The organism is Mesorhizobium sp. M1403 (genome assembly GCF_040317695.1).
In the GTDB taxonomy this organism is placed as follows: Bacteria; Pseudomonadota; Alphaproteobacteria; order Rhizobiales; family Rhizobiaceae; genus Mesorhizobium.
On sequence record NZ_JAMYKY010000018.1, the window covers coordinates 1 to 108646 of the forward strand.

Genomic DNA, 108646 nt, shown 5'->3' on the forward strand with positions numbered 1-108646 from the left:
CCCCGCCCGCCCCCCCACAGGCTAGGCGCGCCACCCCTCGCGGGCCCGCGGGGGCTCCCGCCCCGGCCGCCCCCCCCCCCCCGCCGGGCCGCGTGGCGCGCGCGCAGGACCGGTCCGCAAGCGGCGGATGGCGATGCCGGCGACAGCCAGCTCGTGGGCGGCCCGCGATGCCGGCGGCAGCGGCGAGGGATCGAAGCCGTCCAGCCTGCGCTCGGCTTCGTCTAGATGACCAATCAGCAGCAGGCGCCGAACTTCGAGGTTGCGCGCATGCGCGGCGTTGACGCGGTCGCCATGCTTTTCAAGCGTCGCCCGCGCGGTGTCGAGTGCCTTGGCCGGCCAGGCGAGGTCGCGCGAGACGAGCGCGATCTCGGCCTCGGCGACGATACACCTCGCGCGGGCCACGGCCTCCCTCGGGCTGAATGCGTGCGCCGCCCTCTTGAGAAGAACCTTCGCCCTATTCAGGTCGCCAAGCTGCGCCATCGCGATACCGCGCAACGCAAGTGCCGGCGCATCGTCGCGCAGCGCAACCCGTTTCAAGGCGCCGAGCGGATCGCCCGCCGCGAGCGCATGCGCCGCGGCCGTGATCAGCGAGTCCATCGGAATCCCGTCACACTTGTCACTCCCATGGCTTCGACATCCGGCGCTAAGTCCATCTCACCAACCAGTCGTATCGAGAATGGCGACTGTAGCCAACCTGAGTTGCGGCGCGCCTGAGTTGCGGCGCGATTATGCACTGAGCTCGAACACAACGATAAGCACTAGGAGAGACGCAATGAAGATCGAAGGCACAACTATCCTGGTGACTGGAGCCAATCGGGGCATCGGTCGGGCACTGGTCGAGGAAGCCCTGAGCAGAGGCGTAAAGCGCGTCTATGCCGCAACCCGCCAAGCCATGGCTCACCCCGACCGGCGTGTGACGTCCCTGACCATGGATGTAACGAACGCCGCGCAGATCCGGGAGGCCGTCGAGAAAATCGATGCTCTCGATATCCTCATCAACAACGCCGGCGTATCGCCCTTCGACGACCTCAGCGACCGTCGCGTGCTCGAACAACAGCTCGCCGTAAACCTCTTCGGCGCGTATGACGTGACCCAGGCTCTGCTGCCGTTGCTGGCCCGGTCGCGGGGAGCCATCGTCAACATTCTGTCGCTGGCCTCTATTGCTGCCGTGCCGTTCAGTCCGGCTTACTCGATCTCGAAGGCGGCCTCGTTCTCACTGTCACAGTCGTTGCGCACCCTCTTGGCCGGACGGGGTGTCAGCGTCCACAGGGTCCTTCCCGGCCCCGTGGACACGGACATGACACGGGGCCTGGACATCCCGAAGGCCTCTCCGGAGTCTGTTGCGCGAGCGATCCTGGACGGCGTGGAGAACGGCGAGGAGGAAATCTTCCCCGATCCCATGTCGGAATCCGTGGCGGAGGGTTGGCGCAGCAGTGCGGTCAAGGCGCTTGAACGCCAGTTTGCAGCCTATGCGGAAGCAAGCCCGTCAAGTGAAGCAAGCCCGTCAAGCAGTGGGCACGAAAGAAGCAGCGAAACGATTACCCGAGAAGCCCATCCTTGCTGCTCGGCATGAAACTGCAGACGCCTGTGCAGGGGGCGGCAGCACCGCCGCCCTCGACGCCGGCGGTCGGCTGTCGCTGGCGCCGACCTTCACCGTCATGGCGCGGCCTGGCGGAGATGCCTCGTTATGTCCCGGGCAAGTTGACGGGTCAGTTGCGGTCATCGGGGAAGCTGGGAATAGGCAAGAACTCGACGCCGTCCTCGGCAAGGCTCTTGGCCTCCTCCAGCGTCGCCTCACCATAGATGCCGCGCGGATCGCTCTCGCCGAAATGGATTTTGCGCGCTTCCTCGGCAAACTTGTCGCCGACATAATCGGCGTTCTCGCGCACCTTCTCGGCCATGGCCTTCAATTGCGCCAGCGCCTGCTTCTGGGCCTCACCCATGGCGAGCGCAATCTTTTCCTGGTTGCGCCCGGTCGAGACCGCGGGCGCCATCAGCGCCTTGTCGACCTTGCGCGATCCGCAGGCCGGGCAATCGACGAAACCGCGCTTCTTCTGTGTGTCGAAATCGTCGTTGCTGCGGAACCATGCCTCGAATTCGTGCTCGTGCTCGCAGGTCAGGGAAAAGCGGATCAAGAGGCGGCACCCCTGAGCGGCAGCGCGTCCACCGGACCGGCGTTGACGGCAAAATCGCGTGCGTTCTTGAGGTTCGGTATCTTCTTGCGCGCTGCGACCGACTGCGCCGGGTCGATTTCGGCGACGATCACCGCCGGCTCGTCATGCGCTGCTTCGGCGATGATGCGGCCCCAGGGATCGACGATCAGCGAATGGCCATAGGTTTCGCGGCCGTCTTCGTGCACTCCGCCTTGCGCGGCGGCGACGACATAGGCGCCGTTCTCGATGGCGCGCGCCCTGAGCAGCACATGCCAATGCGCTTCGCCGGTCTGGCGGGTGAAGGCGGCGGGCACCGAAAGCAGATCGGCGCCGGCCAGCGCCTCGGCGCGGAACAGCTGCGGGAAGCGCAGATCGTAGCAGACGGCAAAGCCCAGCTTCGCGCCATCGATTTCGGTGACGACAGCCTCGGTGCCCGGCTCATAGGCGGCGGATTCGCGCCAGCTCTCGCCATTGTCGAGATCGACGTCGAACATGTGGATCTTGTCATAGACGGCAAGGATTGCGCCGTCCGGCCCGAACAAAAGCGCGCGGTTGGCGAGCTTGCCGTCGGCGCGCAGAATGGCGGCTGAGCCGATATGCAGGAAGATGCCGAGCTCCTTGGCCAGCTTGCGCGAAGTCGAGACGATGATGTCCTTGTCTTCGGACGTGAACGAAGCGGCCCGGGCTTGGCTGTCGCGGATCAGCGCGCCGGTCATTTCCGGGGTCTGGATGTAGCTCGCGCCCAGGCCTGCCGCCTCGCGCACCAGCCGTTCCAGATCGACCGCATTGCGCTCCGGGCTGGTTCCCGAACGCATCTGGATCGCCGCCGCCTTGAAAGCACCCCCCGACTTGATGGTACTCATCGTCATGTCCTCACCTGGCCGAGCCGTTGGCGAGCAATCTGTCCAGCCGTCCTTCCGCCTCCAATTCGTGGAGATCGTCGGAGCCGCCGACATGCGTGTCGCCGATGAATATCTGCGGAAAGGTGGAACGGCCGTGAGCCCGGGAAATCATCTCCTGGCGCAGCTCCGGCGAGAAGGAGGCGTCGTGCTCGGTGTAGGCGACACCCTTCCTGTCGAGCAGCCGCTTGGCCGCAGTGCAATAGGCGCACATCATCCGCGTGTAGATCGTCACATCGACCATCGGTCAGCAACCCTGCCTCGTTCCGCTGTCATATAGGCTATATAGGCGCCGATTCGTCGGCCCGAAAGTCCCCCGGCAGCACGCGCGCGAAGGTCAGTACGTCGATTGCGCCGGCACCGCCCTTCTTTAACGCCCTGGCGACCGCACGGACCGTGGCGCCGGTGGTGTAGACATCGTCGATCAACAGCACCCGGCGGCCGGCGATTTCGATCTCCGCTTCATCAGGCACTGTGAATGCGGCGCGCACATTTTCCTCGCGTTCCCGCCGCTCCAGCCCGACCTGCTGGCGCGTGAGTTTGACGCGCTTGATGGCTGATGGCGCGAAGGGCCGATCGCCGAGCTGCGCCACCGCCCGCGCCAGTTCCGCCGACTGGTTGAACTGCCGCCTGAAGAAGCGCCGCCAGTGCAGCGGCACCGGCACGACCACGTCGGCCTCGGCGATGAGCTCGGCACCGGCGCGAAGCATCCAGCGCGCCATCCACGGCGCCAGATCGGTGCGGTCCTGATATTTCAGCCCTTGCACCATCTGGCGGGCAACGCCGGAATAGGCAACCGCCGCCCGCGCGCGCTCGAATGGCGGCGGGTCGGCTATCGCCTCCGCCGACAGGAACCCCTCACCCATATTGTGGGTGAACGGCGTGCCCATCACCGGGCACCATGGCCGTTCCAGCAGCCTGAGTTTCGGCCAGCAGGCGCCGCACAACACGCCGGGTTGCGAGACATGGCGGCGGCAGCCGGCGCAGACCGGCGGGAACAACAGGCGCGCCGGCCAGCCCAATGCCTTGCGGGCAATGCTCTTGATCGCAATACGCTTGATCTCTGGCATGGGATCGGCCACGTGGTTGGTCCTCCGCAGCACTATATCAGAGAGCGAAGCACAAGGACCTGCCCATTGCAGCCCGTAATCGACACCTCGCTCTGGCTGGCGCGCAAGCGCCGGGCACTGGCCCGCCCTATCGCCGGGGCGGATTTCCTCATGCGGCGGGCGGCCGAGGATCTTGCCGACCGGCTCGGCGCCGTCGAACGCAAGTTCGGCAAGGCGACCTCATTGTTTTGCCAGACGCCGGCAGCAGCAGAGGTGCTCGCAGAAAGCGGCAAGGTAGCGGAAAACGTACGCGTCGAGGCCGACGCCGCTTTCCTCGACGGCCGGCCAGGAGTGGTGGCGCCGTTGGAAACCGTGCCGTTCGAGCCGGAAAGCCTCGACCTCGCAGTCTCGCTGCTGTCGCTGCAGGCGATGAACGACATTCCCGGTATGCTGGTGCAGATCCGCCGGGCGCTGAAGCCGGACGGGCTTTTCCTCGGCGCCTTCGCCGGAACCGGGACGCTTTCCGAGCTGCGCGAAAGCCTGCTTGCCGCCGAGACCGAGCTCTACGGCGGCGCCAGCCCGCGTGTGATCCCGTTCACCGACGTCCGCGACGCCGGCGCGCTGCTGCAGCGCGCCGGCCTGGCGCTGCCGGTCGTCGACGTCGAGACGACTACGGTGCGCTACGATTCCCTCTTTGGCCTTGTCGCCGACCTGCGCGCAATGGGCGAGACCAGCGCGCTTGTCGACCGCAGCAGACGGCCGGGCACCCGAGCGCTGTTCGCGCGCGCCGCCGAACTCTATGCGGAGCGGTTTTCGGATGCCGATGGCCGCGTCAGGGCGAGTTTCTCGGTGGTCTGGATGTCAGGCTGGGCGCCCGATGCCTCTCAGCAAAAACCGCTGAAGCCGGGCTCCGCAAAAATATCGCTGAAGACGATCCTGGAAAACCCCGACGGCCCCTGAGCGTGTCCCCGCGCAACAGCCGAGCGAATCACTGCGCAAATGCGTTGGCAAGCCTGCTGCTGTTGTCGCTGAACAGCCACTCGATCGCACCGGCAGCCTGGCCGATGCCCGTAACAATGGCAAGCGACAGCACGGCCACGATCAGACCATATTCGATAGCCGTCGCACCCCTTTCGTCTTCTAAAAATCGTTGCAGCAAGATTTTCATGGGCGCCCATCCCTCTTGCCGGAACCTAGCGCCGACCCGTTAAGAAAGGTTAACGCGACAGGCTTAACGCGCGGTGAAACAGCTGCATTCCAATGCATGTCGTGCAAAAGTGTGCAGCGGTTTTGCGATAGCGACATGCATCGAAACAAGAACATAAAGCGCGTCGCATGAGGCCGGTCGAACGCGACGCGCTTTCAGATATCTGTTGAGGACGTCAGCAGTCACCGCTGCTTCTGCCATCGGCCCGAATGACGCAGACCGAACTGGGCAGCGGCTGCAGCACGCTCTTGCGCAGCGTATAGCTGTCGTGCTGCCCGATCGAGCCGGTGCTCATCGTATCAAGGCCGTCGCGGGCAAACTGCGACCGGGTCCGGCTGTCGAGGTAGGGTGTCGCGATCAAGGCCAGAGCCACCGCGGCCGAGCCGAACAAAAGGGTGATGCGCAATATTCCCATGCCGGCATTGACGGCGCCAGGAAGGCGATCGGGCCAAGGCAAGTCCCAGTCCTTGTCGAAGCTCATGCAAATCGCTCCCCAGCGATGGAATCGGCGTAACCGCTTTGCGTCAATTTTTCACGGCCAGATAAATCTTTCATTAACGCTGCTGATATCGCTTCGCGGAAATGTCCAAGGTCGGCCGTTACAGCAGATCGATGAGGAATTGGATGAGCGGGGCATCGGCCGGCGGCATTGGAAAATCGCGCATCTGGCGCGGCCGCACCCATTTCAGCACCTGCCGTTCCTTCGGCTGGGCAATGCCGCGGAAGCGACGGCAGACGAACAGCGGCATCAGCAGGTGAAAATCATCGTAGGAATGGCTGGCGAAGGTGAGTGGCGCCAGGCAAGGGATATCGGTCTCGATGCCGATCTCCTCATACAGTTCGCGGATCAGGCATTGTTCCGGCGTTTCGCCGGGCTCGACCTTGCCGCCCGGAAACTCCCATAGGCCGGCGAGTTGCTTGCCTTCGGGCCGCTGCGCCAAAAGCACGCGCCCGTCGGCATCGACCAGCGCGCAGGCCGCAACCAGGAGCAGGCGCTTGCCGACCGTGTCTGAGCCGCTCATGCGCCTTGTGGCCGGCGATAGTGATAGCGATAGACTTCGTCGAATCCGAGCGAACGGTGAAGCGCCAGCGCCGGCGCGTTGTCCGCCTCGACTTGCAGCCAGGCTTCCCGCGCCCCGCGCAGTCGCGCCCATTTCAGCGCCGATCGGATGAGGTGGCGGCCATGGCCCTGGTTGCGCACCGATCTGTCGGTGGCGATCTCGAACAGCCCGGCAAGGTCGCCGTCATGCACGCAGATCAACGTTGCCAGCGGCTCGCTGCCGTTCTCCAACGCAAACAGCCCGGCTTCCGGCTGGATGGCGCCAATGATCTCCGACAGGCCGGGCCGTAGCGACACGTCCGAACCGCTCACCTTGAGCGCTGCGCCGATGAAACGGCTGATGTCCTTCAACGGAATCTGGTCCATGGCGTCGTCGAGCATGGCGTCCGCCAGCGGCAGCCGCATGACCAGCGACTCCGCGAATGTGCTCCAGCCCTCGCCGTCGAGGTACTTTGAGAGATCCGGCCCAGACAGCGGCGAGACGCGAAAGGTCAGCGGCCTGCCATAGGCGTCGAAGCGACGGCTGGCGCGGCCGATGCGCTCGGCAATGTGCTGGATGTCGCCCGGATCGAGCGGATTGACCGAATTCAGCCGCTTGGCCGGATGGCCGGCCGTCAGCCGCACGACCCAGGTGCCGTCATAATGGACGGCGGCCGCCGGCCAGGCGCGAAAGCCAGCCGCCTCGTAGCGGCGCACGATCGCCAACACGCTTGCCGGATGTCTGGAAGCCAATGTCATCAGCTCCGATAATCGCCATTGATGGCGACATATTCCTTGGTGAGATCGCAGGTCCACACCGTCGCCTTGCCGCGGCCGATGCCGATATCGGCGCGGATGCGGATCTCGTCGCGCTTCATATACGCCGAAGTCGCCGCTTCGGAATAGGCGGCGTCGCGCTCGCCCTGATATGCCAGGCGGTTGTCGCCGAACCAGATCGACAGAAGGTCGCGGTCGGCCGGTTCGCCGGCCTTGCCGACGGCCATGACGACACGGCCCCAATTGGCGTCCTCGCCGGCGACTGCCGTCTTGACCAGCGGCGAATTGGCGATCGACAGCGCGATGCGCTTGGCCGAGCGGGCCGATTTGGCCCCGGTGACGGTGACCTCGACCTGCTTGCGGGCGCCCTCGCCGTCGCGCACCACCTGTAGCGCCAGCGACTTCAACACCTTGCCGAGGGCACGGCGGAACGCGCCGAGGCGCGCATCCTTGGGGTCGGAAATCGCCGGCGCGCCACGCCTGGCGGCAGCACCTGTGGCGAACATCAGCAGCGTGTCGCTGGTCGAGGTGTCGCTGTCGACGGTGACCGCGTTGAAGGTCTTGGCCGTGCCGCGCGACAACAGATCCTGCAGCACCGGTGCTGCGATCGGCGCATCGGTGGCGATGAAGGAAAGCATCGTCGCCATGTCGGGCGCGATCATCCCCGCGCCCTTGGCGATGCCGTTGATGGTGACGTCGGCATTGCCGAGCTTGACCGTCGCGGTCGCCAGTTTGGGATAGGTGTCGGTGGTCATGATTGCCTTGGCGGCTTCGGTCCATAATTCCGGCTTGCCGTCCTTGATCAGCCCGGCCAGCAGGTGGCTGAACTTACCAGTATCGAGCGGTTCGCCGATGACGCCGGTCGAGGCCAGGAACACCTCGCCCGCTGTGCAGCCGGCCGCCTTAGCCGCCGTCTCGCCCGTAAGTGCCGTCGAGGCGCGGCCCTTCTGGCCGGTAAAGGCATTGGCATTGCCGGAATTGACGACCAGAACGCGCGCCTTGCCCGCCGTGAGGTTCTGCCGGCAGAAGTCGACCGGCGCCGACGGGCATTTCGACCTGGTAAACACGCCCGCGACGGTGGTGCCGGCGTCGAACACCATGGCCAGCAGGTCGGTGCGGTTCTTGTATTTTATGCCGGCCTCGGCGGTGGCGATGCGCACGCCCTCGATGGCCGGCATCGTGGCATATTTCTTCGGCGCGAGCGGCGAAACCTGTGCGGACATAGAAGACCCCGGGGCGGGAAAATCGCGAAAGGAACGCCGGTTTGCCCGATAGCGCGCGTCGGCGCAAGCCGTTTTCACAGCCGTTACGGGTGCCGGACGCCTGACACTGCCTCATGCCGCAAGCAGGGCTGTTGCAAATTTGTTGGCATCGCTGCGGCCGATAGCGCTATGATCCTGCCCTATGGGCAGGCTTGTGGTCTTGGCACTGGCGTTTCTGGGCTTTCTGCTGCTGCGCGCGGATGCGCAGACGGCGCGGCGCGTGGCGCTTGTGGTCGGCAACGGCAGCTACGCCGAAGCCGGCACGCTGGCCAATCCCGTCAACGATGCGCTCGACATTGCCGACAAGCTGCGCGCTATCGGTTTCGAGGTGATCGAAGGCAACGATCTCGGCAAGCGCGAGCTCGAACGCAAGATCGGCGAATTCTCCGATGCGCTGCAAGGCGCCGGTGCCGGGCTGTTCTACTATGCCGGCCACGGCCTGCAGGTCGACGGGCGCAACTTCATCGTGCCGGTCGACGCCAGGCTGGACATGCCGGTCAAGCTCCAGCTCGAGGCCGTGCCGATCGACGAGGTCCTCGACATCATGGAGCAGCAGACCAAGGTCAGCCTGGTCTTCCTCGATGCCTGCCGCAACAACCCGTTTGCGCGAAGTCTCAGCCGCAGCGCCACGACGCGCTCGGCGACGGCTCTCGCCGGCCTCGCCCAGTTCGAGTCGACACGCGGTTCATTCATTGCCTTCTCGACGGCGCCCGGCGCTGTGGCAATGGACGGGACGGGGCGCAACTCGCCCTTTGCGGCGGCACTTTTGCGGCATATGGCGGAGCCCGGACAGAGCATCAACGACATGATGATCGCGGTGCGCCGCGATGTCGTTTCCGCAACGCGCGAGGCGCAGCGTCCCTGGGAGCAGGGATCGCTGCTCGAGCGTTTCGAATTCGTGCCGGGCGGAGACAGTGCCCAGCAACCGAAACCGGCCGTCACCCCGGCGCCCGCGTCTGAGGTCGCAGCGCTCGAACGCTCCGTCGGCGACAAGGGCGCCATCGAGCAGTTTCTGCGCCACGACTATCTGGCGCCTGATGCCAAGGCGATGCGCGAGACCGTCAAGCGGCTTTACGGTGCGTCGGCCACCATCTACGGCACGCGCTACGACAGCGAGGCCATCGTCAAGGTCAAGACTGACTGGTTCGCGCAATGGGCGTCGTGGTCGTTCGGTCTTGAGCCCGGCAGCCTTGAGGTGACGCCGCACGGCAAGGACCGCGCCGATGCGGTTTTCGCCATGACCTACGATTATGTGCCGAAGGACCACTCGGCGCAGCGGCTGACCGGCAAGGCACGGGTCATGCTGGAACTCGTGCTGGCCGACGGCGAGTGGCGCGTTGCGTCGGAAACGTCGCAGGCGCTGGAATGAACATCACCGGACCGCTGGGTTGATGAACCCGCGAAACGCCCGCTGCACGCCCGGAATCAGTCCCCAGATCATGATCGAGACCATCAGCGGCGCGATGACCAGTGTACGCTGCCAGATTTGCCACTCCTTGGTCAGCGGAAAAACCATGTACAAAATGGCAGTGATCAGCGGGTAGACGCCGAGCAGCACCAGCAGGGCGAAGCGCAAGCGCGAAAAACGCGTGGCGACAGTCGAGGTCATTGCTGTTCTCCTTATCGTTACGGAACGTTCCGTTACATATGAAACGGATCGTTTCGTTTCGTCAAGGGGCTGTGTAAGATGGCTGCTGAGATCATCGGCAAGGAAGACGAGATGGGCGAAACCACCGATCCCGGGCGCAAGTCAGCCGGCGCACGGCGCAGCCCCGAAAGCGCCGATGCCATTCTCGACGCCGCCGAAGCGGTACTGGTCGAAGCCGGTTATTCCGGCTTCTCCATCGAGGCGGTGGCGCGGCGGGCGCGCGCCGGAAAACCGACGATCTATCGCTGGTGGCCAAGCAAGGCCGCTCTGCTGCTCGACGTCTACCAGCGGCAAAAGCGTGTCGACAATCCCGACACCGGGAACCTTGAGCAGGACCTCGTCGGCTTCCTGAAGAGCTTGTTTGCGCACTGGCGCGACACATCGTCGGGCAGCGTGTTCAGATCGCTGATTGCCGAGGCGCAGTCGGACGAAAAAGCGGCCGCCGCCCTTGCCGAATACGCAAGAGGGCGGCGCGTCCACACCGGCCAGATGGTCGAACGCGCCAAGGCAAGGGGAGAGGTGGCAGCCGACGTCGATGCCACTGTCGTCGCCGACCTGATCGGCTCGTACGCCTGGACGCATCTTCTGACGAACCGCCTCGACGAGGACGAAGCGACGCTGCACAGGGCGGTCGGCTATGTCTTGAAACGCATCGTCGCTGACGATGCCGGCGATGCCACGGCGGTCCGGCGGCGGCGTCGACGCATCATCGTTCGCCCTACCAAATAGAAGCGACAGGGCGGCAGCGCGCCCTGTCGTAGCTCAATCTGGCCTATTTCGCGCTTTCCAGTGCGTCGACCGTCTTCTTCAGGTTGGCATCGGGGATGTCGACCTTGGCGTTGGCGCGCAGCGACTTGACCAGCGCGAAATACTTGTCGCGGATGACCGCCTGGCGGGCCTGGTCCTTGACCTCGTCGAAGGCCGGCGGCTGCTTGGTGCGCTTGTCCTCGACCTTGATGACGTGCCAGCCGAACTGCGACTGTACCGGCTGCTCGGTGTATTTGCCGACCGCCAGCGCAAACGCCGCCTTGTCGAATTCCGGCACCATCTGGCCAGGCCCGAACCAGCCGAGATCGCCGCCGCTGGTCTTGCCGCTCGGATCGCTGGTGTGCTCGTTGGCAAGCTTCTGGAAATCGGCACCGCCGTCGAGCTGCTTGATGATGGCGTCTGCCTCTTCCTTCGTCTTCACGAGGATGTGACGGGCGTGCACCTCGTTGGTGGGCGGCGTGTTGGCGATTTCCTGGTCGTAGCGGGCGCGGACCTCGGCATCGGTAACTTTGTTGACGACGCCCTTCTCGACCATTTCGCCATGTAGCGCGCGCTGCTGCAGGAATGCCATGCGGCGCTGGAAGTCGGGATCCTTGTCGAGGCCGGTGGTCACCGCCTGAGCCGCCATCACGCGGATTTCGATCGCCGCCGACAGCGCCGCGGCGCGGCGCTGCTCGGGCGGAAGCTGCGCGAACTGCTGCGACAGCTCGCCCTCGGCAAGCCCAAGGTCTGCCTCGGTCAGCGTCTGGCCGTTGATGGTGGCGACCACGGCGTTCGGATCGACCGGCTTGGCCGCCGGGGCGGGTGCCGCCGGCTGGGCGGGGGCGGCTTCCTGCGCCATCAACGGCGACAGCGAGAGGGCCGACAGCCCGAATGCCAGACCAAGGCTGGCGAGCGACGCGCGGCGGAACAATACAGACATTACGATTATCTCCAAAGCGGGGTAGCTAGAGCGGAATGGCTTCCAGACCAGCAGGATTGTGGCGGAATTTGGCGCGGTCGACAGGGCGAGCGCGGCGTTGACATCGAATGAGCCCCCTCTTATCTGTCCAACGACTTTGCGTCCAGAACCGTTTTCCGGGCGCTTTTTGCGTTTGTCCGCGTTCACGCGGATTTGATGGGGGCCGGCCGGCGCCCGTCGCAATGACTTGGAATGCTATCGAAAGGGCCATTGGATGGTCAGTCTCGGCGGTCTCGCCCGTAAGGTTTTCGGCTCCTCCAACGATCGTCGGGTCAAATCGACCCGGCCGCGCGTCGAGGCGATCAATGCCATGGAAAACGAGATGCGAGCGCTTTCCGACGCCGAGCTTCAGGCCCGCACCGACAAATTCCGCCAAGACATCGCCAATGGCGCCAGCCTCGACGACCTCCTCGTGCCGGCCTTCGCTACCGTACGTGAGGCCGCCCGCCGCGTGCTCGGCATGCGGCCGTTCGACGTGCAGCTGATCGGCGGCATGGTGCTGCACAATGGCGGCATTGCCGAGATGCGCACTGGCGAAGGCAAGACGCTGGTGGCGACGCTGCCGGTCTACCTCAACGCGCTCGCCGGCAATGGCGTCCATGTCGTCACCGTCAACGATTACCTGGCCACGCGCGACTCCGAATGGATGGGCCGCGTCTACAAATTCCTCGGCCTCAAGGTCGGCGTCATCGTCCACGGCCTGTCCGACGAGGAGCGCCGCGTCGCCTACGCCGCCGACGTCACCTACGCCACAAACAACGAGCTCGGCTTCGACTATCTGCGCGACAACATGAAATACGAGCGCGCCCAGATGGTGCAGCGTGGTCACAGCTACGCCATCGTCGACGAAGTCGATTCCATCCTGGTCGACGAAGCCCGCACGCCGCTGATCATTTCCGGTCCGCTCGAGGACCGTTCGGAAATGTACAACACCATCGACACCTTCATCATCCAGCTGCAGCCGCAGGACTACGAGATCGACGAGAAGCAGAAGACCTCGATCTTCACCGAGGAAGGCACCGAGAAGCTGGAGAACATGCTGCGCGATGCCGGCCTGCTCAAGGGCGAGTCGCTCTACGACGTCGAGAACGTCGCCATCGTCCACCACGTCAACAACGCGCTGAAGGCGCACCGGCTGTTCCAGAGGGACAAGGACTATATCGTGCGCAACGGCGAGATCGTCATCATCGACGAGTTCACCGGCCGCATGATGCCCGGCCGCCGCTATTCGGAGGGCCTGCACCAGGCGCTCGAAGCCAAGGAGCATGTGGCGATCCAGCCGGAGAACCAGACGCTCGCCTCGGTCACCTTCCAGAACTATTTCCGCCTCTACAAGAAGCTCGCCGGCATGACCGGCACGGCGCTGACCGAGGCCGAGGAATTCGCCAACATCTACAATCTCGACGTCACCGAGATCCCGACCAACCTGCCGGTCATCCGCATTGACGAAGACGATGAGGTCTACCGGACGGTCGAGGAGAAATACAAGGCGATCGTCAGGGAGATCAAGGAAGCCCGTGCCAAGGGCCAGCCGACGCTGGTCGGCACGACTTCCATCGAGAAGTCCGAGCAGCTGGCCGAACGCCTGCGCAAGGAAGGTTTCAAGGATTTCGAGGTGCTGAACGCCCGCCACCACGAGCGCGAAGCGGCAATCGTCGCCCAGGCGGGCAAGCCCGGCGCCATCACCATCGCCACCAACATGGCCGGCCGCGGCACCGACATCCAGCTCGGCGGCAATGCCGACATGCGCATTGCCGACGAGCTTGGCGACATGCCGGCCGGCCCCGAGCGCGAGGCCAGGGAAAAGGAAATCCGCGACGACATCGCCCGGCTGAAGGAAAAGGCGCTCGCCGCCGGCGGTCTTTACGTGCTCGCCACCGAACGCCATGAATCGCGCCGCATCGACAACCAGTTGCGCGGCCGCTCGGGCCGCCAGGGCGATCCCGGCCGGTCGAAATTCTTCCTGTCGCTGCAGGATGACCTTATGCGCATCTTCGGCTCCGAGCGCATGGACGGCATGCTGCAGAAGCTCGGCCTCAAGGAAGACGAGGCGATCATCCATCCGTGGATCAACAAGGCCTTGGAAAAGGCGCAGAAGAAGGTCGAGGCGCGCAACTTCGACATCCGCAAGAACCTGTTGAAATATGACGACGTCTCCAACGACCAGCGCAAGGTGGTCTTCGAGCAGCGCATCGAGCTGATGGACGGCGAAGGTCTGTCGGAGACCATCACCGAGATGCGCGAAGGCGTCATCGAGGAGGTCGTCGCCAAGAACATTCCGGAAAACGCCTATGCCGAGCAGTGGAACGTCGCCGGGCTCAAGGCCGAAATCGCCGAATTCCTCAATCTCGATTTGCCGGTCGAGGACTGGGTCAAGGAAGAAGGCATTGCCGAGGACGACATCCGCGAGCGCATCAGCCAGGCCGCCGAGGCCGCCGCCAAGGAGCGCGCCGAGCGCTTCGGCCCCGACGTGATGACCTATGTCGAGCGCTCCGTGGTGCTGCAGACGCTCGACCATCTGTGGCGCGAGCACATCGTCAATCTCGACCATCTGCGCTCGGTCGTCGGCTTCCGTGGCTATGCCCAGCGCGATCCGCTGCAGGAGTACAAGGGCGAAGCGTTCGAGCTGTTCCAGGCGATGCTGGGCAATCTGCGCCAGGCCGTCACCGCGCAGCTGATGCGCGTCGAGCTGGTCCGCCAGGCGGCCGACGCGCCGCCGCCCGAAGCCCCCGACATGTTCGGCAGCCACATAGACGGCAGCACCGGCGAAGACGATTTCGAAGGCGGCGAGACGGCCGTGCTGGTCCGCCAGGAAAGCAACGCCATCGTCGCCCCCGAAGACCGCGACCCGAAGAACCCGGCAACCTGGGGCAAAGTCGGCCGCAACGAAGCCTGCCCGTGCGGGTCGGGCAAGAAGTACAAGCATTGTCACGGGGCGTTTGCGTAAGGCTGCGCTTTCCTTCTCCCCGTCATACGGGGAGAAGGTGCCCTAAGGCGGGGCGGCACGGACGTCTGCGACTAGCCAATCTCCCCACCTGAGGGGGAGATGGCCGGCAGGCCAGAGGGGGGGGCGGTGTCCCGCCGACACCAAAATACGCATTTCGAATTTTCTGTATCTCGACCGGCGGTGGTGTTTGAGTTTGAAATCTAATAGCCGGGTGACGCACGCGCTGATGTCCGCGCTTCATGAAGATCGGAACCTGCTAAAGTGGGTAAAGACACTACTTTGATTCAATAACCCCGTTCGAGGTCGATCTTGTTGGACAGAGGCTCTCCTCTGGCGACTTGACCGCAGAGATCGGCGGCCTGGTCGATTCCAGAATCCACCCAGAAGCTCGCGACATGAGGTGTGACGGTCACCTTGGGATGAGTCCACAACGGCGATGAAGCCTCCAGCGGTTCACGCTCAAACACGTCAAGACAAGCACCAGAAAGCTGACCTTCGTCGAGAGCGCGGATCAGGTCGGCTTCGTTGACATGCGCGCCCCTGCCGACATTCACAAGGTAGGCACCTCGCTTCATTTTTCCAAAGGCACTCAAGTTCAGTATCCCACGAGTCTCACCAGTCAGGGGAAGTGAACAGATAACGTAGTCCCGACTTGTGAGTGCGCCCGCAAGCTGGGCACGGCCAAAGTAACTGTGTATGCCAGGAAGCGTCTTTTGATGACGAGACCAGACTGCTGTGTCGTAGCCAAAGTCCGCAAACAGCTTTGCGGCCCAGCCACCGATCCGGCCCGCACCAAGCACAACTATTCTTGTCTCGGAGATCTTCCGCGGCGCGATCGGATTCCACAACTTGCGGGCTTGTAGACTCATGTAATCCGCAACATGCCGTTGCTGGCAGAGAACGCGAAGGACGATGTACTGCACCACTTCCGAAGCCTGCTCACGCGTTGCGAGCCTGATGAGCGGAACACTCTTGGGAAAGCTCTGAAGATCAATACCCTCGACACCGGCTCCCAAATAGACGACGGCGCTTAGCCCCGTCATGGCATCAAAAAAGCCAGGACTGGCGCCCTTGTCGATCAGCACAATATCTATGTCACTTTTGTTCCCGGCGTCTGGCCAAAGCCTGAACTCCAGCTGCGGCACACGGGTTTTCAGCTCAGCAGCCCACACTTGTGCATCAATGTAGTCAGGATACTCATTGACCATCAGAACGGTAATGGGCTCGCCTAACACTTCGCCCCTCCCAGATTCAGGTAATCAGGCATCCACCGGATTACCGTTCTGTTGAGACTGAGGTTTGCGCAAACTGGCACCGGTTGCAAGATCAGACCCCGGCAAAAATGGCGTTGGTGATCCGCCAAAGCCGTGATGTCTGCCCGCTGCTGGCCGAGGATGTCGATTTCGCTTTCTTCAAGGCATAGTTCTCCCCTTGTTTTGCTGAAACGCATGACAACCGGGCCGGTCACGCCGGTGATGGATGGGGCGATGGCCGGAGTTCCGCGATCAGCCGCAGGATGTCGGTGAAGAGTTGCCTCGGGATAGCGACCTCCGCATCTGGAAGGCGACATAACGCCCATGGCTGATAACCTCGGCAACGATCTTGATGAGCTTCTTTGTGAGCTGGTAAGTGGTGCCAGAACATCCTTTCTGGCCTTTAGGTCCGGTTGGCATTCCTAGTTCTCCGCATGGCTAAAGACGACAGCGCCGTTGTCCTTACGAACTTCAACGGACACGATTCCATCGTCACCCTTTCGGGTTTGGAACATGGAGGTTGCATGATCTTTCGCGGTCTTCTCGTCGTCGAAGATCAACTTGTCGACGATGCCCTGCCTTCCATACCAGATGACAGTATAGGCCATTGTTGCTGCCATGCTTTCCGCTAAGCATATAGGCGTTTTCGCATTTGGGGCAAACGAGATACGCGTTTCCGCGTATTTCAAACTGAGACACTACCGGCAGGGTGAAGGGCTGCGCGAGTGATGAATATGAAGCAGCGCGCCGCCCCTCATCCGCCTGCCGGCACCTTCTCCCCGTATAGAGACGGGGCGAAGGGAGCACCCCACCCAACCGTTTCTTAATGTGTTCTCGCTACACCCAGCCCCAGAAAAGAAGCGGAAAACGGAGTGTGATCGGGGTGCGCTTTTCCGCGGCGACGACAGCCGGGCGGTTCTTGCCGCAGCGCCTTGCGCTGCGCATCAGGCCGCTGCTTGGCCTGATCGATGCCGTGCTGTTCACCGCAGGCGAGCGCGGCGAGGCCGGCCGCATGTCGCTGATCGCCTTTTCGGTCCGCATCGTCAGCGCCGTCATCGCCTTCGTCAGCCAGGTCCTGATGGCGCGCTGGATGGGCTCGTTCGAATACGGTATTTTCGTCCTCGTCTGGGTGACGATGGTCATCGTCGGCAATCTCGCCTGCCTCGGTTTCCACACCTCAGTCATCCGCTTCATTCCCGAATATCGCGAGCGCGGCATGATGGCCGAATTGCGCGGCATCGTGCGGGCCAGCCGGCTGTTCGTGTTGATTGCCTCCACCGTGATCGCCGGCCTCGGCGCGCTCGGCGTCTGGCTGCTGTCGCCCTTTATCGAAGGCTATTATGTCGTGCCGTTCATCCTCGGCATCATCTGCCTGCCGATGATCGCCATGTCCGATCTTCTGCAAGGGCTGGCGCGGGCCAATTCCTGGGCGCTGTTTGCGCTGTCGCCGACCTTCCTGGTGCGGCCGCTGCTGATCCTGGCGTTCATGGCGCTGATGCTGCTGGCGGGCTACGCGCCCGACGCCAGGACGGCAATCTTCGCCGCGATCGCCGCCACCTATGCCACCACGCTCGGCCAGCTCATCGGCGTCACCTCGCGTATGGACAGACGTATCCCGGCCGGGCCGATGAAGCTGCATTTCGGCCAATGGTTCATCGTCTCGCTGCCGATCTTCCTGGTCGAGAGCTTCTTCTTCCTGCTCACCAATGCCGACGTGCTGATGGTCGGCGCCTATCTCGAACCCAACGACGTCGCCGTCTATTTCGCCACCGTCAAGACACTGGCGCTGGTGCATTTCGTCTATTTCGCTGTCAAGGCCGGCGTTGCCCAGCGCTATGCGCAGTTCACCCATGGCGAGCCGCACAAGCTCGCCGCCTTCGCCCGCGAAACCGTGTCGTGGACGTTCTGGCCGTCGCTGGCGATGGCGCTGCTGGTGCTGGCCCTGGGCGAGCCGATGCTGACCTTGTTCGGCCCGGAATTTGCCGCCGGCTATCCGCTGCTGTTCCTTTTGGTGTTCGGCGTCGTCGCCCGGGCCGCCGTCGGCCCTTGCGAAAGCCTGCTCACCATGAGCGGCAACCAGAACATCTGCGCCGCCGTCTACGCCATGACGCTGGCCTTCAACATCGCGCTCAGCGTCGTGCTGATCCCGCTCTTCGGTCTGTGGGGCGCAGCGATGGCCACCGTCTTCGCCATGATCTTCGAGGCCGGCGCGCTGTCCTTCACGGTCTGGCGCAAGCTCGGCATCGCCATGGTCATTTTCGTGCCCGCCAAAGGAGCCGCCTGATGGCTGCCGTCCCCTTGCTCGAGGAAACCAGCGGCGGCCCGGCCGGCGCCATGGTGTCCGGCCTTGCCGGGCTTGCGCGCGAAGCCGATCCCGCCCATGTCGAGATCCTCGCCAACAACCGGCCCGAGCGCAAGCTTGCCATCTATCCGGCCTCCGCCGGCTTCGACCTGGTCGAGGAGCTCGACTATCTCTGCACCCGCACGATCGAGCCGAACGTCTTCTTCAATCCGCGCTTCCTGGCTCCGGCCATGCCCAGGCTCGAGGACCGCGAGGTGCGGCTGGCGGTCATCCGCGACGGCGACCAGTATCGCAACCGGCTGCGCCTGCTGGTGCCGTTCTCGGTCGAGCGGCCGATGGTGCCGCTCGGGATTCCCGTCATGCGCACCTGGTCGAGCCCGTTCGGCCCGATCGGCACGCCGCTGGTCGATCGCGACGATCCGATCGGCGTCATCGAGGATTTCTTCTCGATGCTGTCCAGGCCGCATCTCAAGCTGCCGAAGGTCTTCGTGCTGCCCGACATAAGGCTGGATGGTCCGGTGGCGAGCCTGCTCGCCAGCGTCGCCGAGACGCGCGGCCTGACGCTGGTCACCACCGGCAAGGCCGACCGCCCGGTGCTCGAAAGCGAGCTCGACGGCGAGGCGTATCTGAAGGCTTCGCTGCGCGCGCACCATTATCGCGAGTTTCGCCGCCTGAAGCGCCGCCTCGCCGACCTCGGCCGGCTGGAGCATGTCGTGGCGCGCGGGCCCGACGAGATCCGCCACGCCATCGAAAATTTCCTGACATTGGAGGCCGCCGGCTGGAAAGGCCGCGAGCGCACCGCCATGGCCATCGACCGCTACCGCGCCGCCTTCGCCCGCGAGGCGGTGCACCGGCTGGCCGAGCAGGATCTTTGCCGCATCCATTCGCTGACGCTCGACGGCCGCACCATCGCCTGCCTGGTCGTCTTCGTCGAGGCCGGCGTCGCCTATACCTGGAAGACCGCCTATGACGAGACGCTCGCCGCCTATTCGCCGGGCACGCTGCTGATGATCGAGGTGACCAGGCAGCATCTCGACGACCCCAACATCATGATGACCGATTCCTGCGCGGTGCCCGACCACCCCGTGATGAGCCGGCTGTGGAGCGAACGCAAGCCGATGGGCACGCTGGTGATCGGGCTGACGCCGGACGCCGACCGCCCCGCCCGCCAGGCGGCCTCGCAGCTTCACCTCTACCGCGAGACCCGCAACATGGCGCGCCTGCTGCGCAACCGGATGAGAAGCCTGCTGCGGCGACGGTAGCGCATCGGGTCCAAAGGGGGACCCGGCCCAGCCGACCGTCTCCGCACCATCGACCTGCTCGGGCCTAGGTCGTCAGGGTTAATTCTCCCGATCAGCGGAAAGGATTAGCATCGACGCAGTCCCAACAGGGATGAGGCGATCAATTACGGCCGCGCGTCCAGCATCACTGCCGCCTCGGTCCCGCACGGCCAGAAGAAAAATCTGGGAGGAATGCATGACGAAAACAACTCACCTCAGGCGTCTCGGTATCCTCACATTGGCAGGTCTCGTCGGCGCGTGTCTGAACGCCGCCGCTCCTCGGGCCGCCGAACCCGACAAGGCCGAGATCGATGCCCTGCGTAAATCGCTGTCCAGGTATGAAGACTACAAGGTTGCCATTCGCGAGCTTTATCTGTCGACGGTTGGATGCGTCTTCTACAGCGGCGAAAAGGTAGAGGGAGCGATGGACTACCCGAAGGGCGCGATGGGCATCCATTTCGTCAACGTCACGACTGTCGGCCCGACCGCGGATCCGACGCGCCCCAATGTGCTGATCTATGAGCCGGTCGGCGGCGAATTGCGCCTGGTCGGTGTGGAATGGCTCGTGCCCTTGACGCCGGACACCAAGGAGCCGCCGAAGCTCTTCGGCCAGACATTCATGGGGCCTATGGAGGGGCATTATCCGCTCATCCCGAAGGAGTTCCACCACTACGACCTTCACGCCTGGCTGTTCAAGGAGAACCCGCTCGGAATGTTCAGCCCGACGAACCCGGACGTGAAATGCGACAATTATGCGTTTCCGATGCCGGAGCAGCCGACCAAGATGGTGCCGGGGCCGATGTGATAGCGGCTCGGGCTGCGATCCGCAGCTTGCCAGGAAGGGCTGCCGGATCTCAGACGTTATCCCAGAGGACGCTCCTGGGATAACGCCCAAGTAACCTCTCGAGGTTTCCCGGAAGAAAATGGTGCCCTCAGCCCGGATCGAACCGGCGACGCATCGGCAGCCTAGGGCAATTTCGCCATAGCGCATTCGCTGCGGGGCCGTTGGGCTCGCAGCGCGGTCGCCTATGACTTGGCGGGCATGGCTTGGACGAAAGCCGCCATCTGGCGTTCGAGCGCCTTGAACGCGCTGCCGCGCCAGCTCTCGGCCATGGACGCCGATTTTGGATCGGGGAAAATTTCCTCCTCCCCTCGCGCCATGCCGTCCAGGATACCTTTCGCGACGCTCTCCGCAGAGCTCTTCGGGATGTCGGCGTCTCTGCTCATGTCGGTGTCTATGGGACCGGACAGGACCGCATGAACGCTCACGCCACGAGCGCCGGCGAGAGCACGGAGCGATTGCGTCATGGAGAACGCGGCGGCCTTCGACAGCGAGTAGGACGGAATAATCGGGAAGGGAACGAGGGCCGCTTCCGACAGGATGTTGACCACGGCGCCGCGCGAACTCGTGAGCAGCGGCAGGAATGCGTCGGTTACGCCGTGTACGCCGAGCAGGTTGACGGCGAGGTGTCGCTCGAGCGCAGCACGATCGCCAAGGTCGTCGTAGAGCCCGATGCCAGCATTGTTGATGAGGATATCGAGAGACCCGACCCTTTCGACAGCCGCCTCAATCTGCGCCGTATCGGTCACGTCCAGGATCAGCGGCGTGACACGCCGATCCGCGTGGGCGAGCGGTTTGCGCGCGCCGGCATAGACGCGCTTGGCACCCCGCCTCAATATTTCCTCGACCAGCGCCTTGCCGAGGCCGCGGTTGGCCCCGGTTACCAGAACGGCCTTGTCTGTGACTTCCATCGATTTTGGCACGGCGATCTCTCCTCCTACTTGCATGAATGCAAGCCATTCGTTCTTGCATCATGCAAGTAGGTTATAATTTTCTGTTCCATGCTTGGATGCCGTCCCCCATTGCATTGCTCCAGGGCAGCCGGCACCGGCACCGTCGCCGGGCGAACCCTTGCAATCAGGACCCGACTTCCAATGTCGTGTAGGAGATCGGCGAAGGCCGCTCCAGGAAGGCGCCGGTTATGGCCGAAACGAAATTCTTCGCGTCCGCCGAGCCCAGAAAAGCGTCGCGCTCCTGCTTCGATGCCCAGCGCTCGACGCAGATGGTAACGTTCGGCTCTGCCTCCGAGCGAAAGACGCTGTAGTCGATGCATCCGCTTTGCTTGCGGGCCGCGCCGGCTACGTCCCGCAGGGCATCCCGCACCTTGCTCTCGATGCCGGGCTTCGCCGCTGCCGTCGTCATGACGATCATCTCGGCGCCATCGCTCGCTGTCTTGCGCTCGAGGCCGATGTTCTCGTTTTGCGGCACGACCGTTGGATTGGCGTTCTCTTCGCCCTTGTTGGGCTGCCCCTTGCCCGTCGAAATCAGGTCGCGAAGACTCGCGACATAGAAGCGCCAGGAGTCATGGCAGACGTCGTAGCATTCTTCACTCGGCTTCAGCCCGACATGGGTGAAGCGCAGCTCGGTACCCTTGTCGGTCGGCGCGATCTCGAAGACCACGTCCGTGCCGGTCCACTCGGTCGCATCCTTGACGAAGTTGAAGTAGTTCTGGACGACGTGCCAGACGACCTTCTTGCCGGGCACAAGCTCCGTAACCTTGAAGGTACCGCGGTGGATATCCTTGAAGTGATAGTAGAATATCGCACCGAGCTTGTTGGTATCGCCGTCGATGTCTTCGGACCACCAGGCGCGCGGATTGACAACCGCCGCAAAAACCTCTTCCGGGCTTTGCTCAACGACAAATGACGTCGTGTAATCTTCATCCTTTTTCATGACATATCTCCTGTCTGGATCCGACGGTTGATGGGCACCCAAGTCTCGGGCGATGAAGTGAGCGACGCTCTCTCGAGCTCCATCGCTTGCATCATGCAAGCACAATGCATACTTGCATGATGCAAGTCAACAGGGTATGTTCACGCCATGCTTGGTCGTCTTTATGAAAAACAGAACTGCTCGGCCTCACGCGCCCTGGAGCTGGTCGGCGAGCGCTGGAGCCTGTTGATCCTGCGCGACGCGATGTTCGGCGGCTACACGCGCTTTTCGCAATTCCAGAAGAGCCTGGGGATTGCCACCAACATCCTGGCCAAGCGCCTCGAGGATTTCGTCGAGGCCGGCCTGATGGACCGTCGTCCGGGTGCCGCCGGCGAGCAGGCCGAATACGTCCTGACCCGAAAGGGGCTGGAATTCAAAACGGTCATCATCGCGCTGACCGAGTGGGGCGACAAATGGGTGCGGCCCGGACCCATCTTCTACTGCGACCAATCCGACGGCAGGCCCGTCGAGGTGCAATTGCGCCGCGCCGACAATGGCAAGCGGGCCGATTTCGCCGACGTCGTGGCGGCCCTCCGCTAGGCACGGCGGCGGGTCCGGCCCGCAGCACGATCCAAGACGAAGCTGTTTCGAATTGTGCCATAAATGTTACCGCATAGCTCACCTCTCCAGGTTGCATCTGTGGCTCGGGTCTGGTGGATAGTCCGCGGGAGGAAACATGTCCGTCGGACAGCGATCGACTTTGCGGCAGCGTCTTTTTGCGTTTCTCGTCGCCGGCCTTGGTGGCCTCGCGGCGGCCGCCGCGTCATTCGCAATGACGGTGTATGAAGCATCCAACTCGCGGCCAACTCCAACGGTCGCAGCCGGCGAGCCCATCGACACCGGGCGCTGGGTTATTACGTTTCGCGGTGCCCGAACCGGCTCGGTTCCGCCGACGGGAACCGAGCCGTCCCAGCCGAAGACCTTTTTGATGGTCGAATTCGACCTCGACAACCGCTCGGCGGCGACCAGCAACGCCTTCGCGTCCATGTTTGACATCGACCCGCCGATCACGGACGTGCAGGCGCCGGCCTTCTATCTTGCACGCGACAAATGGATCGCAAGCGGCGTCCATCCCGGCATACCGGAACACATGATCGCCGCCTGGGAGTGGCCGAAGGCGCAGCCGCTGCCGCAGGATCTGCGTCTCGTGGTGGGCAGCCAGATCTACAAGCGGCGTGACAATCTCTACGGCGGCTCGGGCTGGTTCGATCGCGATCCGGTCCCGATCGTGGCATTGCCGGTAAAGACCGAAATGGTCGTCGGGCCGGGGCAATGAGAACAGGTCTCAAGGAAACCGGCGCGATCATCTTCGCGGCGGCGATCCTCTACGCAATGCAGCGGACTACCCCGCTCTACAGCAACATCACCTCGCCCGTCTCGATTGCTGGCGAGCAGGGTAAGCGCACCGACGCACGCGCCTTCGCGCTGGCCGTCGGCGACGTGCATCTCGCGCGTACCGTAAGGATCGAGCGCTTTGGCCAGACCCGGACCTACACCACTTCCGGGGTCTGGGTCCTGGTCGAGGCCGCCGCCGAAGCAAAACGCGAGAGCCTGACCCTGACCTCCGCCGAATGGCTCGGCCCGAGCGGGTTGCGCTATTCTCTCAGCCAGCGCATTTCCACCATGCCGGCAATGCTGCCGGCAGAGCGGCTGGAGCCGGGACTGCCAAAGCCCGTGCTCATGGCTTTCGAAGTCCCGGAAAACGAACTTGCGGGCGGAACCGTGCTGGTCGCGCCATCGGCATTCACACCGCTGGGTGAAGAGGTCCGGGTGGCAATCACCGAACTTGCGGTGGGCGACATCCCTGGCGCCGTGACGATCCGCCGGAGCGATGGCCCGATGCCTTGGACGCTGGAGACCGAGTGATGGCGGAGGCCATTTCCCGTGCCGAGAGACGCCGCTACTGGCTGAGCCTTGCTGGGCTGGGCTTCGCCCTGCCGGTTGCAGTGCTGGTGCATTCCTGGGAAAGCCTGGAGGCATGGCGATCCGGTAGCGACCGCGACCCGATCGCGGTCGACAGGGGTGAGTCGCAGCGCTACGCCGGGGCCGAATGGCGGCTGACAACGCTGTCGCGCCTGCCCGGCGGCTCGGCAGATGAAGCCGTCGTGCTGGCCGAATTCGAGGCGAGGATCGAGGATCCTGGTCTCCTTGCAGAAAGCCCCTGCGCCGTTGTGCTCACAGACGCCGAAGGCCGCCGCTGGCTGCCTGCCTTCCTGACCCGGCCCGTCGTGCGCAAGATGCAGCCCGAGGCAGCCGACAAGCCCCGCTGCGGCGGGCTGGCCTTCCAGGGCGCCGGCACGCGCGGCACGGCGCGCATGGCCGAGACTTTCGTCATTCCGGCGACGGCAAGCGGCCTTGCGCTGTCGGTCACGCTGGCGAACGCCAGGCCGCGCCATCTGCTCTTCAGGTAGCGACCCTCAGCGGCTGCCGTTGCGCCGCCACCGCATATTCAAGCACCGCCGCCAGCAGCGCGATCCTCAAGGCGTCGAGCACTATGCCGCCGTCAAGATCGCTCGGACTGCCGATGAACACGCTGGCGAAGCTGAAGACGACCTGCCATGTATCGAGGTCTGGCGCGCCGAGCGTCCGCGTCGCGCCAAACCACAGCCAGGCGCAAAGCCAGCCGATCAGCCGGTAGGCGACGACGAAGGTGAGCAGCGTCGCGAGTCCTGCGCCGAGCGTGAGCTTGAGACAGGCCCAAATCGGCGCATAGCGCGAGCGGTAGCCGCCGAGGAAATGCGTGATGAAGTCGCTCAACCATTTGCGCCAGGTGGACCCGCGCGACGGCGGCGGCGCGGCCGCTGCCGAAGCGGCCGTCAGCTCGTAGCCGTTGATCATCGCCGCCATGACCAGCCAGACCATTGGCAGAAGCGCATAGAAGAACAGGCTTTGCGCCTGTTCCAGGATGCCGGGCTGCCTGAACTCGACCGGCGTGAAGCCTTCGGCAGCGTGAGCGGCGATCGACAGGACAAGCGATCCTGCGCCCATGCTGAGTTCGCTGCGCAACGCACTAGCCCCGATCCAGGTGATGAACTCGTCCTTCCAGATATCGAGCGCATAGAGCCCGATAAAAATCCAGCTTGCATCCGCCGCCACGACGAGCAGCCGCCAGTAAGGCCTGCGCGCGCCTTTGTTCATGCGCTTCGCGAACCAGCGGACCAACCAGCAGCCGACAATCGACGCAATGAGGCCGCTGGAGCGCAGCAGGCCGAATATGTCGGCGCTTTCTCCCAGCGGAATGCGTTCGAGCGCCAGCCGCGAATATTCTCGCACACTGTCGCCGAGGAATCCCCATGCGGCGTAATAGGCGAAGAAGGGCAAGATGGCGGCCGCGGTCACCGCCAGCAAGTGGTCGGCGGGCTGAGACGTTTTCTCCTGTTTCGCACCGCTTGCCGACATTTGGCGAAGCGAGGCGAGTGCCGGCAGTCCCGGACGCACGGCGACGAACATCGCCACGATGACCAGAAGCTTCGTCAGCACCACCAGCGAAAGCACAACCATCCCGCCGAGGGGATTGACGAGGCCCACCGTGACTGCCGCGTTGAGCAGGAGGTCGCGCGCTACATAGCCGATGGCGCCGAGAAGCAGCAGTTGCGGCCAGAAGCGGGCAATAAGACCCACGGTAAGGGAAAGAGGCCTGACAATATCGTCGGTCGTTGTCATGCCATGTGCATAGCCGAGCAAGACCGGCGCCTCAATCCACGGAATGTCCGGTTCGGCTATACCAGCTGACCGCGGAGTTGGCGGCGCATCCCTCGTGATGGCGGAGACCGCAGCACGCCCGATTGCGGTGGTGAGGAACGCCCAATTGCGCTTGGGTCTAGTCCGCGCACCGTTCAGCGGAAGCTTGGGCAGCTTGCGGCAACAGGCAAGACGCAACCATTCGATGCCGTCGAGGGCGTCGTGGACGATCCCACCGACGCCCTTGGGTTTAATAAGAAGTGGCGTGGGAATTTAAGAAATGGTGCCCCTAGCCGGGATCGAACCAGCACTCCTTGCGGAACTCGATTTTGAGTCGAGCGCGTCTACCAATTCCGCCATAGGGGCTCAGGCCGGGCGGCCTGGATGGGCGCGGACTATACGGTTGGAGGCCTGTTCGTCAACTGGCCAATTCCCGAGACCCTATCTAGCCCAAGCCCAGGCTTTCGATTTCGTCGATCGGAGGCTTCGGTCCATAGTGGGCATCTCAGCCCGTTTGAACCCTTCTACCTCAACAGCGGCCACAGAATGCCGATGAATGCTGACACCCCATCCATGAGCCAATGCGCCGTCGCCAGCGGCAGGATGCGGCGCACGCGCAGGTACACGAGGGTGATGAATGTCGAATGGGCGATAGGCGCCAAGAGCCGGTAGAGCATAAAGTGTGGGTCGAACGTCAGCGGCATCACGGCGTGCTGAAACGACCAGGAAAACGCTACGACGGCAACGGCAAATCCCGTGCTTCCCGACAAGACTTGGAAACGCGGCAGAAGATAGCCGTTATAGGTGGTCTGCTCCGTAATGCCCCAGACCAACGGAAAGATCAGCACCCCGTAAAGCGCAGGCAAGAGCGGCAAAGGTCCGTATATTTGCAGTGCATCAGGGTTGCCGTAGACCAACAGGCTGCTGGCGATGATCCCACCGTAGATGAAAACGAGGCTCGGGAGGATGAGCGCGACCCCCAACAACAGATCGCGCCCCAAGCGTTTGCGATCGAAGCTGATAAAATCGAGCAGCGTGATGCCCTCGCGCCCGTGCAAGCCACCACAGGAGACCAAGGCAGCCCGCGTCGATCAAACTGCCGTATGCCGGCAGCCAAGCCCCTGCGTCGCGCCAGGGCGTTGCCGAACCGTGCGCTGCATAAATGGCCGCAACCAGGCCCTGCGCGGCAACAGCGAACGCCGAGCGCGCGAACAACATCAAGGCGGGGCCGGACCATGTCAGCACGCCGGCAGATCGCCGCTCGAGAATGGCGGCACGGGAGTTCGGGACTGTGGCTTCGCTCATGATCGGCTTCCGAACGCTACGGTGGAAACGAGTTCAGCCAATTCCGGTTTCTGGAGTGAAAGCAGAATGTGTCGAGCCGGCCGTGAGCAAAACATCATCACCGAGGGCGGCTCACATCTCCTCGATGGCGTCGGCAATGTAGCCGCCGGTCTGACGCTTCCACAGTCGGGCATAGAGCCCGTCGCGTTCCAACAGCGCCGATGGTTTTCCCTCCTCGACGATGCGGCCTTTGTCGAGGACGACGATCCGGTCCATCCTGGCAATGGTCGACAGGCGATGGGCGATGGCGATCACGGTCTTGCCCTCCATCAGAACCGCGAGCTTGGACTGGACCGCCGCCTCGGCTTCGCTGTCCAGTGCGGACGTCGCCTCATCGAGAACCAGGATTGGCGCATCCTTGAGCAACACCCGGGCGATCGCGACGCGTTGGCGCTGGCCGCCGGAAAGCTTCACGCCGCGATCGCCGACGAAAGCGTCGTAGCGGGTGCGGCCTTCAGCATCTCTGAGATCGGCGATGAAGCCGTCGGCCTCGGCCAGCATCGCGGCGTGCTCCAACGCCTCCGGCGGGGCATCGGGCCGGCCGTAGCGGATGTTGTCGCCGACGGAGCGATGCAGCAGCGAGACGTCCGGGTGACGACGCCGATGCTCTCCCGAAGGCTGGCCTGGGTCACGCTGCGGAGATCCTGTCCATCGATCAGGATCGCGCCGCCCTTCAGCTCGAAGAACCTTAGGAGCAGGCTGACAAGGGTCGACTTGCCGGCCCCGGAGAGGCCGACGAGCCCGACCTTCTCGCCTGCGCGCACGGTGAGCGACAGGTCTTCGATCACCCTTTGGCCCTCGCGGTATTCGAACTGGATGTTCTTGAACTCGACTTCGCCGGCCGTGACGTCGAGCGGGTTGGCGTTCGGCGCGTCTTTTATAGTCGGCGGCGTCGTCACGACCGGCATTGCGTCGCGGATGGTGCCCACCGCCTGGAAAATCTGCTGGCCCATCTGCAGGAAGGCACGGGAGTTGGCATTGAGCCGCTGAACGATGGCGATCGATGCGGCGAACTGGCCAATCGTGACAAAGCCGGCGACAAATCCCCAGAGCCCTATGGCAACGTTGGTGAGAAAGAGCGCAACATTGAGCAGGACGACGCCCATGTCGGTCGTCAGATAGATGCGCCTTTCGCGCTGCTGGGTCTCGATGGCGTTTTCCATGACGGTGCGCATTGCGCCAGCCTCGCTGTCTTCCGCCGCAAACAGCTTGACCATCTGGATGTTGCTGTAGAGGTCGGTCATGGCGCCGACAACAAGGCTGCGCCCCCGCGCCGAGCGGCGCGAGCGTTCGGAATATTGGGGCACCGCCACCACCGCAATGGCGATGTTGGCGGCGATCCAGACGAACACCGGAAGCGCCAGCGGCCAGGATAACGCGCCAAGCAGAACGAGCGAACCGACGAGCTGCACCAGAAACAGCGGTATTCTGTAAAAGGCCACGACGATCTGCTGCTGCACGGCGGATGCGACTTGCGAAATGCGCGACGCAACCTGACCTGCGAAGAGATTGTGGAAGAAGGCAAGGTCCTGGCGTTCCACCGCCTTGTGGCCCTGCCATTGCATCGCCGCCGGCATGCATACGGCCACCGTCTGCGAGTTCAGCGCATTGCCCAGGAAGATGAGCAACGGCAGCACGGGGAAAACCAGCACGCCGAGCACGACCAGCGTCGGCCAGTCCTCGTGCAGGAAAACCGCCGCGCCCTTCGCGCTCACCCCGTCGACGACGAACGAGGCCCCCCAGATCGTCGCAAGGTTGATCCCCTCGATCGCCATCATCAAGACGGTAATGGCCGCAAGAGTGCCGCGGAACATCCTCGCGAAATGCAGGAGCAGCGCAAACGGCCCGCTCGCTGGCAGCGGCCCGGGTGGAATATCCAGCGGACGGATGAGCGTCTCAAAGGGGCGGTAAATGAAATCGGAGAACGTCATGGCGGCGCAAAGGGCGGATGGAAAGACAGGATGTGACAAAAATCGCCGTATTTAAACACGGATCGTGTTCGACGGGAAAACCCACGATTTATTAGATATTGCCTTGACGCATTTCAGGCGGGCAGGTGCTCGATGCCATGGCCTGGTCGTCAACTGGCCAAATCCCGACATCTGGGCTCGCTCAAGCCTCAGCCTTTCGATTTCGTGAAGCAGCTGCCATTGTGCAGCGCGGAAAATCTTTCTAGACAGGCGGCGCATGTCATTGAAGCGCACCTTGTCCGACGAGATTGATACGGCGCGCTTCCAAGTCTTGTTTGTACATGTCGTGACCCAAGACCACTACCGGTTTGGGCGTGCATTAGGAGTGCCGATGCTTCGCGGACTTTACGACTGGACCTTGTCGCTGGCGGCCAGCAAATCGGCCGAATGGTGGCTGGCCTTCATCGCCTTCGTCGAGAGCTCGGTGTTCCTGGTGCCGGCCGACGTGCTCTATCTGCCGATGGCGCTTTCGCGGCCGGATCGCGCCTATCGTTACGCGCTGGTCGCCACCGTCGCCTCGGTGCTGGGCGGCATCGCCGGCTGGTTCATCGGGCACTACGCCTATGACGCGGTGGCGCGGCCGATCCTCGAATTTTACGGCAAATATGACGAGTTCGAGGCGATGCGCGTCTCGTCGGGTGTTGGCTTCATCATCCTGATGCTGGTCACCTCCGGCCTCGCCCATCTGCCGCCGATCAAGGTGGTGACAATCCTGTCCGGCGTCATCGGCGTTCCTTTGCTGCTGTTCATCGTGCTGGCAATCGTTGCGCGCGGAGCTCGCTTCCTGTTTCTCGCCTGGCTCTTGCGCCGCTATGGCGAGCCGATCCGCCACTTCATCGAAAAGCGCCTTGGCCACATTGCGGGCGCCGGCGCCGCTGCCCTGATTTTGCTCTATATCGTCGTCAAATACGCCGTCTGAACGGCATCGAACCGAATGGACTGAGTCCGATGACAGCGACCGTGAATGCCGATACCGGACGCCAGCGGCTGCGCACCGCCCTGTTCCTCGCCGTCGCCATGGCCGCCACAGTCGGCTCGGCGCTGGCCTTCCAGTATGTTGGCGGCTACATCCCTTGCAAGCTCTGCCTCGAGCAGCGCACCCCTTACTATGTCGGCGTGCCCTTGATGCTGCTGGCGGTGCTTGCGTCGGCCCTTAAGGCGCCCGCCTGGATAAGCCGTGGCCTGCTGGCCATTGGCGGCCTGCTGATGCTCTACGGCCTCTATCTCAGCGTTTATCACTCCGGCGTCGAATGGGCGTGGTGGCCGGGCCCGACCGATTGCACCGCAGCCGCCGGACCGGTGGACACCGGCGGCAAGGGCGTGCTCGACGCGCTCGACAAATTCGTCCCGCCCTCCTGCGACAAGGCGGCGCTCCGCATCCTCGGCCTGTCCTTGGCCGGCTGGAACGCCATCGCCAGCTTTGTCCTGGCAGTCGTAGCCTTCCGCAGCGCCTTTGCCCGCGATTGAGCGGTTCACCCTTGCGCCGACGCGAGATTATTCAAGAATTCGGCAGGCTGAGTCGTATCAAGTGATTATCGAGAACCGGAGCGGAGCGTACTAAAGTACGTGAGCACCGGCCTACGCCAGCCGTAGCCTTAACTACCACACCACGACCGCTCATAAATGCTTCGGCCGGCGAAGGCCGGAAGCGCAGAAAATCGCTTCAGACGGCCAGCCTCCCGAATTATCGGATGATCTCAAGGCTCCAGTTCGACATCCCAGTACAGATAATCCATCCAGCTTTCGTGCAGATGGTTGGGCGGGAACAGCCGGCCGTTATTATGCAAATCATGCACCGTCGGCTGGTAGGGCTTCTGCAGCGGCCACATCTTGGCGTGGGCCGGCATCATGCCGCCCTTCCTCAGATTGCAGGGCGAGCAGGCAGCGACGACATTCTCCCAGGTCGTGGCGCCGCCGCGATGGCGCGGAATGACATGGTCGAACGTCAGATCGTCCGGCGTGCCGCAATATTGGCACTGGAAACGGTCGCGCAGGAAGACGTTGAACCGGGTAAACGCCGGATGCCTCGACGGCTTCACGTAGGCCTTCAGGCTGACGACACTCGGCAGCTTCATCGAAAAGGTCGGCGAAGAGACGGCGTGTTCGTATTCGGCGACGATGTTCACCCTCTCGAGGAACACCGCCTTGATGGCATCCTGCCAGGACCAGAGCGACAGGGGGTAATAGCTGAGCGGACGGTAATCCGCATTCAGCACCAGCGCTGGAAGCCCATCCGGAGATACGGCAACCGTCACGTCGTTGACCTCCTTCACCCTAGAACCGGTCGACGCGGATACTGTAAGCCCGACATGACAGGGATGTGAAGCGGATTGTCGATCATGCCGGGTCTCAAAAACGCATGATTTCAATGCTTTTTTGCGGATTCAGGCCGGAGGCGCGGCATCCCTGCCCTTCAATTCGCGACAATAAGCCCAGAAAAGCCGCGATGCGACACCGCGCCACGGGCTCCATGATTCGGCAAGCCGGATCAGCATTTTCTCCGGCGGACGCGGCTCGATGCCGAGTGCATGGCCGACCGCGCTCTGCAACGCAACATCGCGCGCCGGAAAGATATCTGGGTGTCCGGCGGCAAACAAAAGGTAGACTTCAGCCGTCCACGGGCCGATGCCCGGCACCTTGGTCATGGCAGCGATCGCTACCGTCGCATCGAGTTGGCAGAGGTGATCGAGGTCGAGCCCGTCGGCCACCGCCTGGGCCACGGCAATCAGGCCGCGCTGCTTGGGCCGCGACAGCCCGGCCTCGCGGAAGACCGCCTCATCGGCGGCTAGTATCGCCTGTGGCGTCAGCGGATCGAGCAGTTTCGTCAGCCGGCCGAAGATCGCATCGGCGCTCGCGCGGGACACTTGTTGCGAAACGACGATCGAGGCAAGGCTTCTGAAGCCCGGCTCCGACAGCCTGAGCGGCACCTCGCCGGCCATGCCGCGCACCTTGTCCAGGCGCGGATCGAGCAGGCACAGCGCGTCCAGCCCTTGCGCAATGTCGTCGAGACTGGCGATGCGTTGCATGTCTGCTTGTTCCAAAATCAAAAGTGCCGCACGCTCCGTTGCGCGCCCCTCTGGACGCGCGACGCTGCCGGCGCAAAGTAGCAATTGGCGAAACTGCCGCACAACCCGATTGCCGCCGGACAATGACACTGCTGACATTCCGCTTCGCGCCGAGCCCGAATGGCGAATTGCATCTCGGCCACGCCTATTCGGCGCTGCTCAACCAGAAAATGGCCAAGGCGGCGGGCGGACGCCTGCTGCTGCGCATCGAGGACATCGACACGACACGCTGCACGCCGGAATTCGAGGCGGGCATTTTTCGCGACCTGAAATGGTTGGGGCTTGGCTGGGAGGAACCGGTGCGCCGCCAGTCCGAGCACTTTGCCGAATATCGGGCTATGCTCGAGCGGCTGATCGAGGAAGAGCTTGTCTATCCAGCCTTCATGAGCAGAAGTGAGATCCGCGCCTTCATCACCGACAGCGAAAAGCGCGGCCGCGACTGGCCTCGCGACCCGGACGGCGTGCCGCTCTATCCCGCCGCCGACAAGGCGCTGCCGGCGAGCGAGCGTAAGCGGCGCATCGTCGAAGGTGCACCATTTGCCTGGCGGCTAGACGTCGATGCGGCAATGGCGCGGGTCGGCAGGGACCTGACATGGGCCGAATACACGGACGAGACGCTCTCCGAGGCGCGTCGTGTCGAAGCCCATCCGCAGGATTGGGGCGACGTGGTCGTGGCGCGCCGCGAAATCCCGACCAGCTATCACCTCGCGGTCACCATGGACGACGCGCTGCAGGGCGTCAGCCATGTCGTGCGCGGCCAGGACCTTTATTCCGCGACCAGCGTGCAGCGGCTGCTTCAGCAACTGCTTGGCCTGCCGCAGCCGGCCTATTTTCACCATCGCCTGATCCTCGGCCCGGATGGACGAAAACTGTCGAAGAGTCTTGGCGATACCGGCCTTGCCGCCCAGCGTAAGGCGGGCGCCTCGCCCGACGATGTCAGGCGGCTGGTCGGTCTTTAGACCGGTGAGCCGACGGCCATCAACGGCGCTCCTTCAATTCAAATGACTCTATGGATCAACCGTTTGGTTTTGCTTGCCGGCCCGAACGGCATTAAGCAATCGCCGCAGTCGATCCCTCACCCGAATTCACCGCGGCCTCCAGAAAATGCACAGCCTCAAGCGGTTCATCCCCGCCTCTTTCGTCGTCCTGTGGGCGACCGGCTTCATCGGCGCGCGCTATGCCATGCCGTGGGCGGAGCCTTTTACTTTCCTGGCTGCGCGCTTTGTCCTGGCCGCAATCTTGCTTGTCGCGTTGATGGCCGCGCTTGGTTCGAGCCGCGCCACCCGCGACGAGGCGCTGCACGCGGCCGGCGCCGGCATCCTGATGCATGGGGTCTATCTCGGCGGCGTGTTCTGGGCCATCCACCGGGGCATGCCCGCAGGGCTTTCAGCCCTGATCGTCGGCCTGCAGCCGCTGATCACGGCAGTGCTCGCCGGCCGGCTTCTGGGCGAGGCCATCCTGCCGCGTCACTGGGCCGGTCTCGGCCTCGGGTTGATCGGCGTGGTAATCGTGCTCTGGCCGAAGCTCGGCGCGCTCGGCGGCGGCGTGACCGCCGAAACATTGGGCGCCTCGCTGGTCTCCGTACTCGGCATGAGCGCCGGCACGATCTGGCAGAAGCGTTTCGCCTCCGGCGGCGATCTGGTGGCTGCCACGTTCTGGCAATATGTCGGCGGCGCATCGGTGATGGCTCTGGCCTCGCTCGCCTTCGAGACCCGAACGGTGATCGTCAACGGCGAACTGATCTTCGCCACGGCCTGGCTCGTGCTGGTGCTGTCGATCGGTGCCATCTTCCTGTTGATGGTAATGATCCGCGACGGCGAGATGTCGAAGGTCGCCTCGCTGTTTTACCTCGTGCCGGCCGTCACCGCGGTCATCGCCTGGGCATTGTTCGGCGAGCAATTGAGCCCGCTCCAGATCGCCGGCATGGCGATCGCGACGCTCGGCGTCGGGCTGGCGACGGCTCAGCCACCGACGCGGGCGCGCGCCTCCAAATAGCGGCTGATCGCGGCGTTGAGCTCGCCGCCGAGGATGAAGATCGCCGAGACGATGTAGAGGAAGACAACGGCGATCATGATCGAGGCGAGGCCGGCATAGGTCGTCACATAGGACGAGAAATGGTCGAGATAGGCGGCGAAGATGGTCGACCCGATGAGCCAGCCGACCAGCGTGAAGATAATGCCAGGCACGATCGAAACGAACCGGCGCTTGCCGGCCGGCAACCAGAAATGCACGGCGAACAGGCCGCCGATGATGACGACCGAGGCGATGACGTAACGCCAGAGGGTGATCGTGCCCATATAGGGTTTTATCCATTCAAGATGAGATTCGGCCAGCCGCGCCAGCAACGGCGCAAAGACCAGCAGCACGCTGATCGCCAAAAACCCGGCCGTCGCGATCAGCACGAAGATGATGCTCTGCACCCGCCGGTAGATGATGCCGCGCGTTTCTGAGACACGATAGGCGCGGTTGAGCGAGGTGCGCAGCGCCTCGATGCCGTTCGAGGCGAAGTATCCGGCAAGCACGATACCGTAGGTCAACAGGTCGCTGCGCCGGACGGTAAGCACGTTGAGCACTTCGCGCGCGATCGGTTTGGCGATCTGCTCGGGCCATGTGTCGAACACAAGGTGCACGGCGGTGTCGGCGAAAGCCTGCGCGCCGAAAAAACTCGCCAGCGTCGTGGCGAAGATCAGGAAAGGAAAAAGCGCCATCAGCGCGGTGATCGCCAGATGGCTGGCCATTGCCCAGCCGTCGTCGGTGTTGAAATGGCCGAGCGCGTCGTAGAGCACGCGTTTGAGGGCTACGATCTTCCGCAACAAGAACCGCGTTCCCTTCGATTGTCCCGACGCCGCGAATATGGGAAGGGTTTGCGGCAAATGACAACCCTCGGTCAAACCACCATTCCTCCCGAAGAAGAGTTGCGCACCATCATTGTCACCGGTGCCTCTTCCGGAATAGGCGCCTATTGCGCCCATGCTCTTAAGAAGGAAGGCTGGCGGGTGTTCGCAACGGCCCGAAAGCCGGAAGATATCGCTACGCTCGAGGCCGACGGCATCGAGGCCTTTTATCTGGACTACACCGAGCCCGGATCGATCGAGGCGCTGGTGGCGTCGGTGCTGGAGCGGACCGGCGGCCGGCTCGATGCCCTTTTCAACAACGGCGCCTACGGGCAGCCCGGTGCCGTCGAGGACCTGCCGATCGAAGCTTTGCGGCAGCAGTTCGAGGCCAATGTCTTTGGCTGGCACGATCTCACTCGCCGTGTCGTACCGGTGATGCGCCGCCAGGGCCATGGTCGTCTCGTTCATTGCTCATCGATCCTCGGCCTCGCGCCGCTGCCTTTCCGTGGCGCTTACTCGGCATCGAAGCACGCCGTCGAGGGGCTGATGCTGTCCCTCTATCAAGAACTGCTCGGCAGCGGCATCCATGTTTCGCTGATCGAGCCGGGGGCGGTGAAATCGAAGATCGCCAGCAACAGCCTCCCCTGGTTCCTTGCGAACATCGATCACGAGAACTCAGTCCATCGCCTCGCCTATGCTGTGCAACTCAAACGGCTGCGGGCCGGCGGCAGCACATCGCGGCTGAAGCCCGGGCCGGAGGTGGTTTATGCCGCCTTGCGCCATGCGCTTCTGTCGCGGCGCCCGCGCCCGCATTATGTGGTAACTGTGCCGGCCAGGATCGGCGCGATCCTTAAACGCATCCTGCCGTCTTCGGTACTCTATCGTCTGCTCGCCAAACGCGCCTGAACGCAATCCAACCTGGAACACACCATGGCAACCGTCTTCAACATCCTCGCCGTTCTCGTTATGGTCGCCGTGGTGATCGTGCTGATCCGCGGCCTCATCAACATGATGCGCGGCGGCTCCAGCATGACCTCCAACAAGCTGATGCAGACGCGCGTGCTGTTGCAGTTCGTGGCCTTGGTGCTGATCATGCTGGCGGTGTATTTCACCCGTAAGTGACGCACCGGCCACCAGCCGGGAGGTAACCCGTGGTCAAGCTCAACAAGATCTACACGCGCACCGGCGACGATGGCACCACCGGCCTCGGCTCTGGTGAGCGGCGGCTGAAATCCGACCTTCGCATTGACGCCTACGGCACGGTTGACGAGGCAAATGCCTGCATCGGCATGGCTCGCATCCATACAGCGGCGGTAAATCCGGCGATCGATGCGATGCTCGGCCGCATCCAGAACGATCTTTTCGATCTCGGCGCCGATCTGGCAGTCCCCGATAATGGCAAGCCGCTCGACTACGAGCCGCTGCGCATCATCGCCTCGCAGACCGAGCGCATCGAACAGGACATCGACCTCCTCAACAAGGACCTTGAGCCGCTAAAATCCTTCGTACTCAACGGCGGTACGCCGGCCGCCGCCGCCCTTCACCTCGCCCGCACGGTGGCCCGCCGCGCCGAGCGCATCATGGTGGCGCTGTCGCAAGATCCAGACGAGCACGTCAATCGCGAGGCGATAAGATACATCAACCGGGTCTCGGACTTTCTGTTCGTCGCCGCACGCGCGGTCAATGACAATGGAAATGCCGACGTGCTATGGATTCCCGGCAAGAACCGCTGAATCCGCCGGAAGCGGGAGAGGCCCGATGTTCATTCCGCTCTACGACACCAACCGGCTGCGGCACATCAAGCTGCAATATGTGACGATCAGCCTGATCGCGCTCAATGTGTTGATCTATTTTGTAACAACACTTGGCGGCGAGGACTTCGCCAACGCCGCGGTATTGGGCCTCGGCTTCATCCCGTCGGTTGTGCATGACAGCGTCGAGCTCGCTCCGCAATTTGTCGTCATTCCGGAGAGCCTGAGCTATCTGACCTATTCCTTCCTGCACGCGGATATCTTCCACCTCGGCGGCAACATGCTGTTCCTGTGGGTGTTCGGCGACAATGTCGAGGATGCGCTCGGCCATGTCCGCTATCTCGTCTTCTACCTGCTTTGCGCCATTGCCGGCGCTTTCTTCCAGGGCTTGGTGGCCTGGGATTCGGAAGTGCCGCTGATCGGCGCGTCGGGCGCCATCGCCGGCGTCGTCGCCGCCTATCTGATCCTTTATCCGCGTGTGAAGGTATGGGTGCTGGTCTTCGCCCGCATCCCGTTGCGCATCCCGGCCTTCATCCCGCTCATCCTGTGGATCCTGTTCCAGATCTTCATGTTTGCCCAGGGTGGCGAGGACCAGGTCTCCTGGGCCTGCCACATCGGCGGCATCATCGCCGGAGCCGTGCTGGTGCTTGTCTTGCGCAGCCGCGGCGTGCCGCTACTCGCCGGCGCAGACGAGGAGCCGGCCGTGGTCGCCGGTCCGGTGCCCGTAGCCGTGGAGCCGGAGCCAAGCGACCCACAACCTGCGCAGCCGGCGCCGCGCTGGGGCCGGGGAAGCGTTTCCGGTCCGGACTGAACCGATTTGAGTGCTTTCGCCGAGGATCCGAGTGCACCCGGGATATTGACGGGCGGGGTCGCCGCAACTACGGAAGCGCCACCCTACTGGCGTGGCGAAGACCAGAATTCCGTCCGGAATGTCGGCTTTCGACAACTCTGAAGAGGTGCACGCTGCTATAGCGCGCCCGGCGAGCGTGAAGAGACTATCGTGAAAGAGGTGACAGGCAAATGAAGATCCTTGTGCCCGTGAAGCGGGTTGTGGATGCGAACGTCAAGGTCCGGGTGAAGGCGGACGGTTCGGCGGTGGAACTCGCCAACGTCAAAATGGCGATGAACCCGTTCGACGAGATCGCGGTGGAAGAGGCGATCCGGCTGAAGGAAGCTGGCAAGGCCGAAGAGATCATCGTCGTGTCGATCGGGCCGCAGCAGGCACAGGAGACCTTGCGCACGGCGCTCGCCATGGGCGCCGACCGCGCCATCCTGGTCAAGACCGACGAGCAGACTGAGCCGCTGGGCGTCGCCAAGGTGCTGAAGGGGGTCGTAGAGGCAGAACAGCCCGGCCTGGTCATTCTCGGCAAGCAGGCGATCGACGACGATTCCAACCAGACCGGCCAGATGCTGGCCGCACTTCTCGGCTGGGCGCAGGGCACCTTCGCCTCCAAGATCGTGCTCGACGGTGACAAGGCCACGGTGACGCGCGAGGTCGATGGCGGCCTGCAGACGCTGGAACTGAAGATGCCGGCAATCGTCACGGCCGATTTGCGGCTGAACCAGCCACGCTATGCGTCGCTGCCGAACATCATGAAGGCCAAGAAGAAGCCGCTCGACGAGAAGAGCCCTGCCGACTACGGCGCCGACGTCAAGCCGCGGCTGAAAGTGATCAAGACCGAGGAGCCGGGCGGCCGCAAGGCGGGCGTCAAGGTCAAGAGCGTCGCCGAACTGGTGGACAAGCTGAAAAACGAAGCCGGCGTGCTGTAAGGCCAGGAAGGGACAACAAAAATGACAATTCTTCTGATTGCCGAACACGACAACGCGGCGCTTTCCGACCAGACTGCCAAGGCGCTTTCGGCGGCGCTGCAGATCGGTTCGGACGTGCATGTGCTGGTTGCCGGCAAGGGCGCCAAGCCGGCAGCGGACGCCGCCGCCAAGCTCAAGGGCGTCACCAAGGTGCTGCTCGCCGACGCCGACGAACTGACCGAGCGTCTCGCCGAACCGCTGGCGGCGCTCGTCATTTCGCTTGCTGAGCCATACGACACGATCATTGCGCCGGCGACCTCGTCGGGCAAGAACGTCTCGCCGCGCGTCGCGGCCCTGCTCGATGTCGCCCAGATATCGGAAATCATCGAAGTCGTGTCGCCCGACACCTTCAAGCGACCGATCTATGCCGGCAACGCCATCCAGACCGTGCAGTCGAGCGACGCCAAGAAGGTCATCACCGTGCGCACTGCTTCCTTTCAGGCAGCACCCGAGGGCGGTTCCGCGCCGGTCGAGACGGTTCAGGCGGCAGCCAATCCCGGCCTGTCGATTTTTGTCGAAAACAAGCTGTCCGAGACCGACCGTCCGGAGCTGACCTCGGCCAGGATCATCATTTCGGGCGGCCGTGCGCTGGGCTCCTCCGAGAAGTTCCAGGAGGTCATCCTGCCGGTCGCAGACAAGCTCGGTGCGGCTGTCGGCGCATCTCGCGCCGCGGTCGATGCCGGCTATGCGCCGAACGACTGGCAGGTCGGCCAGACCGGCAAGGTGGTGGCGCCCGATCTCTATATTGCCGTCGGCATCTCCGGCGCCATCCAGCACCTTGCCGGCATGAAGGATTCAAAGGTCATCGTCGCCATCAACAAGGACGAGGAAGCGCCGATCTTCCAAGTCGCCGACTACGGCCTCGTCGGCGACCTCTTCGTCATTCTGCCGGAACTGCAAAAGGCGCTTTGACGCCCTCTGCCAAAGCGTATTAAATTCTGCGGGGTGGGGTAGACGAAGTCGCCCCGCCCTTTTAGTTTGCACTGCACAAAAAGCAGGCCGCAAAGGCCTTGACGGGATCGGGTAATGAGCAAGATCGAGACGATCGGCATCATCGGCGCGGGCCAGATGGGTGGCGGCATCGCCCATGTATCGGCGCTGGCGGGCTACAAGGTGCTGGTTTACGACATTTCGCCCGACCGCATCGAAAAGGGCATTGCTACGGTCAGCGGCAACATGGCCCGTCAGGTCGGCTCCGGCAAACTTGAGGAAAAGCTGCGCAACGAGGCGATGGCGCGCATTTCCGCCGCGCCGGCCATGGCCGACCTTGCGGGCGCCGATCTGGTGATCGAAGCGGCGACCGAAGACGAGACAGTCAAACGCAAGATCTATGCTCAGCTCTGCCCGCAACTCAACCCCGAGGCCATCCTGGCGACGAACACCTCGTCGATCTCGATCACCCGGCTGGCTTCGCAGACCGACCGCCCGGAACGCTTCATCGGCATACATTTCATGAACCCGGTTCCGGTGATGAAGCTGGTCGAGCTGGTGCGCGGCATCGCCACCGAGGACCAGACCTTCGAGGCAGCAAAAACCTATGTGAAGCAGCTCGACAAGACGATCACCGTCTCGGAGGATTTCCCGGCCTTCATCGTCAACCGCATCCTGCTGCCGATGATCAACGAGGCGATCTACACGCTCTATGAAGGTGTCGGCTCGGTCGACGCCATCGATACCGCCATGAAGCTCGGCGCCAACCATCCGATGGGGCCGCTGCAGCTTGCCGACTTCATCGGGCTGGATACCTGCTTGTCGATCATGCAGGTGCTGCATGACGGCCTGTCGGATTCGAAATACCGCCCCTGCCCGCTGCTGGTCAAATATGTCGAGGCCGGTTGGCTCGGCCGCAAGACCGGGCGCGGCTTCTACGACTATCGCGGCGAGCATCCCGTTCCGACGCGCTGATCGCCACCGCTACCAGCGCACGAAAAGCCGTCCGCCGACCGCCCCGAGCGCGGCAAGGCCGGCGATCGCGATCGCATACCAGGTGCCGACGAAAAGCGGCGAATCGTCGAAGCAATGCGCTGCATAGAAGGTCGCCGCCAGCCCGCCGGCAAGCAGGCCCGCGGTCGCACCGGCAAGCACCGGCCTTGTTGGCGCGCCATGGCGCAGCACCGCGAGAAAGACGGCAAGCGGGCCGATGCCGATCAACGGAATGAAGGTCAGGCAGATGACCATGTTCGTGCCGACCAGGCGCGTGCCCCAGTCGGACACAGGCACGACGAGGAGTTCGAGAATCACGGCCATAATCACCAGCAGCGGCGCGGCGATCATCCAGCTCGCCGCCCGCCCTGTCGATGCACCGGGCGTCGACAGCGCGCGGACGAGGGCAAAGGCGCTGACGGCTAGAGCAATCGTGAAGACGAATTTGGACAGGAACCGCATCGTGTGCATGGCAAATGCGATGTCGGGACGTGGGCCGATCGTCAGCCAGAAAACCGCGGCCGCGATCACGATGGCCGCGCCGGTTGCAAGCAACCAGGCGGCGCCCAGCGGCAGCGCCTTGCTGCGGACATCGGCATCGAGCGCCTTGATAAGATCTTCGGTCCTCATGCTATTCCCGCCCCGCCCCGAACCGTTTGGCAATGGCGGCAAGCCCGCGGTGTAGTGACACCCGCACAGCCGTCTCGCTGATGCCGAATTTCGCCGCCGTCTCGCCGATCGAACGGCCTTCGACCGACACGGCCGAGACGACCGAACGCTGCGCCGGCGACAGGCAGTCGAGTGCCCGGTTGACGTCGCGCTCGCTGATCGTCTCCGATTCCGGCTCGGCAAAGGTCTCGGCGATTTCGTCGATCTCGATCTCGATCCGCCGGCCGCGCCGCCGGAACGCATCGATCAGCTTGAAGCGGGCTATTGCATAAACCCAAGGCAGCACCGGCGCATCATGGCGCCAGGTATGTCGTTTCACATGAATGGCCAGCAAGGTTTCCTGCACGACGTCCTCGGGATCGACCCCGCCCTGCACGATCTTGCGCCGGGCAAAGCCACGAACGAGGGCGGCGATCCGGTGCAGAAAGTCGGCATAGGCCCTTTCGTCTCCGGCGATTGCGGCCCGCAGCAGCCGGGAAAGCTCGGCTTCGTCCTTGCCGCTCACAAGAGTTCACTCCCCGATATTCGCGTCTCGGCGCTGGTTTGTTACGTGGCCGGCGAAATAATGTCCAAGGCAAATTAGCTGGGCATCACGAAAGTTTGCTCCTTTTGAGCGATTGAGCGGGCCAGCAATGTTGACTGCGCTAGTCATGTATTGATAGGTGCAGCATACCAAGCCAAAGACCATCGAAATCGAGGACGATGCCATGAAATATGCTCTTTCCGCCCTTGCCGGTGCGACAGCACTTGCAATCAGCCTGATCGCCGGCCCGGCGTTAGCCGAGGACGAGGGCATCGTCGTCTACAACGCCCAGCACGAAAACCTGACCAAGGCCTGGGCGGAAGGATTCACCAAGGAAACCGGCATCAAGGTCACCGTCCGGAACGGCGGCGACAGCGATTTCTCCAATCAGATCGTTGCTGAGGGGTCCTCTTCGCCAGCTGATGTGTTCCTGACGGAAAACTCACCGGCCATGGTGCTGGTCGAGACAGCCGGCCTGTTCGCGCCGGTCAACGCCGAGACGCTGGCCCAGGTTCCGCAGGAGTACCAGCCGGCGAGCGGCAAATGGGTCGGCGTTGCCGCGCGCAGCACCGTCTTTGCCTACAACAAGACCAAGCTGACCGCCGACCAGCTGCCCAAATCGCTGCTCGATCTCGCCGATCCGAGCTGGAAGGGCCGTTGGGCCGCTTCGCCCTCCGGTGCCGATTTCCAGGCGATCGTCAGCGCCTTGCTGCAGCTCAAGGGTGAGACTGCCACGGCCGACTGGCTGAAGGCGATGAAAGAGAATTTTACCGCCTACAAGGGCAACAGCACGGTGATGAAGGCGGTCAATGCCGGCGAGGTCGAAGGCGGCGTGATCTATCACTACTACTACTACGGCGATCAGGCCAAGACCGGCGAGAACAGCAAGAATGTCGAGTTGCACTATTTCAAGCACGAGGACCCCGGCGCTTTCGTCTCGGTTTCCGGCGGCGGTGTGCTGGCCTCGAGCAAGCACCCGAAGGAAGCCCAGGCTTTCCTGAAATGGGTCACCGGCAAGGGCGGCCAGGACGTGCTGAAAACCGGCGATTCGTTCGAATACGCAGTCGGCAAGGGCGCCGAGTCCAATCCGAAGCTGGTGCCGCTGGCCGATCTGCAGGCGCCGAAAGTCGACCCGACGGCGCTGAACTCGAAAAAGGTGACCGACCTGATGACGGCGGCCGGCTTGCTTTAGCCGGCGTTCGTCCTAAAAGGGCAACCGACTGCGCTCCTGTGGGAATTCGCTTTCCGCGGGAGCGCTCTGTTTTCAAAATGGCATTTGCCCATGACCACAAGCTGCTCGCCACATTGTCGGCCGCCGATCGTTTCCGCCTCCGGGCGGACCCGGCGCAACGTCTGATCTGATGCAGTCTGCGATCGATCTCGCACCTTCAGGCTTGCCGGCCGACACCACGGCCGTGCGGGCACGTCGTTGGTCGGTCTCATGGATTGCGTTGGCTGCCGTCTTTATCTCGCTTTTCGCGCTGCTGCCGCTTGCCTTCATCGTCTGGGTGGCGGTGCAGACCGGCTGGGAAACGGTGGCGGCGCTGGTGTTCAGGCCGCGCGTCGGCGAGCTTCTGGTCAACACCAGCCTGCTGGTGGTGCTGGCGGTGCCGATCTCGATCGTGCTGTCGGTGGCGCTGGCTTGGCTGACGGAGCGCAGCGATCTGCCGGGTGCCCGCTTATGGGCCTGGCTCTCGGTGGCGCCGCTCGCCATTCCCGCCTTCGTCCACAGTTACGCCTGGATCACCATGGTGCCCAGACTGCACGGCCTGTGGGCTGGCGTGCTTGTGTCCGTCATCGCCTATTTCCCGTTCCTCTATCTGCCGGTGGCGGCAGCTTTGCGCCGGCTCGATCCGGCTCTCGAAGATGCAGCGGCAGCCCTCGGGCTCGGCCCGTGGCGGGTGTTTCGGCGTGTCGTACTGCCGCAGCTCAGGCTCGCCATCTGCGGCGGCTCCCTGCTGGTCGGCCTGCACCTCCTGGCCGAATACGGGCTCTACGTGTTCATCCGCTTTGACACCTTCACCACGGCGATCGTCGATCAGTTCCAGTCGACCTTCAACGGCCCGGCCGCCAACATGCTGGCCGGCGTCCTGGTGACCTGCTGTTTCGTGCTGCTCGGGCTGGAGGTGCTGGTGCGCGGCGAGGAACGCTATGCCCGCGTCGGCTCGGGCGCCGCGCGCCACCAGCAGCGCACGAGCCTTGGGCGCGCCACCATTCCTTGCCTGCTGCTGCCCGCTGTTACCACGCTGCTGGCGCTCGGGGTGCCGTTCGTCACTATCGGTCGCTGGCTCATGGCCGGCGGCGCCGATGTCTGGCGGCTCGACGAGATCGGCCTGGCGCTTGGTCAGACACTGTTCCTGGCGATTGCAGGCGCGCTGCTCGCCACCGTCGCGGCAATGCCGATGGCGTGGATTTCGATCCGCGCGCCGGGAAGGCTGCAACGCGTCCTGGAGGGCTGCAACTATATCGTCGGCGCGTTGCCCGGGGTTGTCATCGCCCTGGCGCTGGTCACCATCGCCGTGCGTATCGCCATGCCGCTCTACCAGACCCTGTTCACCATCCTGGTCGCCTATGCGCTGATGTTCCTGCCGCGCGCTCTGATTAGCCTCAGGGCGTCGATCGCACAGGCGCCGGTCGAGCTCGAACGCGCCGCCTCCAGCCTCGGCCGGTCGCCGCTCAAGGCGCTGTGGTCGACGACCATCCGCCTGTCGGCGCCGGGTGCCGCGGCCGGCATGGCATTGGTCGCGCTCGGCATCATGAACGAGTTGACCGCAACCCAGATGCTGGCGCCCAACGGCACCCGCACGCTGGCCATGGCGTTCTGGTCCTATAGCGGCGAGATCGACTATGCGTCGGCGGCGCCTTATGCCTTGATCATGGTGGCGATGTCGCTGCCTTTGACCTGGCTGCTCTACGTCCAGTCGAAGCGGATGGCCGGGCGATGAGCTTTCTCGAGCTTAGCGGCATCCACAAGCACTACGGCCCCGTGGCAGCACTTGCCGGCGTGGACCTCAGCGTGGCCAGCGGCAGCCGTACGGCGATCGTCGGGCCATCCGGTTGTGGCAAGACCACCTTGCTGCGGCTGATCGCCGGCTTCGAGGCGCCCGACCAGGGCCGCATCGTGCTCGATGGCGAGGTGCTGGCCGATGGCGACACGGCCGTGCCGGCGCATCGCCGCGGCATCGGGCTGGTGGCGCAGGACGGCGCTCTGTTCCCGCATCTGAGCATCGCCGCCAATATCGGGTTCGGCATGGGCCGTCACGAGGAAAAGCGGAGCGAGCGCATCGCCGAGCTCGCCTATGTCGTCGGGCTGGACAAAGGGATCCTGAAGCGCCGCCCGCACGAACTCTCCGGCGGCCAGCAGCAGCGCGTCGCGCTCGCCCGCGCCATGGCCATGAAGCCGCGGCTGATGCTGCTCGACGAGCCGTTCTCGGCGCTCGACACCGGCTTGCGCGCCTCAATGCGCAAGGCCGTGGCCGAGCTCCTCGAAACGGCCGGCATCACCACCATCCTGGTCACCCATGATCAGGCCGAGGCGCTGTCATTCGCCAGCCAGGTCGCGGTGATGCGCGACGGCAAATTCTCGCAGGTCGGCACGCCGCGCGAGCTCTATTTCAAGCCGAAGGACAGGATGATCGCCGAGTTCCTCGGTGACGCCATCGTCCTGCCGGCCAGGATCGCCGATGGCTTTGCCATCTCGCCGCTCGGCCGCATCGCCGTCGACAGCACGGAGCGGCGCGACGTCGCCCGCATCATGCTACGGCCGGAGCAGGTGCTGCTGAAACGGACATCGCGTGAAGGCATGTCCGGCACGCCGGACATGCTGTTCGGCGAGGTGACGGAATCGGAATTCGCCGGCTCGATGTGCACGATCGCGGTGCGTCTCTTGAACAGCCCCGATCCGCCCGATGCTGCCGCCATCGGCAACACGCCGTTGATCCTGCGCAAGCCGGGAATGGACGCGCCGGCGATCGGCGAGATCGTCCGGCTGACCGTGTCGGGCAAGGCGCATGTGTTTGCCTGAACGGTTTGCACGAAGCCAACCTCAATCGACCCGTTTACCGGCCTGATCGAACCAGTGCAGCTTTTCAGACCTCGCCACGACGCGCAATTGGTCGCCTGGCTTGGCGCTGGCGCGGCCTGAGACGCGCACGACGATACGGCTGCCGGCTGCCGCGCAGTGGAGAAAGCTTTCGGCACCGACCGGCTCGACTGCTTCCACTGTCGCCGGCAACGCAAGCGCGCCGGCCGGCGCCTCTGCCGCGAAGGTGATATCGGCATCCTCCGGACGAAAGCCGAGTGTCACCGCCTTGCTTTGTCCAGGCGCCGAGCCAATCACCGTCCCGTCCGTCAGTACCGAGCCTGGAGAGGCCCCTGTGAGGGCCAGCAGATTCATCGGCGGAGCGCCGATGAAGGAAGCAACGAAGGTTGAGGCCGGCTTCTCGTACACGTCGAGCGGCGCGCCGATCTGCTCGACCAGGCCGGCGTTCATGACGACAAGGATGTCGGCCAGCGTCATCGCCTCAAGTTGGTCGTGGGTGACATAGACCGAGGTGACGCCAAGCGAGCGCTGCAAATTCTTGATCTCGACGCGCATCTGCCCGCGCAATTTCGCATCGAGGTTGGACAGCGGTTCGTCGAACAGGAAGACTTTCGGGTTGCGCACGATGGCACGGCCCATGGCGACCCGCTGGCGCTGTCCGCCGGAAAGCTCGCGCGGGCGCCGGTCGAGCAGCGCCGAAAGCTCCAGCACCTTGGCTGTCGAGCGCACCCTGCTGTCGATCTCGTCCTTCGGCGTACCGCGGTTGCGCAGGCCATAAGCCATGTTGTCGTAGACCTTCATATGCGGATAGAGCGCGTAGTTCTGGAACACCATGGCGATGTCACGCTCAGTCGGACCAATGGTGTTGACCACCTTGCCGTCGATGGCGACTGTACCGGCAGAAATGGTCTCCAGCCCGGCGATCATCCTCAGCAGCGTGGACTTGCCGCAACCGGAGGGGCCGACCAGCACGCAAAGCTCCTTGTCGGGAATGGCGATGGAAACGCCCTTCACGGCTTCGACGCCGCTGGGATAGACCTTCTTGACATCCTTCAGATCGACGGTCGCCATCGGCTTCTCACTTTTCGGATTCGACCAAGCCGCGCACGAACCAGCGTTGCATCAGCACCACGACGAGGATCGGCGGCACGATGGCCAGCATCGCGGTGACCATGACCAGGTGCCATTGGGTATCGGCATCGGCGAAGGAAACCATCTTTCTCAGCGCGATGACGATGGTGTTCATGTCGTTGCTGTTGGTAACGAGCAGCGGCCAAAGATACTGCGTCCAGCCGTAGATGAAGAGGATCACGAACAGCGCGGCGATGTTTGTCCGCGACAGCGGTAACAGAATATCGAAAAAGAAGCGCCATGGACCGGCACCGTCGACACGCGCCGCCTCGACCAGTTCGCCCGGGATGGTCATGAAGAACTGACGAAACAGCAGCGTTGCGGTGGCCGAGGCGATCAGCGGGATAATCAGGCCGGCATAGGTGTCGATCATGCCGAGATCGACCATCACCTTGTAGGTCGGCAGAATGCGCACCTCGACCGGAAGCATCAAGGTGATGAAGATCAGCCAGAAGAAGGTCATGCGCAGCGGAAAGCGGAAGAACACGATCGCGTAGGCCGACAGGATCGAGATGAAGATCTTTCCCACCGCGACGCCGAGCGCCATGATCGTGGTGTTGAGGAGCAGTCTGCCGACGCTGACACCGCCGATACGACCAATGCCGCCGAACAGCGCCTCGCTGTAATTGTTCCATAGCTGGTCGCCGGGCAACAGCGGCAGCGGCGGCCTGAGGATCGTTTGCAGCGTGTGCGTCGAGGCAACGAAGGTGTAGTAGATCGGAAAAGCCACGATCAATATGCCAAGGATAAGCACGGCATGGGCGATGACGGTGCGGAGCGGAGATTGGCCGATCATCGCTGCCCTCAGCCGTAATGGACTTTGCGTTCCACATAGCGGAACTGGATGGCTGTCAGGGCGATGACGATGGCCATCAGGATGACCGACTGCGCCGCCGAGTCACCCAGGATCAGATTGACGAAGCCGTCATTGTAGACCTTGTAGACCAGCGTCTCGGTCGTCTTGCCCGGGCCGCCGCCGGTGACGGCATGAACGATGCCGAACGTGTCGAACAGGGCATAGACGGTGTTGACAACCAGCAGGAAAAAGGTTGTCGGCGCAAGCAGCGGGAAGACGATGGTCCAGAAGCGCTTGGTCTCGCCGGCGCCATCCATGGCCGCCGCCTCGATCAGCGTTTTCGGCACCGCCTGCAGGCCGGCGACGAAGAACAGGAAATTGTAGCTGATCTGCTTCCAGGCAGCCGCCGACACCAGCAGGATCATGGCGTGGGTGCCGTTGAGCAGCGGGTCCCAGGCGATGCCGAGGCTTCTCAGCAAATAGGCCAACGAGCCGATCGAAGGATTGAACAAGAAAAGCCACAGCATGCCGGCAATCGCCGGCGCCACGGCATAAGGCCATATCAACAGTGTGCGGTAGAGGCCTTTGCCGCGCACGGCCTTCTCGGCCATGACCGCGAGCAGCAGGGCCACAACCATGGCAACGATCGCGGTCGCAAGCGAGAACACCACCGTGACCTTGATCGAGTTGAGGTAGGCCGGATCGGCCAGCACCTTCCGGAAATTGGCAAACCAGACGAACCTGCTCTTCAGCCCGAACGGGTCTTGCCTGAGCATCGACTGGTAAAGCGCCTGACCGGCCGGCCAGTAGAAGAAAACCAGTGTGATGGCGAGTTGTGGCGCCACCAGCAGGTACGGCAGGATCTTGTTGGGAAATACGACGCGTGGAGACAGGCTGATTTCCCTCGCTATCCAGGGGTTGCCAACGCGAGCTCGCGTGGGCGATATTTCAACCGACTAATGCATGTCGCCCAAAAGTGCGCAGCGATTTTGGGGTAACGACATGCATAAGAACAAGAGCTTAAAGCGCGTCGCATGTGGCCATTCAAACGCGACGCGCTTTAACCGAGATAATCTCGTCAGTTCTCCAGCGCTTCCTTGATCGCGGCGTTGCCGCGTGTGACCGCATTGTCGAGCGCCTGCTGAGCGGTTTGCTGGCCGGCCAGCATCTTCTCCAACTCCTCATTCTGGATATCACGCACCTGCGGCAGATTCGGCAGGCGCACGCCCTTCGAGTTGTCGGTCGGCGCCTTGCCCGTCATCTGCAGGATGGGTGTCTCGCGGCCGGGGTTTTTGTCATAGAAGCCTGATTTCTTGGTCGCCTCGTACGCGGCGAGCGTCACAGGCAGGTATCCCGACTTCTGGTGCAGATATTCCTGCACATCGGTCTTGGACAGATAGGCAAAGAAGGCGGCAACACCCTTATATTCCTCGTCCGACTTGTTGCCGAACACCCACAGGCTGGCACCGCCCGGCGTGGTGTTCTGTGGTGCGCCCTTGGCGTCGCTATCGTAAGGAAGCTGGCCGATGCCATAGTTCATGCCGGACTTGACGATATCGCCGAGGCCGCCCGACGATTCGGTGAAGATGCCGCATTCGCCAGCGAGGAATATCTGCTTGGCTTCGGAGGTGCGCCCGCCATACTTGAACGTGCCGTCCTTGGCCAGGTCCGCGAGCGCCTGGAAGTGGTTGACGAAAATCGGCGCATTGATCTTGAGTTCGACATCGCCGCCGGCCAGGCCGTTCTGCTGAGTGGCCCAAGACACGTCATTCCACGCCGCGAAATTCTCCAGATGGATCCAGGTCAGCCAGGTCGAGGTATAGCCGCAAGGGGCGGCGCCGCTCGTCTTGATCTTCTTGGCAGCTTCCCACACCTCGTTCCAGGTCTTGGGCGGGCTGTTCACGTCGAGGCCCGCCTTCTGGAAAATGTCCTTGTTGTAGTAGAGGATCGGCGACGAGGAGTTGTAAGGGAACGACAGCATGGTGCCGTCCGGCTTCGAATAATAGCCGACGATGCCGGGCAGATACTGGCTCTTGTCAAAGGTCATCCCGGCACTGGTCAGCACATCGGCCGCCGGCTTGATCGCACCCTCGGCCGCCATCATCACGCCGGTGCCGACGTCGAACACCTGGAGGATATCGGGCGCCTGGCCGGCGCGGAAAGCGGCGATGCCGGCATTCAGCGTCTCCGGATAGGTGCCCTTGAACACCGGAACGAGCTCATAGTCGCTCTGGCTGGCGTTGAAATCCTTGGAGATCTTGGCGACGACCTCGGCGTTGGCGCCGGTCATGGCGTGCCACCAGCTGATCTGCGTGACGGCGAAGGCGGAGGTGGTGGAAAGCAGGGTCAAGGTGGCGGCAACACCGGCCGCGAAGCCGAAGAACTTCATGTTTCATCTCCCGTTTGTCATTGGCGAAAGGGGCACTCTCGCAAAGCCAATATGTGGCGCTGATGACAATCGGACAACGGTTTTGTTGCGGGTCAATGAACATCGCTTCCGGCTAAAGTGCGCTCGCTACCGAAAGCGTCGCCAGGAACTACATCACCGCCTTCTCGGCGGAGCGCATCGGTTTTCCCCCGAAAAGGCCCGCCTCATGGCCCGCGGGTTAACCATTCGTTAAAATCTCCAAGAGCTAATCAGTCACACCTCCCCTGTTATTTGGCAGACCGAGTGAACCCAGGATGCTGACGGTCTATAATTGTATTGTAAGTCAGCACGACCTGAGACTGGTCGCACTTGCCGCCCTCGTCTGCGGCATTTCTTGCTTCTCTGCAGTAAATCTCCTTAAGCACGTCGGCCGATCGACCAACCGAAACCGGCTTGTCTGGCTAATGATCGCCGCAACTTCGACCGGGTTCGGCATATGGGCGACGCATTTCATCGCCATGACTGCGTTTACGCCGGGAATACCAAACGCATATAATCCGGGATTATCCGCCTTTTCGCTTGCCGCCGCCGTCATCCTGACCGCGCTTGGGATGTGGGTTGCCACCTTGCGCCGCGGCATCGACCATTTCCTCGTCGGCGGTGCCATTCTCGGTGGTGCCATCGCGACGACGCACTACATCGGCATGGCGGCGTTCGAGGTCGAGGGCCGGATCGTATGGAACCTGCTCCTTGTCGCGATATCGCTTCTGGCCGGCGGGACGCTCGCGGCAATGGCGCTCCTTGTCGTCTTGCGCCGCCCGTCCGCGCTCGCAACACTTGGTGGCGCCGCGCTTTTGACGCTGGCGATTTGCAGCTTGCATTTCATCGCGATGGGCGCGGTGTCGATCATTCCGGATTCCTCGATTGAAATATCCGAACATTCCATCGAGCCCATTTCCCAGGCCTTTGCCGCAGCGGTCGCCAGCCTGGTAATCCTTGTGCTGTCAGGCGCCGCGCTGTGGATCGACCTGCGCTTTCGCCGGCAGAGGCTCGAGGCCGATCGCATGCACGATCTCGCCAATGCCGCGGTCGAAGGGCTGATCGTTTGCGATGGCACACGCATAGTCAGCGCCAATGACAGCATGGCGAAACTGACGGGCACGGCGACAGCCACCCTGAACACGATGCAACTCGGCGAGCTGTTCGATGGACAGAGCGCAGCCGATGTATCCGGCTTCGGCGAACAGGCACAAGAAACGAAATTGAGGGGCAGCGACGGCACGAGAATTCCTGTCGAGCTGATCGCCAGGAAGATCGCCTACTGCGGCAGGCCTCATACGGTGCTTGCCGTTCGCGACATCCGTGAGCGCAAGAAGGCGGAAGAAGAGATCCTCCGTCTCGCGCATTTCGATCCACTTACCGGGCTTGCCAATCGGCGGAGCTTTTCTTCCCGGCTCGAAGCAGAAATCGCTTCGATGGAGCGTGGCAGCAAGGATGGATATCTGGCGCTCCTGCTGCTTGACCTCGACCGATTCAAGCAAGTCAACGACCTCTACGGCCACAGCGCCGGTGACGCCATGCTGCAGAAGCTGGCGCACTGCATTTCCGGCATTCCGCGCCACGGACAGATGCTCGCGCGTCTCGGCGGCGACGAGTTTGCCGTCTTAGCTCCGAACCTCCCCGACCCCCTGGCCGCAGGCCGCATAGCCGAGGACTTGCTGGCGGCGATCCGGGAGGAAAACAGGGTTTCAGTCGGCTCCGGCCTTGTTTCGGCCAGCATCGGCATCGCCTTCTTTCCGCTGGATGCCGAAGATCAGGCCGGCCTGATCGGCCATGCCGACACGGCACTCCATCGCGCCAAGACCGAGGGCAGGGACACCTATCGTTTTTTCGAGATAGCCATGGGCACCGCGGCCCGCGACAAGCGCGTGATGGAGCATGAACTGCGCCAGGCGATCGCCCGCAAGGAGTTCCACCTCGTCTACCAGCCGCAGAAGGAAATCCGCAGCGGCAAGATGATCGGCTTCGAAGCCCTGGTCCGTTGGCAGCATCCGGAGCGGGGCGACATTCCCCCGGCCGTTTTCATCCCCGTGGCCGAGGACAGTGGCGCCATCGCGCAGATCGGCGACTGGGTGCTGACGACGGCTTGTAACGATGCTGTTCGCTGGACGAATCCGCTGATGGTCGCCGTCAACGTCTCCGCCGTGCAGCTTCACAATCCGAACTTCAGCCGCAAGGTGCACGACGCACTGTCGAGATCCGGCCTCGCACCCGGCAGGCTCGAACTGGAGATCACCGAAACGGCCCTGGTGAAGGACATGCCCCGCGCATTGGCAACCTTGAGGCAGGTCAAGGCGCTTGGCGTGCATGTGGCGATGGACGATTTTGGCACCGGCTATTCTTCGCTGTCCAACCTTAGCGCCTTTCCCTTCGACAAGATCAAGATCGACGGGTCGTTCATCAAATCGGTCGACAAGAACGGCCAGTTCGCGGCGATCGTCCGCGCCGTGCTGGGGCTTGGACGCGGTCTCGGCCTGCCGGTCCTGGCGGAGGGCATCGAGACGCCGGGCGAATTGCAGTTCCTTGACGCCGAGGCTTGCGAGATCGGGCAAGGCTATTACCTCGGCAAACCGGCTCCGATCGAGACATTCGGCGAGTTGACGGGCGTCACGGCTCCGGCAGTCCGCACCGCCAGCCGGCGCGGCGCAAGCATCGCCGTGCTCAAGCCGCGCCTGCGCACGGTCTGAGCCTATCCCGGCTGAAGCGCTGCCTCGACCAGACGCTTGGCATCCGGCCCCGACCATTCGGCCGGGCCGTTCATATGGGCGATCAGGCAGCCTTGCCCATCGATCAGCATGGTGACCGGCAGACCGAGCGCCAGGCCGCGCGTCTTGACGTCGTTGAACAGCGCCATGGTGGCATCGCGATAATAGCCGAGCGCCTTGACGCCGGTGTCCTCGAGGAACTTCTTCGGCTTGGTATCGTCGCCGGCATCGACGTTGACTGCAACAACCTGAAACGCGTCGCTGCCCATCTCCTTCTGCAGTGCATCGAGCGCCGGCATTTCGGCGCGGCAAGGTGCGCACCATGTTGCCCACAGATTGAGCAGCACCGTCTTGCCGGCATGATCGGCGATCGTCGTCGGCTTGCCGTCGGGGCCGTTGAAGGCGAGGCTTTTCAGCGATTGCGGCGGATCCGCCGGCAAAAGCGCGGCGACTTGACCGGTAGCGGCGGCGGCGATCTTCTTGGCATGGTCGGTCCTGGCGGCGCAGGCGACGTCGTCATTGCCGCCGCCGGCGGCCACTTGCGCGGGCGCGTTATTGCCAGAACCGCTTTCCCTGACATATACCGCGACCGCGCCGGCCAGCACGCCCGCAACCAAAGCGGCGAGGATGAGACGCAAAGCCGGGAAAAATCTATTGCCGTCTGCCATTTTTCAAAAACTGCTCCGGAGCACGGGTTATAGCGATGAGCGACAAGAAGGCCAGCAACCAGATGTGGGGCGGACGTTTTGCCTCGGGTCCGGCCGCAATCATGGAAGCGATCAACGCGTCGATCTCGTTCGACCGCAAACTCTATGCCCAGGACATTCGCGGCTCGATCGCCCATAGCGAGATGCTGGCGCAAACGGGCATTATTTCGGCGGCCGATCAAGAAAAAATCAGTCACGGGCTGAACACGATCCTGGCAGAGATCGAGGCCGGCACATTCGAGTTCTCGACCAGGCTGGAAGACATCCACATGAATGTCGAGGCCCGCCTCGCCGATTTGATCGGCCCTGCCGCCGGCCGCCTGCACACTGCCCGCTCGCGCAACGACCAGGTGGCGGTCGACCTCAGGCTCTGGGTCAAGGACGAGTGCTTTCGTGTCGCCGAGGCGCTGAAAGGCCTGATCACGGCGTTCCTCGCCCGGGCCGAGGAGCATGCGGCAACGGTGATGCCGGGCTTCACCCACATGCAAGCGGCGCAGCCGGTGACCTTCGGCCACCACTGCATGGCCTATGTCGAGATGTTTGCGCGCGACCTGTCGCGCGCCCGCGACGCGATCGAGCGGATGGACGAAAGCCCGCTCGGTGCGGCCGCCCTCGCCGGCACCAGCTTTCCGATCGACCGGCACCAGACGGCAACGGCGCTTGGTTTTCGCGAACCGATGCGCAATTCGCTCGACAGCGTTTCGGACCGCGATTTCGCGCTGGAATTCTTGGGGCTGGCGGCGATCTGCGCGACACATCTGTCGCGGCTGGCCGAAGAGATCATCATCTGGTCGACGCCGCAATTCGGTTTCGTCAGGCTGTCGGATAGCTTCTCGACGGGTTCGTCGATCATGCCGCAGAAGAAGAACCCCGACGCCGCCGAACTGGTGCGCGGCAAGACCGGCCGTGTCACCGGCCATCTGGTCGGCCTGCTGACGGTAATGAAGGGCATGCCGCTGACCTATGGCAAGGACATGCAGGAAGACAAGGAATCCGTCTTCGACGCGGCAGAGACGCTCGACCTGATGCTGGCGGCGATGACCGGCATGATGCGCGACATGACGGTGAACACTGCCGCGATGAAAAAGGCGGCGGGCGCCGGCTATTCGACTGCGACCGACCTCGCCGACTGGCTGGTACGCACGCTCGGCCTGCCGTTCCGCGAGGCGCACCATATCACTGGCCGGGCGGTGGCGCTGGCCGAGGACAAGAAGGTCGGGCTCGACAGGCTTTCGCTGCAGGATTTGCAGTCCATTCACCTCGGTATCAGCGCAGACGTGTTTTCGGTTCTGGCCGTGCAGAATTCTGTAAAGAGCCGCACAAGCTTCGGCGGCACCGCGCCGTCCGAGGTGCGCAAGCAGATCCGCTACTGGAAAAAGCGGCTCGCCAAGGCGTAAGACGCGGGGTGCAATGGCCGCAAAACTCGGATAGAAGCGCTGCGGGCAACAGTTTCGGACGGATGACGCGATGACCGGAAGCAGGATTTTGGTGACGCTGACGCTGCTAGCGGCGATGGCGACCGTTGCGGCCTGCGGCAGGAAGGCTGCGCTCGATACGCCTTACGCGGCAGCCGTGCAGGCGCGCAAGGACGCCGAGAAGGCCAAGCAACCTTTGCCGCCGGAGCCGGAAAAACCTGTCGAGGACAAGAAATTCATCCTCGACCCGCTGCTCTGATTTTCGGACCGATCTCGTGAACCATTTCGACTACCGCGACGGCGTACTGCATACCGAGGACGTGGCAATATCAGATATCGCCGCCAGTGTCGGCACGCCGTTTTATTGCTATTCGACGGCGACGCTGACCAGGCATTTTCGCGTCTTTGCCGAAGCTTTTGCCGGGCTCGACGCCCTCGTCTGCTATGCCATGAAGGCGAATTCCAACCAGGCTGTGTTGAAGGTGCTGGCAAGGCTCGGCGCCGGCGCCGACGTGGTCTCGGAAGGCGAACTGCGCCGCGCTTTGGCCGCCGGCATTCCGGCAAGCAAGATCCTGTTTTCAGGCGTCGGCAAGACCGCGCGCGAAATGGATTTTGCGCTCTCGGCCGGCATTCTCTGTTTCAACGTCGAATCCGAACCGGAGCTGGAGCTGCTGTCGGCCCGCGCCACCGCCCTGGGCAAGATCGCGCCGATCTCGCTGCGCATCAACCCGGATGTCGACGCCAGGACGCACAAGAAGATTTCGACTGGGAAGGCCGAGAACAAGTTCGGCATTCCCTGGCAGCAGGCGCGGAAGGTTTATGCCCGCGCGGCTGAGTTGCCGGGCATCAAGATCACCGGCATAGATACCCATATCGGCAGCCAGATCACCGAATTGCAGCCCTTCGACGACGCCTTCGCGCTGCTGGTGGAACTGGTCGGCGCGTTGCGTGCCGACGGGCATGCCATTGAGCATATCGATGTCGGTGGTGGCCTCGGCATTCCCTACCGCGTCGACAACAACCCGCCGCCTTTGCCCGAAGCCTATGCCCAGATCGTCAGGAAGCATGTCGCCAAGCTCGGGCTGAAAGTGATGTTCGAGCCGGGCCGGCTGATCGTCGGCAATGCCGGAATCCTGGTCTCGGAGGTCATCTTCGTGAAGGAGGGCGACGCCAAGAACTTCCTCGTCGTCGACGCAGCGATGAACGATCTGATCCGGCCGACCCTTTACGACGCCTTCCACGACATCAGGCCGGTGGTGCAGCAGCCGGTCGCGGCACCGCGCATGAAGGTCGACGTTGTCGGCCCGGTCTGCGAGACCGGCGACTATCTCGGGCTCGACCGTGACCTGCCCAGGCTGAAAGCCGGCGACCTGATCGCTGTCGCCACCGCCGGCGCCTATGGCGCCGTCCAGGCCGGCACCTACAACACCAGGCCGCTGGTGCCGGAAGTGCTGGTCGACGGCGACCGCTTCCACATCGTGCGCCCGCGCCAGACCTATGACGAATTGATCGGGCTGGATTCGGTGCCTGATTGGTTGACCTGAGAGATACCTTGCAGCGCTACAGCCGGTGCTGGATGAGCGCCCTGGCCTCGGCGATCCTGTCCTCGTTCCGGCGATAGAATATCCACTGCTTGATACGCTTGCTGCGCAAAAGCCCTGCCTGGGTGAGTACGCGCATATGCTCGCTGAGCGTCGCCTGCGTGATCCCCAGCTTTTCCGCGATCAGCAGAGCGCAGACCCCGTCCTCGACCAGATCACCGTCCGCCTGCGGCGGAAAATGCGCGCGCGGGTCCTTGAGCCAATCGAGGATCTGCAGTCTGCGCTCGCTGGCAATCGCTTTGAAGACGTCGACCTCTTGCATTTAGGCACTTTGCCAAGTTACTAAGTAATGTCAACTCTGAATGTCAACTCTGGGAGTGAAGCATGCTGCATGGCCACACGATCACCCGCGAGCGCATTGCGGCGATGGAACCCCGCATCCGGCCCTTCGTGCGCCACACGCCGGTGCTGCGCGTCGACATGGCCGATTTCGGCCGCCCGCCTCTGCCTGTCGACCTGAAGCTCGAATGCCTGCAGCATTCCGGCTCGTTCAAGGCGCGTGGCGCGTTCACCAATCTCCTCGAACGGCCGGTTCCCGCAGCTGGCGTCGTCGCCGCATCGGGCGGCAACCACGGCGCCGCCGTCGCCTATGCCGCCATGCGGCTCGGCCATAAGGCGACCATCTTTGTTCCCGAAGTGAGCCCGCCGGCCAAGCTGGACCGCATCCGCGGCTACGGCGCCGAGCTGATCGTCGGCGGCGCCCGTTATGCCGAGGCGCTGGGCGCCAGCGAGAGCTTCGCCGAAAAATCCGGCGCGCTGCAGATCCACGCCTTCAACCAGGAGGAGACGCTGGTCGGGCAAGGTACGCTCGGCCTCGAAATCGAGGCCGACCTGCCGAAGCTCGACACGCTGCTGGTCGCTGTCGGCGGCGGCGGCTTGATCGGCGGCATCGCCGCTTGGTTTTCCGGCCGCATCAGGATCATTGCCGTCGAGCCGGAGGGTGCGCCGACGCTACACCGCGCTTTCGAGGCGGGCCGGCCTGTCGATGCCCCAACCGAGGGCATCGCCGCCGATTCGCTCGCGCCGAAGCGTGTCGGCGAAATGATGTTTCCTATCGCCGAGGCGTTCGTCGAGCGCTCGATCCTCGTCGGCGACGACGACATTATCGCCGCCCAGGCGGCGCTGTGGGACCGGGTGCGAATCATCTCCGAGCCGGGCGGTGCGGCGGCCTTCGCGGCGCTCCTGTCCGGCCGCTACAGGCCGGCTGTGGGCGAGCGCGTTGCCGTTCTGGTCTGCGGCGCAAACGCCAATCCAGCGAAATTTTGACAATATCCGGGGCATTATTGTTCACGTTTTGGGGAACCGCCTCGCCTTCGCCGTGTTTGTTGGTATCCTTAGGGCGACGTGCAGCCGCCTGAATGCACGACGTATGCGCTAAGATTTTGGGTCTTCGCATCGTGCTTCCCGAAAATCGACTTTTCGGGCCCATGCGATAGACTCGTGAGGTCCGGGCTATCCCGCCCGGCCAGGAAGGGCCGATGACGCAACGACCCGTCTTTACCAGCGATCGCAGCCTGGCCGGGCGCCTTGCCTTGAGCCGGCTGGCGACGCAGGTCTCGATAATCGTCGAGCGCGGCTGGCCGTTGCTGCTGCCGCTGATCATCGTCGCCAGCCTGTTTCTCAGTATCTCGTGGCTCGGTCTGTTCCCGCTTTTGCCCGATTTAGCGCGATTCGGTCTCATCACGGCATTCGGCGTCGCAGCGCTTGCCGCACTCTATCCATTGCGTTTCTTCCGCACGCCATCCAGTGCCGAGGTCGACCGCCGCATCGAGGCGGCCAACCGGTTGCTGCACAGCCCGGTGCAGGTCCAGACCGATCGCCCGAGCGGCAAGGAAAGCATTTTTTCGCGAGCCCTGTGGCGCGAGCATCAGCGGCGCATGGCGGACCGGCTGGGCGAGCTTGGCGGCGACGTGCCGCGCACGCGCGTCCCCGAGCATGACCCGTGGGCGTTGCGCGCCGTTGCGGCGCTTTTGTTGGTCACCGCCTTTGCCTTCTCCTTCGGGCCGTCGGGCGGCAAGCTGACTGACGGGTTTGTTGCCCGTGCCGCGCGCGACGTCGTGCCGCCGCGCATTGATGCCTGGGTGACGCCACCGGCCTATACCGGCAGGCCGCCGGTATTCCTCAACGCCCCTGTCCTTGCCAACAGTGCCAATCAAGCGGCGCCGACCTTCACCGTTCCGGAGGGCAGCGACGTGTCGCTGCGCGTCACCGGCGGTTCGGGCGAGGAAACGCTGAGCTACGCCGACGCCGGCGGCAACACCCGCGCCATCGATCCGACCGGGCCGCAAGCCAAGCCAGAGGCAAATACGGCAACGCCTTCCACCGTGCGCCAGTTCAGCGGCAAGTTGACGGCCGACGGCATGCTGACGCTGCAATCCGGCGACGGCGAGCTCGGCCGCTGGGCCTTCGCCATAATCCCCGACAAGCCGCCGCAGATCCGCTTTGTCGGTGAGCCGAAACGCGCCGTCAACGGCGCCTTCGAACTCAACTACCAGATCGACGACGACTATGGCGCGGCCTCCGCCAAGGCGGTTTTCGCATTAGCCGACCCGCAGGTGCCCAACGCGCATCCGCTCTATGGCCCGCCGGATATGCCGCTGACGTTGCCGCGCCGCGGCGGCAAGGCCAATGCCGCCAAAACGACGAAGGATCTGACCGACCATGTCTGGGCCGGTGGCAACGTCAAGCTGTCGCTTGTCGCCACCGACGGCGCCGGACACACGGCGACCAGCGAAACCAAGACGCTGGTGATGCCGGAGCGGCCATTCTCCAACCCCTTGGCGCGGGCCGTGGTCGAGCAGCGCCGCATACTGGCGCTCGATGCCTATGCCAAGGACCGCGTGCTCGACCTGATGGATGCGATCACGCTCAGGCCGGAAGACACGTTCGACAATATGGCGCACTACCTCGCCATCATGAGCGCCCGCACCCGGCTGAAGATGGCCGACAGCGACGACCAGTTGCGCGACGAGGTCGCTTACCTCTGGGAGATCGCGCTCGGCATCGAGGAAGGCAATCTGTCGGCGGCCGAGAAGCGGCTGCGCCAGGCGCAGCAGGCGCTGCAGGATGCGATCAAGAATGGCGCCAGCGACCAAGAGATCGAGAAGGCGATGAAGGAACTGCGCGAGGCGATGAACCAGTTCCTGCAGGAATTCGCGGCGCGGGCGCAGCAGAATCCGAATGCGCCGCAGATGCAGCAGAACGGCCAGGAGCTGCGCCAGAGCGACATCGACCGCATGATGGACCAGATCGAGAACCTGGCAAAATCCGGCAATCGCGACCAGGCGCAGCAATTGCTGTCGGAGCTGCAGGACATGATGAACAATCTGCAGGCAGGCCGCCAGCAGCAAGGCGGCCAGCAGGATAGCGAGATGCGCCAGCAGATGGACAAGCTGGGCGAGATCATGCGGCGCCAGCAGGAGATGATGAACGACACTTTCCGCATGGACCAGATGCAGCGCGGCCAGCAACAGCGCGGGCAGAACCGCGACGAGCAACTCGGTGAGAACGGTGAGCAAGGCCCGATGGGCGAAGAGGGCAAGCCCAGCCCGGGCGACGACCGCGATCCGCTCGGCCGGCCGAAGCCGATGACGCCGCAGGAATTTGCCGATGCGCTGAAGCAATTGCAGGAAGGCCAGGGCAAGCTGCAGAGCGAGCTCGATCAATTGAGGAAGGGCCTCGAAGGCATGGGCCTCGACCCCAATGAGGGGTTTGGCGAAGCCGGCAAATCCATGGGCAATGCCGAACAGGCGCTCGGCGAGGGCGAGGGCGACCAAGCCGTCGGTCACCAGGGCCGCGCATTGGAAGCCTTGCGCAGGGGCGCCAAGGATATGATGAAGCAATTGCAAGCGATGCAAGGCGACCAGGGCGGCAACGGGCAGGGCGGACGCCAGCAGAATGCCGACCGTGACCCGCTCGGGCGGCCCCGCACCAGCGAGGGTCCCGATGACGGAAGTTCGGTGAGGGTGCCTGACGAGATCGACGTGCAGCGCGCCCGCCAGATCCTCGAGGCAATCCGCAAGCGGCTCGGCAACGCGCTCAGCCCTGATATCGAGCGCAGCTATCTGGAGCGGTTGCTGGAGCTGAAGTAAGGCTGCACTCTACATTTTTGGAAGATCGCCGTGCGCGGTCCTCCGTGGTGGCTGCTATCGCCGGACCGAGCGACGTGTTTAACGGTTGGTGAACGCCTCGCGGATCGCCTCTTCCATGCCGTCGATCGCCTCGCCGGAAGCGTTCGGATTGCGCCGCAGCACCACGTTCGAGGAATCGATGTCGCCGAACCCGTCCGCGGCCGTAAGTTCGCGGCAGCCGGCCGGGATGTTGCTGCGCGAGATCGGCGCAATCGCCAACCCGGAGGTGACGGCGAGCCGCAGGCCGCCATTGGTGTCGCTGGTGTAGGCGATACGATAGGCGAGACCGCGCTGTTCCAGCGACTTTATCGCGAAATCCTTGCACCAGCCGGCACGGTTGTAGAGCGCGATCGGCACCGGCCGCTCCTCATGCATGTGATGCAGCTCCGACGTCACCCATACGGTCGGATCATGCATCAGCACCTCACCGCCCGAGAGATCCTGCCATTCGAACACCACCGCCAGATCGAGCTCGCCGGCGGCGAGCGCCGCGATCTGCGCACCGGAATGCGCGTAGCGGACCGTGATGTCGACCTGAGGATGGCGCTTGGCAAAGGCACCGAGCGCGCGCGACAGAATCGCGTGGCCATATTCCTCCGGGATGCCGATGCGCACCGGCCCGCCAAGCGGCGCCGCGACCATCGATGCCGCCGTCTCGTCGAGCAGCGAAACGATGCGCCTCGCGTTGGCAATGAGCTCGCCGCCGCGCCGCGTCAGCGCCACACCACGCGAGCCGCGCTCGAACAGGCTGTCGCCGACCATGCTTTCGAGCTTCTTCATCTGCATCGAGACCGCCGACTGGGTGCGGCCGGCCCGCTCCGCCGCCTTGGTGAAATTGCCGGTGTCGGCGACCGCGACGAAGGTGCGCAAGAGGTCGCTGTCGAGATTGGGTCGCATGTGCCCACCATAAGAAAATCTGATTGCTGGCATCATTCCAATTCGTTTGCAACATGTCAAACGGCGGACGATAGTCGCCTCACCCATTGGATATGCGGCCGCGAAATCGGCCGCGGACCAATCAAAAGTCCTCACTCGTACCCGCTGCCCGAAACGGTGGCGGGTTCTTTTTGCCCGGATGCAGGCCTGCTTTCGGCCGCGCACGCGGGAGACCGGAGCGCCTATGCAGAATCGGCTTGTGCTCGGCATCCTCAGCCTCTGTCTCGGCGTGCTGGTCTTTTCGCTGCAGGATCCGCTGGTCAAGGCGGTGTCGAGCCGCTATCCCGTCACCGAGGTGATGGCGATCCGCTCGATAGTCGCCCTGCCGATCCTGGTTTTCCTGGTCCACGCCGATGTCGGACTGCAGGCGATCCTGTCGAAGCGGTTCGGCATGCTTACGATGCGCGCCTTCATCCAGTTCACCTCCTACACAGCCTACTATCTGGCAATCGCCGCGCTGCCGCTGGCTGACGCGGTGGCGCTCTATTTCATGGCGCCGCTGTTCATCATGGCGCTGGCTGGCCCCTATCTCGGCGAACGCGTGTCCTGGCAGGCGCTCGCCACCGTCCTGGTCGGCATGCTCGGCGTGCTGGTGATGGTGCGCCCGGGCGCCGGCTTGTTCGACTGGGCAGCGCTGCTGTCGCTAGGTTCGGCTCTGCTTTACGGTTTCTCGCAGCTGATGGCACGCAAGATCGGCGACACCGAATCCTCGACTGCCATGGCGTTCTATCAGAACGGCGCCTATCTGGTCGGCGCCGCCTTGGTGGCGGCATTGTTTTGGCTGGCAGGCATAGACCACGCCATGCATCCGAGCCTCGAATTCCTCGTCCGGCCATGGGTGTGGCCGACGACGCCGGATCTCCTCAAGATGGGGGCATGCGGCTTCGTTGCCTCGGCCGGCATGATCCTGTTGTCGCAGGCCTATCGGCTGGCGCCCGCCAACAGCGTCGCCACCTTCGAATACACCGGTATCATCTGGTCGCCGCTATGGGGTTTTCTGTTTTTTGCCGAAGTGCCGCGACCAGCGACGGCGGCCGGCGCAGCCCTCATCATCGGCGCCGGCCTGTTTGCGCTCAATGCCAGCCGGCGCCGGAGCGGCGCGCCAGCCATCGCTGCGACCTGCGACCCTGCCTGAAGGCCGTCGGCCTTGGGCTTTAGGCGAAGCAGGCGAGCGCCTGGTCGACACGGGCGCGAATTTCAGCCAGCGTGAACGGCTTTTGCACGACATCGAGAATAACGCCGTCCAATTCCTCGGCGCGCTCGCGCTGATCGGCAAAGCCGGTCATCAGCATGATCTTCATCGCCGGGAACAGCGCCGCTGCCGCCTTGGCCATCTCGATGCCGTCCATCTCCGGCATGCGGATGTCGGACAGCACAAGGTCGTAGCCCCCTTGCGCCGCCCTAATCAGAGAAAGACCGTGCGCGCCGTCGGCGGCAATAGTGACATTATGCCCGGCGCGTTCGAGCGCACGGGCGGCGAGGGTGCGGACGGATTCATCGTCCTCGACGATCAGGAGCTTTGCCATGGGCAGGATATTTGGCGAGGAAAAGTTGATGTTTCCTGAAGGCGCTGAGGGTCGATGAGGCCTTTTCAGAATTCGCTCCGGCGAGTCAGATGGCGTGGTTTTCGAGAACCGGAGCGGAGCGGACGTTCGAGTCCGGGAGCTTCGCGCACGATCCCGAAATCGGTTTCGGTTTCGGAAAGGATCATGCGCAAAATCAAAAGTGCTACAGCGTCCTTTGCGCGTCCAAAGGACGCGCTGCGCTGCAGGAAGCGCAGAACACTGCGTCAGGTGGCCGCCGGAGTAGAATTATCAAAAGGCCTCAAGCGTCGCCCTTGACGATGCCGACGAACGGCAATTCGCGAAACGCGTGGGCGACGTCCATGCCATAACCGACGACGAAATAATCGGGGCAGTCGAAGCCGACATAGTCGGCGTTGAGCGTGGTCTGGCGGCGCATGCGCTTGTCGAGCAGCACGGCGATGGCACAGCTCCTCGCGCCGCGCGACAGCATGAGGTCGCGGGTGAAGCTCAGCGTCTTGCCGGATTCGAGGATGTCGTCGATGAGAAGCACATCGCGGCCGGCGACCTCGTTGTCGATGTCGCGCAGCACCCTCACCTCACCGCTGGTTGTCCCGGCGCCATAGCTCGAGATGAAGATGAACTCAACCTCCGGCGACAGGCCGACATCGTGCATGGCACGGATAAGATCGGCGGCGAAGATGAATGATCCCTTCAGCACCGAGATTACCAGAAGGTCGTGGTAGTCGTGCCCGGCAATCTCCTTGGCAAGTTCCAGATTCCGCCGCGCGATGGCGGACGCCGAAAACAGGACTTCGATGTCCTTGCCGCGCACAACTGGCATTGGCCGCCTTTCCAGAAATGATCGCCTTGTAGGCGAAGCTGACCGAAAACGGTCTTCAACCCCGTTTCTAGGCATGTCGAGCCGTCTGGCAAGGCCAAACTTTGGCAGGGCGCCGCGAACGGTCTCCAGCGCGTCGCGAATCGTTTATCTGGTGACCTGTTGATTTTCTGGTGCCGTTCTAACGAACCAGCGCATGGCCGCCCGAAATCCAGAAGGCGGCAAAGGCGGCACCGACGCCGGCAATCCAGAAGATCGGCCCACCGTGCACCCACAACGGCCGTTCGACGGCGGTTTCGGGCTTGCGCAACATGTCCATGCCTTCGAACGAAGGCGTAGAAATCATGCGCGCAGGCGGCGGTGCAAAGTCTGGACTCGTAAAATGGCGGGGCAGCACCTCATAATCGGCATCGATGACGTCGGCGGTCACGTCGCGCATGATGCGTTCCGGCTCGGCGGCCGGATCGGTCATGATTTCGCCGGAAACCGGGCGCGCGGTTCGATCCTCAGCCATCGTGGCCCAACACTACGGCACCTGTTCGCTGTTCGTTTCTTTTGGGTAAACGGAAATGGTTAACGCTTCCCCACCGGAACCCCTGTGACTCGTTTGAAAAGCCCCCAAATTAACCGTCGGTTAACCATGCCGGCCGATGGTCTTTCCACAGAAAGGGCTGGCATCTTGCCGCCGAGAATTTCAGGTCGTCGAAAGTGATCCGCTTCGAAAATGTCGGCCTCCGCTATGGCATGGGTCCGGAGATCCTCCGCGACATCTCCTTGCACATTCCGGAGCGCTCCTTTCAGTTCCTGAGCGGACCTTCAGGCGCCGGCAAGACGACGTTGCTGCGGCTTCTGTTCATGTCGCTGAAGCCGACGCGCGGCCTGATCACCATCTTCGGCAAGGACCGCTCGCGCATCTCGCGCACCGAATTGCCGCATCTGAGGCGCCGCATCGGGGTGGTGTTCCAGGATTTTCGCCTGCTCGACCATATGACCACCTACGAGAACGTGGCATTGCCGCTGCGCGTGCGCGGCCGCGAGGAGGCGACCTACCGCACCGACGTCACCGAGCTGCTGAAATGGGTCGGCCTCGGCGAACGCATGCATGTGCTGCCGCCGGTGCTGTCTGGCGGCGAGAAGCAGCGCGCCGCGATCGCCCGTGCGTTGATCGAGCAGCCCGAGATCCTGCTCGCCGATGAGCCGACCGGCAATGTCGATCCACCGCTGGCACGACGCTTGCTGCGGCTGTTCATCGAGCTCAACCGGCTGGGCACTGCCGTGGTGATCGCCACGCACGACCTCGGCCTGATGGAACAGGTCGACGCACGGCGCATGATCCTGGCCGGCGGAAGGCTGGACATCTATGACTGAGCTCTCCGTCGAACATTTCGAGGGTCACGACGCCGCAGCGGCCAAGCCCCGCGTCCAGCGCAAGATGGCGCCGATCGTGCCGGCGCAGAACATCGCCGGCCGGGCGCTGGTGCTGGTCATCGCCATCATGACGTTTCTGTCCTGCCTGACGTTTGGCGCAGTCACGCTGGTGCGTGACACCGCCTCGGTCTGGGAGAACCAGATCTCGCGCGAGGCGACCATCCAGATCAAGCCGGTCGACGGCCTCGACATGGAGGCCGCGCTTGCGCTGGCCTCGCAGATCGCCGGCGAATTCCCTGGCGTGAAAAGCGCCAGGATCGTCGACCGCGAAGCAACGGCCCGGCTGCTCGAGCCTTGGTTGGGCTCGGGCCTGAACATCGATGAGCTGCCGGTGCCGCGCCTGATCATCATCACCATCGACGAGAACAGTCCGCCCGATTTCGCCGCACTGCGCGCGGCGACCACGCCGAAGCTGCCGAGTGCATCGCTCGACGATCATCGCACCTGGGTCGACCGGCTGGTCACCATGGCCCGCACCACGGTAACGATCGGTCTCGCAGTGCTGGCGCTGATGCTGTCGGCGACGGTGCTGACCGTGGTGTTCGCGACGCGCGGCGCCATGGCCGGCAACGGCCACATCATCGAGGTGCTGCATTTCGTCGGCGCCGAGGCGCGCTTCATCGCGCGCGAATTCCGCCGGCATTTTCTGGTCACCGGCATGAAGGGCGCCGCGGCGGGCGGCGCCGCGGCAATCCTCGTCTTCATCGTCTTCTCCTGGTGGTCGTCACGCAACATGGCAACGCCGCAGGCCGACCAGGCGACCGCCCTGTTCGGCAATTTCGCCATCGGCTCGGCGGGTTATCTCGGGGTCGCTGTCATGGTGCTGGTGATCGGCGCGCTGACCGCGGCAACCTCCCATTTCACCGTGGTTACCTATCTCAGCGACATCGACATTCGCCAGCCGGACGCCGGCTAAAGGAAAGATCGATCACGGATGAAAACGCATCGTCACGAAAATTGCATTTTTTTCCTACCAAAGGCCGTATTTCGGGGTTAACCATTTCATGATGGACGTTCGGGACTCGACCGATACCGCTGGGTGCATGCCAGTGCTGGTTGCGCGTCCGCATGAATTCGCCGGGCCTGATGAATTTGCCAAGCCGGATCAGTTCGCCAAACACGGGCGGCTGCTGGCAGCCCGCTCCTTGCGACTTTCGGCCCTCGTTCTGCTCGCCCTTGTGGCGCTGTTTGTCGCCGGCTTCGGCTGGTTCGCCAACACCGTCAGCCGTCTGACGACGCCCGCCAATCCGGCAAGGGCCGACGCTATCATCGTGCTGACCGGCGGTCAGTCGCGCCTCGACGCCGCGATGGGCCTGCTTGCGTCCGGCAAGGGCGAGCGGCTTCTGATCAGCGGCGTCCATCCTTCCGCCAGCCGCCGCCAGCTTCAAGCCGCGACCGGCGGCGACAAGAGGCTGTTTTCCTGCTGCGTAGACATCGACCGCGCCGCGCTCGACACGATCGGCAATGCCGAGGAAAGCGCCAAATGGGTCGAGGACCATGCCTACGGCACGGTCATCCTCGTCACCAACAATTATCACATGCCGCGCAGCCTGCTGGAAATGGGCCGGCTGCTACGCGGCGCCAGGCTTGAACCCTATCCGGTGGTCAACACCAACCTCGGGAATGGCGGCTGGCTGACCAAGCCGGAAGCGCTGCGCGTGCTGTTCACCGAATACAGCAAATACCTGCTGGCGCTGGCGCGTGGCATCATGCCGGTGAAGCAACCGCCCAACAGCGTCACGCTGGCCGACGCCGCGGGCGGAAACTGAACGGCACCGGCAGTTTTTATTCCCTGGCTGTTGCACCCGAGCGCAAGCGCGCGATCTCCTGCTCGAGCCGTTCTATACGCCTGTCGCGTTCGGCCAGAGCCGCCGCCACATCGGCCGCTTCGAAACGCTGCGGGATGTGCTGTGAGCAATTGGAATCCCAGGCAGAAACGGTAAACAGGATGACCTGTTCGGGTCGCGCTTTGTAGTCTTGCGGCATCAGCTTTGCCATCAGTTCGGCATCGCCCTCGACGACCTGCGCTGTGCCCCAGATCTTGATGCGCTGCCGGTGGGCATAATCGATGAGGAACAGGAAAGCCTGTGGGTTGTCGCTGAGATTGCCTTGGGTGATGAACTGCCTGTTGCCGGAAAAATCGGCAAAGCCGATCGTCCGTTCGTCGAGCACCTTGAGGAAACCGGCAGGCCCGCCGCGATGCTGGATGTAAGGCTGCCCGTCAGCATTGGCGGTCGACAGGAAGACGCTGGTCTGCGCCTCGATGAAGGCGGCGAGATCGGGCGTGATTGCCGCCTGCCAGCCACCACGCTCCTCAACACGGGCATAGGCCTGGCGCGAGCCCTTGCGGGCTTGGATCGCCTTCACCGTCGGTGTGAAGGCAACATCGCTGGTGTGAGCGTTCATGAATACCCTCCTCAACTGCCGAGCTACGCTGCATTACTCACCGAAAAGTAGATACTTCCATCTTCGAGAAGCAGATGCCATATCTGCGATGCGTCCTTCCATTCTTCGGAAGGGCCAATTTTTTCGGGAAAGTTATGGATCGCCTCCACTCCATGTCGCTTTTCGTTGCCGCGGCGGAGACAGGCAGCCTTTCGGCTGCCGGGCGTCGCTTCGGCATTCCGCTGACGACGGTCAGCCGCAAGGTTTCGGACCTGGAAAGGCACCTGAAGACACGGCTGTTGAACCGCTCGGCGCGGCAGCTGTCGCTGACCGATGCCGGCCACGCCTATCTCGCCGCCTGTCGTCGCATTCTCGACGAGGTCGGCGAGGCCGAGCGAATAGCCGCCGGCGAGTACAGCGCCCCGACCGGCGAACTGATCGTCACCGCGCCGATCGTCTTCGGCCGCCTGCATGTGCTGCCGGTCGTCACCGCCTTTCTCGCCGCCTACCCCGACGTAAGTGTGCGGCTGACACTCGCCGACCGGATAACCCAGTTGGTCGAAGAGCACATCGATCTCGCCATCCGCATCGGCGCCCTTGCCGATTCGAGCCTGGTCGCCGTCCGCCTGGGTTCGATCCGCCGCGTCGTTTGCGCGAGCCCGGCCTATCTCGCCGAGCACGGCACGCCGAAAACGCCGCAGGAGCTTGCAGCACACAGTGCGATCACCTTCGAAGGGCTCAACGCCTCCGCCTGGAGTTTCGCCACCGGCAAGGCCGAATTCACCGTACCGGTCCGCTCCAGGTTACGGGTCAACACCGCTGAGGCGGCAATCGATGCGGCGATTGCTGGCGTCGGCGTGACGAGGCTGCTTTCCTACCAGATCGCCGCCGCGGTTCGGTCGGGTACGCTGCGCCCCGTGCTGCAGGAGTTCGAGCCCGAGCCATGGCCGGTGAGCCTCGTCCACGCCGGCCAAGGGCTGCTGCCGGTGAAGCTGCGCGCGTTCCTCGACTTCGCCGCCCCACGCCTGAAGCAGCGCCTGCTGCAGGCGGCGTGGCAGGCGTGACGAAGGACGGCCTACCGCAAAACCGGGCCGATCGCCCGCCTCGCACCGTTTCCTTTTTGCCGGCGCTTGGTGTAACCAACGCACACCTCCTCACCGGGCACTTGCTGTATGCTCTATTTCCGCTCGCTGGCGTTCAATCTCGCCTTTTACCTCAATCTGATCGTCCAGATGATCCTCTGGACCCCGTATTATTTCCTGTCGCCGCGCCACCGCGCCTGGTTCGTGCCGAAATTCTGGTCGCGCACCAGCATGTGGCTCTACGACAAGATCGCCGGCACCAGAAGCGAGATCACCGGCCAGGAGAACCTGCCTGAAGGCTCCTTCATCCTGGCGCCGAAGCACCAGTCCTTCTGGGACACGATCGCTTTCCTGCCGTTCCTCGACGATCCCGTTTACATATTGAAGCGGGAGCTGACCTGGATCCCGTTCTTCGGCTGGTACATCTTGAAGATGCGGATGATTCCGGTCGACCGCGGCAGCCGCTCGAAGGCATTGAAGATGGTGATCGCCGCGACCAAACAGGAATTGGCGCGCAATCCCCGCCAGCTCATCATCTATCCCGAGGGCACGCGCCGGGCGCCGGGCGACGAGCCGGTCTACAAATACGGCATCGTCGAACTCTACGCGCAACTTGGCATTCCGGTGGTGCCGGTCGCTCACGTCGCCGGCCTCTATTGGCCGCGCCGCAAATTCCTGCGCTATCCCGGCACGATCAAGGCGCGCTTCCTGTCGCCGATCCCGCCCGGCCTCGGCAAGGACGAATTCATGCAACGGCTGATCGGCGAGACGGAGGCCGCCTGCGACCAGCTCCTCGTCGAGGCGTCGCAAACGCCGAACCCGCCGCCGATGCCGCCGACTGCGGTGAAAAGGCTTGGTGAGCTGGACGCGAAACCTGAATTGAAAGGCTGAGGCAACGGCCTCAGATGCCACAAGGGCTCACGGCAGGGCAGCCAGGGCGGCTGTTGCAACCAGCGTCACGGCAAACACCAGATTGATGATCCGCGAAGCCAGCGGTTTGCGCAGCAAACGTGCAAAGGCTGCGCCGGCGAGAAGCCACAAGAGATGAATGGCAACGATCATCAAGGTGAGAACCCCCAGCTTGGCTGAAATACCGAGACCGCCGGCGCCGGAAGACGCGCTGGCGAACACGGCGGCAATCGCCACATAGGCTTTCGGGTTGGCAACAGCCAGAAGAAACCCGCCAAGGAAAGTGGGAAGCGCCGCTCCACGGACGCGTGCCGTCAGTGGCGGCGCCGTCGCTATCTTGAACGCCAGGTAAAGGATGTAGGCTGCCGAGGCGACCGCCAGCAGCGCCGCGAGCTTCGGCAACGCGGCGAGAACGGCCATGATGCCCGTCGCCACCACCACGAGCACGAGGATCGTGCCAACAACGATCCCCGAGGCATAGCGGAGCGAATCCCGCAGGCCGAACGCGGCGCCGACCGCGGTGACGCTTATCGTCGCCGGCCCCGGGCTGCCCATGACGATGGCCGATGCCAGCACAAGCGCCAGCAATTGCTGCCATAGCTGCTGATCGAGAAGAACCTGTCCGGCCATGCGGCGTCCCTGCATCCTGTGACGATGTAGGACGGTAGGCAAGGCAGCGGTGCGGGTCTTGAACGATCGTGCGCGGCTATGCGCTGGCCTTGTCGAGCTCGGCGATATCGTCCGGACTGAGCTGCAACGACGCCGCACGCACCAGGCTGTCGAGCTGGCCGAGCGTCGTCGCGCTGGCGATCGGAGCGGTGACGCCGGGGCGCGCCATGACCCAGGCCAGCGCCGCTTCCGCCGGCTTGGCCGAATGTCTGGCCGACACGGCGTCGAGCGCTGAGAGAATGCGCATGCCACGCGCGTTGAGATACCCTTTCACACCGCCGCCGCGCGGGCTTTTGCCGAGATCGGCTTCGCTGCGGTACTTGCCGCTCAAAAACCCTTTGGCGAGGCTGAAATAGGTGATGACGCCGATGTCCTCGGCCACGCACAGATCACGCAGCGGACCATCGAAGAACGAGCGGTCGTAGAGGTTGTATTCCGGCTGCAGCACCTCGTAGCGCGGCAGGCCGCGCAGGCTTGCTACGTCGAGTGCGGCGCGCAATTGGGCGGCGTCGAGATTGGAAGCGCCGGCATAGCGGATTTTGCCCTTGTCGAGCAGTTTCTGGTAAGCACCGAGCGTTTCCTCATACGGGGTCGCAGGGTCGGGCCAGTGCGACAGATAGAGATCGACGGTATCGACCTGCAGCCGCTTCAGCGAGGCATCAATGGCCTTTTCGATATAGGCGGCGGACAGATCCCTTTTGCCCTGCCCCATGTCCGAACCGACCTTGGTGATGACGACAACCCTGTCGCGGTTGCCGCGACTCTTCATCCATTTGCCGATGATGGTTTCGGATTCGCCGCCCTGGTGGCCGGCAATCCAGCGCGAATAGGAATCGGCCGTGTCGATGGCGTTGAGACCGGCGTCGACAAAGCGGTCGAGCAAGTCGAACGAGGTTTTCTCATCGGCGGTCCAGCCGAACACATTGCCGCCCAGAACCAATGGCGCGATGGATAGGTCGGTGCGACCGAGACGACGTTTCTGCAAGGCTGATCTCCATGGTGATTCATGCTGAGGCGGGTGGGAGCCGCCGACCGGGCTAACCTATGTCGCGCCATGGCAACGTCAAACGCATAGCCTCTTTTCCAACCCGCTGGCGCTTCACAAAACCGCGACCCGCCGCGCCGTGTCCGGCTTCCAAACCAGCCCCTCTGAGGAAATTGGCAAGTTTAGCACATAGATTGTCAAATCTGCCAATTCTGGCCTTTGCCGGCCGGCCATAAGTTCCGCGGCGCCGACGCAAATTTCGGCACGGTCTGGCCAAGCCCAGACTGTTTGCCCCGGATCGTTTGTTATGGAGACCGGCATGAAAGCAATTGTATTTGACGCCATCGGCTCGCCGCGCGACGTGCTCTGCGTTGACGACCTGCCGATGCCGCGGATCGGCGATGGCGAGGTGCTGGTCAGGATGGTCTCGGCCTCGATCAATCCGGGCGACTTCCTGTTTATCCAGAACCTCTATCCCGAACCGAAGAAGCCGCATTTTCCCCAGCAGATCGCGGGAAACCATGGCGCCGGCATCGTCGAAGCCGTTGGCGCGAACGTTTTGCTGGAACCGGGCACGCTCGTCGCGTTCAGCTATTATGGCAGTTGGGCCGAGTACGCGGCCATTCCCGCCGAATGGCTGATCCCGTTGCCTGCCGGCTATCCGGTCGAACGCGCCGGGCAGATGGTGAACCCCATTACCGCGTGGGATCTGATGGTGGATTCCCGTGTGCGGCCTGGCCAGTGGCTGGCTGTCACGGCCGGCTATTCGTCGATTTCGACAATGGTGATGCAGTTCGCCCAACGACGCGGCATCAACGTCATCGCGCTGGTGCGGCGCTCGCACCAAAGCTTCGATCTGAAGACGCTTGGCGTCGCCGCCATTCTTGACCTTTCGGACTTGAAGGCAAGTATCCGGGAAGCCGTGATGGATATCACCGGTGGCGCCGGATTGAACGGGATTATCGACAATGTCGGCGGACCTGTCAGCGGCGAATTGATCCGCACCCTGGCGCTCGGCGGGCAGATGGTGATCAATGGCGGCATGAGTGCCGAGCGCTTCGAACTTCACAATTTCGATGTGTTGCTGAGCGGCGTGGAGATCAGGGCGAATATCTATCGCTACTTCTTTTCGCCGCCGGTCGAAGCCGACCGACCTGTGCTACGCGAGATCATCGACATCTTCGGCCAGCCCGGCTTCCACGTTCCTGTCGGCGGTCTCCGCCCGTTGACCGAGTTCAAGCTCGCCGTGGCAAACAGCCTGGATCGCGCCGATCTTGGCAAACAGATTTTCAGGATGTAGCCCGGACCACGACGCCGAAAGCATCATGGTCAACGACCAAAGAAGCTACGTCGCGACCCGTCTTGTCACCTCTTCCAGCCAGCGATCGCTTATACCCAGTGCTTCGAGGTGCTCCAGCGTGCTGAGCACGTAATCCTCATTCCTCCCCGACTGGCCGACGGCGCCGCGAACGACGGCTGCTGCCTCGGCGGCGTCGAGCGCACCGGCGTATTGCTCATGGCTGCGGTCCACGACATAGGCGATGGCTTCGACCGTCTCGCCCCCATCCGTTTCACGCTTGTCGAGGCGGACGCTGAGCACACGCTCGAGATAGACGTTGGTGACCAGCTCGCGTTCGCGCAGATAGGTGACGACCTCGTTGCGCAGCTCGCCTGGAACCCGGAACGCCAGCCCGATGCAGGAGCCGCCGCGGTCGAGGCCGAGCACCAGGCCCGGCCGTTCGCGCGAGCCGCGATGCACGAAAGAATAGACGCAGAGCGAACGGCGATAGCCATGCAGGCGGGCACGCCGCGTCTCGACATGCGCGAATCCCGGCCGCCAGATCAGTGAGCCGTAGCCAAAAACCCAAAAATCGCCCATATCGCCAAGCCTGATTGTGACGAACCACCTCACCGGTGGTGTTTCAGTCCGTCTACCTGTTGTTGCCGAAAGCGACAGCCCGCCCGTGCCACCCGCGTTAACGAAAGCCGCAGCATGACGTCAAGTGACGAGCGCCCGCCGCCCAGCCAACGTCGCCGCCTGTTGTGGCTTGCCGCTTTCATTCTCGTGCTGTTCGGCATCTACAGCGCCGGCTGGTTCTACCTGGCGGACTTGGTCGAGAGCGCAACCGACAAGGCGGTCGCCGATCTTGACGACAAAGGCATCAAGGCCGACTGCGCCAATCTCGCGGTCAGCGGCTATCCCTTCACCTTCACCCTTTCCTGCGACAGTCTGGCTTACGAGGACGACAGCCGCAACGTCGCTGCATCGACCGGCAAAATCAACGCCGCCACGCAGATCACGCGGCTTCTGTCGCCTGCCGCCGAGTTCAGGGGGCCGCTCAGGACCTCTGTTCCCGGCATGACGCCGCTGTGGATCGACTGGGATGATTTGCAAGCCGACATGAAGCTGTCCTGGCCGCTGCCGAGGCGCCTCTCGCTGCAGGCAGAAGGCCTGTCCGGCCAGACCGATCCGGCGGACGACACCGATCCCGTCTCGCTGTTCAGCGCCGGAACCGCCACCGGACAATTGCGCCCAAACGGCCCGGACATCGACTATGCCGGCAATTTCACCGATCTCGAAATCGACGCAGAGGCCATCGGCGGGCGCGTCTTGCCGCCGCTCGACGGCAGCGGCGACGTGACATTGAAGAACGGCGTGACGCTGATCAAGGCAAATCCGAAGAGTCTGCGCGGCCAGGCGGCCGAAATCCACGAGCTCGATCTGTCTTCAGGAACCGCGCGCATCACCGTTTCCGGACCGCTGTCGGTCGATGACGACGGTCTCATAAATGCCGACCTGATGATCAAGCTCACTGACCCGAAGACCGTGGCGGCAATCCTCGCCACCGCCATCCCCGAGCAGAAGAAAGAAATCCAGACCGGCTTCGCCGGACTGGCGCTGCTCGGCAACGCACCGTCGATGCCGCTGAAGATCGTGAAGGGCAAGGCCTCGCTCGGCTTCATCCCGCTCGGCAAGATCAAGCCGCTCGACTAGAGCAATTCCAGGAAAATTGTGAACGGTTTTCCGTCCGGATTGCGTCAAACAAAAAGATAGACCGGTTCGGCGTTTCCGTGAAACGATGAACCGTTCTGGGGCGGTACTGCCTGCGATCGGCTTGCCGCGGCTTATCCCTTCGGCGGGTGTTCGACTGCCTGGCGGCCGAAATCCGGTACGTCGATGTCCTGGCCGGCCTCGATAATCGAGCGGCGGACAGCGCGGGTGCGGGTGAACAGGTCGAACAGCTTTTCGCCGTCGCCCCAGCGGATCGCCCGCTGCAGCGAGGATAGATCTTCCGAGAACCGCGCCAGCATTTCGAGGATGGCGTCCTTGTTGTGCAGGCAGACGTCGCGCCACATGGTCGGGTCGGACGCCGCGAGACGGGTGAAGTCGCGAAAGCCGGAAGCCGAGTATTTGATGACCTCGGACTTGGTCACCGACTCCAAATCGTCGGCGGTACCGACGATGTTATAGGCGATGATGTGCGGCAGGTGCGAAACGATGGCCAGCGTCATGTCGTGATGCTGCGGGTCCATCGTGTCGATGTTGGAGCCGCAGCGGCGCCAGAATTCCGAGAGCTTTTCCAGCGCCACGGGATCGGTGCCGGCCAGCGGCGTGAAAATGCACCAGCGGTTCTCGAACAGTTCGGCAAAACCGGCATCCGGTCCCGATTTTTCGGTGCCGGCCAAAGGATGGCCGGGGATGAAGTGCACGCCATCAGGCACATGCGGCTGCATCTGCGCGATCACCGATGCCTTGGTCGACCCGACATCGGTGAGGATGGCGCCCTTCTTCAGCGCCGGTGCGATCTCCTGGGCGACCGTGCCTGAAGAGCCGACCGGCACCGAAACGATGACCAGATCGGCATCGCGAACCGCTTCTTTCGCATCTGTCGTGTAGGTGTCGCCAAGGCCGAGTTGGCTCGCCCGCTCCAGCGTCGCTTCGCTGCGCGTCGAAATGGCGACTTGGCCGGCAAGTCCCTCGCGGCGGATGACGCGGGCCAGCGACGAACCGATCAGGCCGATGCCGACCAGCGCGATCTTTTCGAACATCGGTGAGGTCATGGTGCCCTAGCTTTTCAGGAATGTCGCGAGTGCTGCGACAACGCCGCGATTAGCCTCTTCGGTGCCGATGCTCATGCGCAGCGCGTTGGGAAAACCGTAGCCGGAAACGCGCCGCAATATGTAGCCGCGCGCACTGAGGTAGTCGTCGGCGGCCGCCGCCGAATGCTTTTTGTCCTCGGGAAAGTGGATCAGGATGAAATTGCCGACGCTCGGGGTCACCCGCAGCCCGAGCCCGGTCAATTGCTCGCTCAGCCAGGCCAGCCAGGTCTCGTTATGCGCGACGCTGCGCTCGATATGAGCCCGGTCGCGGATCGCCGCGATGCCTGCCTCGATCGCCGTCGCATTGACGTTGAAGGGCCCGCGCACGCGGTTGATCGCGTCGATGACGTGCGTTGGCGCATAGATCCAGCCGATCCTCGCGCCACCGAGGCCCAATTTCGAGAAAGTGCGGGTCATGACTACGTTTTCCGCGCTGCCCACCAACTCGACGCCAGCTTCATAGTCGTTGCGCCGGACATATTCGGCGTAGGCGGCATCCAGCACCAGAAGCACGTTTCGCGGCAGGCCCGCATGCAGGCGGCGCACCTCCTGGAACGGCACGTAAGTGCCGGTCGGGTTGTTCGGATTGGCAAGGAAGATGATCCTGGTACGCGGCGTCACCGCGGCGAGGATCGCATCGATGTCGGCGCGTTCATCAGTCTCCTTGACCGTTACCGGGACGGCACCGGCCGACTGGATGTAGATCTTGTAGACCATGAAGCCGTGTTCGGTGATGATGGCTTCATCGCCGGGCGCGAGGTAGGTCTGCGCAAGCAGGCCCAGGATCTCGTCGGAACCGTTGGAGCAGACGATGTTCGCCGGATTGAGCCCGTGCACGTCGGCGATCGCCTCCCGCAGGCGCCTGGCGCTGCCGTCGGGATAGACCGCGAGCTTGTCGGCGACCGCGCGCGCGGCCTCTATCGCCTTTGGCGAAGGACCGAGCGGGTTCTCGTTCGCCGACAGTTTGTGGACTTTGACGACACCTTCAGGCGCCGCGCTCTTGCCGGGCACATAGGCTTCGATGTCCATGATGCCGGCGCGGGGCGTTGGACGTGTCTGATCCGGTGTCTGGCTCATTCCATGAAATCCGTCGAGGAAGCCTCCATCCGGAAGCCGCAGCGGAAATACAAGCCGTGGCCCGGAATGTCGAGGGGCGGCAATTCGGGATCAATAACTTGCCGTTGACGAAGCCATGCGTCAGTCCTAGAAGAGCAGCGACAGTTCCGTGGTGATTTGGCCGGTCGGCTTGCAGCCACGTTAAACAACTTGCTAAAGGGCCGTTTGCATCTTGTAACCGGCTTTGCGAAGGCATGGCCGGTTTTTTGTTGCCCTGACTGGTTGTTGCCCGGACCGGCGGACAACTGAAGGCCGGGCAAGGAGATGTGATGGTCGCTTTGCGCGCGCGAAAAACCAACAACGAGGCCGACCAGCCGTCGAGCCCGGTGTTGCGTTTCGGCGCCGACAAGCCGCTCAAGCTCGACGCCGGCACGCTGCTGTCGCCGTTCCAGATCGCCTACCAGACCTATGGCACGCTCAACGACGCGCGCTCCAACGCCATCCTCGTCTGCCATGCGCTGACCGGTGACCAGCATGTCGCCAACACCAATCCGGTGACCGGCAAGCCGGGCTGGTGGGAAGTGCTGATCGGCCCCGGCAAGATCATCGATACCGACCGTTTCTTCGTCATCTCGTCCAACGTCATCGGCGGCTGCCTCGGTTCCACCGGCCCCGCCTCGACAAATCCCGCAACCGCCAAGCCTTACGGGCTCGACCTGCCGATCATCACCATCCGCGACATGGTGCGGGCGCAGCTGATGCTGGTCGAGCATTTCGGCATCGAACAGCTGTTCAGCGTGCTGGGCGGCTCGATGGGCGGCATGCAGGTGCTGCAATGGGCCTCCAGCTATCCCGAGCGCGTCTTCTCGGCCCTGCCGATCGCCACCGGCGCCCGCCATTCCTCGCAGAACATCGCTTTCCACGAGGTCGGCAGGCAAGCGGTGATGGCCGACCCCGACTGGCATGGCGGCAAATATTTCGAGCACGGCAAGCGACCGGAAAAGGGGCTGGCGGTGGCGCGCATGGCCGCCCACATCACCTATCTGTCGGAAGCAGCGCTGCACCGCAAGTTCGGCCGCAACCTGCAGGACCGCGAAGCGCTGACCTTCGGTTTCGATGCCGACTTCCAGATCGAGAGCTATCTGCGCCATCAGGGCATGACCTTCGTCGATCGCTTCGATGCCAACTCCTATCTCTACATGACCCGGGCGATGGACTATTTCGATCTCGCCGCCGACCATGGCGGCCGGCTGGCCGATGCCTTCGCCGGCACCAAGACCCGTTTTTGCCTGGTCTCCTTCACCAGCGACTGGCTGTTCCCGACCGAGGAGAGCCGCTCGGTCGTTCACGCGCTGAACGCGGCCGGCGCCTCGGTATCGTTCGTCGAAATCGAGACCGACCGCGGCCACGACGCCTTCCTGCTCGACGAGCCGGAACTGTTCGCCGCCATCAAAGGCTTCATCGCCTCGGCGGCGCGGGCGAGAGGGCTCGGCGCATGACCCCGAAAGGTTGCAGGCTTTTCGGATCAGGACCATGTGCCAGGCATCAGCGCATGACCCTGAAAAGTTGCAGACTTTTCGGATCGGGATCATGCGCCGAGCAAGAGGCGAGCTCATGAGCGTCAACCGCGCCCAGCGCGTCGACCTCGAAGTCGTCGCCGATCTCATCCCGCCGCAGTCGCGGGTGCTGGACGTCGGTTCCGGCGACGGCCTGCTGCTCGAATTGCTGCAGGCGACCAAGAAGGTCGACGGCCGCGGGCTGGAACTGTCGCAGCGCGGCGTCAACGAATGCGTGGCGCGCGGCCTGTCGGTCATTCAAGGCGATGCCGACAAGGACCTCCAATTCTATCCCGACAAGGGCTTCGACTTTGTCGTCTTGTCGCAGACCTTGCAGGCGACCCGCAATCCGAAGCTGGTGCTCGACGAACTGCTCCGGATCGGCAACCGCGCCATCGTCTCATTTCCCAATTTCGGCCACTGGCGGGTGCGCTTTTCGCTGCTCTTCAACGGCCGAATGCCGGTGACCAAGGACCTGCCCTATTACTGGTACGACACCCCCAACATCCATTTCTGCACCATTCGCGATTTCGTCAATCTATGCGACGAGCTGGGCGCGACGGTGGAAAAGGCAACCGCGCTCGACGCCAACGGCCAGCGGATCGGCTTCTCGATGCCGTGGTGGTTCTGGAACTTTTTCGGCCAGCAGGCGGTATTTCTGCTGAAACGGTAGCAGGCCGCCCGCGAGCCGATCATTCCCCTTATTCAAGCACGTCGGTGGCCTTGTGCGGGTGCTCGACGCCGTCGACGAAGACCACGTCGGACTGAGAATTCGCGGTGCGCAGCGGCAAGATCTCCTGATAGGCGGGCGAGCGGTACCATCCGCGCGCCTGCTGCATGTCTGGAAACTCGATCATGACGAGGTGCCCCGGCCAATTGTTTTCAACCACGTCCACCTCGCTGCCATGCACAATGAAGCGCCCGCCGAACGGCTCAAGCGTGGCATCGATCTTCTGCAGGTACTCGACGATCGGCGGCCCCGGCGTGACCTGGCGCATATGGGCGACGGCGTAGGCGGTCATGGTGTAACTCCTTGTGGTCGAAAGCCGGACAACCGGCTTGATGGGAGCAGTTTGCCGGGACGTTGCGCGCTGGTCGATTACCCCCGAGGTAATGACACCGAATACAAAACTGGCGCGCCGCTGCCGTCACCTGAAAGATATTTCTGCCTGGCACCGATGATTTCCGCCCACCTGCGCTGTCCTTATCGATGGGCGCGCCTGGATGGTCCGGCGGCCGGGAACAGAGAGGTGATCCATGGGATCGTTGCAAAATCAGAATGTCGTCGTCGTCGGAGGCAGCCGGGGTGTCGGCCGCTCCATTGCGGAGGTCGCCCTCAAGGAGAAAGCGACGGTGCTGGCGGTCGCCCGCGGAAAACAGGCCCTGGCGCAATTTGCCTGGGAGGTCTCCGGCGTGAAGACGCTCGCGATCGATGCGACGGTGGACTCCGCCCCCGATAAGGTCTTCGCCGCGCTTGAGCCGGACGTGCTGGTGATCTGCGCAGGTGCGCTGGCCCCTTCCGCGCCGGTGCATGAACAGAACTGGAAGGCCTTCTCGGCAAATTGGGACACCGACGTCAAGGCGTCGTTCCTGTTTTGCCGGGCCGCTCTGCGCCGTCCGCTCAAGCCGGGAACCCGGATCGTTCTGATCTCCAGCGGCGCGGCCTTGACCGGCGGACCACCCAATGCCGGCGGCTATGCCGGCGCAAAACGCATGCAGATGTTCCTGGCCGGTCATAGCCAGAAGGAGTCGGACCGGCTTGGCCTCTGCCTGCGCTTCATGGCGCTCGCGCCGATGCGGATCATGCCGGAGACCGGCGTGGGCAAGGCCGGCGTCGACAGCATCGCGGCCTATATGGGCATCCAGCCGGCGGACTTCATCGCCGCCATGACCGACATGCAGACGCCGGCCGATGTCGGACGGGCGGTGGTCGCACTCGCCACCGGCCAGCCGCAAGGCAGTTCCTTCATGGTGAGCGGGAGCGGGCTTGCCCCGGCCGCCTGAGGCGCGCGTAATGCAAACCTGACCCGGAACCCGAAAGTAGCATGACAGACGCTCAACCACCTCTGGAACCGGCACGCCAGCCGATCCTCGATCGGCTGGCCTTCGAGAAGGTCACGGCCGCGCATCGCCGCGAGCTCAAGCTGCATTGCTATCGCATGATGGGTTCGCTGCACGAGGCCGACGACCTCGTCCAGGACACGTTGCTTCGCGCCTGGCGCGCAAGGTCGGAGTTCGACGGGCGGGGTTCGGTTCGCGGTTGGCTCTATATGATCGCGACCAATGCTTGCCTTAACGCCATCAAGGCGAGGTCGAGGGCGCGTCGCATTCTCCGGGAACCCGGACGGCCGCCGTCGCACGGGGCGGCCATAGGCGGGGCCGTAGCTGACGTCGCGTGGCTGGAGCCCTACCCCGACGCCGAGCTTCCAGACATTGCCGGCAGCGAGCCAGGTCCGGAAGCCCGTTACGAGAGCCGCGAGGCCGTCCAGCTCGCCTTCGTCGCCGCTATCCAGGATCTGCCGCCCAGGCAGCGCGCCGCGCTGCTGCTTGCCGACGTCCTGGGATGGTCGGCCGTCGAGACGGCGCGTTTGCTGGGCGGATCGACGGCTTCGATCAACAGCGCGTTGCAGCGCGCCCGCGCAACGCTGACGGCGCGCTATCCTGGCGGACGGCCGGCCAGCCGATCACGGCCCAACCCCGAAGAAGGCCTGCTGCTCGAACGTTACATGCAGGCCTGGCAGGCCGCCAATCTCGAAGGTTTGATCGAGCTCCTGCGTGAGGACGCCATCTATACCATGCCGCCTTGGCGCGAATGGTATCAAGGCCGCGAAGCGATCCGCGGTTTCTTCGAGACCGTCTGGCCGAGGTTCGGCGGCTTCCGCACGCTGGCCACCGCGGCCAATGGCCAGCCGGCGGTCGGGGTCTATTCCCGCAGCCACGATGACCCGGCGTGGCGGGCCCATTCCCTGCATGTGTTCGAGCCAGCCGAGGGCGGGATCGCTTCCTTGACGATCTTCATAGGGCCGCTCGGGCCATCTCTGTTCCCGGCCTTCGGCCTGCCACCGGCCTAGCTTACCCGTGGGCAAGCCTTACCGGTCGAGTTCCGGGAAATACGGGTCGGAGAAAAACCGCCGGTCGCGCTCGCCTTGCAGGCAGTCGATCGGTGCGTCGATGCGGATCGTCCTCGGATCCTCCTTGGGATACTCGACGCCGCTGACCTCGAGGATCAGTTTGCGGCGAGTGGCGGTGGCGAATTCGGAAACCGCATAGATTGGCAGGACGAACGACCCCGGTCCGCCGGTGACGCATTCGGCATAATACCGGTCGAGATGGCTGAAGGTCGGTGACGGGCTGATCAGGATCGGCAACCCGTTGATGACGATGCCCTTCGCCAGCGCCGCATCGCGTGCCGTTGTGACCGGCAAGCCGGTGTTGTTTGGGCCATCGCCAGAGACGTCGATGACGCGGCGTTTGGCCACGAAGGCCGTGCCATCGAAAAGCTCGGCGCCGAAGGCCACGGCACCGGAAATCGAGGTGCCGCGGAAGCTCCTGAACGGGCGGGCCGCGATCTTGTCGGCGAAAGCGTTGGCGCTCTCCTTGCTGTCGATGACGTGCCAGGCAATGACCGCATCGTCGCGGATGGTGCCGGCCCATTCGAAATAGGCGATGGCGATGCGGCCGGAAGGGCCGGCACGCACGGCATTGATGAAGTCGGGATGGCGCAGCGCCGCGACATAGCCGGCGCGCTGCAGGGCAAACTCTCTTTCATCCATCGACTGCGAGATGTCGACGGCCAGCACCAGCTCGACGTCGACGGCAATGGCATTGGCGGGCGCGGCCACAGGTGCTGCCGGGGCGCAGGCAAGGCAGGCGAGCAGGGCGAGAGCGTCAAGCATGGCCGATCGGAACGTTCCCATCTGAAACGATCGCGATAGTTTTTCGCCGCGATCGCGGCGAAATAAAGCTTGGCTTCTATTTCTTTCGGCGGGCCGAGGCGATAATCGGGGGCGGTTCGATGGCGCCTGCCCTGACACGGGCCGGCTTGAGGGGCGGTTGGCCGGCATCCTTGACGATGGTCAACGCTCGCGGGAAGAAGCGGGTATTGTGCTGGCCGCGGCCGATATTGAGGATCGCGGCGTCGGAAAGGCGCTTGTCCAGCATCGACAGCACTTGCCTCAGCGTCGCGCCGTCGAACGCGTCCAGCGCCTCGTCGATGATCACCCATTTCGGCCGTCGCAAGGCGAGCCTGGCAAAGGCCAGCAGACGCTGCTCGTCGTCGCTGAGCTCACGCTCCCAGCGCGCAGAGTGATCGAGCGAGGACGACAGGCGTTGCAGCCCGACATCGGCCAGCACCTCCGAAATCTCGGCATCGCTCGCCTCCGCCGCGCCGTCTGAATGGTTGAGCACCTCGCGCAGCCTGCCGAGCGGGAAATAGGGAGTACGCGGAACGAAGATCGGCGCTTCTCCGGCCGGCATGCCGATCCGGCCGCTGCCCCATGGCCACAGACCGGCAATGGCGCGGAAGAAAAGCGTCTTGCCGGCGCCCGGATCTCCGGTGATCATGACGCGGTCGCCGGCGCGGATTTCGACATGCGGCTCGGCAAGCTTGGTGCATCCGTCCGGCGAGGCAATCTCGAGCTTCTCGAAGGTCAGGCTGCCGTCGGGATTTTCGCCGAACGAAATGCGCCTTTCCGTATCGTGCAGCGCGTCGGTGTCGCCAAGCGCGATGCGGAAGTCGGCGACCCGCATCAGCGTGGCGCGCCAATCGGCGATGCCGCCGATATTGTTGATGAACCAGCGCAGCGAGGAATGGACCTGATTGAAGGCGCCGACCGCCATCATCAAGCCGCCAAAGCTGATATCGCCGGCAAAATAGACCGGGGAAGCGACGAGGATCGGCGCGACGACAGTGATCCAGCCATAGGTGTCGGTTACCCAGGAAAGATTGATCTGGGCGCTGTAGATGCGCCGCATGGCGCCCAGCACCATGCCAAGGTCGAATTCGAGCCGGCGCCTGGCATCGGCCTCGCCATGCGCAAGCGCGATGGCATCGACATTCTCGTTGACGCGAACCACCGAGGAGCGCAGTTCCGCCTCACGCGTATAGCGATCGTTGTTGAAGCGGATCAGCGGCCGCCCGACCAGCCAGCTCAACCACGAAGCTGTGCCCGCATAGAGGATCGCCGCCCAGACCATGTAACCGGGTATGGCCAGCGAATGGCCGCCTATGTGGAAGACGAAGCCGGAAGACAGCGACCACAAGACGCCAACGAACGAGGCAAGCAGGATGCAGGACTGCAGCAGGCCGATGCCGAGACCGGTCGAAAGGTCGGAGAGATGCCCGGCATCCTGCTGCAGGCGCTGGTCGGGATTGACGCCGATGGCGCCGGCATGGGTCAGCCGGAAGGCACGCGCCGGCCGCATCCATTCGCCGATCAGGTCGAGCGTCAGCGCCTCGCGCAGCTTCAGGCGAAGCATCTGGTCGAGCCAGGTCTGGCTGACATTGAGCACCACAAGCCCGCCGGCGATGCCGGCGAAGACCAGAAGCTGATGCAGGAAAGCCGGCATGTCGCGCCGCGCCAGCGCGTCGTAGAAAGGCTGGTTCCAGCGATTGAGCAGAACCTGCCCGATCGAGCTCGCCACGATGACGGCGACGATGCCGATCGCTGCCCAAAGCAATTGTTTTCGCACTGGCGAGGTGGTCAGCGCCAATTTGATTGTTGCCAGCTGCTCACGCAGGCTGCTGGCTTCGATCGACGTGGCAAGCTTCTGGGCGCTGGGCTCGACATCCGGATGATCAGCCATGAGTGGATCCTTGCATTCGGAAGCGGTGCTAAACCCCGGTGATAGGATCGACCGCATATGCCTTCAATCGGGCAGCGAACCCGTCCGCGACAGATAGGTGAGAAAAAGCCTGCGTCGGATCACGAACGCGTCATCCTGGCGACGCCGGACGTTCGGCCCCCGACAGCCGGCCAAGCGTCGGCGCGCCATGCGGCGAGAGAACCGGCACGAAGACGCGGCGGGAGGCGCGCTGCGCCACCGGGACGCCCTGATAGAGCCGCTTCTGCGCCTCGACAACGATGACGCCCGAAAAGATCGGCCAGAAGCGCCGGCCGGCACGCTCCAGCACATTGTGGAACTGCATCATGAAACGTCGCGGCGACGGCGGAAAGAACAGCGCATCGGACCATGCCGCCGGCGTGAAATTCGCTTCGCGCAGCAATTCGGTCAGCTGGCCGCGCGAGAACGGCCGGCCATTGCCGAAAGGCGTATGCTCGAAGCGCGCCCAGACGCCGCGCCGGTTGGGCACGACGATGACGACACGGCCGGCCGGCGACAGCACCCGCCAGATCTCGTTCAGCGTCTCGCGCGGGTTCTCGACATGTTCGAGCGAATGGACGAGCAGCATGCGGTCGATACAGGAATCGACCAGCGGCAGCTCCTCGTCGAAGACCAGGGCGGTCGCCGTCGGCCCCGTCGCCGGCCAGACCACCGCGCCCTGCGTCGCCGGCATGAAGGCAAAGACGCGCTCGGCATCGCTGCCGAAGCGCTCCAGCCATGGCAAGGTGTAGCCGAGGCCGACCAGCCGCTCGTTGGGCACAACAGCCCATAGCGAGGACAGCGCCATGGTGATCGAGCGTTCGGCCAGGCGCCCGAGCGTGGTCGAATAGAAGGAACGGAGGTCGACAATATCTGAATGCATGGGCGGAACGGTAGCTTCGAAGCAGTCCAAGTTCAACAAAGGCAGATGACATCAGCTGGCAGGCGCCCTATGTCTGCGCCTGTAAACGGAGAGATATGATGCCGGTCGAGATCGAACAATTCATGTGCCGCAGCGACAATTTCGGCGTGCTGGTGCATGACCCCAAAAGCGGCCAGACGGCGCTCATCGACGCACCCGAAGAGGCGCCGATCCTGGCCGCCATCAAGCGCACCGGCTGGACGCCGACGATGATCCTGACCACCCACCACCATCTCGACCACGTCGAGGCCAATCTGGCGCTGAAGGAGCGTTTCAAGCTGCGCATCGTCGGGCCGGAAGCCGAAAAGGCAAAGATTCCCGGCATCGACGAAACCGTCGAGCAAGGCTCGGTCGTCCACCTCGGCGATGAGCGGATCGAGGTCATCGCCACACCCGGCCACACCGCAGGCCATGTCACCTATCACCTGCCGGCGTCAAAAGTGGCATTCGCCGCCGATACGCTGTTTGCGCTCGGCTGTGGGCGGCTGCTCGAATGCAAGCCGCCGGTGATGTACGAATCCCTGAAAAAGCTCGCAGCGCTGCCGGCCGAGACGGTCGTCTATTGCGGACATGAGTATACGCTGGCCAACGCCCGTTTCGCGCTGACCGTCGACCCGACCAATTCGGCGCTGAAAGAGCGTGCCGCCAAGATCGAGGCGCTGCGCGCCGACGGCAAGCCGACGCTGCCGACGACGATCCGCGAGGAACTGTCGACCAATCCGTTCCTGCGCTGGCACGATCCGGCGATCCGCAGGCATCTCGGCCTGGAAAAGGCCTCCGACGCCGAAGTGTTCGCCGAGATCCGCAAGCGCAAGGACAATTTCTGAGCGGCACCAGGAGCTAGGGCATGACCAGTTCCGCCGAAATCATCGCCCTGCTCGGCCTGAAGCCGCATCCGGAAGGCGGCTGGTATGCCGAAACCTTTCGCGACGGCGCGGCAGGCACGCGCGGCCATTCGACGGCGATCTATTTCCTTCTGGAGAAGGACCAATTGTCGGCCTGGCACCGGGTCAAGGACGCGGCCGAGGTTTGGCACTTCTATGACGGTGCGCCGCTGGCGCTGTCGATACATCGAGAAGGCGGTCCCGTCATCGAGGAGATCCTTGGCACGGCGCTTGCCGCAGGCGAGCGGCCGCAGATCGTCGTGCCGGCAGGCTGGTGGCAGTCGGCACGCAGCCTCGGCGAATGGACGCTGGTCGGCTGCACCGTGGCGCCGGGCTTCGATTTCGCCGCCTTCGAATTGGCCGAACCAGGCTGGCTGCCGGGCACGCCGTAGTGGTGAAGACCTGACGCTTGGTACCCAACGACAACAGCCGCTCAGGATGGAAAGCCGTCGTTCAGGTTGTCGCAAGAGTCACTCTCGAACCTCCGAAATTTTGCAACGGAAACTACCCTTGATATTCAGGGGGCGACCAATATGTCCCAACACTTAGGATTTCTGCGAAACTACCCGACGATGATCACTTGGCCGGTGATGGCCCCTTCCACGCTCTTCGCATAGGCGAGCCCCACCCGTTTCGACGAAACGGGCTCGTGACCGGGGAACCACTCGCCATATCTCGGCACGGACACGTCCAGAAGTCCGGGACTCACAACATTGATGCGAAGACCGCGCGGCATCTCGATCGCCGCACCAAGGACAAAACCGCCGAGCGCGCCGTTCGCTGTTGCCGCCCCTGTTCCCATCCGAATGGGATCGCAGTCGAGCACTCCGCTAGTCAGTGTGAACGAGCCGCCATCGCTGACAGTGGCCAACCCTGCCAACACCAGATTGACCTGGCCCATGACCTTATGGCGCAGGCCAAGCATGAACGTCTCTTCGGTGTACTTGCCAAGCGGCCCGAAATGGACATTGCCTGCGGTAGAGATGACGGCATCCACTTTGCCACATTTGGCGTACATGGCATCGAGCGATGCGCGGTCAGCCATATCAACCTGAAAGTCGCCACTAGAGCGGCTGGCCTTGATGATCGCGTGGCGGGAACCCAACTCGTCGCAAACCGCTTTGCCGATGTCACCTTCCGCGCCGACGACAATAATTCTCATGATATTTCTTCTGCCATCTCGTCATATCGTTTGAGCTTGTAGGCAAGGAGTTCGGCGCAGCCATCCAACGCAGCTCGCCGCTTGTCCAGATGCGCTGCGTGATCAAGAAGAACCGCTTTCCGTTCGGGCAGAGTCTCGCTGCCCCGCTGATAAAGCCGCGCAAAGTATCGCATCTGCTCCATGGGCATACCTGTCTCGCGCAGCGAGGACAGGAGTATTAGCCATTCGACATTCTCTGCCGAGAAGTCCCGCCTCCCGTCACGTCCTCGCCTGACCTTCGGAAGCAAACCCAATTTTTCATAATAGCGGATAGTGTCGATACCCAGTCCGCTTGTAGCTGCCGCCTCCGAAATGCGCATGTGTCGCCTACCCTGCCGATTGTGCGCTAGGCTACCAAGCTGGAGCAGCTCTAGGTCAAGCGAGAATTTTTACCCTCTGATCTGACGACCTCGAGGATTGCGTCACAAAGGCTTGCCCATGGGCACCAAGCGTCGGATCTTTCGCCGTTTGCAGGCCGGCATCATCTGAATATCGACATGCCTAGCCTAAAACGAAACCCAGGGTGATCGCCAGCTGGCCGGCGTAATACAGCGCCCAGACCGCATGGCGCATCCAGGCACGGTGCGGCGAGATGGCGGGCAGCAGGAACTTTTCCGCGGCAAGCAGCCCGTCGGACAATATGAGCAGGGCGACGCCACCGATGACCCAGGCACTACTCAGGGTAAGCGCGCCAATGCCCATGGCGAGAATTGCCGCCACACGAAGGCCTATCGGCAGGCGCAGTGCCGGGCCGACGCGGCGCCGGAGCGCGAAAACCATCGCCAGCACCAACACGACCATCGCCAGCACGATCGCTGCCCGCCACGGCTCGGCCAGAAGCAGCCCGAGGCCGCCGCCGGCACGCAGGAACAGCACGACGTAAAGCACATGAGCGGCAAGAAAACTGGCCGCGCCGCCAAGAAATGCCTTCTCGCCGTCGCGCGACAGGAAGGCGTCGCCGACGGCGCTGACGCCCAGTGCGGCGACGAGCAGCCATGGGCCGCTCTGCTGCACGACCAGCACCGCCAGCATCGCCACCGCCAATGTCCTTGCCGCCGACCGCGAAAGACGCGGCGGCATGCCGAGGCTGAACGCATAGATCACCGCCGCCGCCAATGAAAACAGCAGCGTCGCATTGGCATTGGCATCGATGCCGCCGGGAAACGGCATCAAGCGTTTGCCTCGCTCGTGGCCCTCTTGCGCAGCAACAGCGATTTCGCCGCCAGTGCCGCGCCGCCGGTGATCAGCACGCAGGCGGCTAGGATGCGCCATGACGGCTCGGTGAAGCCGGCGGCGATCAGCACCAGTGTCGACAGCAGCGGCGCGGCGTAGCTTGCCGCCCCCAGCACCTGGATGTTGCCGCGCTTGACGCCGATGTCCCAGGCATAGAACGCCGCCCCCACTGGCATCAGACCGAGGCCGAGCACGGCCAGCCACTGGCCGGCGCCGTTGGGCAGCACCGTCTGTTCAAGCAGCAGATGGCAGACCAGCGAAAGGGCCGCCGTGGCGGCGCAGAACCAGGTGACGATGCTGGTCGGCACCGACGGGAAGCGCCGCGACAACAGCGAATAGGACGACCACAACACCGCACAGACGCCGGCCATCGCATAGCCGAAGGCATAACGCGCATCGAAGGCAAGTCCGCCGCCCTTGGTGACGATCAGGAACGTGCCGGCAAGGCCGAGCAGCGCGCCGACGATATGGTTCCAGGCCAGCCGCTCGCCAGGCATCAGCGCCGATCCCAGCACGATCAGCAGCGGCCACAGATAGGCGATCAGGCTGGCCTCGACGGCCGGCGCATTGCGCAGCGCGGTGAAGTAGAAGAAGTGGTAGCCGAACAGGCCGGCAATGCCGATCACCCAGACTTTGCGTGGTATTTTGACTTGGCGCGGTATCTTCGCGGCGCCATCGGCTGCCGGCATGAACAGCCGGGCAACCAGGCCGACGCAGGTGCCGATCGTAAAGGTGATTGCCGAAAGCAGGAACGGCGGCACCGAACCCGAAGCATCCGTAAACAGCGCCAGCAGCGCCCACATGGCGACCGCGGAGAAGCCGATCAGTGTTGCGCGCGCCATACCCGTCGCCCCGTGCCCCGTTGGCGGCGCACCATCACGCCTATTCGTCTGCTTCGAACCGCTCCGCGCTGACCGTCAACGGGCCGATTTGCGTGCTGACCGTGGCGCGGATCGGCGCATATACGCCCCTTTGGCCGACCGGTGCAAACGTCACCATGATGCGGCTGCGTTTCTTCAGGTAGTTCAGCGCCTTGCGGTTCTTGCGGTAGCCGGCCACCGGCTCGAAGCCCATCCTGCAGGTGACCGTATCGCCCTCGTAGCCGGCCACCGAGATCGACCCTTTCGACTCGTAGGTCAGTTTCAGATCGGCACGCATTTCGCCGTCATAGAGCTTCACCGTGCGCCCGCAGACCTGGTCGAGGCTGTCGGCATGGATGACGGTCGCGGCCATCGGATCGAGGACGGATACGAGATCGCTGCCGACCAGCGGTATCCAATTCTCGGGATTGCGCTTCTTCGGCTCAGGCACGACCTTGGTCGAGGTGACGACGCCATTGGCAAACTGGATGTCGATCATCGACGCCTTCTTGCCGGACGTGTAGTCGGCGTGGAACGCCTGCGGTTGCAATCGCTTGCCCGAAATCTTGCCCTTCGACGAGATCGTGCCTTGCGTGTCGTCGAACAAAGTTGCGAGCCCGGCGGCGGAAACGCTGCCCTCGATCGAATAGGTGTCGCCCTCGTAATGGCTGGAGAATTTCGCCTTGGCGACGGAGAGGCCGAGGAACGACACCGAATACTCGCCCGTGAAGGATTGCGGTTCTGCGGCCGAAGCCGTCGTCGGCAGCGCGACGGCCAACAGAGCGATCAGGGCATTGAGGAAAGAACGAGGCATGGCGGGTCCTTGATTGTCGACCGGAGACGGGCGATCTGGCATGTCCCTGTGTGACCGCTTATAGGCTGAATTCCGGCCTTAATGTGAAGGCGGCGTCGGCAGGGAACGTTAGGGCTGGTCGGTGGGAGGTGACGGAAGCCAGAAATGAAAAACCCGCCTCGGAGGGCGGATCGTCGGCGCGAATCAGCACCATACCCAAATTAGTAGCATAGCTGCCGGCACAAAGCAAGAACAAAATGTGGCGCTCGATGAATTTGCCGATCTCCCCCTTGCGGAGGAGATGCCCGGCAGGGCAGAGGGGGTAGGAAGGATCGCCAAGATCCAGCTTTATCCTCCCAGTGCCGAGAGTTTTGGCTGCAAGGTGCTAAGTCGGAGGGACAGCACCCCCTCTGGCCTGCCGGCCGTCTCCCCCGCAAGTGGGGAGATCGGTAGCTTCACCACTGGTGCTCATTTCTTGAAGGTGCGATTCCCTCTCCCGAACCAACCCCAAGCTTGACGCATCGGCGAAATGCAACTATGGAACGCCAACTTTTTCCATAAGGCCGCCTGACCGAAACCGCGCGCCACCCGGCGCGGGTCGAATGTTTGGCCAGGACCGAGAACCGAAGGTTAGTATCATGTCCCGCACCTGCGAACTCACTGCCAAGGCAGTCATGTCCGGCAACAATGTGAGCCACGCCAACAACAAGACCAAGCGTCGCTTCCTGCCCAATCTCGTCAATGTGACGCTGATCTCTGAAGCGCTGAACCAGAATGTGCGCCTGCGCATTTCGGCCAACGCGCTGCGTTCGGTCGAGCATCGCGGCGGCCTCGATGCCTTCCTGGCCAAGGCCGATGCCAAGCAATTGTCGCAGCGCGCCCGCCTGTTGAAGAAGCAGATCGCCAAGAAGCTCGCCGAACAGCCGGCCGCCTGAATTTTTCGGCGGCAGCCTTCCAGGGCGTGATCCGAACTCCGGATCGCGTTCCGCTGGTTCCATTACCCAGGATAAAAAAATGATTTTCCTCTCGCGATACCTGCCCTTCGTGGCCGCCATGGCGCTCGTCGTCGTGGCCTCGAACATCCTCGTGCAGTTTCCGATGCAGGGCGCAATCGGCGGGTTGTCGCTGGCCGACATCCTGACCTGGGGCGCCTTCACCTATCCGTTCTCCTTCCTGGTCACCGATCTCGCCAATCGCCGCTACGGCCCGGCGGTGGCGCGCAGGATCGTCTTTGTCGGCTTCATGACCGCGGTGGTCTGCTCGATCGTCATCCCGCCCTTGCTGTTTCGCCACGGCCTGATCGAATTCGAGACCGCCGCCGACCGGCTGGTGCGCATTGCCGCGGCGTCGGGTGCCGCCTTCCTCACCGCGCAATTGCTCGACGTCACCGTGTTCAACCGGCTGCGCCGGCAGAGCTGGTGGCGCGCGCCGATTGTCGGCACGCTGGTCGGCTCCGTTTTCGATACGGTGGTGTTTTTTACCGTCGCCTTCGCGGCGGCCTTCGCCTTCGCCGGCCCGAACGATGGCTTTGCGCTGGAGACCGCACCGCTGATGGGCGTGCTGCCAGTCGAGACGATGCGCTGGATATCCTGGGCGCTCGGCGATCTCAGCGTCAAGCTGATCATAGCGGTGGTAGCGCTGATCCCTTACCGGCTGCTTGCCGCCCGCTGGAGCCAGCCGGCACTGGCGGCATAGAGCATGATCCCGAACCGAAGGTCCGCGTTAGCGAAAAGTGGGAACCGGTTTTCGGACAAGATCATGCTCAAAGACTATCGAGCATGATCCCCTGGCTTCAGCTGGACTCGGCAAAAACGCCTGACGGCGGACAGGAGCTTCGCCTGAAACGGCGCGGCGGCGAATTCTCGATCATGCTTGGCGCCAACGAGCTGATGAACAGTCGGCTCAGCGGTTCCGAAGAGGCGCTGGCCAAACTGTCCCGTCAAAGGATTGCCGGCCGCCGGAACCCAAGCATCCTGATCGGCGGCCTGGGCATGGGCTTTACCTTGCGCGCGGCGCTGGCCGAGCTCGGCGACGATGCGCAGGTCACTGTTGCCGAACTGGTGCCGGCAGTCGTGACGTGGGCGCGCGGCCCGATGGCCGAGGTTTTCGACGGTTGCCTTGACGACCGGCGCGTCAGTGTTCACGAGACCGATGTCGGTCAACTCATCCGTTCGCAAGCATCGGCCTGGGACGCGATCCTGCTCGACGTCGACAACGGCCCCGAGGGCATCGTCTACAAGGCCAACGATGCGCTCTACAGCGGCACCGGCCTCAACGCCGCACGCGCCGCGCTCAAGCCCGGCGGTGTGCTGGCGGTCTGGTCGCAGGGCCCTGACGCAGGTTTCACCCGAAGGCTCAAGCAGGCGGGCTTCACGGTCGACGAGGTTAAGGTGCGGGCTCACGGCAAGCGCGGCGCTCGTCACATCGTCTGGCTCGCGAGTAAAGCATAGCGGAAGCAATTCGGGCGGATTGCTGTTTTGGGCTCCCATGCCGACACCTACTACTTCGCTTTCTGAAGCTCGGCCGCGAGCGCCTGCAGCAGCCCGCGCGTGCCCTCTTCGCGTCCTTGCGCTGAATCAATGCCATCGAAAAACGCACCCTGTTCGGTATAGGTCAGGCGAGTGCCGTCGCCGGAGGGTGCGAGCTCGACGGTGGTGAGCGACGCCGACAGCGGCTGCGGCCCGACCGCCATCCGGTAGGAAAATACGATGCGTCGGTCAGGGACGATGTCCTGGAACTGCGCATCGAGCCTGATTTCCGGGCCGCCCTGATAGCTGAACCGCGAAACCTCGCCGCCGCCGACATGGAAATCGAAGGTGAACTCGGCGATGGTGAAGCCGTCACCTTCGACGCGCCAGCGCCGCACTGTCGCCTTGTCGGAAAAGGCGAAGAAGACGCGCTCGGGCGATTGCGGATAGGTCCGCTCGATCGTGAAGGTCGAATGGATGACGGAGTGGTCGTTCACGGGCGCAATCTGGTTCATTTCTCTTCGTCCTTTTCCTGGTCGTGGAGTGTTGCGTTCGGTTGGTCAGTCTCCGCCAGAATCTGGCCGAGACGGTCGAGGTGGCGTTCGGCCGGCGTGCGGCGCGCGGCGATCCAGTCGGCGAGCGGGGCGAGCCCGCCGGGCTCGATCCGGCAGGTGCGCACGCGTCCGATTTTTTCGCTGCGGATCAGCCCGCACGCTTCCAGCGCCTGGAGATGCTGGAGCACCGCGGCGAAGGTCATGCCGAACGGCTCCGCCAGCTGGCTGACGGTGGCCGGCCCGCGGCCCAGCCTTTCCAGGATTGCCCGCCGCGTCGGCTCGGCAAGAGCCCGCAGGATGCTGTCGATCTCGGAATAGTTAAGCATGGACTTGAGTATTTCGCCGATGACACAAATTGTCAAGCCACAACTAAAGTATTTTTGCAGATGGTGAGAGCCGGTTGGAAACCCGCGACGCGGGTCATTGCGAGGGGAAATCGCCATGGGAAATTGCATGCGCTGCGAAACGGCGCGGAAATGCCAGCATCGCCAACAGCCGATCAATGGCCGATCGCGCGTCAATCCTCGTGCAGGATGAATTCCAGATAGAGGTTGCGCTGCAGGATCGAGTGGTTGTCGTCGGACATCAGCGACACGATCAGCGCGCCGTCGTCGCGGGTCCAGACGTCGAGCGCTTCCATGTTGTCGATCTGGTAACCCATGTCGGCTTCCAGCAGCACCGGCCCGTCCGCGACGGCGCCCTTCTCGACGCTTTCGCCATAGATGCGCCGCAGCCGCATCTTGACGCCGCCGGCCATCGAAAAACTGCGCTCCAGAAGCAACAGGTCGCCGTCCGGCAGGAGGGCGCCGTCGGTGATGTCGAAATCGCCATTGCGCTTGACGGTGAAGACGCCCTTGTGCGGCCCTTCGATGATCGCGGCAAAGATGTTGCCGGCCTTGTCGAGGCTCTTTTCCGACACCACGACCAGCCCGCCCTGGTGCTGTCCGTAAGGATGGGCGCGGGTGACGGTCTCAAAGCCGCGATTGCGGCGAAGTTCCCAGGCTGGGATCAGGAAGTCCAATTGCTTGAACGGCGCCTTCATATCGGCCGGGTCGATCTTGAACTCTGCGATACGGTGATCGCGCTCGAAGCCGACCGTGGCAATGCCGTCCTGGACCGCGAGGCCTTCGGCATCGACCGCCCATTTCAGGTCGATCGGCTGGCCGGCCGCGTCGACCATCTGCTGCATGCGAAAATTCTGAATGCCGGAAGGCCGCTTGTCGGCATCGTGGACGAGGGTGCCGAAGAACCAGAAGCCGGTGTCGGCGACGCCGATGAAATCGCTGCCCGGCTTGAGGAACCGAAGCGCCGACAGCGCGCCGAAATCGCGCGTCGGCGAGGTCATTTCGAGCCCGCCGACGAATTCGAGCGGCCCGAACTGTTTGTCCGGCCGGCCGATATGGAATTCGCTGATCGGCCGTGCCGAGATTTCGGCCGGCTCGACCGAGGCAGGGCCGGCAGCGACAGCCGGCGCCAAACTGATGCCTAGCAACACAATGGCGGCCAAAAGCGTTTGCCAAAAGCCGCCGCGGGAAAAAATCATCCGGCGCGCCGCATGCCGCCGCGCCGCGTGTCGCGCACGGTTTCCTCGGCGAACAGCGAGGCCAGTTGCTCGGTCATGGCGCCGGCCAGTTCTTCGGCATCGACGATGGTGACGGCGCGGCGATAGTAGCGGGTGACGTCGTGGCCGATGCCGATGGCCAAAAGCTCGACCGGCGAGCGCGTCTCGATGAGCTCGATGATGGCGCGCAGATGCCGCTCGAGATAATTGCCCGGATTGACCGACAGCGTCGAATCGTCGACCGGCGCGCCGTCCGAGATCATCATCAGGATCTTGCGCTGCTCCGGCCGCGCGATCAGCCGGTTGTGCGCCCAAAGCAGCGCCTCGCCGTCGATGTTTTCCTTGAGCAGGCCCTCGCGCATCATCAGGCCGAGATTGCGGCGCGCCCGCCGCCACGGATGGTCGGCGGATTTATAGATGATGTGGCGCAGATCGTTGAGCCGGCCGGGGTTCGGCGGCTTGCCTTCCTTCAGCCATTTCTCGCGCGCCTGCCCGCCCTTCCAGGCGCGGGTGGTGAAGCCGAGGATTTCGACTGAGACGCCGCAGCGTTCCAGCGTGCGCGCCAGGATGTCGGCGCAGGTCGCCGCGACCGTGATCGGCCGGCCGCGCATCGAACCCGAATTGTCGAGCACCAGCGACACCACCGTGTCGCGGAATTTGGTATCACGCTCCTGCTTGAAGGACAGCGGCTGCATCGGGTCGATGACGACGCGCACCAGCCGTGCCGGATCGAGATAACCTTCTTCGAGGTCGAAATCCCAGGAGCGGTTCTGCTGCGCCATCAGGCGGCGCTGCAACCGGTTGGCCAGCCGCCCGACGACGCCGGACAGGTTGGCGAGCTGCTTGTCGAGGAAGGCGCGCAGCCGGTCGAGCTCCTCCTCCTCGCACAGTTCCTCCGCGCCTACGGTCTCGTCGAAGGCCGTGGTGAAGACCTTGTAGTCGATCTCTTTCGGCAGATTGGTGAAGGGATTGTCGTTGCGGCGCGCCTCGCCGGGCGTCTCCGCGTCGGCGTCGTCATCGTCGGAAAGGTCGTCGGCAGTGGCGTCGGAGGCCTCGGTCTCGGCCGATTGCTCGTCGTCGGACGATGCCTCGGTATCTTCGGACTGCGACTGCTCGGAGCCGGAATCGTCTTCGCCGCCCTCCTCGCTCTGCTCCTCGCCTTGCGGCTGGTTTTCGTCGTTGTCCTCCGAGTCTTCCGTCTCCTGGTCGTCGCCGAGTTCCTCGGCCATTTCCATGGAGGCGAGCATCTCGCGCACGACGCGGGCAAAGGCCTGCTGGTCGTCGAGCTTTGCCGACAGCCCGTCGAGGTCGGCGCTGGCCTTTTCCTCGACCCAAGGCCGCCAGAGATCGACCAGCCGTTCGCCGCTCTTCGGCACAGTGCGGCCGGTCAGCTTTTCGCGCACCATCAGCGCCAGCGCCTCCTCGATCGGCGCGTCGGCCTTGTCCTTGACGTCGACGAGGTTGGCCCGGGCGTATTTGTCTTCGAGCATCGAGCCGATATTGTCGGCAACGCCCTGCATGGCGCGGCTGCCGATCGCCTCGACCCGGGCCTGCTCGACCGCGTCATAGATGGCGCGGGCCTGCTTGCCTTCTGGCGCCAGCCTGGTGTGGATGCGCGCATCATGGCAGGCGCGCTTCAGCGCCATGGAATCGCCGAGCCCCCGGGTGATGGCGATATCGGCTTTCGATGCCTTCTTCGGCAGTTCGGGCAGCCGGGCGCGGCTGCCGGCCAGCGCCGGCCGGTCCTTGGCGAAGCCGACTTCGAGGTCCTTGTCGCCGGCGATGGCGCGCATGCAGACGGTAACCGCGCGCTTGAAGCTGTCGTTCTCAGCGCCGGTCTTGGATTTGTTTCGCGTGTTGTCGCCCGGACCCGCCATCGAGACTCTGCTTAGCCCAGCACCACATTGGCAGCCGATTCCGGCAGATCTTCGCCGAAGGCGCGCTGGTAGAACTCGGCGACCAGCGAGCGTTCCAGCTCGTCGCATTTGTTGAGGAAGGTCAGCCGGAACGCCATGCCGATATTGCCGAAGATCTCGGCATTCTCGGCCCAGGTGATGACCGTGCGCGGGCTCATCACCGTCGACAAATCGCCGTTGATGAAGGCCGAGCGCGTCATGTCGGCGACGCGCACCATCTTGTTGACGATCTCCTTGCCCTTGCCGTCGCGATAGTGCTTGGCCTTGGCCAGCACGATGTTCACCTCATTGTCGTGCGGCAAATAGTTCAGCGTGGTGACGATCGACCAGCGGTCCATCTGCGCCTGGTTGATCTGCTGGGTGCCGTGATAGAGTCCGGTGGTGTCGCCCAGCCCAACCGTGTTGGCGGTCGAAAACAGCCGGAAGGCCGGATGCGGGCGGATGACCCGGCTCTGGTCGAGCAGCGTCAGCCGGCCCGACGATTCCAGCACGCGCTGGATGACGAACATCACGTCCGGACGCCCGGCATCGTATTCGTCGAAGCACAGCGCAACATTGTGCTGATAGGCCCAGGGCAGGATGCCGTCGCGGAATTCGGTGATCTGCAGCCCGTCCTTGACGACGATGGCGTCCTTGCCGACGAGGTCGATACGGCTGACATGGCTGTCGAGATTAACGCGCACGCAGGGCCAGTTGAGGCGGGCGGCGACCTGCTCGATATGCGTCGATTTGCCGGTGCCGTGATAGCCCGACACCATGACCCGGCGGTTGTAGGCAAAGCCGGCGAGGATCGCCATGGTCGTGTTCTTGTCGAACAGATAGTCCGGGTCGATGTCGGGCACATGCTCGCTCGTCACCGAATAGGCCGGCACCACCATCTTGGAGTCGAAGCCGAATGTCTCCTTCACCGACACCGTGGTGTCGGGCAGGTTGGCGATGTCGCGATCGACCTTGTTCATCTCTATCAACGTCTCCACAAGCGAAACGCCGCGTTTCGCTGGCAATCGATTTTGTTCGGGGGCGGTCTTAGAGCCTTTTCCAACCTTATGAAAGTTGGAAAGCGACACGAACCGTAAGGTCGCTCAGCACAAACCTGCCTGCTTGAGCACGCGATAGGCCTGGAGCACATCGCGGAACCGGTCTTCCGAACCTCTGTCGCCGCCATTCGCATCCGGATGGTGGCGTTTCACAAGTTCCTTATAGCGCGCCTTGATATCCTTGCCAGTCGCCTTTGTATCAAGGCCAAGCGTTTCCAGTGCCTTGGCCTCAAGCGGCTTGGCCTTGCGCTCGCGTGCTTCGCGCGGGTCCTTCGGGCCTTTGAACAGATCGAACGGATCGCGCATGCGGTTGTAGTAGCCGGCGCGACCGGAGCGCGCCTGGGCGAAGTCGGGCGAGGAGCGTGTCGAAGCACCGTTGACGCCCATTTTCCAGGTCGGCCGGTGGCCGGTCATGGCCTCCTTCTGGAAGCGGGCAATCTCGGTGTCGGGAACGCCCGAGAAATAATTGAAGCCCTTATTGTACTCGCGCACATGATCGAAGCAGAACTGGAAGTACTCGCCTTCCTTCATGCGTCCGACCGGGGCGCGGTGGGTGCCGGCCTCCTTGCAGCCATCCCACTGGCAGATCGGTGAGCGCGACTTCAGCTCCGCGTCCTTCTCCGGGCGGATGCGAATCTTTTCGAAATATTTTGGGTACGGCTTCATCTCACCCATTTATGGGCTGTTCGCTGATGCGAAACAAGAATTGACATTTTCGCGATGATCGCCCTAACCGCTGAATCGCGGCATAAAACCGGCGAACGGCGAATTTTGTGCGATGACATAGATGTGGTGAAGGGAAGCGGCGATGTCCATACAGGCAACGATGGAAGACAAGCTGAAAAAGGCGTTTTCGCCGGAACGGCTGGCCGTCATCAACGAAAGCCATCTCCATGCCGGCCATCATCATCTGGATTCCGGCCATCACGCCACCTTCGACGGCACCGGCGAGACGCATTTCCGCGTCCGCATCGTCGCGCCCGCCTTTGCCGGCATGAGCCGCGTCGAACGCCACCGCGCCGTCAACGCATTGCTGGCCGAGGAATTGAAATCCGGCGTCCATGCCCTGGCGATCGAGCCGGCGGCGCCCGGCGAAAAGACCCGCTGGTAGTTGCCCTACCAGATTGTCTTTACATATCGATAGTCTCGCAGCTTGTGATCCGCGGTCACCAAAGGTGCCGCAAATTTTCGACTGGTCGCAACAATGATCCGATCAGCCGGATCCTTGTGAAACTCTCCCGGAAGTTCGGTACTAGTTACGGCGATCTCATTGTCGACGGAAATGAAGCTCAATTTTTCAAGCTTGCTGACCGTCGCCAGCCATTCACCCACATCCATCGATAGTAGGAGACGCCCCCTGGAAACCAGCATGGCGATTTCCCATGCTGATATCGAGGAGATCAAAATCTCGCCGCCTAACCTCTCCCGCTCGATTGCGCGAAGTGCTGGTTCTGAAAGCAGATCGGTCTCACCGCCGACCCAGCGGACGAGAACATGCGTGTCCAACACGATCAATTGCTGGCTTCCCAATCATCTTCGGCCACCGGATCCGTCGGGCGGTCGTAACGCAGGACAGACCCACGCAGCACCTCCAAAGGGTCGCGCGCAACCGATTCATAGCGTCGTATCTCTAATGTGGGCTGGCCGTGATCGGTCACAATGATTGGCTCGCCAGTCGTTTCAACCTGACGAAAATACTCGAGAGCCTTTGCCTTGAACTTCGATTTCGACACCTGCGCGGTCATGCGCCACCTCAATGAACAAAATTGCCGTTCACCATATAGGGTCAGATGTGACCACGGCCAATGACCATAGTCACAAAAATCGCTTCGGCTTTAGCCGGCCCTCGTTCCCGCGTCTGCGCGCCCCTCACCTGCCTGCCGCCATCCAAACTGGTAACTCAGCCGAGGCTCGCCCTCAGGAAAGCCATCACCGCGGCGGTCAACGCATCGCCTTCGGTGCCGAAGTCGCGATTGATCGACATGTGCGAATAGGCGCTGCCATCGAACAGCGTGACCCTGGTTCCGGTGGCGCCCAGACGCCCGGCAAAGGCCTGCGCGTCCGCCGCGCGGGTTTTCGCCCGCGAATAGGCGATGAACGTCGGCGGATGCTTGCGGCCGTCGACATAGGTGACCGGCGACAGCGCCCGCCACTGCGCCGGATCGGGAAAGGCGCGGGCATAGACCCCTGCCATGCCGCCGCTCCTGGCCAACGCCTCCAGATCGTAGGCCCTGGTATCGTCGAGGACCAGCGCCGCGACGCCGGGCAGGCCGCCGCGCAGGCCGGTCAGCGCGACGAGATGGCAGCCGGCCGAATGGCCCATCGCGACGATCCGGTCCGGATCGCCGCCATGGCTGGCGATGTTGGCGCGGACGTAGCGATACGCCAGTTCGACATCGGCGGCCTGGGTGGCGACGTCGGCTTCAGGCAGCATCCGGTAGTCGATCGAGACGAAGCAGAAGCCATTGTCGAGCAGGAATTGCGGCTTGGAGTTGACGTTGTTGCGGTTGCCGACCCGCCAGGCGCCGCCATGGACGAAAAAGACGACCGGCAGGCCGCTTGCGCCATCGCGGGAATAAATGTCGAGCTTGGCCGGCCCATAGTCGAAGGTTTCGGGTGATGGCGGACGCAGCTGCAATGCCGCTGCAGCCTGACCCGGCAGCAGCGCCGCCATCGACACCAGAAGCAGGGTTCGCCGATCGATTGTCATAGACTCCTGACTGCCCACGGCTGCCATAAGGCGTGCACTGTCATTCGCCAAGCATCGCCGGCTTGATCCTCAGCCGCGCGATCCGATTCTTGTCGCGTTTCATGACGACGAAGCGCTTGCCGTGAAACGTAAAGGCCTGCTTTTCGTCCGGAATCGACTGCGCCTCGTGGATGACAAGGCCGGCAATGGTGGTGGCTTCCTCGTCCGGCAGGTTCCAGTCGAGCGCCCGGTTGAGGTCGCGGATCGACACCGTGCCGTCGACGACGACGGAGCCGTCGGCTTCCTGCTTGACGCCCTGGATGTCGATGTCGTGCTCGTCGGCGATCTCGCCGACGATCTCCTCGATGATGTCCTCCAGCGTCACCAGTCCCTCGACCTCGCCATATTCGTCGACGACGATGGCGAAATGCGCCTTGCGGCGCAGGAAGGCGTTGAGCTGCTCCTGCAGCGTCGTGGTGTCGGGCACGAACCACGGCCGCGACGCGATCTTCATCACGTCGATCCTGGAGAAATCATTGCCGACCTCGTTCAGCGCGCGCAGCAGGTCCTTCGCGTGCAGCACGCCGACGATGTTGTCGAGCGAGCCCTTCCACAGCGGCATGCGGGTATGCGGGCTCTGCAGGATCTCGCGCACCACCGCTTCCGGCGGGTCGTCGGCGTTGACCGAGCGCATATTGGTGCGGTGGACCATCACGTCCGACACTTCGAGCTCCTCAAGGTCGAACAGGCCGCCAATGCGGGCACGATCCTCGCGCACCACCTGGCCGTCGCGGCGGAAATCGTCGACGGCGCCACGCAATTCCTCATGCGTCGAGCGCTGCGGCTCGATACGCTGCAACTCGTAGCCGAAGGCGGCGAACAGGTGCCGACGCAAGACGAAGCCCAGCAGGCCGAGGCCGGCAAGCGCAGCAGCCGCGATCCAGCCGGCCTGGCTCATCCCGGATGGTTCTCCCCGAGGAACGCCAGCACTTCCGAGGCCGGCACATCCCTGGCGATGAAGGCCTGACCGATGCCGCGCGTCAGGATGAAGGTCAGCGCGCCGCGCGACACCTTTTTGTCCTGGGTGATGAAGGAGAACAGCTTTTCGGCGTCAGGCAATTCGCCTGGAATGTCGGCCATGCACCACGGCAGGCCGACGACGCGAAGGTGCGCCTCGACGCGCGCCGCATCGTCGGGGCTCGCCAAATTGAGCCTTGAAGAAAAACGGTGCGCCAGCGCCATGCCGATGGCAACGCCCTCGCCATGCACCAGCCGCGTGCCGTCATAGCCGGTCGCCGCCTCGAGCGCGTGACCGAAGGTGTGGCCGAGATTGAGCAGCGCACGGTCGCCGGTCTCGAATTCGTCGCGTGCAACGACGTCGGCCTTGGCGCGACAGGCCTCGGCAATCGCTTTTGCCCGCTCCGGCCCGCCGGCAAACACGCGAGACCAGTTTTCCTCCAGCCAGGCGAAGAACTCCGGCCGGTCGATCAGCCCGTATTTGGCCAGTTCGGCATAGCCGGCGCGAAACTCGCGGATCGGCAGCGTGTCGAGCACTTCGGTGTCGGCCAGTACCAGCCTCGGCTGGTGAAACACCCCGACCAGGTTCTTGCCGCGCTTGCTGTTGATGCCGGTCTTGCCGCCGACGGAGGAATCGACCTGCGCCAGCAGCGAGGTCGGGATTTGCACGAAGTTCATGCCGCGCCGCGCGATGCCGGCGGCAAAGCCGGCGAGGTCGCCGATGACGCCGCCGCCGAGCGCGACGACGACATCGCCACGCTCCAGCTTGGCGGCCAGCACGCCGTCGACCACCTCTTCCAGGTGCGCAAAGCTCTTGGTCTTTTCGCCGGGCGGCAGCGTGATGACTGCATGTTGGATGCCACCGCTTGCCAGGCCGGCCGCAAGCGTTGCGAGATGCGCGCTAGCGACGTTTTCGTCGGTGACGACCGCCGCCCTTGTGCCCGGCAGACGGCGCGCAATTTCGGCGCCGGCGCGTGACAGCAGGCCGGGGCCGATCAAAATGTCGTAGGTACGCTCGCCAAGCCCGACTTCGACAGAGACCGTTGAATCAGCGCTCACGACCGCACCTCGTCGATGTCGGCAACGCCGAGATGGCCGCGCAGCGCGTCCACCACTTCGGCGGCAATGATCTCCTTGCGGTCGTCGCGGGTCGGCACGATGACATCGGCCGCGGCGTAAACCGGGTAGCGTTCCGCCATCAGCCGCTCCAGCACCCCCCGGGGATCGGCGCTTTTCAGCAGCGGCCGGTTCTGCTTCTTGGAAACGCGCTCCATCAACAGGTCGATCTCGGCCTTCAGCCAGACCGAAACGCCATGGCTGGCGATCGCCTCGCGCGTCTGCGCATTCATGAAGGCGCCGCCGCCGGTCGACAGCACCTGGGGCCCGTGCTCCAGCACGCGCAGGATGACGCGCTGCTCCAGTGCCCGGAACTCCGCCTCGCCATAGCGCTCGAACAGGTCCGGGACGCTCATGCGCGAAACACTTTCGATCTCCTGGTCGCTGTCGATAAAGGGTAGCGCCAGCATCGCCGCCACCTTGCGGCCGATCGCCGTCTTGCCGGCGCCCATCAGCCCGACAAAGACGATGGAACGGTCGCCCAGCCGGCCGAGCAGCGCGGCATGGCTCTCGCCCGGAGGGTTTGCTGGTAACGCGTTCATGTTTCTAGGGCCTCTTTGCCGGCGTATCGACATCAAAAGCCTGTTTGCGTCAAGCGCGGCGCGCCCGGGACCTGTTATCGGCTTCACCCTTGAATTGGTGGGATTGGCGTCTCATAAGGGCACAGGGTTGGAAATGCAGAACAAGACGACGGGCGAAAATTAATGCCGACACTGTTTCGCTTTGTCGTGACGCTCGTGATTCTGGCCGGCATTGTCTACGGCGCGATGTTCGCCCTGGTCATGTTCGTCGAGCCGAGAAAGGCGGAAATGAGCGTGCGTATCCCTCCGGAAAAGCTCAATCCCAAAAAATGAACAGCGCCGCCCGCATCGAAGCCTTTCTCGAGATGATGAGCGCCGAGCGCGGCGCTGCCGAAAACACGCTTTCCTCCTATCGCCGCGACCTCGAGGACGCTTCCGCCGGGATCGGCGGCGGGCTCGCCGCTGCCACCAGCACCGACATCCGTGCCTATCTCGACGACATCGCCGCGCGCGGCTTTGCCGCCACCTCGCAGGCGCGCAAATTGTCGGCAATCCGTCAGTTCTTCAAGTTCCTCTACGCCGAAGGCCTGCGCGGCGACGATCCGACCGGCACGCTGGACAGCCCGAAGAAAGGCCGGCCGCTGCCGAAGACGATGAGCGAGGCCGATACCGGCCGGCTGCTCGACCGCGCCACGCAGGAGGCGATCGACCCCTCGCTCAACGACGACGACAGCCTGGCGGCGCTGCGCCTGCACGCACTGGTCGAGGTCCTCTACGCCACCGGCCTGCGGGTTTCGGAGTTGGTCAGCCTGCCGGTGACGGTGGCGCAGCGCGACGACCGCTTCTTCATGGTGCGCGGCAAGGGCAACAAGGAACGCATGGTGCCGCTGTCGGCCAAGGCGCGCACGGCGATGCGGACCTGGCTTGCCGCACGGGCGGCGGTGCCGGCTCTTGCCGACAGCCCGTTCCTGTTTCCGGCCGCCTCCGAAAACGGCTATCTCTCGAGACAGGTCTTTGCCCGCGAGCTGAAAGGGCTTGCCGCGCGAGCCGGCATTGCCGCGGCGAAGATATCGCCGCATGTGCTGCGCCATGCTTTCGCCAGCCATCTGCTGCAGAACGGCGCCGATCTCAGGGCCGTGCAGCAGCTGCTCGGCCATGCCGATATTTCAACGACGCAGATCTACACCCATGTACTGGAGGAGCGGCTGGTGCGTCTGGTCAACGATCATCATCCGCTTGCCGACTAGGCGTCATGTCGCTATGTGAGAACGACGTTCCACCGCGCCCAGCCTGCATTTTCGGGCTTGCGTCAGTCATTGCCTTCCGACTTGCCGGTTCGCCCAAGAATGTACAATTACCTCGATTTCGAAAAGCCTGTGCAGGATCTCGAAGGCAAGATCCTCGAGCTGAAGAAGCTTGCCGAGAACGGTGAGGCGGTCGACGTCGGCGATGAGATCGCCCGTCTCGAGAAGCGCTCACGCGATGCGCTGCGCGACGCCTATAAGGCGCTAACGCCATGGCAGAAGGTGCAGGTGGCGCGCCATCCGGACAGGCCGCATTGCATCGACTACATCAAGGGCCTGCTTACCGATTTCACGCCGCTCGCCGGCGACCGCAATTTCGGCGAGGACCAGGCGATCGTCGGCGGCTTCGCCCGCTTCCGTGGCGAGCCGGTGGCGATCATCGGCCAGGAAAAAGGTTCCGACACGGCAAGCCGGCTGAAGCATAATTTCGGCTCGGTGCGGCCGGAGGGCTACCGCAAGGCGGTACGGCTGATGGAACTCGCCGACCGCTTCCAAATCCCGCTGCTGACGCTGGTCGACACTGCCGGCGCCTATCCCGGCGTCAACGCCGAAGAGCGCGGCCAGGCGGAAGCCATCGCCCGCTCGACCTCAGCCTGCCTTGGCCTGAAGGTGCCGTCGATCTCGGTGGTGATCGGCGAAGGCGGCTCCGGCGGCGCCATAGCGATCGCCACCGCCAACCGCGTCTACATGCTCGAACACGCCATCTATTCGGTGATCTCGCCGGAGGGCGCCGCCTCGATCCTGTGGCGCGACACCACCCGGTCCAGGGATGCTGCGACCAACATGAAGATCACGGCGCAGGATCTGCTGGAGCTGAAGATCATCGACGCCATCGTCGCCGAACCGCTCGGCGGTGCCCATCGCGCCCCCGAAACGGTGATTGCCGCCACCGGCGACCTCATCGCCAGGACGATGAAGGAATTTTCCGGCGCCAACACCGACTTCCGCGAGCATCGCCGCGAGAAATACCTGGCGATGGGCCGCAATCTGTAGCCAACGCAGGTGCGCGGCCTGAAATGTGACGGCGTGGAGCAATTTCGCCACAAAAATGCCGCTGCGTTCGTCACAGTGAGCTTGCCGTAGGGGACGCGCCAATTTCGTTTGGGGCAAGAGGGCTGCTTGGCGCAAGGTCGCTTGCGGTAAGGAATTTTCAAGGTTAACGGGCTTAAGGTCCGTCAGTGGTCAGTTTAGCAGCCGCGGCATCCGCGGCGCAGAGATGAAGACGATAGCCATATCCATGTTTGCCAAGCTTGCCCGCACCGGAGTTCTGATCGCTGCGATCGGCGTCGCCGGCTGCAATGATGCTTCGATGAAGGATTTTGCACCGCAGGCCAACAAGCCGCTGCCGGACAAGATCCTGGCCGAGATGAGGGCCAAGGGCATGGTCCGCACCTCTTCGGTGATGGCCCGCATCTTCAAGGAAGAAGGCAAGCTCGAAATCTGGAAGGCCAAGACCAACGGCCGCTACGGCCTGGTCGCCAGCTACGACATCTGCAAATGGTCGGGCAAGCTCGGGCCGAAGTTCACCGAAGGCGACCGCCAAGCGCCGGAAGGCTTTTACACGGTCCGCCCGGCGCAGATGAACCCGCGGTCGAATTATCACCTGTCCTTCAACATCGGCTACCCGAACGCCTATGACCGCGCCAATGGCCGCACTGGTTCCAACCTGATGGTCCATGGCGCCTGCTCGTCGTCGGGCTGCTATTCGATGACCGACGCGCAGATCGAGCAGATCTACGCTTTCGGTCGTGACGCCTTCCAGGGCGGCCAGACCGAGTTCCAGATCCAGGCTTTTCCGTTCCGCATGACTGCAGCCAACATGGCGCGCTACCGCAACGACCCGAACTACGAATTCTGGAAGATGCTGAAGGTCGGCTACGACAATTTCGAAGTCACCAAGGTGCCGCCGAAAGTCGACGTCTGCGAGAAGCGCTACGTCTTCAACCAGGTTGCGGCCGACGGCTCGACCTTTAATCCGACCGGCGCTTGCCCTGCGACCACCCAGCCCGATTCACTGAAGAGCGCCATCAACGCCTATCAAAGCACCTATGAGGCGGCCTTCAACGGCGCCGTCAAGGCCAGCGTGCCGGCACCCAAGCCGACCATCGCCGGGATCAAGGAAGCCAGCATCGTTTCCGACTGGTCGAAACGGCGTGCCCGCGGCGAACGCGTGCCGATCGAGCCGCCGTCGCTCAACCCAGACGGCACGGTGACCGAGACGGCGCGCATGGGCCGCGTCGATTCGCCGGCCGGCCGCAAGATGGCGGCACTCGACGCCGAAAAGGCCGCCAAGCAGAAGGCCGAGGAACAAAGGCTAGCCGCCATTGAAGCGGCCAAGGCCGCCAAAGAGGCAGCCAAGGCGCAGGCGCTGGCCGAGAAGGAAGCGGCCAAGGCGCAGGCACTGGCTGAAAAGGAAGCTGCCAAGACCGCCGCCGAGATGCCTGTCGCCACCGCCACTGTAGCGCCATCGGAGGCCGCCCCGGCAGTCGAAACGCAGGCTGCGGACGCCGAAAGCACGGCGACAAGGTTGAAGAAAAAGCTGCTCGGCATGTTTGGCGGCTGAGCTTCATGCTTGAACAAGAAGATGGGGGCCAAGGAGACAGGCCCTCAACCAGCCCCGCCGCCGTCTACGACCTCAAAGGTCTGAACTGCCCGTTGCCCGCGCTCAAGGCCAAAAAGCGCTTGGCCGCAATGCAGCCGGGTAGCCGCCTCTGGCTCGAAACCACCGACCCCCTCGCCGTCATCGACATCCCCGCCTTCTGCGCCGAGAGCGGCCATCGGCTGATCGAAACGGCGGCAATATCGGGCGGCCACCGCTTCCTGGTCGAGCGCGGCGGCGGCCGAGCCTGGACTTAGCTCGTTCTGCTGACGGTGCGCTGCCCCTCATCTGCCTGCCGGCATCTTCTCCCCGTATAATGACGGGGAGAAGGGGCTGGCCGCAACTTTGGCGCTCTTTCTGCGGCGCTGGAGATTGGCGAAATCGTCGACGAGAGCGTCCTTCTTGAGAAGATGCCGGCAGGCAGATGAGGGGCAGCGCGGCGTTCGACTTAAAACTGATGAAAGCCTCTACCGCCCGGCAATAGCCAGCGGGTTGCTTTCCAGTGCCGCGCGGTCCGGCGTGTCGATCGACGGCCGGTTGGTGAAGGCGGCGAACAGCCGGCGGACATAGTCTTCGGGCATGTCGAGCGTGATCAGCACCAGCCTGGTGCCGCGCTGGCCGTCCGGCCAGGCCGGCAGTTGCACCGGCGGATGCAGGATCTTCTGCACGCCATGAATAACCAGCGGCCGCGACGGATCTTCTGCAAGCTCGATGACGCCTTTCATCCGCAACAGGCGCTCGCCATGCGCCGAGCGCAACAGATCGAGGAACATCTCGATTGCCGAAAACGGCACCGGCCCGTCATGAACCAGCGAATACGAACGCACGCGGGAATCGTGCCTGTGGTGATGGTGATCATGGCCGGCATGGTCATGCCCGTCGTGATCATGCCCGCTGTGGTCATGCCCGCTATGGTCATGGTCGTGGTCGGCTTCTTCGCCGAGCCAACGCTGCACATCGACGGATTTGGTGGCCGGATTGTAGAGGCAGCTATCGAACAGGGTCGCCGCGCTTGCCTGGCTCGCGTCGAGCACCACGGCGCCCGGGTTGATCTGCCTGAGCCGCGCCCGCAACGCCTCCGCGTCGCCTGCATCCGTAGCCAGGTCGGCCTTGCTGAGCACGATGCGATCGGCGACGGCCACCTGCTTCACCGCCTCGACATGGGCATCGAGCGTCGCATTGCCGTTGATGGCGTCAACCAGGGTGATGACGCCGTCGAGCCGGAAGGCCTGGACCAGGGCCGGGTGTGCCATGATCGACTGCAGCACAGGGGCGGGATCGGCGAGCCCGGTGGTCTCGACGACGACGCGGGCAAGCCGGTCGATGCGGCCGGTCTGCAGCCGGTCGACGAGATCGGCCAGCGTGTCGACCAGCTCGCCGCGCACCGTGCAACAGAGGCAGCCATCGGAAAGCTGGATGATGCCGTCGGACGCCTGCTCGACCAGAAGATGGTCGATCGCCACTTCGCCGAACTCGTTGATGATGACGGCGGTGTCGGCGAGCGCGGGATCCCGGAGCAGCCGGTTGAGCAGCGTCGTCTTGCCGGCGCCGAGAAAGCCGGTGAGCACCGAAACGGGGATCGGGAAGCCGGCCATACGGCTAGTTCAGCGCCTTGGCCGGCCGTTGGACCTGCGCGGCGGTGGTGGACCCGGCCACGGCCGGCTCGGCGCCGGCCGGCGGCGCCCGGTCCGGCCGCCATGTCGGCAGCGGCACGTCGGCATATTCCTGCCCGGAGGCATCGAGCATCGCCTTCGGCTTCGGCCCCGTGGCGCCGCCGAGGCCGACGGCGATCAGCGTCGGCACATGGTCGAGCTTTTCCTGATAGGGCGATTTCG

Annotated in this window: 116 protein-coding genes, 1 tRNA gene, 3 pseudogenes and 1 riboswitch (1 of these 121 cut by a window edge); of the genes and pseudogenes, 55 read left to right on the forward strand and 65 right to left on the reverse strand. The window is 63.5% G+C overall.

The annotated features are described in order from the left end of the window. Positions 1-60: 60 nt before the first annotated feature. Positions 61-597: pseudogene (locus tag NKH01_RS24395) on the reverse strand (helix-turn-helix domain-containing protein); the annotation flags it as partial. A gap of 175 nt (positions 598-772) precedes the next feature. Here NKH01_RS24395 and NKH01_RS24400 point away from each other — a divergent pair. Continuing rightward, a complete protein-coding gene (locus tag NKH01_RS24400) occupies positions 773-1573 on the forward strand; it encodes an SDR family NAD(P)-dependent oxidoreductase (protein WP_352591071.1) in 801 nt (266 codons plus the stop codon). 136 nt (positions 1574-1709) lie between these two features. On the opposite strand, the gene NKH01_RS24405 is transcribed toward NKH01_RS24400, so the two are convergent. From NKH01_RS24405 to NKH01_RS24420, 4 genes are read right to left on the reverse strand one after another with little or no spacing between them, the layout of a single operon-like run. Further along, positions 1710-2135 carry a DUF1178 family protein gene (locus tag NKH01_RS24405; protein WP_023721034.1) on the reverse strand — a complete coding sequence of 142 codons (426 nt, stop codon included), beginning with the start codon at positions 2133-2135 and terminating at the stop codon, positions 1710-1712. Then, entirely contained in the window at positions 2132-3016 is an 885-nt protein-coding gene (locus tag NKH01_RS24410) for a carbon-nitrogen hydrolase family protein (protein WP_353022812.1), read from the reverse strand. Before NKH01_RS24410 ends, NKH01_RS24405 begins: the two co-directional genes overlap by 4 nt. 10 nt (positions 3017-3026) lie before the next feature. Beyond that, the gene (grxC, locus tag NKH01_RS24415) at positions 3027-3296 is read right to left on the reverse strand and encodes a glutaredoxin 3 (protein ID WP_353022814.1); all 270 of its coding nucleotides are present in this window, start codon (positions 3294-3296) and stop codon (positions 3027-3029) included. Between the two features lie 37 nt (positions 3297-3333). Continuing rightward, positions 3334-4134 (reverse strand): ComF family protein, encoded by an 801-nt coding sequence (locus NKH01_RS24420; protein ID WP_352591086.1) that lies wholly within the window; start codon positions 4132-4134, stop codon positions 3334-3336. 54 nt (positions 4135-4188) lie between these two features. Here NKH01_RS24420 and NKH01_RS24425 point away from each other — a divergent pair, with 54 nt between their 5' ends. Then, positions 4189-5061: a methyltransferase domain-containing protein gene (locus NKH01_RS24425; RefSeq protein ID WP_353022816.1), complete on the forward strand. Its 873-nt coding sequence runs from the start codon at positions 4189-4191 to the stop codon at positions 5059-5061. A gap of 28 nt (positions 5062-5089) precedes the next feature. Here the strand turns inward: NKH01_RS24425 and NKH01_RS24430 are convergent, their stop codons facing one another. The 5 genes from NKH01_RS24430 to argJ form a co-directional block, all read right to left on the reverse strand. Beyond that, positions 5090-5269 (reverse strand): Flp family type IVb pilin, encoded by a 180-nt coding sequence (locus tag NKH01_RS24430; RefSeq protein ID WP_023721039.1) that lies wholly within the window; start codon positions 5267-5269, stop codon positions 5090-5092. 214 nt (positions 5270-5483) lie between these two features. Then, entirely contained in the window at positions 5484-5789 is a 306-nt protein-coding gene (locus NKH01_RS24435; RefSeq protein WP_352861807.1) for a hypothetical protein, read from the reverse strand. 118 nt (positions 5790-5907) lie between these two features. Beyond that, the gene (locus NKH01_RS24440) at positions 5908-6330 is read right to left on the reverse strand and encodes a (deoxy)nucleoside triphosphate pyrophosphohydrolase (RefSeq protein WP_352483541.1); all 423 of its coding nucleotides are present in this window, start codon (positions 6328-6330) and stop codon (positions 5908-5910) included. Then, the gene (locus tag NKH01_RS24445) at positions 6327-7106 is read right to left on the reverse strand and encodes a GNAT family N-acetyltransferase (protein WP_353022819.1); all 780 of its coding nucleotides are present in this window, start codon (positions 7104-7106) and stop codon (positions 6327-6329) included. Before NKH01_RS24445 ends, NKH01_RS24440 begins: the two co-directional genes overlap by 4 nt. Further along, on the reverse strand, positions 7106-8347 hold the full coding sequence (gene argJ / locus NKH01_RS24450) for a bifunctional glutamate N-acetyltransferase/amino-acid acetyltransferase ArgJ (RefSeq protein WP_353022821.1): 1242 nt from the start codon (positions 8345-8347) through the stop codon (positions 7106-7108). The genes NKH01_RS24445 and argJ overlap by 1 nt, the downstream gene beginning before the upstream one ends. Positions 8348-8528: 181 nt before the next feature. Between argJ and NKH01_RS24455 the strand changes: the two genes are divergently transcribed. Continuing rightward, positions 8529-9755 carry a caspase family protein gene (locus tag NKH01_RS24455; protein ID WP_353022823.1) on the forward strand — a complete coding sequence of 409 codons (1227 nt, stop codon included), beginning with the start codon at positions 8529-8531 and terminating at the stop codon, positions 9753-9755. Positions 9756-9758: 3 nt separating this feature from the next. On the opposite strand, the gene NKH01_RS24460 is transcribed toward NKH01_RS24455, so the two are convergent. Further along, positions 9759-9995, reverse strand: coding sequence for a putative antibiotic biosynthesis monooxygenase (locus NKH01_RS24460; protein WP_352483537.1), 237 nt, complete (start codon positions 9993-9995; stop codon positions 9759-9761). A 111-nt stretch (positions 9996-10106) separates the two neighbouring features. Here NKH01_RS24460 and NKH01_RS24465 point away from each other — a divergent pair, with 111 nt between their 5' ends. Further along, a complete protein-coding gene (locus NKH01_RS24465) occupies positions 10107-10763 on the forward strand; it encodes a TetR/AcrR family transcriptional regulator (protein ID WP_353022910.1) in 657 nt (218 codons plus the stop codon). A 43-nt stretch (positions 10764-10806) separates the two neighbouring features. Here the strand turns inward: NKH01_RS24465 and NKH01_RS24470 are convergent, their stop codons facing one another. Continuing rightward, entirely contained in the window at positions 10807-11724 is a 918-nt protein-coding gene (locus tag NKH01_RS24470) for a peptidylprolyl isomerase (protein ID WP_023721047.1), read from the reverse strand. Positions 11725-11977: 253 nt separating this feature from the next. Between NKH01_RS24470 and secA the strand changes: the two genes are divergently transcribed. Next, entirely contained in the window at positions 11978-14710 is a 2733-nt protein-coding gene (gene secA / locus NKH01_RS24475; protein ID WP_353022825.1) for a preprotein translocase subunit SecA, read from the forward strand. Between the two features lie 284 nt (positions 14711-14994). On the opposite strand, the gene NKH01_RS24480 is transcribed toward secA, so the two are convergent. The 3 genes and pseudogenes from NKH01_RS24480 to NKH01_RS24485 all read right to left on the reverse strand — a co-directional run bounded on the left by NKH01_RS24480 (position 14995) and on the right by NKH01_RS24485 (position 16571). Beyond that, the gene (locus NKH01_RS24480) at positions 14995-15945 is read right to left on the reverse strand and encodes a 2-hydroxyacid dehydrogenase (protein WP_156948167.1); all 951 of its coding nucleotides are present in this window, start codon (positions 15943-15945) and stop codon (positions 14995-14997) included. A 229-nt stretch (positions 15946-16174) separates the two neighbouring features. Further along, positions 16175-16332 (reverse strand): annotated as a pseudogene (locus tag NKH01_RS35355) (IS1380-like element ISCARN79 family transposase); the annotation flags it as partial. Positions 16333-16385: 53 nt separating this feature from the next. After that, positions 16386-16571 (reverse strand): hypothetical protein, encoded by a 186-nt coding sequence (locus tag NKH01_RS24485; protein WP_353022826.1) that lies wholly within the window; start codon positions 16569-16571, stop codon positions 16386-16388. A gap of 275 nt (positions 16572-16846) precedes the next feature. Between NKH01_RS24485 and NKH01_RS24490 the strand changes: the two genes are divergently transcribed. The 3 genes from NKH01_RS24490 (at position 16847) to NKH01_RS24500 (ending at position 20350) form a co-directional block, all read left to right on the forward strand. After that, the gene (locus NKH01_RS24490) at positions 16847-18247 is read left to right on the forward strand and encodes a lipopolysaccharide biosynthesis protein (RefSeq protein WP_353022912.1); all 1401 of its coding nucleotides are present in this window, start codon (positions 16847-16849) and stop codon (positions 18245-18247) included. Beyond that, positions 18247-19527, forward strand: coding sequence for a GNAT family N-acetyltransferase (locus tag NKH01_RS24495; RefSeq protein ID WP_023721052.1), 1281 nt, complete (start codon positions 18247-18249; stop codon positions 19525-19527). Before NKH01_RS24490 ends, NKH01_RS24495 begins: the two co-directional genes overlap by 1 nt. Before the next feature lie 214 nt (positions 19528-19741). Beyond that, the gene (locus NKH01_RS24500) at positions 19742-20350 is read left to right on the forward strand and encodes a hypothetical protein (protein ID WP_023721053.1); all 609 of its coding nucleotides are present in this window, start codon (positions 19742-19744) and stop codon (positions 20348-20350) included. Positions 20351-20571: 221 nt separating this feature from the next. Here the strand turns inward: NKH01_RS24500 and NKH01_RS24505 are convergent, their stop codons facing one another. Together NKH01_RS24505 and NKH01_RS24510 are read right to left on the reverse strand one after the other, a co-directional pair. Beyond that, the gene (locus tag NKH01_RS24505; RefSeq protein ID WP_352483536.1) at positions 20572-21309 is read right to left on the reverse strand and encodes an SDR family NAD(P)-dependent oxidoreductase; all 738 of its coding nucleotides are present in this window, start codon (positions 21307-21309) and stop codon (positions 20572-20574) included. A gap of 154 nt (positions 21310-21463) precedes the next feature. Continuing rightward, positions 21464-22279, reverse strand: a complete 816-nt coding sequence (locus tag NKH01_RS24510) for an antibiotic biosynthesis monooxygenase (protein WP_352909938.1) — start codon at positions 22277-22279, stop codon at positions 21464-21466. A gap of 147 nt (positions 22280-22426) precedes the next feature. Here NKH01_RS24510 and NKH01_RS24515 point away from each other — a divergent pair, with 147 nt between their 5' ends. From NKH01_RS24515 to NKH01_RS24530, 4 genes are all read left to right on the forward strand, one after another. Further along, positions 22427-22858: a winged helix-turn-helix transcriptional regulator gene (locus tag NKH01_RS24515; RefSeq protein WP_023721056.1), complete on the forward strand. Its 432-nt coding sequence runs from the start codon at positions 22427-22429 to the stop codon at positions 22856-22858. A gap of 136 nt (positions 22859-22994) precedes the next feature. Further along, positions 22995-23594: a hypothetical protein gene (locus NKH01_RS24520; RefSeq protein WP_353022829.1), complete on the forward strand. Its 600-nt coding sequence runs from the start codon at positions 22995-22997 to the stop codon at positions 23592-23594. Next, the gene (locus NKH01_RS24525) at positions 23591-24184 is read left to right on the forward strand and encodes a hypothetical protein (protein ID WP_023721058.1); all 594 of its coding nucleotides are present in this window, start codon (positions 23591-23593) and stop codon (positions 24182-24184) included. The genes NKH01_RS24520 and NKH01_RS24525 overlap by 4 nt, the downstream gene beginning before the upstream one ends. Beyond that, on the forward strand, positions 24184-24729 hold the full coding sequence (locus NKH01_RS24530; RefSeq protein WP_353022831.1) for a hypothetical protein: 546 nt from the start codon (positions 24184-24186) through the stop codon (positions 24727-24729). Before NKH01_RS24525 ends, NKH01_RS24530 begins: the two co-directional genes overlap by 1 nt. On the opposite strand, the gene NKH01_RS24535 is transcribed toward NKH01_RS24530, so the two are convergent. From NKH01_RS24535 to NKH01_RS24550, 4 genes and pseudogenes are all read right to left on the reverse strand, one after another. Beyond that, on the reverse strand, positions 24722-25981 hold the full coding sequence (locus NKH01_RS24535) for a hypothetical protein (protein ID WP_353022833.1): 1260 nt from the start codon (positions 25979-25981) through the stop codon (positions 24722-24724). The two genes, NKH01_RS24530 and NKH01_RS24535, sit on opposite strands and share 8 nt — an antisense overlap. A 299-nt stretch (positions 25982-26280) precedes the next feature. Further along, positions 26281-26365 (reverse strand) — tRNA-Leu (locus NKH01_RS24540). Positions 26366-26523: 158 nt separating this feature from the next. Beyond that, the gene (locus tag NKH01_RS24545; RefSeq protein WP_023721061.1) at positions 26524-27057 is read right to left on the reverse strand and encodes a CPBP family glutamic-type intramembrane protease; all 534 of its coding nucleotides are present in this window, start codon (positions 27055-27057) and stop codon (positions 26524-26526) included. A gap of 358 nt (positions 27058-27415) precedes the next feature. Continuing rightward, positions 27416-29274: pseudogene (locus NKH01_RS24550) on the reverse strand (ABC transporter ATP-binding protein). A gap of 370 nt (positions 29275-29644) precedes the next feature. Between NKH01_RS24550 and NKH01_RS24555 the strand changes: the two are divergent. Together NKH01_RS24555 and NKH01_RS24560 are read left to right on the forward strand one after the other, a co-directional pair. Continuing rightward, on the forward strand, positions 29645-30232 hold the full coding sequence (locus tag NKH01_RS24555) for a YqaA family protein (protein WP_352483530.1): 588 nt from the start codon (positions 29645-29647) through the stop codon (positions 30230-30232). Between the two features lie 29 nt (positions 30233-30261). Next, positions 30262-30780 carry a disulfide bond formation protein B gene (locus NKH01_RS24560; RefSeq protein ID WP_023721064.1) on the forward strand — a complete coding sequence of 173 codons (519 nt, stop codon included), beginning with the start codon at positions 30262-30264 and terminating at the stop codon, positions 30778-30780. A 230-nt stretch (positions 30781-31010) separates the two neighbouring features. Here NKH01_RS24560 and NKH01_RS24565 read toward each other — a convergent pair whose 3' ends face one another. Together NKH01_RS24565 and NKH01_RS24570 are read right to left on the reverse strand one after the other, a co-directional pair. After that, positions 31011-31568 (reverse strand): HNH endonuclease, encoded by a 558-nt coding sequence (locus tag NKH01_RS24565; RefSeq protein ID WP_023677956.1) that lies wholly within the window; start codon positions 31566-31568, stop codon positions 31011-31013. A 129-nt stretch (positions 31569-31697) separates the two neighbouring features. Next, complete coding sequence (locus NKH01_RS24570; protein ID WP_353022836.1) at positions 31698-32339, reverse strand: DNA-3-methyladenine glycosylase family protein; 642 nt, start codon at positions 32337-32339, stop codon at positions 31698-31700. A gap of 122 nt (positions 32340-32461) precedes the next feature. Between NKH01_RS24570 and gluQRS the strand changes: the two genes are divergently transcribed. Continuing rightward, the gene (gene gluQRS, locus NKH01_RS24575; RefSeq protein WP_352495608.1) at positions 32462-33337 is read left to right on the forward strand and encodes a tRNA glutamyl-Q(34) synthetase GluQRS; all 876 of its coding nucleotides are present in this window, start codon (positions 32462-32464) and stop codon (positions 33335-33337) included. 145 nt (positions 33338-33482) lie between these two features. Beyond that, the gene (locus NKH01_RS24580) at positions 33483-34373 is read left to right on the forward strand and encodes a DMT family transporter (protein WP_352483529.1); all 891 of its coding nucleotides are present in this window, start codon (positions 33483-33485) and stop codon (positions 34371-34373) included. Here NKH01_RS24580 and NKH01_RS24585 read toward each other — a convergent pair. Then, on the reverse strand, positions 34340-35194 hold the full coding sequence (locus NKH01_RS24585) for a YihY/virulence factor BrkB family protein (RefSeq protein ID WP_031194564.1): 855 nt from the start codon (positions 35192-35194) through the stop codon (positions 34340-34342). The genes NKH01_RS24580 and NKH01_RS24585 overlap by 34 nt on opposite strands. Before the next feature lie 57 nt (positions 35195-35251). On the opposite strand from NKH01_RS24585, the gene NKH01_RS24590 reads away from it, so the two are divergent. The 7 genes from NKH01_RS24590 (at position 35252) to NKH01_RS24620 (ending at position 40677) form a co-directional block, all read left to right on the forward strand. After that, positions 35252-36118: an SDR family oxidoreductase gene (locus NKH01_RS24590; protein ID WP_352641408.1), complete on the forward strand. Its 867-nt coding sequence runs from the start codon at positions 35252-35254 to the stop codon at positions 36116-36118. A 24-nt stretch (positions 36119-36142) separates the two neighbouring features. Further along, positions 36143-36334: a twin transmembrane helix small protein gene (locus tag NKH01_RS24595; protein ID WP_023677950.1), complete on the forward strand. Its 192-nt coding sequence runs from the start codon at positions 36143-36145 to the stop codon at positions 36332-36334. 29 nt (positions 36335-36363) lie between these two features. Beyond that, on the forward strand, positions 36364-36945 hold the full coding sequence (locus NKH01_RS24600; RefSeq protein WP_352847596.1) for a cob(I)yrinic acid a,c-diamide adenosyltransferase: 582 nt from the start codon (positions 36364-36366) through the stop codon (positions 36943-36945). A 25-nt stretch (positions 36946-36970) separates the two neighbouring features. Continuing rightward, entirely contained in the window at positions 36971-37774 is an 804-nt protein-coding gene (locus tag NKH01_RS24605) for a rhomboid family intramembrane serine protease (RefSeq protein WP_353022839.1), read from the forward strand. Positions 37775-37983: 209 nt separating this feature from the next. After that, complete coding sequence (locus NKH01_RS24610) at positions 37984-38733, forward strand: electron transfer flavoprotein subunit beta/FixA family protein (RefSeq protein WP_023677947.1); 750 nt, start codon at positions 37984-37986, stop codon at positions 38731-38733. A 21-nt stretch (positions 38734-38754) separates the two neighbouring features. Beyond that, entirely contained in the window at positions 38755-39684 is a 930-nt protein-coding gene (locus tag NKH01_RS24615) for an electron transfer flavoprotein subunit alpha/FixB family protein (protein WP_352817710.1), read from the forward strand. 114 nt (positions 39685-39798) lie between these two features. Continuing rightward, the gene (locus NKH01_RS24620) at positions 39799-40677 is read left to right on the forward strand and encodes a 3-hydroxybutyryl-CoA dehydrogenase (protein WP_023721073.1); all 879 of its coding nucleotides are present in this window, start codon (positions 39799-39801) and stop codon (positions 40675-40677) included. 9 nt (positions 40678-40686) lie between these two features. On the opposite strand, the gene NKH01_RS24625 is transcribed toward NKH01_RS24620, so the two are convergent. Further along, positions 40687-41325 (reverse strand): NrsF family protein, encoded by a 639-nt coding sequence (locus NKH01_RS24625; RefSeq protein ID WP_353022841.1) that lies wholly within the window; start codon positions 41323-41325, stop codon positions 40687-40689. Between the two features lies 1 nt (position 41326). Continuing rightward, a complete protein-coding gene (locus NKH01_RS24630) occupies positions 41327-41869 on the reverse strand; it encodes a sigma-70 family RNA polymerase sigma factor (protein ID WP_352483526.1) in 543 nt (180 codons plus the stop codon). A gap of 202 nt (positions 41870-42071) precedes the next feature. Here NKH01_RS24630 and NKH01_RS24635 point away from each other — a divergent pair, with 202 nt between their 5' ends. From NKH01_RS24635 to NKH01_RS24645, 3 genes are all read left to right on the forward strand, one after another. Next, positions 42072-43079, forward strand: a complete 1008-nt coding sequence (locus tag NKH01_RS24635; RefSeq protein WP_352483525.1) for an iron ABC transporter substrate-binding protein — start codon at positions 42072-42074, stop codon at positions 43077-43079. Between the two features lie 169 nt (positions 43080-43248). Then, positions 43249-44832 (forward strand): ABC transporter permease, encoded by a 1584-nt coding sequence (locus NKH01_RS24640; protein ID WP_353022844.1) that lies wholly within the window; start codon positions 43249-43251, stop codon positions 44830-44832. Beyond that, positions 44829-45911, forward strand: a complete 1083-nt coding sequence (locus tag NKH01_RS24645) for an ABC transporter ATP-binding protein (RefSeq protein ID WP_353022845.1) — start codon at positions 44829-44831, stop codon at positions 45909-45911. Before NKH01_RS24640 ends, NKH01_RS24645 begins: the two co-directional genes overlap by 4 nt. A 21-nt stretch (positions 45912-45932) precedes the next feature. Here NKH01_RS24645 and NKH01_RS24650 read toward each other — a convergent pair whose 3' ends face one another. From NKH01_RS24650 to ugpB, 4 genes are all read right to left on the reverse strand, one after another. Continuing rightward, positions 45933-47000, reverse strand: a complete 1068-nt coding sequence (locus NKH01_RS24650; protein WP_352847576.1) for a sn-glycerol-3-phosphate import ATP-binding protein UgpC — start codon at positions 46998-47000, stop codon at positions 45933-45935. Positions 47001-47007: 7 nt separating this feature from the next. Continuing rightward, positions 47008-47856: a sn-glycerol-3-phosphate ABC transporter permease UgpE gene (gene ugpE, locus NKH01_RS24655; RefSeq protein WP_352817704.1), complete on the reverse strand. Its 849-nt coding sequence runs from the start codon at positions 47854-47856 to the stop codon at positions 47008-47010. Positions 47857-47864: 8 nt separating this feature from the next. Next, positions 47865-48749 carry a sn-glycerol-3-phosphate ABC transporter permease UgpA gene (gene ugpA, locus NKH01_RS24660; protein ID WP_352483564.1) on the reverse strand — a complete coding sequence of 295 codons (885 nt, stop codon included), beginning with the start codon at positions 48747-48749 and terminating at the stop codon, positions 47865-47867. Positions 48750-48934: 185 nt separating this feature from the next. Then, a complete protein-coding gene (ugpB, locus tag NKH01_RS24665) occupies positions 48935-50245 on the reverse strand; it encodes a sn-glycerol-3-phosphate ABC transporter substrate-binding protein UgpB (RefSeq protein ID WP_352847574.1) in 1311 nt (436 codons plus the stop codon). A gap of 293 nt (positions 50246-50538) precedes the next feature. Between ugpB and NKH01_RS24670 the strand changes: the two genes are divergently transcribed. Continuing rightward, positions 50539-52971, forward strand: coding sequence for a bifunctional diguanylate cyclase/phosphodiesterase (locus tag NKH01_RS24670; RefSeq protein WP_353022848.1), 2433 nt, complete (start codon positions 50539-50541; stop codon positions 52969-52971). 2 nt (positions 52972-52973) lie between these two features. Here the strand turns inward: NKH01_RS24670 and tlpA are convergent, their stop codons facing one another. Next, a complete protein-coding gene (gene tlpA / locus NKH01_RS24675) occupies positions 52974-53657 on the reverse strand; it encodes a thiol:disulfide interchange protein TlpA (protein WP_352817702.1) in 684 nt (227 codons plus the stop codon). A gap of 35 nt (positions 53658-53692) precedes the next feature. Between tlpA and argH the strand changes: the two genes are divergently transcribed. The 3 genes from argH (at position 53693) to lysA (ending at position 56655) form a co-directional block, all read left to right on the forward strand. Continuing rightward, on the forward strand, positions 53693-55093 hold the full coding sequence (gene argH / locus NKH01_RS24680; protein WP_352817700.1) for an argininosuccinate lyase: 1401 nt from the start codon (positions 53693-53695) through the stop codon (positions 55091-55093). Positions 55094-55163: 70 nt separating this feature from the next. Then, on the forward strand, positions 55164-55370 hold the full coding sequence (locus tag NKH01_RS24685) for a hypothetical protein (protein WP_023677931.1): 207 nt from the start codon (positions 55164-55166) through the stop codon (positions 55368-55370). A gap of 16 nt (positions 55371-55386) precedes the next feature. Beyond that, positions 55387-56655, forward strand: a complete 1269-nt coding sequence (lysA, locus tag NKH01_RS24690; RefSeq protein WP_353022850.1) for a diaminopimelate decarboxylase — start codon at positions 55387-55389, stop codon at positions 56653-56655. 16 nt (positions 56656-56671) lie between these two features. On the opposite strand, the gene NKH01_RS24695 is transcribed toward lysA, so the two are convergent. Further along, positions 56672-56974, reverse strand: coding sequence for an ArsR/SmtB family transcription factor (locus NKH01_RS24695; protein WP_352483516.1), 303 nt, complete (start codon positions 56972-56974; stop codon positions 56672-56674). A 62-nt stretch (positions 56975-57036) separates the two neighbouring features. Here NKH01_RS24695 and NKH01_RS24700 point away from each other — a divergent pair, with 62 nt between their 5' ends. Both NKH01_RS24700 and NKH01_RS24705 read left to right on the forward strand, forming a co-directional pair. Then, positions 57037-57978, forward strand: coding sequence for a threonine/serine dehydratase (locus NKH01_RS24700; RefSeq protein WP_353022852.1), 942 nt, complete (start codon positions 57037-57039; stop codon positions 57976-57978). A 212-nt stretch (positions 57979-58190) separates the two neighbouring features. Next, positions 58191-60803 (forward strand): TIGR02302 family protein, encoded by a 2613-nt coding sequence (locus tag NKH01_RS24705; RefSeq protein WP_353022854.1) that lies wholly within the window; start codon positions 58191-58193, stop codon positions 60801-60803. A gap of 78 nt (positions 60804-60881) precedes the next feature. Here the strand turns inward: NKH01_RS24705 and NKH01_RS24710 are convergent, their stop codons facing one another. Next, positions 60882-61739, reverse strand: a complete 858-nt coding sequence (locus NKH01_RS24710; RefSeq protein WP_353022856.1) for a LysR substrate-binding domain-containing protein — start codon at positions 61737-61739, stop codon at positions 60882-60884. A 223-nt stretch (positions 61740-61962) separates the two neighbouring features. Here NKH01_RS24710 and NKH01_RS24715 point away from each other — a divergent pair, with 223 nt between their 5' ends. Further along, positions 61963-62913 carry a DMT family transporter gene (locus tag NKH01_RS24715; RefSeq protein ID WP_353022858.1) on the forward strand — a complete coding sequence of 317 codons (951 nt, stop codon included), beginning with the start codon at positions 61963-61965 and terminating at the stop codon, positions 62911-62913. Between the two features lie 19 nt (positions 62914-62932). On the opposite strand, the gene NKH01_RS24720 is transcribed toward NKH01_RS24715, so the two are convergent. The 3 genes from NKH01_RS24720 to NKH01_RS24730 form a co-directional block, all read right to left on the reverse strand. Further along, positions 62933-63304: a response regulator gene (locus tag NKH01_RS24720; RefSeq protein ID WP_353022860.1), complete on the reverse strand. Its 372-nt coding sequence runs from the start codon at positions 63302-63304 to the stop codon at positions 62933-62935. 298 nt (positions 63305-63602) lie between these two features. Further along, a complete protein-coding gene (hpt, locus tag NKH01_RS24725; RefSeq protein ID WP_254816654.1) occupies positions 63603-64145 on the reverse strand; it encodes a hypoxanthine phosphoribosyltransferase in 543 nt (180 codons plus the stop codon). Between the two features lie 178 nt (positions 64146-64323). Continuing rightward, the gene (locus NKH01_RS24730; protein WP_353022862.1) at positions 64324-64614 is read right to left on the reverse strand and encodes a hypothetical protein; all 291 of its coding nucleotides are present in this window, start codon (positions 64612-64614) and stop codon (positions 64324-64326) included. A gap of 236 nt (positions 64615-64850) precedes the next feature. On the opposite strand from NKH01_RS24730, the gene ftsE reads away from it, so the two are divergent. The 3 genes from ftsE to NKH01_RS24745 all read left to right on the forward strand — a co-directional run bounded on the left by ftsE (position 64851) and on the right by NKH01_RS24745 (position 67339). Then, positions 64851-65510 carry a cell division ATP-binding protein FtsE gene (gene ftsE / locus NKH01_RS24735; protein WP_023677923.1) on the forward strand — a complete coding sequence of 220 codons (660 nt, stop codon included), beginning with the start codon at positions 64851-64853 and terminating at the stop codon, positions 65508-65510. After that, complete coding sequence (locus tag NKH01_RS24740) at positions 65503-66486, forward strand: cell division protein FtsX (protein WP_353022864.1); 984 nt, start codon at positions 65503-65505, stop codon at positions 66484-66486. Before ftsE ends, NKH01_RS24740 begins: the two co-directional genes overlap by 8 nt. An 88-nt stretch (positions 66487-66574) precedes the next feature. Then, complete coding sequence (locus NKH01_RS24745) at positions 66575-67339, forward strand: YdcF family protein (RefSeq protein WP_353022866.1); 765 nt, start codon at positions 66575-66577, stop codon at positions 67337-67339. A 16-nt stretch (positions 67340-67355) separates the two neighbouring features. Here NKH01_RS24745 and NKH01_RS24750 read toward each other — a convergent pair whose 3' ends face one another. After that, positions 67356-67976, reverse strand: a complete 621-nt coding sequence (locus tag NKH01_RS24750; protein WP_352515876.1) for a pyridoxamine 5'-phosphate oxidase family protein — start codon at positions 67974-67976, stop codon at positions 67356-67358. 134 nt (positions 67977-68110) lie between these two features. Here NKH01_RS24750 and NKH01_RS24755 point away from each other — a divergent pair, with 134 nt between their 5' ends. Together NKH01_RS24755 and NKH01_RS24760 are read left to right on the forward strand one after the other, a co-directional pair. Next, positions 68111-69019, forward strand: coding sequence for a LysR family transcriptional regulator (locus NKH01_RS24755; protein WP_023721098.1), 909 nt, complete (start codon positions 68111-68113; stop codon positions 69017-69019). A gap of 108 nt (positions 69020-69127) precedes the next feature. Then, the gene (locus NKH01_RS24760; RefSeq protein WP_023721099.1) at positions 69128-69928 is read left to right on the forward strand and encodes a lysophospholipid acyltransferase family protein; all 801 of its coding nucleotides are present in this window, start codon (positions 69128-69130) and stop codon (positions 69926-69928) included. A 27-nt stretch (positions 69929-69955) separates the two neighbouring features. Here the strand turns inward: NKH01_RS24760 and NKH01_RS24765 are convergent, their stop codons facing one another. Both NKH01_RS24765 and NKH01_RS24770 read right to left on the reverse strand, forming a co-directional pair. Then, positions 69956-70576 carry a LysE family translocator gene (locus tag NKH01_RS24765; RefSeq protein WP_352917668.1) on the reverse strand — a complete coding sequence of 207 codons (621 nt, stop codon included), beginning with the start codon at positions 70574-70576 and terminating at the stop codon, positions 69956-69958. Between the two features lie 76 nt (positions 70577-70652). Continuing rightward, positions 70653-71600 carry an aldo/keto reductase gene (locus tag NKH01_RS24770; protein ID WP_023721101.1) on the reverse strand — a complete coding sequence of 316 codons (948 nt, stop codon included), beginning with the start codon at positions 71598-71600 and terminating at the stop codon, positions 70653-70655. A gap of 319 nt (positions 71601-71919) precedes the next feature. Between NKH01_RS24770 and NKH01_RS24775 the strand changes: the two genes are divergently transcribed. Continuing rightward, a complete protein-coding gene (locus NKH01_RS24775) occupies positions 71920-72900 on the forward strand; it encodes a quinone oxidoreductase family protein (RefSeq protein WP_353022870.1) in 981 nt (326 codons plus the stop codon). Between the two features lie 45 nt (positions 72901-72945). Here NKH01_RS24775 and NKH01_RS24780 read toward each other — a convergent pair whose 3' ends face one another. Next, positions 72946-73479 (reverse strand): gamma-glutamylcyclotransferase, encoded by a 534-nt coding sequence (locus NKH01_RS24780; protein WP_023721103.1) that lies wholly within the window; start codon positions 73477-73479, stop codon positions 72946-72948. Between the two features lie 114 nt (positions 73480-73593). Between NKH01_RS24780 and NKH01_RS24785 the strand changes: the two genes are divergently transcribed. Beyond that, positions 73594-74595 carry a DUF2125 domain-containing protein gene (locus NKH01_RS24785; protein WP_353022873.1) on the forward strand — a complete coding sequence of 334 codons (1002 nt, stop codon included), beginning with the start codon at positions 73594-73596 and terminating at the stop codon, positions 74593-74595. Positions 74596-74726: 131 nt separating this feature from the next. Here the strand turns inward: NKH01_RS24785 and NKH01_RS24790 are convergent, their stop codons facing one another. Both NKH01_RS24790 and hisC read right to left on the reverse strand, forming a co-directional pair. Further along, entirely contained in the window at positions 74727-75662 is a 936-nt protein-coding gene (locus tag NKH01_RS24790; protein ID WP_352483504.1) for a prephenate/arogenate dehydrogenase family protein, read from the reverse strand. Between the two features lie 6 nt (positions 75663-75668). Beyond that, positions 75669-76778 (reverse strand): histidinol-phosphate transaminase, encoded by a 1110-nt coding sequence (gene hisC / locus NKH01_RS24795; RefSeq protein WP_352917672.1) that lies wholly within the window; start codon positions 76776-76778, stop codon positions 75669-75671. 138 nt (positions 76779-76916) lie between these two features. After that, positions 76917-76994, forward strand: a riboswitch (SAM riboswitch). A gap of 92 nt (positions 76995-77086) precedes the next feature. On the opposite strand from hisC, the gene metX reads away from it, so the two are divergent. Both metX and metW read left to right on the forward strand, forming a co-directional pair. Further along, positions 77087-78256 (forward strand): homoserine O-acetyltransferase MetX, encoded by a 1170-nt coding sequence (gene metX / locus NKH01_RS24800; protein WP_292661143.1) that lies wholly within the window; start codon positions 77087-77089, stop codon positions 78254-78256. A gap of 115 nt (positions 78257-78371) precedes the next feature. Next, positions 78372-78986, forward strand: a complete 615-nt coding sequence (gene metW, locus NKH01_RS24805; RefSeq protein ID WP_023721109.1) for a methionine biosynthesis protein MetW — start codon at positions 78372-78374, stop codon at positions 78984-78986. 28 nt (positions 78987-79014) lie between these two features. On the opposite strand, the gene NKH01_RS24810 is transcribed toward metW, so the two are convergent. Next, positions 79015-79335 (reverse strand): DUF1330 domain-containing protein, encoded by a 321-nt coding sequence (locus NKH01_RS24810; RefSeq protein WP_352591151.1) that lies wholly within the window; start codon positions 79333-79335, stop codon positions 79015-79017. Positions 79336-79570: 235 nt separating this feature from the next. Between NKH01_RS24810 and NKH01_RS24815 the strand changes: the two genes are divergently transcribed. After that, on the forward strand, positions 79571-80317 hold the full coding sequence (locus NKH01_RS24815) for an SDR family NAD(P)-dependent oxidoreductase (protein WP_353022876.1): 747 nt from the start codon (positions 79571-79573) through the stop codon (positions 80315-80317). A gap of 41 nt (positions 80318-80358) precedes the next feature. Next, positions 80359-81384 (forward strand): RNA polymerase subunit sigma-70, encoded by a 1026-nt coding sequence (locus NKH01_RS24820; RefSeq protein WP_352895398.1) that lies wholly within the window; start codon positions 80359-80361, stop codon positions 81382-81384. 18 nt (positions 81385-81402) lie between these two features. Here NKH01_RS24820 and NKH01_RS24825 read toward each other — a convergent pair whose 3' ends face one another. The 3 genes from NKH01_RS24825 to NKH01_RS24835 form a co-directional block, all read right to left on the reverse strand. After that, complete coding sequence (locus tag NKH01_RS24825; RefSeq protein WP_352591157.1) at positions 81403-82209, reverse strand: DUF1194 domain-containing protein; 807 nt, start codon at positions 82207-82209, stop codon at positions 81403-81405. Positions 82210-82285: 76 nt separating this feature from the next. Beyond that, a complete protein-coding gene (locus NKH01_RS24830) occupies positions 82286-84118 on the reverse strand; it encodes an ABC transporter ATP-binding protein/permease (RefSeq protein ID WP_353022879.1) in 1833 nt (610 codons plus the stop codon). A 130-nt stretch (positions 84119-84248) separates the two neighbouring features. Next, a complete protein-coding gene (locus tag NKH01_RS24835) occupies positions 84249-85019 on the reverse strand; it encodes a class I SAM-dependent methyltransferase (RefSeq protein WP_352483498.1) in 771 nt (256 codons plus the stop codon). A 98-nt stretch (positions 85020-85117) separates the two neighbouring features. On the opposite strand from NKH01_RS24835, the gene gloB reads away from it, so the two are divergent. Then, positions 85118-85885: a hydroxyacylglutathione hydrolase gene (gene gloB, locus NKH01_RS24840; protein WP_353022881.1), complete on the forward strand. Its 768-nt coding sequence runs from the start codon at positions 85118-85120 to the stop codon at positions 85883-85885. 20 nt (positions 85886-85905) lie between these two features. Then, entirely contained in the window at positions 85906-86334 is a 429-nt protein-coding gene (locus NKH01_RS24845) for a cupin domain-containing protein (RefSeq protein ID WP_352483497.1), read from the forward strand. Positions 86335-86504: 170 nt separating this feature from the next. On the opposite strand, the gene NKH01_RS24850 is transcribed toward NKH01_RS24845, so the two are convergent. The 5 genes from NKH01_RS24850 to NKH01_RS24870 form a co-directional block, all read right to left on the reverse strand. Then, complete coding sequence (locus NKH01_RS24850; RefSeq protein WP_353022883.1) at positions 86505-87104, reverse strand: short chain dehydrogenase; 600 nt, start codon at positions 87102-87104, stop codon at positions 86505-86507. After that, positions 87101-87463: a MerR family transcriptional regulator gene (locus NKH01_RS24855; protein WP_352495627.1), complete on the reverse strand. Its 363-nt coding sequence runs from the start codon at positions 87461-87463 to the stop codon at positions 87101-87103. The genes NKH01_RS24850 and NKH01_RS24855 overlap by 4 nt, the downstream gene beginning before the upstream one ends. Positions 87464-87644: 181 nt before the next feature. Then, positions 87645-88313, reverse strand: coding sequence for a lysoplasmalogenase family protein (locus NKH01_RS24860; protein WP_353022886.1), 669 nt, complete (start codon positions 88311-88313; stop codon positions 87645-87647). Next, positions 88313-89218 carry an aromatic amino acid exporter YddG gene (yddG, locus tag NKH01_RS24865; protein ID WP_353022888.1) on the reverse strand — a complete coding sequence of 302 codons (906 nt, stop codon included), beginning with the start codon at positions 89216-89218 and terminating at the stop codon, positions 88313-88315. Before yddG ends, NKH01_RS24860 begins: the two co-directional genes overlap by 1 nt. A 40-nt stretch (positions 89219-89258) precedes the next feature. Beyond that, a complete protein-coding gene (locus NKH01_RS24870) occupies positions 89259-90050 on the reverse strand; it encodes a DUF3108 domain-containing protein (RefSeq protein ID WP_353022890.1) in 792 nt (263 codons plus the stop codon). Between the two features lie 617 nt (positions 90051-90667). On the opposite strand from NKH01_RS24870, the gene rpmB reads away from it, so the two are divergent. The 3 genes from rpmB (at position 90668) to NKH01_RS24885 (ending at position 92479) form a co-directional block, all read left to right on the forward strand. Further along, positions 90668-90964 carry a 50S ribosomal protein L28 gene (gene rpmB, locus NKH01_RS24875; RefSeq protein ID WP_023721124.1) on the forward strand — a complete coding sequence of 99 codons (297 nt, stop codon included), beginning with the start codon at positions 90668-90670 and terminating at the stop codon, positions 90962-90964. Positions 90965-91043: 79 nt separating this feature from the next. Beyond that, complete coding sequence (locus tag NKH01_RS24880) at positions 91044-91724, forward strand: queuosine precursor transporter (RefSeq protein ID WP_353022892.1); 681 nt, start codon at positions 91044-91046, stop codon at positions 91722-91724. 83 nt (positions 91725-91807) lie between these two features. Then, positions 91808-92479 carry a spermidine synthase gene (locus tag NKH01_RS24885; RefSeq protein ID WP_023721126.1) on the forward strand — a complete coding sequence of 224 codons (672 nt, stop codon included), beginning with the start codon at positions 91808-91810 and terminating at the stop codon, positions 92477-92479. Between the two features lie 50 nt (positions 92480-92529). Here the strand turns inward: NKH01_RS24885 and NKH01_RS24890 are convergent, their stop codons facing one another. The 6 genes from NKH01_RS24890 to NKH01_RS24915 form a co-directional block, all read right to left on the reverse strand. Then, positions 92530-93012: an SRPBCC family protein gene (locus NKH01_RS24890; RefSeq protein WP_352483490.1), complete on the reverse strand. Its 483-nt coding sequence runs from the start codon at positions 93010-93012 to the stop codon at positions 92530-92532. Further along, positions 93009-93377 (reverse strand): ArsR/SmtB family transcription factor, encoded by a 369-nt coding sequence (locus NKH01_RS24895; protein ID WP_352483563.1) that lies wholly within the window; start codon positions 93375-93377, stop codon positions 93009-93011. The genes NKH01_RS24890 and NKH01_RS24895 overlap by 4 nt, the downstream gene beginning before the upstream one ends. 191 nt (positions 93378-93568) lie before the next feature. Then, positions 93569-94594 carry an esterase-like activity of phytase family protein gene (locus tag NKH01_RS24900; RefSeq protein ID WP_353022894.1) on the reverse strand — a complete coding sequence of 342 codons (1026 nt, stop codon included), beginning with the start codon at positions 94592-94594 and terminating at the stop codon, positions 93569-93571. Then, positions 94591-96489, reverse strand: coding sequence for a cobaltochelatase subunit CobT (gene cobT / locus NKH01_RS24905; protein WP_023721130.1), 1899 nt, complete (start codon positions 96487-96489; stop codon positions 94591-94593). Before cobT ends, NKH01_RS24900 begins: the two co-directional genes overlap by 4 nt. A gap of 11 nt (positions 96490-96500) precedes the next feature. Beyond that, complete coding sequence (gene cobS / locus NKH01_RS24910; protein WP_023721131.1) at positions 96501-97487, reverse strand: cobaltochelatase subunit CobS; 987 nt, start codon at positions 97485-97487, stop codon at positions 96501-96503. Positions 97488-97610: 123 nt separating this feature from the next. Continuing rightward, a complete protein-coding gene (locus tag NKH01_RS24915; protein WP_036238769.1) occupies positions 97611-98240 on the reverse strand; it encodes a J domain-containing protein in 630 nt (209 codons plus the stop codon). A gap of 133 nt (positions 98241-98373) precedes the next feature. Between NKH01_RS24915 and NKH01_RS24920 the strand changes: the two genes are divergently transcribed. Then, positions 98374-98676 carry a BolA family protein gene (locus NKH01_RS24920; protein WP_023721132.1) on the forward strand — a complete coding sequence of 101 codons (303 nt, stop codon included), beginning with the start codon at positions 98374-98376 and terminating at the stop codon, positions 98674-98676. A 5-nt stretch (positions 98677-98681) separates the two neighbouring features. Here NKH01_RS24920 and NKH01_RS24925 read toward each other — a convergent pair whose 3' ends face one another. The 6 genes from NKH01_RS24925 to NKH01_RS24950 all read right to left on the reverse strand — a co-directional run bounded on the left by NKH01_RS24925 (position 98682) and on the right by NKH01_RS24950 (position 102929). After that, positions 98682-99074: a type II toxin-antitoxin system VapC family toxin gene (locus NKH01_RS24925; protein ID WP_245278670.1), complete on the reverse strand. Its 393-nt coding sequence runs from the start codon at positions 99072-99074 to the stop codon at positions 98682-98684. A 2-nt stretch (positions 99075-99076) separates the two neighbouring features. Further along, complete coding sequence (locus tag NKH01_RS24930; protein ID WP_023721134.1) at positions 99077-99310, reverse strand: type II toxin-antitoxin system Phd/YefM family antitoxin; 234 nt, start codon at positions 99308-99310, stop codon at positions 99077-99079. Positions 99311-99465: 155 nt separating this feature from the next. Then, on the reverse strand, positions 99466-100275 hold the full coding sequence (locus NKH01_RS24935; protein ID WP_352483488.1) for an alpha/beta hydrolase: 810 nt from the start codon (positions 100273-100275) through the stop codon (positions 99466-99468). A gap of 40 nt (positions 100276-100315) precedes the next feature. After that, on the reverse strand, positions 100316-101212 hold the full coding sequence (locus NKH01_RS24940) for an HlyC/CorC family transporter (protein WP_023721135.1): 897 nt from the start codon (positions 101210-101212) through the stop codon (positions 100316-100318). Next, a complete protein-coding gene (aroB, locus tag NKH01_RS24945) occupies positions 101209-102330 on the reverse strand; it encodes a 3-dehydroquinate synthase (RefSeq protein WP_353022899.1) in 1122 nt (373 codons plus the stop codon). Before aroB ends, NKH01_RS24940 begins: the two co-directional genes overlap by 4 nt. Next, the gene (locus tag NKH01_RS24950; protein ID WP_352483486.1) at positions 102327-102929 is read right to left on the reverse strand and encodes a shikimate kinase; all 603 of its coding nucleotides are present in this window, start codon (positions 102927-102929) and stop codon (positions 102327-102329) included. Before NKH01_RS24950 ends, aroB begins: the two co-directional genes overlap by 4 nt. Positions 102930-103091: 162 nt before the next feature. Between NKH01_RS24950 and NKH01_RS24955 the strand changes: the two genes are divergently transcribed. From NKH01_RS24955 to NKH01_RS24975, 5 genes are all read left to right on the forward strand, one after another. Continuing rightward, positions 103092-103241, forward strand: a complete 150-nt coding sequence (locus NKH01_RS24955; protein ID WP_023721139.1) for a hypothetical protein — start codon at positions 103092-103094, stop codon at positions 103239-103241. Continuing rightward, positions 103238-104155, forward strand: coding sequence for a site-specific tyrosine recombinase XerD (locus NKH01_RS24960; RefSeq protein WP_352495633.1), 918 nt, complete (start codon positions 103238-103240; stop codon positions 104153-104155). Before NKH01_RS24955 ends, NKH01_RS24960 begins: the two co-directional genes overlap by 4 nt. A 99-nt stretch (positions 104156-104254) precedes the next feature. Next, positions 104255-105205: an acetyl-CoA carboxylase carboxyltransferase subunit alpha gene (locus tag NKH01_RS24965; protein ID WP_023721141.1), complete on the forward strand. Its 951-nt coding sequence runs from the start codon at positions 104255-104257 to the stop codon at positions 105203-105205. A gap of 244 nt (positions 105206-105449) precedes the next feature. Next, a complete protein-coding gene (locus NKH01_RS24970) occupies positions 105450-106775 on the forward strand; it encodes a L,D-transpeptidase family protein (RefSeq protein WP_353022915.1) in 1326 nt (441 codons plus the stop codon). Between the two features lie 5 nt (positions 106776-106780). Next, positions 106781-107068, forward strand: coding sequence for a sulfurtransferase TusA family protein (locus NKH01_RS24975; protein WP_023721143.1), 288 nt, complete (start codon positions 106781-106783; stop codon positions 107066-107068). 210 nt (positions 107069-107278) lie between these two features. On the opposite strand, the gene NKH01_RS24980 is transcribed toward NKH01_RS24975, so the two are convergent. Continuing rightward, positions 107279-108406, reverse strand: a complete 1128-nt coding sequence (locus NKH01_RS24980) for a CobW family GTP-binding protein (protein WP_353022903.1) — start codon at positions 108404-108406, stop codon at positions 107279-107281. A 4-nt stretch (positions 108407-108410) separates the two neighbouring features. Continuing rightward, positions 108411-108646: the end of a D-alanyl-D-alanine carboxypeptidase family protein gene (locus tag NKH01_RS24985; protein ID WP_352548874.1), read on the reverse strand. Its footprint extends 943 nt past the window's final position; the window shows 236 of its 1179 coding nt (coding positions 944-1179); the start codon falls outside the window, past its right edge; the stop codon is at positions 108411-108413.

Bases quoted from the DNA above. Each gene is read 5' to 3' on its own strand.
- NKH01_RS24625 (WP_353022841.1), bottom strand. From the start codon at position 41,325: ATGAGGACCGAAGATCTTATCAAGGCGCTCGATGCCGATGTCCGCAGC.
- NKH01_RS24730 (WP_353022862.1), bottom strand. From the start codon at position 64,614: ATGACCGATCCGGCCGCCGAGCCGGAACGCATCATGCGCGACGTGACC.
- NKH01_RS24960 (WP_352495633.1), top strand. From the start codon at position 103,238: ATGAACAGCGCCGCCCGCATCGAAGCCTTTCTCGAGATGATGAGCGCC.
- NKH01_RS24515 (WP_023721056.1), top strand. From the start codon at position 22,427: ATGCTTGGTCGTCTTTATGAAAAACAGAACTGCTCGGCCTCACGCGCC.
- NKH01_RS24640 (WP_353022844.1), top strand. From the start codon at position 43,249: ATGCAGTCTGCGATCGATCTCGCACCTTCAGGCTTGCCGGCCGACACC.
- NKH01_RS24715 (WP_353022858.1), top strand. From the start codon at position 61,963: ATGCAGAATCGGCTTGTGCTCGGCATCCTCAGCCTCTGTCTCGGCGTG.
- NKH01_RS24465 (WP_353022910.1), top strand. From the start codon at position 10,107: ATGGGCGAAACCACCGATCCCGGGCGCAAGTCAGCCGGCGCACGGCGC.
- hisC (WP_352917672.1), bottom strand. From the start codon at position 76,778: ATGAGCCAGACACCGGATCAGACACGTCCAACGCCCCGCGCCGGCATC.
- NKH01_RS24615 (WP_352817710.1), top strand. From the start codon at position 38,755: ATGACAATTCTTCTGATTGCCGAACACGACAACGCGGCGCTTTCCGAC.
- NKH01_RS24975 (WP_023721143.1), top strand. From the start codon at position 106,781: ATGCTTGAACAAGAAGATGGGGGCCAAGGAGACAGGCCCTCAACCAGC.
- NKH01_RS24965 (WP_023721141.1), top strand. From the start codon at position 104,255: ATGTACAATTACCTCGATTTCGAAAAGCCTGTGCAGGATCTCGAAGGC.
- NKH01_RS24955 (WP_023721139.1), top strand. From the start codon at position 103,092: ATGCCGACACTGTTTCGCTTTGTCGTGACGCTCGTGATTCTGGCCGGC.
- NKH01_RS24860 (WP_353022886.1), bottom strand. From the start codon at position 88,313: ATGCCGTTTCCCGGCGGCATCGATGCCAATGCCAATGCGACGCTGCTG.
- NKH01_RS24500 (WP_023721053.1), top strand. From the start codon at position 19,742: ATGACGAAAACAACTCACCTCAGGCGTCTCGGTATCCTCACATTGGCA.
- NKH01_RS24430 (WP_023721039.1), bottom strand. From the start codon at position 5,269: ATGAAAATCTTGCTGCAACGATTTTTAGAAGACGAAAGGGGTGCGACG.
- NKH01_RS24580 (WP_352483529.1), top strand. From the start codon at position 33,483: ATGCACAGCCTCAAGCGGTTCATCCCCGCCTCTTTCGTCGTCCTGTGG.
- NKH01_RS24915 (WP_036238769.1), bottom strand. From the start codon at position 98,240: ATGGGTGAGATGAAGCCGTACCCAAAATATTTCGAAAAGATTCGCATC.
- NKH01_RS24775 (WP_353022870.1), top strand. From the start codon at position 71,920: ATGAAAGCAATTGTATTTGACGCCATCGGCTCGCCGCGCGACGTGCTC.
- NKH01_RS24670 (WP_353022848.1), top strand. From the start codon at position 50,539: ATGCTGACGGTCTATAATTGTATTGTAAGTCAGCACGACCTGAGACTG.
- NKH01_RS24815 (WP_353022876.1), top strand. From the start codon at position 79,571: ATGGGATCGTTGCAAAATCAGAATGTCGTCGTCGTCGGAGGCAGCCGG.
- NKH01_RS24510 (WP_352909938.1), bottom strand. From the start codon at position 22,279: ATGAAAAAGGATGAAGATTACACGACGTCATTTGTCGTTGAGCAAAGC.
- NKH01_RS24970 (WP_353022915.1), top strand. From the start codon at position 105,450: ATGTTTGCCAAGCTTGCCCGCACCGGAGTTCTGATCGCTGCGATCGGC.
- NKH01_RS24685 (WP_023677931.1), top strand. From the start codon at position 55,164: ATGACCGGAAGCAGGATTTTGGTGACGCTGACGCTGCTAGCGGCGATG.
- NKH01_RS24845 (WP_352483497.1), top strand. From the start codon at position 85,906: ATGACCAGTTCCGCCGAAATCATCGCCCTGCTCGGCCTGAAGCCGCAT.
- NKH01_RS24560 (WP_023721064.1), top strand. From the start codon at position 30,262: ATGACAGCGACCGTGAATGCCGATACCGGACGCCAGCGGCTGCGCACC.
- metW (WP_023721109.1), top strand. From the start codon at position 78,372: ATGAGCGTCAACCGCGCCCAGCGCGTCGACCTCGAAGTCGTCGCCGAT.
- NKH01_RS24890 (WP_352483490.1), bottom strand. From the start codon at position 93,012: ATGAACCAGATTGCGCCCGTGAACGACCACTCCGTCATCCATTCGACC.
- NKH01_RS24720 (WP_353022860.1), bottom strand. From the start codon at position 63,304: ATGGCAAAGCTCCTGATCGTCGAGGACGATGAATCCGTCCGCACCCTC.
- NKH01_RS24440 (WP_352483541.1), bottom strand. From the start codon at position 6,330: ATGAGCGGCTCAGACACGGTCGGCAAGCGCCTGCTCCTGGTTGCGGCC.
- NKH01_RS24790 (WP_352483504.1), bottom strand. From the start codon at position 75,662: ATGACCTCACCGATGTTCGAAAAGATCGCGCTGGTCGGCATCGGCCTG.
- NKH01_RS24820 (WP_352895398.1), top strand. From the start codon at position 80,359: ATGACAGACGCTCAACCACCTCTGGAACCGGCACGCCAGCCGATCCTC.
- NKH01_RS24470 (WP_023721047.1), bottom strand. From the start codon at position 11,724: ATGTCTGTATTGTTCCGCCGCGCGTCGCTCGCCAGCCTTGGTCTGGCA.
- NKH01_RS24595 (WP_023677950.1), top strand. From the start codon at position 36,143: ATGGCAACCGTCTTCAACATCCTCGCCGTTCTCGTTATGGTCGCCGTG.
- NKH01_RS24650 (WP_352847576.1), bottom strand. From the start codon at position 47,000: ATGGCGACCGTCGATCTGAAGGATGTCAAGAAGGTCTATCCCAGCGGC.
- NKH01_RS24645 (WP_353022845.1), top strand. From the start codon at position 44,829: ATGAGCTTTCTCGAGCTTAGCGGCATCCACAAGCACTACGGCCCCGTG.
- NKH01_RS24835 (WP_352483498.1), bottom strand. From the start codon at position 85,019: ATGCATTCAGATATTGTCGACCTCCGTTCCTTCTATTCGACCACGCTC.
- gluQRS (WP_352495608.1), top strand. From the start codon at position 32,462: ATGACACTGCTGACATTCCGCTTCGCGCCGAGCCCGAATGGCGAATTG.
- NKH01_RS24525 (WP_023721058.1), top strand. From the start codon at position 23,591: ATGAGAACAGGTCTCAAGGAAACCGGCGCGATCATCTTCGCGGCGGCG.
- NKH01_RS24855 (WP_352495627.1), bottom strand. From the start codon at position 87,463: ATGCGCATTTCGGAGGCGGCAGCTACAAGCGGACTGGGTATCGACACT.
- NKH01_RS24710 (WP_353022856.1), bottom strand. From the start codon at position 61,739: ATGCGACCCAATCTCGACAGCGACCTCTTGCGCACCTTCGTCGCGGTC.
- NKH01_RS24895 (WP_352483563.1), bottom strand. From the start codon at position 93,377: ATGCTTAACTATTCCGAGATCGACAGCATCCTGCGGGCTCTTGCCGAG.
- NKH01_RS24780 (WP_023721103.1), bottom strand. From the start codon at position 73,479: ATGGGCGATTTTTGGGTTTTTGGCTACGGCTCACTGATCTGGCGGCCG.
- NKH01_RS24605 (WP_353022839.1), top strand. From the start codon at position 36,971: ATGTTCATTCCGCTCTACGACACCAACCGGCTGCGGCACATCAAGCTG.
- NKH01_RS24885 (WP_023721126.1), top strand. From the start codon at position 91,808: ATGATCCCCTGGCTTCAGCTGGACTCGGCAAAAACGCCTGACGGCGGA.
- grxC (WP_353022814.1), bottom strand. From the start codon at position 3,296: ATGGTCGATGTGACGATCTACACGCGGATGATGTGCGCCTATTGCACT.
- NKH01_RS24635 (WP_352483525.1), top strand. From the start codon at position 42,072: ATGAAATATGCTCTTTCCGCCCTTGCCGGTGCGACAGCACTTGCAATC.
- NKH01_RS24750 (WP_352515876.1), bottom strand. From the start codon at position 67,976: ATGAACGCTCACACCAGCGATGTTGCCTTCACACCGACGGTGAAGGCG.
- rpmB (WP_023721124.1), top strand. From the start codon at position 90,668: ATGTCCCGCACCTGCGAACTCACTGCCAAGGCAGTCATGTCCGGCAAC.
- NKH01_RS24610 (WP_023677947.1), top strand. From the start codon at position 37,984: ATGAAGATCCTTGTGCCCGTGAAGCGGGTTGTGGATGCGAACGTCAAG.
- NKH01_RS24590 (WP_352641408.1), top strand. From the start codon at position 35,252: ATGACAACCCTCGGTCAAACCACCATTCCTCCCGAAGAAGAGTTGCGC.
- NKH01_RS24705 (WP_353022854.1), top strand. From the start codon at position 58,191: ATGACGCAACGACCCGTCTTTACCAGCGATCGCAGCCTGGCCGGGCGC.
- NKH01_RS24495 (WP_023721052.1), top strand. From the start codon at position 18,247: ATGGCTGCCGTCCCCTTGCTCGAGGAAACCAGCGGCGGCCCGGCCGGC.
- ugpE (WP_352817704.1), bottom strand. From the start codon at position 47,856: ATGATCGGCCAATCTCCGCTCCGCACCGTCATCGCCCATGCCGTGCTT.
- NKH01_RS24535 (WP_353022833.1), bottom strand. From the start codon at position 25,981: ATGACAACGACCGACGATATTGTCAGGCCTCTTTCCCTTACCGTGGGT.
- NKH01_RS24460 (WP_352483537.1), bottom strand. From the start codon at position 9,995: ATGACCTCGACTGTCGCCACGCGTTTTTCGCGCTTGCGCTTCGCCCTG.
- gloB (WP_353022881.1), top strand. From the start codon at position 85,118: ATGCCGGTCGAGATCGAACAATTCATGTGCCGCAGCGACAATTTCGGC.
- NKH01_RS24765 (WP_352917668.1), bottom strand. From the start codon at position 70,576: ATGGCCGGACAGGTTCTTCTCGATCAGCAGCTATGGCAGCAATTGCTG.
- NKH01_RS24445 (WP_353022819.1), bottom strand. From the start codon at position 7,106: ATGACATTGGCTTCCAGACATCCGGCAAGCGTGTTGGCGATCGTGCGC.
- NKH01_RS24695 (WP_352483516.1), bottom strand. From the start codon at position 56,974: ATGCAAGAGGTCGACGTCTTCAAAGCGATTGCCAGCGAGCGCAGACTG.
- NKH01_RS24870 (WP_353022890.1), bottom strand. From the start codon at position 90,050: ATGCCTCGTTCTTTCCTCAATGCCCTGATCGCTCTGTTGGCCGTCGCG.
- NKH01_RS24435 (WP_352861807.1), bottom strand. From the start codon at position 5,789: ATGAGCTTCGACAAGGACTGGGACTTGCCTTGGCCCGATCGCCTTCCT.
- NKH01_RS24455 (WP_353022823.1), top strand. From the start codon at position 8,529: ATGGGCAGGCTTGTGGTCTTGGCACTGGCGTTTCTGGGCTTTCTGCTG.
- NKH01_RS24920 (WP_023721132.1), top strand. From the start codon at position 98,374: ATGTCCATACAGGCAACGATGGAAGACAAGCTGAAAAAGGCGTTTTCG.
- NKH01_RS24410 (WP_353022812.1), bottom strand. From the start codon at position 3,016: ATGAGTACCATCAAGTCGGGGGGTGCTTTCAAGGCGGCGGCGATCCAG.
- NKH01_RS24880 (WP_353022892.1), top strand. From the start codon at position 91,044: ATGATTTTCCTCTCGCGATACCTGCCCTTCGTGGCCGCCATGGCGCTC.
- NKH01_RS24810 (WP_352591151.1), bottom strand. From the start codon at position 79,335: ATGACCGCCTACGCCGTCGCCCATATGCGCCAGGTCACGCCGGGGCCG.
- NKH01_RS24745 (WP_353022866.1), top strand. From the start codon at position 66,575: ATGATGGACGTTCGGGACTCGACCGATACCGCTGGGTGCATGCCAGTG.
- cobS (WP_023721131.1), bottom strand. From the start codon at position 97,487: ATGAACAAGGTCGATCGCGACATCGCCAACCTGCCCGACACCACGGTG.
- argJ (WP_353022821.1), bottom strand. From the start codon at position 8,347: ATGTCCGCACAGGTTTCGCCGCTCGCGCCGAAGAAATATGCCACGATG.
- ugpB (WP_352847574.1), bottom strand. From the start codon at position 50,245: ATGAAGTTCTTCGGCTTCGCGGCCGGTGTTGCCGCCACCTTGACCCTG.
- argH (WP_352817700.1), top strand. From the start codon at position 53,693: ATGAGCGACAAGAAGGCCAGCAACCAGATGTGGGGCGGACGTTTTGCC.
- tlpA (WP_352817702.1), bottom strand. From the start codon at position 53,657: ATGGCAGACGGCAATAGATTTTTCCCGGCTTTGCGTCTCATCCTCGCC.
- NKH01_RS24520 (WP_353022829.1), top strand. From the start codon at position 22,995: ATGTCCGTCGGACAGCGATCGACTTTGCGGCAGCGTCTTTTTGCGTTT.
- NKH01_RS24530 (WP_353022831.1), top strand. From the start codon at position 24,184: ATGGCGGAGGCCATTTCCCGTGCCGAGAGACGCCGCTACTGGCTGAGC.
- yddG (WP_353022888.1), bottom strand. From the start codon at position 89,218: ATGGCGCGCGCAACACTGATCGGCTTCTCCGCGGTCGCCATGTGGGCG.
- NKH01_RS24755 (WP_023721098.1), top strand. From the start codon at position 68,111: ATGGATCGCCTCCACTCCATGTCGCTTTTCGTTGCCGCGGCGGAGACA.
- NKH01_RS24485 (WP_353022826.1), bottom strand. From the start codon at position 16,571: ATGGCCTATACTGTCATCTGGTATGGAAGGCAGGGCATCGTCGACAAG.
- NKH01_RS24940 (WP_023721135.1), bottom strand. From the start codon at position 101,212: ATGAGCCAGGCCGGCTGGATCGCGGCTGCTGCGCTTGCCGGCCTCGGC.
- hpt (WP_254816654.1), bottom strand. From the start codon at position 64,145: ATGCCAGTTGTGCGCGGCAAGGACATCGAAGTCCTGTTTTCGGCGTCC.
- NKH01_RS24950 (WP_352483486.1), bottom strand. From the start codon at position 102,929: ATGAACGCGTTACCAGCAAACCCTCCGGGCGAGAGCCATGCCGCGCTG.
- NKH01_RS24900 (WP_353022894.1), bottom strand. From the start codon at position 94,594: ATGATTTTTTCCCGCGGCGGCTTTTGGCAAACGCTTTTGGCCGCCATT.
- NKH01_RS24785 (WP_353022873.1), top strand. From the start codon at position 73,594: ATGACGTCAAGTGACGAGCGCCCGCCGCCCAGCCAACGTCGCCGCCTG.
- metX (WP_292661143.1), top strand. From the start codon at position 77,087: ATGGTCGCTTTGCGCGCGCGAAAAACCAACAACGAGGCCGACCAGCCG.
- NKH01_RS24760 (WP_023721099.1), top strand. From the start codon at position 69,128: ATGCTCTATTTCCGCTCGCTGGCGTTCAATCTCGCCTTTTACCTCAAT.
- NKH01_RS24620 (WP_023721073.1), top strand. From the start codon at position 39,799: ATGAGCAAGATCGAGACGATCGGCATCATCGGCGCGGGCCAGATGGGT.
- NKH01_RS24825 (WP_352591157.1), bottom strand. From the start codon at position 82,209: ATGCTTGACGCTCTCGCCCTGCTCGCCTGCCTTGCCTGCGCCCCGGCA.
- NKH01_RS24935 (WP_352483488.1), bottom strand. From the start codon at position 100,275: ATGACAATCGATCGGCGAACCCTGCTTCTGGTGTCGATGGCGGCGCTG.
- NKH01_RS24830 (WP_353022879.1), bottom strand. From the start codon at position 84,118: ATGGCTGATCATCCGGATGTCGAGCCCAGCGCCCAGAAGCTTGCCACG.
- cobT (WP_023721130.1), bottom strand. From the start codon at position 96,489: ATGGCGGGTCCGGGCGACAACACGCGAAACAAATCCAAGACCGGCGCT.
- secA (WP_353022825.1), top strand. From the start codon at position 11,978: ATGGTCAGTCTCGGCGGTCTCGCCCGTAAGGTTTTCGGCTCCTCCAAC.
- NKH01_RS24555 (WP_352483530.1), top strand. From the start codon at position 29,645: ATGCTTCGCGGACTTTACGACTGGACCTTGTCGCTGGCGGCCAGCAAA.
- NKH01_RS24850 (WP_353022883.1), bottom strand. From the start codon at position 87,104: ATGAGAATTATTGTCGTCGGCGCGGAAGGTGACATCGGCAAAGCGGTT.
- NKH01_RS24400 (WP_352591071.1), top strand. From the start codon at position 773: ATGAAGATCGAAGGCACAACTATCCTGGTGACTGGAGCCAATCGGGGC.
- NKH01_RS24700 (WP_353022852.1), top strand. From the start codon at position 57,037: ATGCTGCATGGCCACACGATCACCCGCGAGCGCATTGCGGCGATGGAA.
- NKH01_RS24930 (WP_023721134.1), bottom strand. From the start codon at position 99,310: ATGACCGCGCAGGTGTCGAAATCGAAGTTCAAGGCAAAGGCTCTCGAG.
- NKH01_RS24980 (WP_353022903.1), bottom strand. From the start codon at position 108,406: ATGGCCGGCTTCCCGATCCCCGTTTCGGTGCTCACCGGCTTTCTCGGC.
- NKH01_RS24740 (WP_353022864.1), top strand. From the start codon at position 65,503: ATGACTGAGCTCTCCGTCGAACATTTCGAGGGTCACGACGCCGCAGCG.
- NKH01_RS24570 (WP_353022836.1), bottom strand. From the start codon at position 32,339: ATGCAACGCATCGCCAGTCTCGACGACATTGCGCAAGGGCTGGACGCG.